This is a genomic window from Arthrobacter sp. Z4-13 (genome assembly GCF_054792705.1).
Genome location: NZ_CP096459.1, coordinates 3,987,047 through 4,098,895 on the forward strand (window position 1 = coordinate 3,987,047; position 111,849 = coordinate 4,098,895).

Here is a 111,849-nt window from a genome sequence, read left to right on the forward strand (position 1 = left end):
TACGACGCCCTGGTCCGCCTTATCCAGGACTGGACCATGCGCTACCCGCTGGCGCTTGGCCAGGGCAACTTCGGTTCGCCGGGAAATGACGGCGCTGCTGCGCCGCGTTACACCGAGACGAAGATGGCGCCGCTTGCCATGGAGATGGTCCGGGACATCGACGAGGAAACTGTCGATTTCCAGGACAACTATGACGGCAAGAACCAGGAACCCACCATCCTGCCAGCCCGGTTCCCCAACCTGCTGGTCAACGGATCCTCGGGCATCGCCGTCGGCATGGCCACCAACATCCCGCCGCACAACCTCCGCGAAGTAGCCGACGGCGTGCAGTGGTACCTGGCCAACCCGGGAGCCAGCCGCGAGGAGCTGCTGGAAGAGCTCCTCCTGCGGGTCAAGGGCCCGGATTTCCCCACCGGTGCCACCATCCTTGGCCACAAGGGCATCGAGGATGCCTACCGGACCGGCCGCGGTTCCGTCACCATGCGCGCCGTGGTGAACGTGGAGGAGCTGCAGGGACGCACCTGCCTCGTGGTCACCGAGCTGCCGTACCAAGCGAACCCGGACAACCTGGCCATCAAGATCGCCGAACTGGTGAAGGACGGCAAGATTCAGGGCATCGCCGACCTGCGCGATGAAACGTCCGGCCGGACCGGCCAGCGCCTGGTGATCGTCCTGAAGCGCGATGCCGTGCCGAAGGTGGTGCTGAACAACCTCTACAAGCACACCGAACTGCAGAGCAACTTCTCCGCCAACATGCTGGCCATCGTTGACGGAGTGCCGCGGACGTTGAGCCTCGACGCATTCATCAGGCACTGGGTGACCCACCAGATGGATGTCATCGCCCGGCGCACCCGGTATCGCCTGCGCAAGGCCGAAGAAGAAGCCCACATCCTGCGGGCGCTCCTCAAGGCACTGGACATGCTCGACGAAGTCATTGCCCTCATCCGCGCTTCCAACACCACCGAAGCGGCACGCGATGGTCTGATGGAACTGCTGGACATTGACGAGCTGCAGGCCCGGGCAATCCTGGACATGCAGCTGCGCCGCCTGGCCGCTTTGGAACGCCAGAAGATCCAGGACCGGCATTCAGAGCTTGAAGCCCTCATCGCCGAGTACAACGAGATCCTCGGCTCCGAGCAGCGCCAGCGCGAAATCATCAGTAACGAGCTCGGTGAAATCGTGGCAAAGCACGGCGATGACCGGCGCACCAAGATCCTGATGGGCTACGACGGCGACATGTCCATGGAGGACCTCATCCCCGAAGAGGAGATGGTGGTCACCATCACCCGCGGCGGCTACGTCAAGCGCACCCGGAGTGACAATTACCGGTCCCAGCAGCGCGGCGGCAAGGGCATCAAGGGTGCCCAGCTCCGCGGCGACGACGTGGTGGAACACTTCTTCGTCACCACTACCCACCACTGGCTGCTGTTCTTCACCAACCTGGGCCGGGTCTACCGCGCCAAGGCGTACGAGCTGATGGAAGCGGGCCGCGACGCCAAGGGCCAGCACGTGGCCAACCTCATGGCGTTCCAGCCGGACGAACACATCGCCCAGGTCCTGGACCTGAAGGACTACCAGCAGGCGCCTTACCTGGTTCTCGCCACCAAGCGGGGCCTGGTCAAGAAAACGCGCCTGGAGGACTACGACACCAACCGCTCCGCGGGTGTCATCGCCATCAACCTCCGCGACGGCGACGAGCTGGTATCCGCACAGCTGGTTTCGGAAACCGACGACCTGCTGCTGGTCTCACGCAAGGGCCAGTCCATCCGCTTCACGGCAACCGAGGACGCCCTCCGGCCCATGGGCCGGGCAACTTCCGGCGTCACCGGCATGAAGTTCCGTGAGGAGGACGAATTGCTGGCCGCCAATGTGGTGACCGACGGATCCTACGTGTTCATCGTGACGGAAGGCGGCTACGCCAAGCGGACTGCAGTTGACGAATACCGGCTGCAGGGACGCGGCGGCCTTGGCATCAAGGTTGCCAAGCTGGCGGAAGGACGCGGTGACCTCGTGGGAGCGCTGATCGTCCAGGAAGAGGATGAGGTGCTGGTGGTCATGGAGGGCGGCAAGGTTGTCCGTTCTTCGGTCGCCGGTGTCCCCGCCAAGGGCCGCGACACGATGGGCGTTATCTTCGCCAAGCCGGACAAAAACGACCGGATCATCGAAGTGGCCCGCAACAGCGAACGCGGTCTCGAGGGCGAGGAATCGCTTGAGGATGACGTAACGTTGGCTGACGATGGCGGTTCCCCGGAGGAAGCCGCAGAGTCAGCAGTGGCAGAAGGATCACCGGCCGTAGAGTCAGAGGACGCCTCGGGCGACGCTGAGCCGAACGAAGACAACACGGAGGTAACGAGTGAGTAATCCGGACTCATTTTCCAACCCGAACACTTCTGTTCCCGAGGGGAGCCGGCCCTCGGCTGCGCCCCGCGTGAACGCTCCTGTTCGTCCCCAGCAGCGCCCGGCAGCGCCTGCCGCTGCTCCGGGCCAGCGCCCGTCAGTTCCCGGCCAGCGCCCTGTCCAGGGTGACCGCCCGACGTCGGGACAGCCAGCGCCGCGCACGGCCCCGGGAAGTCCGGTGCAGGGCCAGCCCGGCCAGCGCCCTGCGCAAGGGACGCCCGGACTGGTGAAGCCGGCGCCGAAGGCCAAAGTTCGACGCGCCCGGCTGCTGATCAGCAAGGTGGACCCCTGGTCTGTGCTGAAGATGGCGTTCCTGCTGTCAGTGGCGCTGGGAATCGTCACCGTGGTCGCTGCCATCGTTTTGTGGACCGTCCTGGACCTCACCGGAATCTTTGACCAGGTGGACAGCCTGCTGGGTACCCTTGCCGGCTCGGAGGGCGGCGGCTTTGAGCTGAAGAAGGTTGCTTCCCTGGGGCAGGTGGCTTCCTTCGCCACCATCATCGCCGTGGTGAACGTTGTCCTGCTGACGGCGCTCTCCATGCTCTCTGCTGTTCTCTACAACATCGCTGCCACCCTGGTGGGCGGCATCGGGGTTACCCTCACGGACGATTAAGTCTCTGTTTTCACCGGCCAGGACCCGGTGAAAACGCCCGATTTGAGATCGGGCCGGGATGTGCTGTAAAGTCATGTCTCGGCCCGATGAGGTATCGGGGCGTATAGCTCAGGCGGTTAGAGCGCTTCGCTGATAACGAAGAGGTCCCAGGTTCAAGTCCTGGTACGCCCACGGAACCTGTGCAGGTTCAAGTGGAGGTTTGGTTCGCAGCACTGCGGCCGGACCGGAACGGGGAGCATGTGAAGAAGTTGCTTGTACTGGCAGCCGCAATCGCAGGCGTCCTGGTCTACCGGAAAGCACAGGAATCCGAAGCCCGGAAAACTGTCTGGAGTAAGTCAACCGACACGGTTGACTAGGCCGGACGCCTGGTCCATGAGCTGGTCAGCAGCTCCTTGGTTCTAGGGTATGATAGACGGGTTGCTTCTTATGGGGGCATGGCGCAATTGGTAGCGCACCTGCTTTGCAAGCAGGGGGTTCGGGGTTCGAGTCCCCGTGCCTCCACCATAAGAAAGTCCCGGTTAGCGTCAGCGCTAACCGGGACTTTTGCTTTGCCCCGCAGAAGCCGACATTAGGGTTGGACAGTGAACTTCTTTCTTGCGGCCCTGGGCGTGCTGGGCGTTGCGTCCTCCGGCCCCCTGATAGCAGCCACGCTTGGGGCGACCAGCGTCAGCGCTTTGGCCATAGCCTTCTGGCGAAATGCCATCGGCGCCGCGGTCATGGCGACCCCCACCCTCATTCGGGAGCCGGCGCAGTTCGGCATGATCACAAAGGCGGAGTTCCGCTGGTCCGTGCTGGCCGCCGTCGCGCTGGCGCTGCACTTTGCCTGCTTCATCACGTCACTGCAGCTGACGAGCGTTGCCGCTGCCACTGCCCTGGTCTGCCTTCAGTCGGCGTGGATCGCCGTCTTCCAGCTCTTCCGGGGCACCAGGCACCGCTGGCAGGTGCTGGCCGGGCTGGGCATCGCGTTTGGCGGCGTCGTGGCCATCACGGGGTTCGACATGGGATCTTCCCCCGAAGCCCTGGCGGGAGACCTGCTGGCGGTGGCGGGCGGAGCCCTGGCCGGCCTTTACACACTCGCAGGTGGCAAGGCCCGGCAGTCCATGACCACGGGTACCTACACCACGCTGTGCTACGGCATGTGCGCGGCCCTGGTGGCAGTGCTGGCACTGCTGGGGGGACAGCCGCTGGTGGGCTTCGAGGCGGCCGGGTGGCTTGGTATCGCGGCCATCACCGTGTGCGCCCAGCTCATCGGGCACACTGCGTTCAACCATTTGCTTGCCACGATGAGTCCGCTCCTGGTGTCGATGATCATCCTCCTGGAGATCCCCGGGGCGGCCCTTCTCGCAGCCCTGTTCCTGGAGGAGGTGCTTCCTGCCGGCACCTATGCCGGACTGGCGCTCATCCTGGTGGGACTCGCCGTCGTCGTCCTCGGGCAAAAGCCCGGGAGGGGACCATGGCGGCGGCGGGCAACAGGTACAGGCGGGACTGATGGACCGCCCGAACGTCCCCTGGCGGAACTGGGGACGGACTGATCCGCCGCCAGGCCCGCGTGAATCCCTACTGTCCGCCGCGGCGGACCGGCTGGGCGGTGTTGACAGTGTGAATGGCCCGCAAAAGTTTGGCCGGGAAATACACCGAGAAGAACACCACCATGGGCGCCTTGAGGGCCATTTTCTTGACGTTGTGTGCCTTGTAGGTGCGGTCAAACCGGGTGACGTAGTACCGGTAATCCCGGGGCGAGTCCTCCAGCCGGCGGGCGGACATGCCGGAAACCATCTGTGGACAGTAATGGATCTTCAGGTCGTGGTCCGCCAGGTGCAGGGAAAGATCGATGTCCTCATGCATCTCGTCCTTCTCATCACGGCACGTCTCGGACCGGATGATTTGCCAGGCTGAGGACCGCAGTGCCATGTTGGAGCCGAACAGGAAGTGGTACTGGTGTTTGGCCAGCTTCAGCATGAGCTGGCGCATCTTGTCATCGGCTTTGAGTCCGAAGCGGCGCATGGGCATGTCGTAATAGACCACTGGGCCGGTGGCCGCCTGGATTGACTGGTCGAGGAAAGCCCGCTGCACCTGTTCCACCCAATCAGGCTCCACCACGGAGTCGGCGTCAATCCGGCCCAGGATGTCGCCGGTGGCGTGGTCCAGGCCGAAGTTCCGCGTGGGAATGAGCCCCTGTTCCCTGTCCTGGCTCAGCAGGATGATGGGGCTTTCGGGATATTCGAGCTGCATTTGCCGCACGATGTCCGCGGTCCGGTCCTTCGACAGGTTGTCCACCACAACGATCTCGTGGGCAGGGACCGACTGGTAGATGGCAGCTATAAGGCACTGCCGGATCACGCTCTCCTCGTTGTATGCCGGGATAACAATTGATACGCGGGGCAGTTCTGCTGCGTCGTTCAAGGCATCCCCAGAGGATTGGTCGGCTGGCATCAGTCCAAATCTAGCACCCGATCAGATGCCCCGCCGGGAGGACAGGACGCCGGGGACGAAGAAGGGGTCCCGCCTCAAAAGGCGGGACCCCTCACCGGAAACGTGGACCGCTAGGACTGGACGCTGCCCTTGTCCGCGCCAGTGATGTTGCTGGTGGCTGCCTTTGCATCCGTTGCCGTGCTGCTGGAAACGTCCTCAGCCACGTGCTTGGCCTTGTCCTCAGTATCGCCGGCAGTGTCCTTCTCAGCGGTTGCCACCTCGGAGGCGGAGCCGGTGGTGGCTTCCGGGACCTCGTTCACGGTGGTGGCCGGAACCGGTGCCGGCGTGCCGGTGCCCGTGACGGGTGACGGGGTCTTCCACGGGTCCTCGACGGGCTTGGACGCCTTCCAGGCCGCAACGCCGGCGGCAACTGCCGCGGCGATAACACCGAAGACCAGCCAGCCGCGCTTTTTCGGCGTCTCGGGCTCAGCGAGCTGGACCGTCGCCGTGCGGCCGGCCGCCTGGGTGGCGGCGGCCTTGAGCTGCGTCCCGGTGGCCAGGGCCTGCTCCTGGAGGGCGTGGATAATTCCGACGTCCCCAAGCTTCTGGGCGACGGCGTCAACGTGTGCCGGGGTGCCCTCGAGCGTCCGGTGCACCACTCCTGACGCGACACCAATCTGGTCCGACAGCCGGGGCAGGTACTCGACCACTACGCGGTCCCGGGCATTGAGGATGACCGGCGTTGCCCTGTCCAGTGCCTCATGCAGCCGCGGGGAAGCGCCCTCCACAGCGTCATTGATCCGGGGTGCGAGCTGTGCAAGGCCGCCCTGGATGCGCGGCGTCACTACTGCTACGCCGTCCGCAGCCCTGTGCGCGGCAGTTTTCAGGCCTTCCTGGATCTTGGGAGATGCGGTATCCAGGCTGTGCTGCAGACGGTCAACGGCTGCTTCTACACGGGGGCCCGCCCAATCCCTGGCATTCTCTACGGCGCTGGTGACTGACAGCTCAAGGTCACGGGCAATACGATCCGATTTCTTCACAACTACCTCCCGATTTAATGTGACGGTCTGTGGTTAGCCTACGTGGCTTGCTGTTCACCGGCTATTCTCTCTGCGGATTTTAGGCGGATTTCACCCAGCGCGGAACTGTTGCCACAGCCATCCCCACCCCGGACCGCCGTGAAAGAATGAGCCCTATGACTGCAATCGCAACCGCAAAAGCAACCATCCACACCAGCCTCGGCGACATCGTCGTTAACCTCTTCGGCAACCACGCGCCCAAGACCGTCAAGAACTTCGTTGGACTCGCCACGGGTGAGCAGGCGTGGACCCACCCGGAGTCGGGCGAGGACAAGACGGGCACGCCGCTGTACAACGGCACCATCTTCCACCGCATCATCAAGGACTTCATGATCCAGGCCGGCGATCCGCTGGGCCGCGGCGTGGGCGGTCCCGGCTACCAGTTCGACGACGAGATCCACCCCGAGCTCAGCTTCAACCAGCCCTACAAGCTGGCCATGGCCAACGCCGGCATCCGGATGGGCAAGGGCACCAACGGTTCACAGTTCTTCATCACCACCATCCCCACGGACTGGCTCCAGGGCAAGCACAGCATCTTCGGCGAAGTGGCTGACGAGGAATCCAAGAAGGTTGTCGACGCCATCGAGGGCGTCCGCACCGGAATGGGCGACCGCCCGGTGGAGGACGTCACCATCAACAGCATCGATATCGAACAGCTGTAATCAACACCCATGAGTTACGGAATTCCGTCGGCTGAGCCGTCCGCGCAGGTTCCGGTATGCCCCCGGCACCCGGACCGGCCATCCTATGTGCGCTGCCAGCGGTGCGGGCGCCCCGCATGCCCCGACTGCCAGCGGGCGGCCGCCGTCGGATTCCAATGTGTTGACTGCGTCAACGAGACAAGGCGAACGACGCCGGAAGTCCGGACCGTCTACGGCGGCGCCGTGGCGTCCGGGAAGCCGATGGTGACGTACGGGATCATCGCGGCGTGCGCGCTGATGTACGCACTCCAGTGGCTCATACCGGGCCAGCTGGTATACGAACAGTTCGCCTACAACAACGTGTTCGCCACCCCGGAATACGGTGCGTTCGAACCGTGGCGAATGCTCACCGCAGCATTCCTGCACTCGCCGGATTCTGTCCTGCACATTGCCCTGAACATGTACACGCTGTGGATTTTCGGCCAAGCCCTTGAGCCTCTCCTCGGCCGGGCCCGGTTCCTGGCGCTGTACCTCATCTCTGCAGTGGGCGGTTCCGTTGGATACCTGCTCCTGAATCCCGTGCTGGTGCCGGGACAAGGGCTGGTGGGCGTCGTGGGCGCTTCGGGTGCCATTTTCGGACTTTTCGGTGCCATGCTGCTGGTGCAACGCAAGCGCGGAGGGGACACCCGGCAACTGTGGGTGTTGATCGCGATCAACGGGGTAATTGGATTCCTGATCCCGCAGATCGCGTGGCAGGCGCACCTGGGTGGTCTGATAACGGGTGCTCTCTGCGCGGCAGTCCTTGCCTACACTCCCCGCGGACCCCGGCAGGGTCTTATCCAGGCACTTGGCCTGGTGGCGGTCCTGGTACTGCTGGCCGCGGCCAGTTGGGCCAAAATCTCCATGTAGCTCCTAATATCCTCCAGCCCGAGTGGCTGGAGCAGCAGCTTCTCGAGAAGGCCCCGACATCGGTGATGTCGGGGCCTTTTTTATCCACAGAACTTATCCACAGTGTTGGTAACTTACACGCCTGTAGTTTTATCCGGGAAAGGAGCTTTCCCGCGGAGCTGCAGGAGTCAATCCACTTCAGGCGCCGCTGAATCCACAGCTGTGGATAAGTCTTGGGGATAGCGTTGTGCGTAAGTGGACAAAGCGGGGCAAATTGAGGGAATTGTGGATAAAGCCGTGGAAGAAGGCCAGGAATAGGCGCAGCATGCGCGGGTACGGACAGCTTTCAACAGGCTTGTGCACAGTGTTAATAAGTAACAGCGATGTGATCGCACTTCCAGCAACGCCAGTCTCGCAGGGTGAAGGGAGCCACGACCTCGCCATAGCGCCCAAAGTTTCCACAGCTGTGGATAAGTTGTGGGTATCGCGGTGTTGGTAAGTGGACAACGCCGGAAGGGTAGTCAAAGCTAGGTGGCAGCCCCAGCTTTTGTGACGGCCGGCCTGCCGCTTGCTGCCTGCCTTTGCCGCACTGCCTTCCGACCAGGAGAATCCATTGAGCGCTACCACGAAGCACATCTTCCTTGACAAGCAGCATCCTGGCCTCTGGCGGGCACTCAACGGGCTGGGGCTCAAAGTCCGTGAGGCCGCTGAGGCTGCGGGACTGGATGGGAAGACAGTGGAACTCCTGCACGTCCGGATATCGCAGCTCAACGGCTGCGCATACTGCCTGGACGTTCATGTTGAGGATGCCCTGAAGGCGGGCGAGAGCGGGCAGCGCCTGGCGGTGCTCCCCGCCTGGCGCGAGACGGCACTCTTCACCGAAAAGGAACGGGCTGCCCTGGCCTTGGCCGAAAGCATCACCGAGTTGCCGGACCAGCGTTCACAGGCTCACGAGGAAGCATTCGCCCGCGAGCACCTCACGGACGAGGAATTCTCGGTTGTCAGTTGGCTGGCAATCACCATGAACGCATTCAACCGGGTGTCCATCACCAGCCATCACCCCGTTCGCCGGGACCGGTAGTACAACCACCGACACGCAGGGGCCCTGTTATCCACAGGTCTTCCACACTGTTAATAACTGCATCTGTTCGGCATGATTAGCGTTTCGGCGCGGAACAGCGTTTGCGAAGCCTGCTTATTACTCGCACTACAGGGTTATCAACAGTGTGGATAACTTTCCCAACAGTTGGGGAAAACGTGCAGTCAGGCGTGGGTCCCCGGCCAGATGCCCGAAGAACCGCGGCGGTGGCTGTCCAGCAGGTGGGTGTCCACCATGCCGATGGCTTCCATGAGGGCGAACATCGTGGTGGGGCCAACGAATGAAAACCCCTTCTTGCGCAGCGCCTTGGACAGGGCGATCGACTCCACGGACTGCGTGGGGATGTCGGAATGCACTGCCGGACGGGGTGTATCGGCCGGTTTAAATTGCCAGACGAAGTCCACCAGGCCGCCGTCCTTCCGCAGTGCGAGGGTGGCCTGTGCATTGGTGACAGCAGAGCGGACCTTCAGCCGGTTCCTGACGATGCCGGGGTCCTGGAGAAGCCGATCGACGTCGGCTGGGGTAAACCGGGCTACGGCATCGGGGTCGAAACCTGCAAAGGCCGCCCTGAAGGCCGGGCGCTTCCGGAGGATGGTGGCCCAGGAAAGACCTGCCTGGAAACCCTCCAGGCAGATGCGTTCGTAAAGTCCCTGTTCGTCGGTGACCGGAAGGCCCCACTCCTGGTCGTAGTAGTCGCGCAGGAGCGGATCCACTGACGCCCAAGCCGGCCGGGCGAGGCCGTCCTCGCCAACGACTGCACCACCGGCAGCTGCAGCGACGGCAACAGTAGCGCGTTCAGCTGCAGCGGGTGCAACGGCACCGCCTTCAGGAGCTATGAGCGCCACCGGGTGGTCATGAGGAAGCCGATGATCGCGATGCCGAAGCCGGCCACGATGTTCCACGATTCCCATGCCTGCACCGGAAGCCGGCCTTCGCTGATGTAGAAGGTGATGATCCAGAAGAGCCCGATGATCATCAGGCCGAACATGACCGGCTTGAACCAGACGGGGTTGGGCTTGTAGGACTGCGACGTAGCCTGCTGCGGGGTGCTGGCGGTCTTCTTGCGAGGCTTTGACTCGGGCACGGGTTCTCCTTGGCGGGCTGAGGCAAGCTCGGCGTTCCGGGCTTGATATCCTGCAAGAAGGAAGTTGCCAGCGGTCTGCGCGATCTTGGTCAAATCTGGATTCTTACTAGCAGCCAATTCTAGCCGTAGTCGTGGGTCACCAATGCCCATCGCACCCGCCCGGAGGAGAACCCGTGGTACTGCAGGAGAAGGCGAGGCCCGTCGCTGCGCCGGCTGCCGGCGTCGTAATTCTGCGCGGGACAATCCAGGTTGTGGGTGAGCTGCTCATTACGGCCGGGATCATCCTTCTGCTCTTCGTCGCCTGGCAGCTGTGGTGGACCAATGTCGAATCTGACGCGAAGCAGAGCGAAGTCATCAAGGAGTTCGCCCAGGACCTCGGCGCTGCGGCTCCAACTGCCCCGGACGCGCCGGCTGCGGCGGCTCCCGAAGATTTTGGGCCCCCAGTGGTTTCGGCGGCACCGGGCCATGCCGGCACCATCGGAATTATGTACATTCCCCGGTTCGGCGAGTCCTATACACGACCCATCGTCCAGGGGACCACCGGCGACGTGCTGGATACGCTGGGGTTGGGGCACTACACCAACACGGCCATGCCGGGAGCGGTGGGCAATTTCGCTGTTGCCGGGCACCGCCAGACCCATGGCGCTGTGCTGGACAACATCCATACCCTGGTTCCCGGAGACAGGATCTACGTCCAGACCAAGGACGGTTACTACGTGTATGTGTTCCGCAACAACCAGATCGTGATGCCGTCGCGGACGGACGTCCTGGAACCGGTGCCCACCCTTCCCGGCGTCACCCCCACGGAAAGCTTCCTCACCATGACCAGCTGCAACCCCCGGTTCGGAGCGGAAGAACGCATCATCGCCTACGCGCTGCTGGATAGCTGGCGTCCGGCGTCGGCCGGCCCGCCCGCTGAAATCGCAGCCCAGGTGGCCGCAGCGGTTGGAAGGGGCTGAGCATGTACGGCTGGATCTTCCGCCATCTGCCGGGGCCCTTCTGGCTGCGGATCGTCACCTCACTGGTGCTCATCGCCGCCGCACTGGTATTGATGGTTCAGTTCTTTTTTCCCTGGATGTCCGAGTACACCCAATTCACCGACTCAACGATTGGTTCAGCAAGCCAGCCATGACCACAACCAAGATCCTCGTGGTGGATAACTACGACAGCTTCGTCTACACCCTGGTGGGTTACCTGCAGGAGCTCGGTGCAGAGACCACAGTGGTCCGCAACGACGACGTTACCCTGGCGGAGGCCATTGAACTGGCCGGCACCCGCGACGGCGTGCTGGTCTCACCCGGCCCGGGCAACCCGGCCGAAGCCGGTGTGTGCATCGAACTCATTCAGTGGTGCGGCGAGAACAGCGTGCCCATGTTCGGCGTGTGCCTGGGACACCAGGCGCTGGCGGAGGCGTTCGGCGGCAAGGTAACCCATGCCCCTGAGCTCATGCACGGGAAGACCTCGCTGGTGGAGCACATCGGCACCAGCGTCTTTTCGGGACTCCCCTCCCCCGTTACGGCCACCCGCTACCACTCCCTGGCTGCGGTGCGGGACACGCTTCCGGACGTCCTGGAAGTTACCGCAGAAACCGCGTCCGGAGTGGTGATGGGCCTCCAGCACCGAACGGCGCCCCTGTGCGGCGTGCAGTTCCACCCGGAATCCGTGCTGACCGAGGGCGGTTATCAGATGCTGGGTAACTGGCTGGAGTCACTGGGCATGAAAGGCGCAGCTGCGCGGGCGGCCAAGCTGAGCCCGCTCATCCAGCACTGATTCAGCCACTCCCGGCCTGAATCCAGCCGCTGACCCCCGAAGACAAAGGGCGTCAGTCCCTCCTGCGGGGCCTTTCCGTCTCCGTCTCCGTCTCCGTAGGAGTTGGCGTTGGCGTTGGCGTAGCGGTGGGTGGCGGCGGCGGAGGCGGCGCCTTGGCCACCACGATGGTAACGGTCTTGCCCTGTTCCACCGCGGCGTTCACGGCGTCGCTCTGATCCGTGACCCTGCCCGGTTCCACCTGCGCATTTTCGGCCTCAGTGACGGCGGGCACCAGGCCCAGTTCCTTCAAAGCTGCTTCTGCTTCTTCACGGGTCCGTCCGCGAAGTTCGGGTACCGCCACCTTGCCAGTGGAGACCACCAGTTCAACGCTTGTGCCCACGGCCACGCTTTGCCCTGGGGCAGGGCTCGTGGTGATCACGATGCCGGCCGGGACGGTGGCGCTGTTGGCGGTGGTGGTGGAGGGTGCGCCCACCAGCCCGATTTGGCGCAGCATGTCCCGGGCCGCAGCTTCAGTTTTGCCCGGTAGGGCGTCTGGAATCTTGACGGCGCTTGGCCCCTCGGAGATGTTCAGGACCACCTCGGAGCCGGGGTCCATGGAAACGCCGGAGGCCGGATCCGTTCCGATGGCGGTGCCCTTGGGCACGGTTTCGTGTTGCAACCGGACAATTCTGGGCTCAAAGTCCGCGCCGTAGAGCTCCTGCAGTGCGGCGGACTCAGTCATCGCGGCCACCACCGGAATCGCAATCTTGGGAGGCGGTGGTGCCGGGCGGCTCACAATGTTGTACAGCCATAGTCCGCCGCCGGCCAGGACCAGAACGGTGAAGATCACCAGGGTGCTGATCCATGCACGACGGCGGGACTTCTGACGGCCGGTCCGCTCGCGTTCCGGACGCAGGCCGAGAGGTAGCTCATCCCGTGTGGAAGGTTCGTAAGCGGCGGGATCGGTGCGTCCGCCGTCGTCCGCCAGTGCACTGACGGCAGTGAGCCGGCCGGTGGGCGCGTTGTCCAGGAAGCTGGCGCCGGTAACCGCAAAAGCCTCAGTGGCGGGGTCAGTGTAGGGAGCTGGGACGTGGTCGTTGGGATCGGTGGGTGCCTCAGAGGGCGATACAGCGGGAACAGGAACACCTGCCCTGGCGGCCCGGAGGGCGCGCATGAAAGCGGCCGCATCCTGGAACCTGTCGCCGCGGTTCTTCTGCAGTGCCTTCGCCAATACGGTGTCCAGCGCAGGGGAAATTTCCGGGTTCAGGCTGCTGGCAGGGGCCGGAATTTCACGTACGTGCTGGTACGCCACAGAGACGGGGCTGTCGCCGACGAACGGGGGGCGCGAGGTCAGCATTTCGTACAGGAGGCAGGCGGCGGAGTAGAGGTCGCTGCGGGCATCCACCGTTTCGCCGCGGGCCTGCTCGGGTGAGAGGTACTGTGCAGTGCCCACCACGGCCTGCGTCTGGGTCATGGTGGCCGAGGAGTCGGCAATGGCACGGGCGATGCCGAAGTCCATGACCTTCACCGAGTCGGTGCCTTCGCAATACATCACGTTGGCCGGCTTGATGTCCCGGTGCACAATGCCGGCTTTGTGGCTGTACTCCAGGGCTCCAAGTACGCCCAGGCAGTATTCGATGGCATGGGGGATGGTTACTTCGTTGGCCCGGATAAGGTCCCGGATGGTCTTGCCCTCAACGAATTCCATCACGATGTACGGTACCCGGACGTTGTCATCCGAACCATCGTGGACGAGGTGCTCACCCGTATCGTAAATAGCCACAATGGACGGGTGGTTCAGCGCAGCGACGGCCTGGGCTTCGCGTTTGAAGCGGGCCTGGAACTGGGGATCACGCGCCAGGTCCGGGCGCAGCAGCTTGACGGCCACGGTCCGCCCAAGCCGGGTATCGAGGCCCCGGTATACGTCCGCCATTCCGCCCCGGCCAATGAGGCCGCCCAGCTCATACCGTCCGCTCAGGACACGCTGGTTGTCCACCGGAAGGTTGTCCTCGCGGTGCAACGGTGTGCGCGCTGACTCGTTCATTTGCTGTCCTGGCGGTTATGGCTGGCAGGTTGGAGGCAGGCCCGGCAGCTCATCGTCTTCGCAGTCCGGGAGAGGTTCTTGCGCTGTTGGTGCCGCAACGGAGGAGGTTGTGGGTGCGGGCGTCGGCGTCGGCGCCGGCGCCGGAGAGGACGTGGTGGGCGCGGGCGGTGCCACCGCATAGGTCACGGTGATGGGAGATCCAACAGGCAACAAACCAGTGGGGTTCAGCTGCACCACTGTTCCGGGCGGAGCTGTGTTGGTTTGGAGCGGTTCCACTGTCACTGCAAGCCCAAGATTGGAAAGCTCGGTCCGAACTACCTCAAAGTTCTCACCCAAGAAGGCGGCCGGGATCACGTTCACGGTTTCCGGCGCTGGGGGCGTGGTAGGCGCGGGTGTGGTGGGGGCCTGGGTGGGGGTGGCCGACTGCGTTGTTTGGGTGGGGGTGGCCGACGTGGCCGGGGCGCTGGCGGAAGGGGCACTGGACGAGGGATCGCCGGACGGGGAGAACACTCCGAGCTGGTTCACCAGGAACCCGGCCAGCGCGAACAGGAGCAGCAGGACCAGGGCGATCAGGGGCCAGGTCCAGGGACTGCGGCCCTTGCGCCGGGGCTCGTCGGCGGGCTCGTCGTCGTACGTTGATTCTTCCGGGACCCAGTTCCGCTCGGCTGCGAGGGCATTGGCCCGGGCGAGCGTTCCCTGCGGTTCGCCAGCATCGGCAGCCGGGGAACCTGCGGCGCTGGCCGCCATTCCTGCCCCAGCGCCGGCAGCACCGGCCCCAAGCACCGGCAACGCGGAGGTGGCAGTGGGTGAGCTGTCCCGTTGGCCACCGATAACACCCGTGGGGGCAGTGGCGGTGTCCACGGGGGCTGTGATGGGACCCGTGTCGGCGTCAAACAGGAGCATGCCCGGGACAGCAGCGCGTGCGGCGCTGACGTCTCCGTTCCGGATGGCTTCCGCTGCTTCTGCCAGCTTGATGGCGTTCGCCGGCCGGCTCTTGGGATCCTTGGCGAGCATTGACATCAGGAGGGCGCGCACCGGGGTGGGAAGCGATTCCGGCAGTGGTGGCGGCGCATCGTTGACCTGGGCGAGGGCGATGGCGATCTGGGATTCGCCGGAGAACGGCCGGTGTCCGGAGAGGCATTCGTAGCCGATGACACCCAGTGAGTAGATGTCCGAAGAACCCGTGGCCGTCTGGCCGGTGGCCTGCTCAGGTGCCAGATACTGCGCTGTTCCCATCACCTGGCCCGTCTGGGTGAGGGGAACCTGGTCAGCAAGGCGGGCGATGCCGAAGTCCGTGACCTTCACGCGTCCATCAGGAGTAATCAAGAGGTTGCCCGGCTTGACGTCGCGGTGCACCAGGCCCTGGGCGTGCGCCACGGAAAGTGCACGGGCGGTCTGCGCGATGATGGACAGGGTGCGGTCCGGGGACAGCACCTGCTCATGTTCGATGATGGCGCTGAGCGGCTGGCCCGGTACCAGTTCCATGACCAGGTAGGCGGAGCCCTCTTCTTCGCCGTAGTCAAAAACGTTCGCGATGCCCACGTGGTTGAGCAGGGCAGTGTGTCGGGCCTCTGCACGGAAGCGCTGAAGGAAGCCGGGGTCCCCCGTGTATTCCTCCTTCAAGACCTTGATGGCGACGATGCGGCCCAGGACGAGGTCTTTGGCCTTCCAGACTTCACCCATACCGCCGATCGCAATCCGCGTGGTCAGCTGGAATCTGCCGCCGAGGGTGATTCCGGTTGTAGGCCTCACTTATTCAACACCGCCTCAAAAATTCTCTTCGCGTTCGGACTCGTAAGCTGTGCGCCGGTAGTGATGTCCACGCCCTCCATGACGATCGTGACACCCACCTGCGGGTTGTTTGACGGGGCAAAACCAGTGAACCAGGAGTTGTTTACACCATTGCCCAACTCTGCAGTTCCGGTTTTGCCTGCCACCTGGACTCCCGGCACCGCTGCCCTGTTGGCGATGCCCTCGCTGACCGCACTGGTCATCCACTCGGTGATTTGATTGGCGATCTCAGGGGTGGTGGAGGTCCGCAACTGTTCGGGCTGCGGTTCATCGATGACACGAAGGTCCGGGGAACGCAGGGTCTTGATCAGGGTGGGCCTCATCTGGACGCCGTCATTGGCGATGGCCGCGGTCATCATGGCCACCTGCAGGGGCGTGGCCCGGACGTCGCGCTGTCCGATGGCGGACTGGGCAAGCCCCGGGTCATCAAGTTCGTCCGGGAAGCCGTTGTCGCTGGCATAGCCGAGCTTCAGCTGGTCGCCCATGTCCTCGCCGAAGCCAAACTTCGTTGCCTGTTCCGCTATTGCATCGCGGCCCAGGTCCAGGGCGATGCTCGCGAACGGGGTGTTGCAGGACTGCTGCAGCGCGAACGCGAAGTCCGCCGTGTCCCGGGTGTAGCAGTTGCCGCCGGCGTAGTTGGGAAGCTTGTACTCGATGCCTGGGAAGGGCATTTCAGCGGGGTTGGGGAGCTCGCTGTCCTTGTTGTACTTGCCGGAGGCAAGGGCCGCGGCGGTGTCCACGAGTTTAAACACGGAGCCCGGTGCGAGGAGTTCCCCGGTGGGACCGCTGACGTTCTGGTTCAGGTTGATACCCGGGACCTTCACGAGTTCGTTCATGTTGGCAGCTTCAGCATCTATATCCTGCGTGGCCACCAGGTTGGGATCGTAGGAGGGCTTGGACACCATGGCCAGGATTGCACCGGTCTTGGGGTTGGTGACCACAATCGAGCCGCGCTGGCCGTCCGGGATGAGATCGTAGGCGAGCCGCTGGATCTCCGGATCGATGGTAAGTTCCACGGACGCACCCTTGGGCTGGTTGCCCAGGAAGAGTTGACCCACCCGGTCGAGGAACAGCTGGTCGGAACTGCCTGCCATTTCTTCCCCCATGCCCCGCTCGAGGCCGGTGGTGCCATGGGTTTGTGAGAAGTAGCCGGTGATCCCTGCGTACAGCTCCGGCTGTGGGTAGGTTCGCTGGAACGCGCAGGTCTCCGAACCGCTCTCCACCGACTCCGCAATGGGGGTTCCGGCAACAACAATGGCGCCGCGGTCATTGCAGTAGTTCTGCAGGATGGCGCGCTGGTTCCAGGGGTTGTTTTCCAGCTCTTCAGCTCCAACCACCTGGACGTAGCTGATGGCCCCGAAAATGAGTGCGAACATGGCAATCGCCGCTACCCATGAATGCCGTATTGCCTGGTTCACAGGTGCTTCACCGCCTCGGTAGGAGTATCAATGCCTGCGGATTCCGCACCCTTTGCAGGAGGCAGGGGGGTGGTATCCACCGGGCCGCGGGCGGTATGGGAAATCATCAGGAGCAGACCCACGATGATCCAGTTGGCCAGCAGGGAGGAGCCGCCGGCTGCCAGGAACGGGGTGGTGAGGCCGGTCAGCGGGATGAGCCGGGTGACGCCGCCGATGACCACGAAGCACTGGAGCGCCACTGCGAAGGAGAGGCCGCAGGCGAGGAGCTTTCCGAACGCGTCACGGGTGCCGAGGGCCGCCCGGAAGCCGCGGGTGAAGAGCAGCAGGTACATCAGGACGATGGCAAAGAGCCCGATCAGGCCGAGTTCCTCGCCGAGGGAGGCGATGATCATGTCGCTGTTGGCGAACGGCACCAGATCAGGACGGCCCTGGCCCAGGCCGGTCCCCATCAGGCCGCCGTTGGCCATGCCGAAGAGTCCCTGGACAATCTGCCGACTCCCGCCGGGAAAACGGTCGTAGACCTCCGGAGTGAAGGCGTTCAACCAGCCGCTAATGCGCAGTTCGACGTGCGAGAAGACCCGCGAGGCGACGAACCCGCCGCCCAGGATCAGCCCGAGACCTATCACCACCCAGCTGATCCGGCTGGTGGCCACGTAAATCATCACGATGAACAGGCCGAAAAACAGCACGGATGAGCCGAGGTCGCGCTGGAAGATCAGGACGCCAATGCTGACCAGCCATGCGGTGATCATGGGGCCCATGTCCTTGAAGCGGGGGAACTGCAGCGGGCCGATTTTCCGTCCGGCCAGCAGGATCAGGTCCCGGTTTGAGGATAGATATCCGGCGAAGAATATGGCGAGGGTGATCTTGGCGACTTCACCCGGCTGGAAGGTCATGGGCCCAAGCTGGATCCACACCCGGGCGCCGAGAATCTCCCCGGCGCTGATGCCTGGGATCAACGGCAGCACCAGCAGCAGGGCGCTGGCGGCCAGCGAGATGAAGGTGAACCTGCGCAGGATGCGGTGGTCTTTGAGGAACCAGATCACAGCAATGGCCACGCCCATGGCGATGAGTGTCCAGCGGAGTTGGTTGTTGCCCGTGTCTGCGTCAGGCGCGTCCAGGCGGTGGATCATCGCTAGGCCGATACCGTTCAGGGCCACCACCAGCGGAAGTATGACCGGATCGGCATATTTCGCGCGGAAGCGGAGCACGCCGTGGAATACGAGGGCGGCTAGAGCGAGGAGGCTGGACTGGAACCAGAAGTCGGAGTCAAAGGCCTTTTCCTGGTCCACACCTACCAGCATGTTGGCCCCGATGCCCACGGCCAGGGCGAGCAGGAGCAACGCGAGCTCCACGTTGCGCCGGGGTTTGGGAGTGGTACTGAGCTGGCTCATTGGCCCACCTCGCAGGTAACTGTGGGACTGGGTGTGGGGGATGGGCTCGCCGGGGTGGCCGAAGTTGCCGGAGCCGAAGTTGCCGGAGCCGGATTGGCGGTGGCCGAAGTTGCCGGAGCGCTTGGGGAGGCGGTGGCGGAAGTTGCCCGAGCGCTTGGGGAGGCGGTGGCTCCGGGGGAGGCAGACGGCGGTACGCAATCTTCTTCAGGCGACGTGGTGCCGGTCAGTTCGAGGTTTTTCACGATGCGCTGGGCGTCGTAGAGGTCCTGGGCAGGAACAGTCTGGCGGACGCGTTGCTGAGAGAACGGTGGCAGGGAATCCATCCGGATAGCGGTGACCGTCTCGAGGCTGGAAAGCTGGATGGGACCCAAACGCTGGGAAACGCCGTTGAAGATTGCGACGCGGGAATCGAACACGCCGACGTAGTAGCGGGTCTGCGTCCAGGCGTAGCCGAGCCAGAGCCCGATGGTGAGGACCACCAGCACGGACGCGGCGATGGACCACGTCAACCACCGCCGTGGCTTGAGCGGTACCACGTCGTCCTCCGCGTCACCGGTTTGCGGGTCGGCCTTGTGGGTGAGAAGGGTGGCGGCGCGGCGGGCAACGGTGCGGCCGGCGATGGTGGGAATGGAGCCGGACTCCGCAGCTGCCGCGGCTGCTCCCACCAGTTCGTGGGGGCGGGATGCAAGTTCATCGCGAAGGACTTCGGCGGAAAGGTGCTCGCCCAAGTGCGGATCTGTGGCGCCCGCTGCAGAAGAATCTGAGTTGCCGCTGCTTTTGCCTGGTTCCGGTGCCCCCGGTTCCTTGCCTGCGTTAACGTTCGAAGCATTGGCAGCGGGTGGTTTTCCTAAGGAGCCGGCAGCCGACTTGGCGCCGTCAACCGAATCCGGTGCCTTGCCGGCAGGCGAGCCTGCGCTCGTCGACACGGCAGCGGCCTTGGTGACTTCGTGCGAGGGGATGACGTCGACGGCGGCAGTACTGACGTCGTCGGACGTTTCTTCGGCAATTTCCAGCATTACAACGGTGACGTTGTCCGGGGAGCCGGCCTCGAGGGTGAGATCCACGAGGGTCTCCACACACTCGCGGAGATCCTTTGTCTCGCGCACTGTCCGTTCCACTGCGTGCCCGGCGACGTAGTTTAGCCCGTCGGAGCAGAGGAGCCAGCGTTCGCCCGGCTCCACTTCCAGGGTGTCCAGGTCCAGTTCAGGGCTGGCGTCCACGTCACCAAGGACGCGCATCAGGACGTTTTTGTGCGGGTGTGTTTCAGCTTCCTCCGGCCGGAGCCGCCCCTCGTCGATAAGCCGCTGCACAAACGTATGGTCAACACTGACCTGCTCAAATTCGCCGTTCCGGAGACGATACGCGCGGGAATCACCGATGTGGGCGAAGTGCAGCTTTCCCTCTGCGAGCAGGAGCGACGTTACCGTTGTGCCCATCCCGGCCAGCTTGGGATTGATGTGCACAAGCTCGGACAGCAGGGAGTTTGCGGTCTGGATTTCATCGGCCAAGGTGGTGGCGGCGTCGCCGGCGTAATCCCCGCGGTCCAGGTGGATCATGTCCAGGACTGTGGCAGCGGAGGCGACGTCGCCGCCCGCGTGGCCGCCCATGCCGTCGGCAACCACGGCCAAGTGCCGTCCCACATACGCTGAATCGTCGTTCTTGGAACGGATTTTGCCGACGTCGGACCTCGCGGCGAACCGCATGATGAGGGGCCGCTGCGCCGGTTTGGGGTCGGTTGCGGGGCTTTGTGGGGCGGCCACGGCTATGGCCTCAATTCGATGACCGTCTTGCCGATTCTCACGGGTACGCCAGGCTCAACGGGCAGTGCACGGGTAAGCTGCTGGTCCGCCAGGTAGGTGCCGTTGGTGGAGCCCAGGTCCTCGATGAACCAGCGGCTGCCTTGCGGGAACAGCCTGGCGTGACGGCCGGAGGCGTAGTCGTCCTCCAGGATCAGGGTGGCCTCCTGGGCGCGGCCCAGCAGGATCGGGCTCGCGGCCAGTGGAAGTGTCCGTCCCTTGAGTGGTCCTTCAATGACCACCAGTTCCCGTGCCTGCTGCTTTACCGGCTGCGGCGGCGCTTCGGCGAGTTCGGGGTTCTTGCGGACCTGGCGTGCTGTGGGGGCGCCGGCGGCGGCCTTCCGGCCCACCATGAGATCGCGGCGCATGGCCGAGACGATGCTGAAGATCAGCACCCACAGCAGGAGCAGGAAGCCGAACCGCAATGCGGTGATGGTCAGGTCACTCATGCGTGGCCGCCGGGGCCAGCGGGAAGCAGGCGGAAAATGATCCTTGTCCGTCCCATCGTGATGGTGGAGCCGTCAGTAAGTTCGGTGCTCCCGCCGACCTTGTGCCCGTTCACATAGCTCCCGTTGGTGGAGCCCATGTCCACTGCGCTGGAGACGCCGTTGGCAGTCCGGATCTCGAGGTGGCGGCGGGAGACGCCCGTGTCCTCGACCAGGATGTCCGCTTCGGAGGACCTGCCCAGCACGATGGACGGAGCGTTGAGTGAATACCGCTGGCCGTCTATGTCCAGCACCGGCTGCAGGCGGACGGGTTGACGGCTGGGAGCGGCGGGAAGGTTGGGACGGGGCGGAGGACCGCCGGAAGCGCCTTGGGATTTTTCTGTTGAGGAGGCGATTTCGAAGTCGCCCGGGCGCAGTTCGGCATCACGGCGGAAGGAGATCCGCACGGAACCCTGCAGGGTGTAGCCCTGGCTGCGGACGTGGTTGATTACAACGTCGCACAGTTCTTCGGCCAGCGGCGTGCCCCATTCCTGCGCCCGTTTGAAGTCCTCATCACTGAGTTGGACGTCAAAGACATTGGGCACCAAGGTACGGCCCGCGGCAACGCTCAGGGATCTGTGGTCCACTTCCCGGCGCAGCCTGCTGGCGATCTCCACGGGTTCAACCTGGGCGCGCGAGCCGGTGGAGAAGACGCCCCGGACGGCCTTTTCGATGCCGCGCTCGACTTTGTCCAGCAGACCCATGGTCCTTCTCCTTTCCCCCCGGCTGCGGGGCAGTTTTCGTTCCGTAAGTTCACTTGCAAGCCTGTTCTCAAGCCGCCGGTGTGCCTGCGTGCAGCAGTCACCCCTACATCAGATACTACTGGGCAGGCCTGTGAATGACCTTAATCCACAACGGCCGGGCGCTGCCAAAAGTTCAATATCGGGCTGACTGTGGCGCGCGGCTGCCTGTGGTGCTGGACGTGGCGCAGTCTTGTTCCTGACCTTGCTATGTTGGCGCCTGGCAAGGCCTTGGGACCTCGATTGGTGTTTTACGGCAAATGTCCGTTATGCTTGATCTCGCTGCTTTTGCAGGGTTGCGGTTCGGGAAACCGGCCGGAATTCGGTGAAAGAAGTTGCGCGCGAGTGGCGGAACGGCAGACGCGCTGGCTTCAGGTGCCAGTATCCGAAAGGGTGTGGGGGTTCAAATCCCCCCTCGCGCACGCAACAAAGAGCCCCGGTCAACAGATCGGGGCTCTTTTGCTTTTACTGCCCGTACAGCCGCTTTTCCTATAGGACGCGGCGCATTTTCCGGAGGCACACAGGCTACCGCCGCGCGGAAGCCTTGAGCCGGCGTCGGGAGTTGGCCAGGTGGCTGCGCATGGCGGCAGCCGCCGCAGCCTCATCACCGTCGGCGATGGCCTCCGTAATGGAACGGTGTTCCTGGACCACCTGGTCGAAGTGATCGCGTGCGTAGTGTTCTGCTCCGGTGATCAGCCGGGTGCGCGGCATGGCGATCATGGTCTGGCCCAGGGCCGCCAGGCAGTCCGAGTAAAACGGGTTGCCGGATGCCACCGCGACGGCACGATGGAACTCAAAGTCGGACTTCATGGCATGCGCGGGATGGCCCCCACTCGCTGTGAACTCCTCGAGCGCCGCCGTAACCGCCCGCAGTTGCCGCTCGGTGTGGTTCCGGGCAGCAAGCGCCGCGGCCTCAGCCTCCACCCCCATCCGGAACTCGAGCAGGTGGAGCCGGTCCTCCATCGTCGCCACCGGACGGGCCCCGGGTGCTGCCTGGGGCCCGTCCGACGGCGGCGTGAGGGCGAAGCTGCCCCGCCCGCGTTCGGTTTCAACCAGTCCCTCGGCCTGGAGCCTGGTCAGGGCGGCCCGCACAACGGTCCGGCTCACGCCGAAGTCACTGATGAGGGTGTTTTCGCTGGGGAGCTTCTCGCCCGGTTGAATGGCGCCGTCGACGATGCGGGTGCGAAGGTCGGCGGCGAGGTCCGCGGTGAGGTTCCGGCTCATGGCAACAAGATTACGCGCCGAACTCCACGGACTCGGTGGTCCAGGCGCGTGCCTGGTCGCTGAGGGTAACGCCCAGGCCCGGCCGGTCCGGGACGATCATCCGGCCGTTCTTGGTTTCGAGGCGCTCGTTGAACAAGGGATCGAGCCAGTCGAAGTGCTCGACCCACGGCTCGCGCGGGTACGCCGCCGCCAGGTGCAGGTGGATCTCCATGGCGAAGTGCGGGGCCAGGCCCAGCCCGCGCTCGTCCGCCAGTGCGGCGAGCCGGAGGAACTGCGTGATGCCGCCAACCCGGGGGGCGTCCGGCTGGATGATGTCGCAGCCGCTGGCATTGATGAGGCCCTTGTGTTCGGCCACGGAGGCCAACATTTCGCCGGTGGCGATGGGGGTGTCCAGGACGTTCGCCAGGTGTGCGTGGCCCTCGAAGTCGTAGGCATCCAGGGGTTCTTCGATCCAGATGAGGTTGAACTCCTCAAGTTGGCGCCCCATCCGCAGGGCGGTGGCCCGGTCCCACTGCTGGTTGGCGTCCACCATGAGCGGAACGTCCCAGCCAATGTGCTCGCGGATCCCGGCGACACGGCGCAGGTCCTCCTTGCTGTCCGGGAGGCCCACCTTGATCTTGATGCCGCCGATTCCTTCTTCGATGGATTGCGTTGAGCGGGTCTTCACCTCGTCAAGGGTGGCGTTGAGGAATCCGCCGGAGGTGTTGTAGGTCTGCACGGAGTCGCGGTAGGAACCGAGGAACTTGGCCAGGGGAAGTCCGGCGCGCTTGGCCTTGAGGTCGTAGAGGGCAATGTCGATGGCGGCGAGGGCCTGGGTGGCGACGCCGGAACGGCCCACCGAGGCGCCAGCCCAAAGCAGCTTGGTGTAGATCTTGGCGATGTCGTTGGGGTCTTCGCCGATGATGCCCTCCGCCACCTCCTTGGCATGCGCGTACTGTGCGGGGCCGCCGGCACGCTTGGAGTAGCTGAAGCCGAGGCCTGTGTGCCCCAGTTCAGTGGTGATTTCGGCGAAGAGGAAGACCACCTCAGTCATGGGCTTCTGCCGCCCGGTGAAGACTTTGGCGTCGCTGATCGGGACAGCGAGGGGGAGCTTGGCAGTGGACAGTTTGACGTGCCGGATCAGATCGACGGGGCTCATGGTTCTCCTTAAGGCGGGGCCGGGCTCCTTCGCCCGCTCTCTTATACTAGAAGTAGATGACTTGTATGACAAGTAGGCCGCTGATGACGGCGTTGCAGCAATGGCAGTGGTGTTGAGTGAGTGAAACAGGTAACTCGGGTTGGGCTTATTTCCCCGGCTGCATATCAGCGACGGCGAAAGCAAGGGTGGCGTAGCCCAGGGCCCCGGCCATGTCTTTCAGCAGCTCTTGGTTGACGTTCTCGATTGTGTCGCAGCTTTTGTGGTAGCACCGGTCGTGGACTTCGTTCGCGGTCCCGCCGAATTTCTGTACCTGTTCGGAGGTTTTTGTGCCGACGTCTCCGGCAAAGAGTCCGCCGGTGGCGATGCCCGCCCGGAAAAAGGCGTCGTAGTCGGAGTCGCCGATGAATTCGGTCGGCTCGGCCGGGAGCGAGTTCTTGGCAAAGTAGTCCAGGAGAATGCTTTCGAGTCCCGGGGAGCCGGCTGGGCCGGCATCACCAAAGCTGGAGCCGTCACCGTCGTGGACAAACCGCACCCCGTTGGGTGAGGCCGCCATATCGAGGTTGATATTCACGGCGGTTTGGGCGACTTCACTTGCGCTGAGCTCATCCACGTAATGCTGGGAACCCAACAGATCGACTTCCTCTGCCCCCCAGAACGCGAAGCGCACCCTGTTTTTCGGTTCTACGCCCGTCTCGGTCATCCACCGCGCGGTTTCGAGCATGGCGGCCACGCCGCTTGCATTGTCATTTATCCCGGGGCCTTCGTGCACCGAGTCCAGATGCGCGCCAACGACTACGGTGTGATCTGCGCTTCCGGCTGTGTCAGCCAGGATATTAAAGGTTTCCCTGTCAGCCTCAAGGTCTTCATCCCTGTACGTGAAGACCTGCCGGACGGGAGTGTAGCCGGCGGCGCGTAACTGGTCCTCGACGTAGCGCGCTGATGCTTCATATCCGGGCGTGCCGGCGGCCCGGTTTCCTCCCGCTTTGTCGGCTACCCTCTGCAGGGCTTCAAGGTGTCGCGTGAGGTTCCTTTTCCCGAAAGCTTCGCGCACTTCACTGGCCTGCGCGGGTAGCGCAGTGATGAGTGCCTCCGGCTTGGGAACGGTTCGGGCGGGCGATGAGCACGCTGACAGGAGCAGCGTCAAAGCGAGGAAGGCTATGCCTGCCTTGTGGCTGGGCTTGCCCGTGGGGTGAAGCGCCTTCATGAATGAAAACTAGTGCCTGAAGCAGCGTTGGGAAAGTGTTTTTTTGTAAGACGGGTAGGACTTGGTGGCTGGCCAGGGTCAATTGGGGATTCAGGTAGTGGCCCAACCTAAAAAGCAAGTACTTATTACTGATGTTTTCCTTGGGGTGAGTGCCCTATATTCGATTTTGTAGGTAGGATTTGCCGTAATTGTCGCCGCGGAACTGTTCGCGGCAGGAAGCCGGGATTCGCGGCTGGGGGAAATCCAGGGCTTCCGTGACGCGCGAGTTCGCTGCCCGTAGCGTCCTTCATTTGAAAAGTGTCGTCAGGGCCGGACGCGGTGGTCCGGTCCGCTGACACAAGTTGGCAGGAAATCCCGCAAATGCTGGACATTTTTGAGTCACTGGAATCTGCAGTTCTCCGGGGAGGAGCCGAACCGCTCCGACGCATGCTCAACACCGCGACCGGAACACTCTAGCCAGCCGCTTCAAAATCGTCGGCCAGATGGTGAAGTGATGATGGGCAGCGGACCGCCCGCAGACCACGGGTATGACCTCAGCGGGCACCTTAAGGCGGACGTAGACGTCTATGTCCCTGCCGATGACCCCGGCGTGATCTATGTCCGGTCCTCCGGGACCTGGTTCCGGTACGAAAGGTCCGACCCCCGCGCAGAGGCCGCCCCCACGGAAGCGATCAACGGCGGCAATGGCAGCGTTCACGAATCACCCCGCGAGAACCTCAGCCTGCACTGGGCAGGGCAGCATTCCGGCAGCTCGCAGGAACTCATCCGGGACCGCAGACCCCGCGTCTACTATGACCCGCACAGTCACCCTGGCCTTTTTGTCACTGACAATGGCGGGCGGCCAACGGCGCCCTTGCCGGCCCTGGAAATGAACGGGCATCTGGAAGACTCCGAGCCTTGGCTTGATCCGGCCACTGGAAAACGGTTCACGTGTGATCAGGCCAGGACCCTTACCGCGATCCTGAAGTACGCGCCGCGGAAGGACAAATCAACAACCAGCGCCGGAGAGGAAGCTTCGAAGGACCGTCTGACCTGTATCGGTGAATCCTTGGTGGACATCGTCACCCGATGAATCGACCCATCCCGCTCGTGCACCGCGGCGTTGCCAACCTGGAAGCCAACCTGGAGGACTATCTGATCCGCAGCGCATCCAATCCGGAAATCAGTGCCTCAAGCCCAAGTTCGAATGCCACATCGGCGGGCCGCCCCCGCCCGCCTGCAGCGCTGCGGACAGCGGCGGTGAAGTGTGGAGTGGATTCGGCCATGGATCCTGAATCGAAGATATCCTCCGGCGCCGTAACGTCGTAGGCAGAGCCGAAGATAAAGGACTCCAGTGCCACGATGGAGGAAACTACGCGTTCCTGCGGAAAGCCGGCGTCGAGGAAGCCCTTGCTGACCGTCTCATACATGGCCAGTGTCTGTGGCGCGTCGGTCACAGGAAGAACGGCAATCACTGGAATCAGCGGCGTGTGCTCGGCAAAGACATTTCGGTAGCTCCAGGCCCAACTGCGGACAGCTTCCGCCCAGGGCACTGCGCCAAAGTCGGAAACGTCCACCAGCGAGGTCAGATGGTCTTCAACCAGGAGCAGGACATCCCGCTTGGCGGCCACATGGTTATAAAGGGCTGACGGCGCCACATCAAGTTCCTTGGCCAGGCCGGCCATGGTCAGCCCGTCATAGCCCCTGCGGTTGATGAGCTTCAGGGCCGCCGCCGTGATTCCCGCTTTATCCAGCAGTGCGGCAGACGGCCGCCCCGCCCGCCTCCTGGCGGCACCCCCACTGCCGGTGGCGGCACCCCCGTTTCCGGCGGAGCGTCCCTGTACGGCTGGTACTGCCGGCATTACTGGCCTTTCTCTGGTGGTCTCCAGCATTATTCCACCCGGCACTTCCGGTCTCCGGGCCAAGCAGCTATAGTTCTACTAAATGAATGGCATTCATTTAGTGGTCCCCATCACTGGAGGGGCCCAAGAGAGGACATCATGCTGAACCTGAACCGCGACGTCGTTGTCGTTGGAGCCGGGCCATCGGGACTTACCGCGGCCCGTGAACTGAAGAAGGCCGGCCTGACCGTTGCCGTGCTCGAGGCACGTGACCGGGTGGGCGGCCGCACCTGGACCGACACCGTGGACGGCGCCATGCTGGAAATTGGCGGCCAGTGGGTCTCGCCGGACCAGACCGTACTCCTGGAACTGCTGGGCGAGCTTGGCCTCCAGACCTACCCGCGGTACCGCCAAGGCGACTCGATGTACATCGGCAAGGACGGAATCCCCGTCCGGTACGCAGGGGATACCTTCCCCGTGGACCCGGACACCAAAACCGAGATGGACCGCCTGACAGCACTGCTGGACGGACTCGCCGCCGAGATCGGCCCCACCGAACCCTGGGGGCATCCGAAGGCCCGCGAACTGGACACCATCTCCTTCCATCACTGGCTCCGGCGGCACTCCGCCAATGAGGAAGCCTGCAACAACATCGGCCTGTTCATCGCCGGCGGCATGCTCACCAAGCCTGCCCACGCCTTCTCCGCCCTGCAGGCGGTGCTGATGGCCGCGTCCGCGGGCTCCTTCACGCATCTCACGGACGAGGACTTCATCCTGGACCGCCGCGTGGTCGGCGGCATGCAGCAGGTCTCCCTGCTGGTCGCGCAGGAGCTGGGGGACGACGTCGTCCTTAACTCCCCGGTGCGGACCATCAACTGGGAGCCGGACGCCGACGGCGGGCACCGCGTCACCGTCGAGTCGGAGCAGGCCACCGTCAACGCCCGATTCGTGATCATGGCCGTTCCGCCCAACCTGTACTCCCGCGTCTCGTTCAACCCGCCGCTGCCGCGCCGCCAGCACCAGATGCACCAGCACCAATCGCTGGGCCTGGTGATCAAGGTCCACGCGGTTTACAGCCGGCCGTTCTGGCGGAATTCCGGCCTGTCCGGCACGTGCTTCGGCGCAGGGTCCCTGGTCCAGGAGGTTTACGACAATACCAACTTCGGCGACACCAGGGGCACGCTGGTGGGATTCATCTCGGATGAGAAGGCCGACGCCGTCTTCGAGTTGAGTGCCGGCGAACGCAAGCGTGCTGTCCTGGCGTCCATTGCCGGGTTCCTGGGCGCCGAGGCACTGGAGCCCGAGGTCTATTACGAGTCCGACTGGGGCTCGGAAGAGTGGACCCGCGGCGCCTACGCCTCCAGTTATGACCTCGGTGGCCTCCACCGCTACGGCAAGGACCAGCACGCCCCGGTGGGACCCATCTACTGGTCCTCCTCCGACCTGGCCGCTGAAGGCTACCAGCACGTGGACGGCGCCATCCGGATGGGCCGCCGTACTGCTGCCAGCATCGTCAAAGCGGCCCGGGTGGCTGTTCCCGCCTGAGCCGGGGAGGGGAATGCGGGGTGGATTCTAAGCATGCTTACCAATAGGCTGGGCGGTGGGGAGCGTCCCCGTACCCAGACGAACGAGGTGAGACATGACTGACACCGAGAGCATCAGCAAGGTTACGGACATCATCAACCATTCCCACATCGGAATGTTGACCACCATCAACGAGGAAGGCGCGCTCGTCAGCCGGCCGCTGGCCGTTCAGGATGTTAAGGACGACGGCGACATGTGGTTCTTCACCGGCCTCGGCACCTCGCAGATTGCCCATGTCCGGGCCGACCCGCGCGTGAACGTTTCCTTCGGCAAGAACACCGAGTGGGTTTCCGTGGCCGGGACCGCCGAGGTGGTGACGGACCGGGAAAAGATCCGCGAAAAGTGGAACCAGGCCGTCGAAGCGTGGTTCCCGGACGGTCCGGACACCCCTGAGGTGTGCCTGCTCCGCATCGACTCCGACTCCGCCGAATACTGGACCAGCCCCGGCGGTACGGCCGCCACGGTCCTCCAGTGGGTGAAGTCCAAGGTCACCCACAGCCGGATGAGTGTGGGCGAGAGCGGCACCGTAGAGCTGTAGGGAACCTGGAAACCGGACCTATGCGCCGGTCAGGGCGCCGAGGACGGCGGGCAGCAGCACGTCGTCCCGGCCCCAGGCCGGGTCCAGGATTTCCACGTACCAGGAGTCGGCCAGCAGCAGGGCCAGGTTGTCGTTGGTTTCCCCGGCCCAGTCCTGGATCTGATCCTCTGTCACCGGGTTCTCGCTGGACCCCAGCACAGTCACCACCTCGCCGCCGTCCAGTGTCACCGGGATGGCCGCGTTGCTGGACTCGCCCGGCGCATGGGCAACGGTCACCAACTCGGACCGGGTGGACAACGCCAGCAGTTGCGCAACAATTTCGGCACTGCAGAACCCCGTGACGTACTGCCGCTGGGCAACACCGGCGGACCGCAGCCCCGGCTGGGACTCCTTGGTAAACAACCCGTTCCGGTTCAAGGCGGCAAGTTCCACGGCGATGGGCGCGGTTTCGGCGTCAAAACTCGCCGTGAAGGTGGCAGGCTGGAATTCACTGTTTCCTTCCAGCCAGCGCGCTGTCAGTTCCCCCGCCCCCGCCAGCGTAGTGGCCTGGCGCCAGGCACCCCGGTCCTCCAGCCGCCTGCCGAACCGGTCACGGTCTTGCGTTTCTTGAAGCTCCATCCTCAAACGCTACGGTGCCCGGCCCCTGGACTCCAGTGACGGCGACACAGCAGTTAACGCGTGGAAAAAAGGAGCTACCGCCGGTTGGCAGGGATTCCTGCCGCCTGTTCAGCTTCGGCGAGGGCGCGGCCAAGGCGTTCGACGGCGGGCGGGTACCCCTGGTGCCCCGCGGCCCGGAGTTGCTCGGCCTCGCGCATGGCCTTGATAACGGCAGCGGCCTGCGGTAGCCGGACGTCAGTCATGGCGGGGTAGTCGATGCAGAACGCAGGATCCAGCTCGTACCGGCTCCAGCGCTCCAGCAGCACGCTGTGTTCGGCCTGCGCGGCCGTGTGGAGGGGCAGGTACTCGCGGCGCTGCCGGCGAAGGGACAGCCAAGCCACTAGTCGCGGGCTGCCGCGGTATGCAGCAACGCCTGAAGCCACGGCCGCGCCGGCGAGGAAGAGCCCCGCCCAGGCGGACGTCAGGGCAGGGATGAGCAGGGCGGGAAGGGCCACTGCCGCGCCCAGGAAGAGGTCCCAGAACAACTGGTCTGAACGCTCGGGTTCCGTGTCCGGCGCAGCAAGGGCGCGCCGTCGGACCTGGAAAACGGTGGCCGCGACGCTGATGACCAACACGGATCCCCACATTAGAAGGACCCATGCCCCCTGGAAGAGGGCTTCTGCGATGGCTGCCACCTTGCACCTCCACGTCCACAGGCCCGGCGGGAAACGCCGGGCTCGTCCTTCCATTCCAGCCCCTTCCCGCGCCCCGGTCAATGGGCGCGGCCATCCCGGCACGCGAAGGCAGGGACTTTCCGGCCAGCGTGGCGGCACGTACCTTGGGACCATGAGACTCAAGATGTGCAGCATCCACGTGCAGGATCCCGCCACCGCCCATGCCTTCTACACCGGGACACTCGGCTTCGAGACGCTGATGGCCATGCCGGAGTACAACCTGTTCATCATCAAGGACCCCGGCGCCGACGCTGGATCAGTCGGCCTGCTCCTGGAACCCAGCGACAACCCGATCGCCTCGGACTACATGACGGCGCTGTACAAGGCAGGCCTGCCCGCGGTTGTATTCGGCGTTCCGGACGTGCAGGCCGAATACGACCGGCTCACCAAGGCCGGAGTGAGTTTCCAGGGCGCACCGACTGAAGACCCCTCCGGAATCAGCGCAGTGTTCGACGACGGATGCGGCAACTTCATCCAGCTGCACCAGGACTAGCTTTCCCCTCACATGACAGAGGCTTGTTTGCAGATCCGGACCATCAAGGTTCGGATCCGCGAACAAGCCCAGGTCAAAAGCCGGCCGAAGTTACTCGGCCTGTGCGCGGGCCCGCTTGGCGTCCTTCTTGGCAGATTCTTCCTTCACCCGCTGGGCTTCGGCGCGGACTGCGGCGTGGGTGGCGCGCTCGCTGACCAGCCACGCGGGGGGAGCCTGCAGCAGCGCGGTGATTTCCGCCGTCGTCAGCGCTTCCTCCACGCCCCCGCGGGACAGGCCGCTGATGGACACGTTCAGCTTCTGGGCCACCACGGGGCGGGGGTGCGGACCGTTGCGGCGCAGTTCGGCCAGCCACTCCGGCGGGTTGGCCTGGAGTTCGGCGAACTCGGCGCGGGTGATAGTCGATTCCTGGAACTCCTGCGGTGTTGCGGGCAGGTAGATGCCAAGTTTCTTGGCAACGGTGGCCGGCTTCATGGACTGGGAGTTTGCAGAGGTCATGCTTCAAGGGTATCCGGGCGGACGGTACTGTGAAGACGTGCCCACCGACAACGCCCCCCAGACAGACACCGGTCCCGCAGGGTCTGCTGACCCGGCTGAGCCGGACGCCCCCCGCGTCCTCCGCGTCGCTTACGTGGCGGGAGTGACGCCCGGCAAGTGGATCCGCCGGTGGGAAGAACGGGTGCCGGACGTTCCGCTGCAGGCCTTTATGTCCGACGACGGCGCACAGGTTGAGGTGCTGCGCGACGCTTCCGCGGACCTCAGCTTCGTCCGCCTCCCGGTGGAGCGCGAAGGCCTCAACGTGATCCCTCTGTATGAGGAGCAGCCCGTGGTGGTTGCGCCCAAGGGCCACGAAATCTCGGTGTTTGAGGAAGTGGCGTTTGCCGACCTGGAGCAGGAGGCCTTCCTGGATGTGACGGCGCTCGGTGGGCCGGAGGCCGCGCTGCAGGTGGTGGCTACCGGTGCAGGCCTGGTGGTCCTGCCCATGTCAGTGGCCCGACATTTCAACGTCAAAGACACCGTGGCGAGGCGGCTCACCGGTGCACCGGTCACCGGAATTGCTGTTGCCTGGCCTGCCGGGTCCACGGACGAAGTCATCGAGGAGTTCATCGGGATCGTGCGCGGGCGTACTGCCCAGAGCTCCCGGCAGCCCTCCGCCCAACCCGTCAAGGCCAAAAAGGAGCCCAAACCGGACCGGCGCGGCAGCGGAACCAAGAAGGCTCCCAAGGTAGCCCAGCGCTATGCCCCGAACCCGGACAAGGGCAGGGGCAAAGGATCCCGGAAAAAGGGCAAACGCTAGCACCGCCCCTTGAGACGCCAGGAAGGCGGGCTCCGTGCGGAGCCCGCCTTCCTGGTGTCTAAACATGTCTAGGTGTTTTGGACGTTGGTTTTGGCGTCGGTGGCGCGGTCCTTGACGTCGGTGGCGGCGCCTTGGCCCTCGGCTTTGACGTTTTGGGCGGCGTCAGCGGCGGTGGCCTTGACGTTTTCCATGGCTTCCTGGGCTGGTTCCTTCAGGTCCTGGACCATGTCCTTGGCGGCGCCGGTGACCTGGGTGGCGAGGGGCTCGGCGGCGGTTTTGAGCTGCTGGGCGGCTTCGCGTTCTTTCTGGCTGGCCGGTATCAGGGACGAGATGAGCATTCCGGCGCCGAATGCGATCAGGCCGGCGGCCAGGGGGTTGCCCTGGGCCTGGGCTTTGACCTGTGCCGGTGCGTGCGAGATCGCGGTGCCGGCGTCAGAGAGTCTGGCGGCGGCGGTGTCCTTGGCCCCGTGGAGGGAGTCGCCGGTGCTGTGCAGGGCGTCCCCGGTGTGGCCGGTGCCGGAGTGGACCTTGTCCTGGACGGTGGAGGTGGCTGTATGGACCTTGTCCTGGACGGTGGAGGTTGCTGAGTCTGCTGCTCCCATGATTTTCTCCTTAACCCCGGTGACAGCGTCTTTTACCTTGTCGGTTTGGCGGTGGACGATGTTGGAGGGGGTGACTTTGTCGGCGACCGCGTCCACGTTGGTGCCCAGGCGTGCGCGGGTTTCTTCAATGTCCTGGCGGATTGCGTCCGGGTTATCGCTCATCGGTTTACCTCACCTGGTTTTAGGGTTGGGGGAATTTCAGAAAGTGTTTCGGCGGTCTGCGGGACGCCTTTGATCTGTTTGAGCTCCTTGCGGCCGATCGAGGCCAGGACCGCGGCGATGATGCCCCAGATCACGGCGACGATCACGGCGGCCCAGCCCAGCGGCATCAGCGCGCCCAGGGCGAACATGAGCGCCAGGGACAGGAACACCAGGACGAAGTGACCGGCGACGCCGGCTCCGGCGAGCATCCCGCCGCCTTTGCCGGCCTTGGTGGCGGACTGCTTGGCTTCAGCCTTGGCCAGTTCGAGTTCCTGGCGCATCAGGGTGGACAAATCCCGGGTGACATCACCCAGCAACTCACCCAGCGACGCGTTATCCGCCTTCACATGCGCTTCACTCGGAGCAGGCTCCGGGATAGAACTACTCACAGGTGGCGTCCTTCCTTCGACTGGTAGGGGTCATCCTCAAAGCGGAGGGGCGTGTCTTCCGCGGTGCCGGAAGGCAGTGACGTTGTGGAAACCGGAGTTCCGGTGCCTACAACGGGCTCGTCGTACAGGTCCGTGTCGCTTCCTGCGGCGAACACCGTCTCCTGCCGGAGCGGCGCTGCCTGGGGAGCCGCCACCCTCCGCTGGGCCTGAGCGGACTGGACTGCACCCTGTGAACCCGTGGTGCCCGCGGTGAGGCCGCGGGCAAGGCGGCCCGCGAGAATACCGGCGCCTGCGGCGAGCAGGAGGAATGTGCCGGGCTTGTTTCGGGCGAAGGTCTGGACTTCATTCACGAGCGATCCTGCGTCCTTGTTTTCAAGCCAGGAAGCCACGGACGATGTGCGGTCGGCAGCCTGGCGGATCAGGTCGCTGGCGATGCCCTGCTGCTCCGGGGCATCGGCCATGCTCTGCAGTTGGCTGGAGATCGTCCGGATGCCGTCGGCGGCCTTCTGCTGCTGCGCGCCGGCCTGGCTGGAAAATCCTGACTTCGCCTGGGACAGCAGGTCCTGCGCGCTGGACTTAGCCTCTGAGGCAACGTGGGCTGCTTCTTCCTTCGCCGTCTGGGCTACGCCCTGGGCTGCCGAGGCGGCCTGGCCGGCCACGTTCGAAGCTTCTTCCTTGGCCGCCTGCTTCTTGGAGCTGGCGCCGGAATCCGTTGTGCCCGAGGTAGTGAAGGTGCCTTCAGTGCCAACCTCTGAGGCGCCGTAAGGATCGGAGATAGCAGGGTTGGGCGTCTGGGGCCATTGGTTCTCTGTCATCATGCTCTCTTTCGGAAAGGGTCAGCTGGCGATCAAGAACCAGCAGTGCTGGCTGTAGTTAGTAAGCATGGTTACTACTTAGATACTAAGCACACTTCCCATTTGGTTTGCAAGGGGTGTGTTTTGAAGGCTGCCATAAAGGCCTGCTGGCCAAAGCGATAGTAAGCCTACTTGCGAACCTGATGCTAAGCATGCTTATTGTAGGTAGGTAGCGACGCATGAAGGGGTGATGGCACCCGCACTTCGCCACCTACAGGAAGGCCGCGGCCGATGACCAGCAATCTCGATCCGGATGCCCGGAACAGCTACCGCCTTATCACGCTGGCGGCGCGTCTGGTCCAACGGCGTCAGGATGATGCTCTGGCCCCCCTAGGTTTGACCAGGGCGGCTGTCATAGCGCTCGAGGGGCTGGCTGCCGGACCACTGAACCAGGAGCAGCTGGCGGAAGTGGTCCGGGTGCAGAGCCAAACCCTGGGCCGGGTACTCACCCGGCTGGAGGCGTCTGGGCATATCAGCAGGAACCGCCACTCTGCGGATCGCAGGCAATTCAAGGTAGAACTTACCCAGGCCGGCAAGGCAGCGCTCGAGGCGGCGCGGCAGGCGGAATATGATGCCTACCCGGATGATGCCGACGTCTCCTGGACGGTCCTGCAGGAGGAGCTGTCGAAGTTTATTCGTGCGCTGCCGCCCAGCCGGGACCCGGAGGTGGTTCCCTTCGTCGCTCCTGAGCACAGGAACGTGCGCCGTTCCCATGGCGGCCGCGGCAAGGGGTTGCGCGGGTTGGACCAGCCGCACGAGTGAAGACAAGGCAAGAGGGGCAGTGCCGGCATGGCCCTGCCCCTCTTGTCGTGACTGGCTATTTTTTGTTCTCCTGGTTTCCGGTGGCGTCGTTGTCTTCCAGCAGCCCCCGTTGGGCCAAATCGGCAGCTTCTGATGATTCGGCCGGCAAAGGGTCCGTGGCCGGTGGGACATCGTCAGGTGCGTAGTCAGCCAGGCCGGCTGCAACCCGCTCCTGATCGGCTGCTGCTTCGTATACGTCGTCGTCTATGTTTTCCGGCATCTTGCCGTGGCCCGTCCGGGTGGGATTCGGCAGCGCATCCTCTTCAGGGATGATGACGCCACCGGGGGCAGGGTCCTGGTTCTCATTCGACGTTGCCATGATTCACCTTCCACTCGCTTGCGTTGTTTGGCTTCAGGACGACGGCACCGTTGGGCCTGTGGGCCAGCGGAGCAGGGCGGCCACGTCCACGCCATCGGGCAGGACGGGGCCGGGGACCAACAGAACCCGGGCGTCGGTGAGGGCAGCAGCCCGCAACAGGGCTGCCGGCGCAGGGACACTGCCCAGGACGTTGGCGCCGAGCGATTCCTCCTCAGCAGTGGCAATCCAGGGCTCTGCGTCAAGTGCGAGCAGGGTCCGCTCGGAAAGGGCAGCATCGTCCAGGATCAGGACCTCAACCTGTGCCTGCTGCAGCGCGTGCACCACAGAACCGATTCCGGTGGCGGACTCCGGGTTCGCCTGACCTTCCTGCATGGCCAGCCGCTCCATGACCTCCTGCTGCTCGGCGGCCCATTGTTCAGCCACCCGCTGGTTCACCTGGTCCTCAAGGAGGGATTGATCCGCACCTGCTGTATGCGTATGGGAGTCAATCACTGACACGAGTGCTTGGCTGGCCTTGGAAAGTTGCTCCTGCACCAGTCTGCGGGCGTGGATGTCTCCTGCGAGCACCACCAGCCGCGCGCCGCTGCTGCCCACCACCCGGTCAATCTCTTCGGCCATCTGGTCTGCGTTGCGGCGCCATACATCCTCAGTGTGGTGCTGGAAACGGAGGTGCGCCCAACCACCGCCCTGGAACTTCTTGATGTGCTGGGTGTCTCCCTGGACCTCTTCAGTGCTGGCAGGAGCGCCTGCGCCGGCGTAATGCAGCCGGATTTCACCGTGTTCGCGGCTCACTTCGGCCACCACAAAGGGGAATTCCTCGGGACGGTGCTTTATGAGCGGCAGGAGGTCAGGGATGGGATCCACCGAAACCCGTTCCGCCCCTACGCGGTCTCCCGCCAGGACCTCGTTGAGCTCCGCCTTGCCCTGGTGCACCAGGACGAACCTAGAGACGGGGGAAGGGACCCCTGCTTCCGGCTGTAGGGCCTGCTCGATGGCATCGAGGTCTGCTTCAGAAGCGCCCGCGGCTTCCAGCGTGGCTCTGGTGTTGCCGGGCCTGACGTCGGCCGCTTCCAGGGTGTCAACAGTGCCGGTTCCCGCGTCCACGTAGGCGGTGCACCAGGGACCCGCCATTCTGTACAGGTCCGCGTATTCCTTCAAGCTGCCGGTCACCGCTCATCCTCCTCATCGCTGATGGATTCCGGAGAGGCGACAGGATTGAGGGCCTCCCGGATTTCATCAGGATCCGTATCGTCGGGGAAGGGCTCTGTTTCGCGCCATTCCTCCGCGTGGGGCGGTTGGACTCCGTGAACCACACCCTGGGCTTCGTGTTTCATCTGGTCGTCCAGATTTGCGCCGTGTTTGGTATTGCCGCGTTCAGCCATGACGATCTCCTTCGCCCTGTGATTAGTATCACAGGCTTACTAGTTCGTCATTTCACCGTAGCACCAGGACGCCGTGGTTTAAAGAGGGAAAAAGCGGGAACGGCGTCAGGCTGCGCAGGCGTCCTGCAGAGCCTGAACGGACTCGGCCGGCACCTGGTCTCCGGCCTCCGCGATCTGGCCCAGCGGCGTCGTAATTTCCGCAGGGACGCCGGCAGTACGGGCGGCCGATACCAATCCGCCGAGCACCCGCTTATCCTCTGCGCTCACCATGCCGTCCTGTATTACCGCACATATTTGCCGGTTTACTTCGTCAGCGGCAGCGGTAGCCACCTTTGAGGCTGCATCGCTGGCAGCGTTCCCGGCGGCTTCCTCTACGGCGCCGCAGCCGGCAAGCAGCAGCAACAGAGGGACAGCGGACAGGGCAGCCAGGCGACGTTTCATGACTCCACCCTAACAATCCGCCATCATTGACCTTCCGCGTACCATGAGGTTCCTATGGAGACAACGCCGCCTGCTCCCGGTTCGCCGGCATCCCCCGCCCCGTCCACGGCACCAAAGGTGCTGTCCGTCCGCGCGGTGGGCACGACGGCGGTTCTCGCCGAGCTTTCCGGGCTCCCGGCTGTGCTGGCCCTGCAGGCCTCGCTGCTGAAGCAGCCGCTGCCAGGCCAGGTGGATGTCCTGGCGGCCGCCGAAACAGTGCTGGTGATGGCGGACTCTTCACGCTCGGCGCGCGCCATGCCGGGGCTCCTGCTCGCCATGGACCTAACGGTCGAGGTCCGGGCGGAGGGCAGGCTGGTGACCATCGACACAGTGTACGACGGCGAAGACCTCGCCGAGGTGGGGCAGCTGACAGGACTGGGCCCGGACGGGGTGGTCGCGGCGCATACCGGACAGGTGTGGACAGTGGCCTTTGGTGGTTTCGCCCCCGGCTTCGGCTACATGGTGGGCGAGAACCAGGTGCTTGATGTTCCACGGCGCTCCTCGCCCCGGACAGCTGTTCCGGCGGGCTCAGTGGCGCTCGCCGGGAACTATTCTGCCGTCTATCCGCGGCAGTCTCCGGGCGGGTGGCAGTTGATCGGCCGAACGGCTGCGCGCATGTGGGACCTCGGCAGGGAACAACCGGCGCTCGCTGCCCCCGGGGACCGGGTCCAATTCCGGCCCGTCCGGGAACTGGTTGAGGTAACGGCTCCGGCTGAGGGAATTTCCGCGGCGGGGTTCCCGCCGGCCGCGCCGTCGGGACTGCGCGTACTGTCGCCGGGACTGCAGAGCCTTATCCAGGACCTGGGCCGGGCCGGGCACACCGGCCTGGGGGTCGGTGCCGCCGGCGCCCTGGATCGTTCCTCCCTGCGCCGTGCCAACCGGCTGGTTGGCAATCCGCCGTCCGCCGCCACCATCGAGACTGTGGCAGGAGGGCTGACGGTGCAGGCCGTCGGCGACCAGATCCTGGCCGTCACCGGAGCGCCCGGAGAACTGACTTTGCGGCAGGCGGATGAAGAATCTGAAGATCCGGATGCATACCTTGTGAGGAATATAGCAGCGGCGGAACCCTTCGCGCTGCTTGACGGCGAAGAGGTGACGATTGGTCCGCCGCGGCTCGGCTTCCGCAGCTACCTTGCCGTCCGCGGCGGCCTGAAGGCGGAGGAAGTCCTGGGCAGCTGCTCCACCGACACTTTGTCCGGCCTGGGCCCCGCTCCGCTTAAGGCGGGAGACATCGTTCCCGCCGGCAACGCCACGGTCTCCCAGGTAGTCAGCAGCCCGGAGCTGCAACCCGATTTCCCTGGCCCCGGGGTGACGGTGTTGGACGTTGTGCCGGGGCCGCGGGAGGACTGGTTCGATGCCGCCCAGGTGGAGGCGTTTTACAGCCAGGAATGGGAGGTCACCCCACGGTCCAACAGGGTGGGGATGCGCCTGGCGGGCAAAGCACTGAAGCGGAGCCGGAAGGGGGAGCTCCCCAGCGAAGGTACTGTCTCCGGCGCACTCCAGGTACCGCCGGAGGGCATGCCGGTCCTGTTCCTCGCCGATCACCCTGTCAGCGGCGGATACCCCGTCATCGGCGTGGTGGTGGACCACCAGCTGGACCTCGCGGGGCAGGTTCCCATCGGTGCCCGCATCCGGTTCCGGCGGATGGAAATGGGGGGTAACGCCGCAGCTGCCGCCGGGACCGCAGGACCAGTGATCAACTGAAGCTTCGACGGCGGGTGGGCACCCGCCGTCGAACGCTCCAATTTTGTGACCTGCCGCGGGGCAGATCCCTAACTCAGCTCCGTCAGCGGGTGCTCGCAGCCGGGACGCCGAGGATGGTGTCGAGCAGCCCGTTGCGGAACTTGCCCTCCGGATCATGCCCGGAGGCCATGGACCGGAAGCCCGCGAAGCGGGGGTAAAGCGTCTCCCAGTCGTGTCCGCCGGGGGAGAAGAGCTTGCCCCAGTGCGGCCGGGCGCCGAAGGGCCGGAGCAGGTCCTCGAGTTCGGGAAGGACAAGTTCCACCTCGGACTGCAGGGGCTTCCAGGTGAAGTGCAGGGCCACGCTTTGTTGCTTGTAGAAGGGGCTGAGCCAAAACTCGTCCGCCGCTCCCGTGCGGACCTCCGAGACAAAGAGCAGCGGCGCCAGCCGGTCCGCAAGGCTGCGGACCGCCTGCAATGCTTCGGGTGCATGCGCCAGCGGGAGGATGAATTCGCTCTGGAGTTCCTCGCCCTTGCTGGGGGTGAACTCGTGCCGGAAGTGCGGCAACCGGTCCAGCCACTGCCCCGGCTCATCCAGCTGGAATGTACAGTTTTCCGCGGACATGTCAGGCAGCGGGTGCCTGGGGCGCCGGGCGGCGGTGGCGCCGAAGAGTTCGGTGAGCGCGGGCTCGGAGTCCAGCGCCTTGAGCCATACCTGGCTGATCGTGTCGCCGGCGTAGTCCGTAAAGAGGCTCACGCTGTAGGCACTGGACATGAGTGCTGGAAAGCCTGACAGCGCCCGGTCCCACGGAAGGTTCTCCAGGACGCGCTGGCGCATGCGGAAGCTGGGCTGGACGGCCAATTCGAGGCCGGTAACGATCCCCAGGGCGCCCAGGCCCACCACGCTGGCCAGGAACTCGTCCCCGTCCTCACGCGAAAGTGTGACGGTTTCGCCGGAGGGCCGCACCAGGTCTATGGACTGTACGGCCTCGGCCAGCGATGGGTTGTTCACGCCGGAACCATGGGTTCCCGTCTGGATTGCGCCAGCAACCGAAATGTGGGGGAGTGAGGCCAGGTTGTGAATGGCGAAACCCGCCTGCTCGAGGGTGCGGCAAAGGGCGCCGTAACTGACGCCGCCGCTGACCCTCACCGTGTTGCGTTTGGAATCCAGGGCGATGTGCTGGGGCAGGGCATCGAGCAGGACGTGTACGCCATCGGTGTCGCCCACACGGTTGAAGGAGTGGCGCGATCCCAAGGCCTTGACCCTGGCCGCCCGCTCCACAATCCGAGCCAGCTCCGCCACCGATTCCGGCCGTTCGACGTTCGCAGAGGAGTACTCGAGGTTTCCTGCCCAGTTCTTCAATGAATCAGCTTTCCGATGGGGTTGGGTGGTGGCTTCCTCAACTGTCAGCGCTCACAATCGCCCTGTCAAGGCGGGTCCACCACCCGCCCCGCCGCTTCTCAACAGCACTTCCACGGCCGTTACCATATTAGTTTTCATCGTTGTAGGTGCGTCCCGACGCCGCCCTCCCGGATGGTAGAGGGTGGCGCGGCTCGGACGCGTGGAGCGGGCGGACCGCCGTGATCCGGCCCCTGATGGGACGCCCGGCGCTGCAGGTTGATGTTCCGCCGCATGGAGTGCATTTCTACCGGCTCTCACGGGTACGAACATCCTGAGCCGCCGCTCACCGGAAATTCATCGGCCGGCGCCGTTCGGCCGGCGGTTGAATCATGGCAGAGTGGAATGCAGTCGAGTTGAGGGAGGAACTCAGTGTCTGAACTGGGAAAAGCTACCGCCAGCGTCTCTGAGGGTGATGCACTAGAGCTAGCGGGGGAGACCGGTGGTGTGACTGAAGCGGAGGCGGCGGAAGCTGCGGAGCTCATGGAGACCCCGGAAGTTCCCGAGATCACCTTCGATGAGAAGTTCTATCCCGCACGGCCCAAAGCGCTCCGGCCTGTGGCCCGCCGCCGGCAGTACTTTGCCAACGCGCCGTCACTGGAACTTGACGGTCTCAACAAAACCTACGTGGAGTGGCTGAGGAACCAGGCGATGCTTGGCGACGCCAATGTCCTTGCCCGGCAGCTGTCAGGGCAGGCGAGCATGTGGCAGCACTCCTTCGCGCACCCCAACCCGCGGGCCGCCGTCGAACGCGCCTCGGTGTGGTTCACCGCCTACCCGCTTTCTTTCATGACGACGCCGGGCCAATCCTTCCTGGGGGCGCTCGGCGACCCCGAGCTGTGGAAGACGTTCCGCGAAATTGGCATCCGCGCAATCCACACCGGGCCGGTGAAGAAGGCCGGCGGGCTGCAGGGGTGGGCGGAAACACCCAGTGTGGATGGCCACTTCGACCGCATCAGCATGGCCATCGATCCGCTGTTCGGCTCCGAGGACGAATTTCGCCGGATGTGCGAGGTCGCGGGCGAACACGACGGCACCATCATTGACGACATCGTCCCGGGGCATACGGGCAAGGGCGCTGACTTCCGTCTCGCCGAGATGAATTACCGGGATTACCCCGGCATCTACCACATGATCGATATACCTGAATCGGACTGGCACCTGCTGCCGGACGTTCCGCCGGGCGAGGACTCGGTCAACATCAGCCCCGACGCTGAGCAGGCCCTGCAGAAAGCCGGGTACATTATCGGCAAGCTGCAGCGGGTGATTTTCTACGAACCCGGCGTGAAGGAAACCAACTGGAGCGCCACCCGGGCCATCGTGGACACCACGGGCCAGAAGCGCCGCTGGGTGTACCTGCACTACTTCAAGGCCGGGCAGCCCTCCATCAACTGGCTCGACCCGACCTTCTCCGGGATGCGTCTGGTGGTGGGTGATGCACTGCATTCACTGCTGGACCTGGGCACCGGCGCGCTACGGCTGGATGCCAACGGCTTCCTTGGCGTGGAAAAGAGCGCAGAGGAACAGCCCGGCTGGTCCGAAGGGCATCCGCTGTCCGAGGCAGCCAACCAGCTCATTGGCAGCATGGTGCGCAAGGTGGGTGGTTTCTCGTTCCAGGAACTGAACCTCACCATCGACGACATCAAGGCGACGTCGGAAACGGGCCCGGACCTGTCCTACGACTTCATCACCCGGCCCGGCTACCACTACGCACTGGTCACCCAGGACACGGAGTTCCTGCGGCTCACCCTGAAGCTGGCGATGGAAATCGGCGTGGACCAGGCGTCCTTGGTGCACGCCCTGCAGAACCACGATGAACTGACCTACGAGCTGGTCCACTTCGCCACCCGGCACAAGGACGACGTCTTCCAGCTGGCTGGCTCCGAACTTACCGGCGCGGAGCTGACTGAACACGTCCAGGACACGCTGCGGAATAAGCTCACAGGCGAAAACGCGCCGTATAACTCCGTCTTTACTACTAACGGCATTGCCTGCACGACAGTCAGCGTCATCACCGCGGCCCTGGGCATCAAGGACATCTCTGCCCTTACTGTCGAGCAGAGCGAGACGGTGCGGGAAGCCCACCTGCTGCTGGCCATGTATAACGCGCTGCAGCCGGGGGTCTTCGCGCTGTCCGGCTGGGACATGGTGGGCATGACAACCCTGGACAGGGCGCAGGTCGGGGAGCTTACCGCCCAAGGCGATACGAGATGGATCAACCGCGGCGCGCACGACCTGATGGGCACCAACGCCGAAGCCACCGTCTCGGCTTCCGGGATGCCCAGGGCACGCAGCCTCTACGGTCCGTTGCCGGAGCAGCTCAAGGACGGCAAGTCCTTCGCGCGCCGGCTCCAGAAGATCCTCAAGGTGCGTGAGGAGTGGGGGATTGCTACCAGCCTGCTCCTGGATGTTCCCGACGTCTCCCACCGGTGCCTGCTGGTGATGGTGCACCGCCTCGCATCCGGGCAGATCCAGGTGACCGTCCTGAACTTCTCCGGCGAAAGCGTCACCGGCAGCGTCAACTCCACCTACCTGGAGCCGGGTGCGCAGGTCCAGGACCTCTTCACCGAGGAGGCTGTGGGCCAGGTGGATGACCTGCACAGCTTCTTCATCGAGCTTGGCGCGTACCAGGGCACTGCGCTGCTGATCGAGGATGCGGTCAACGCCGAGGACGAAGCGTAGGGCCTGCGCCGGGGGGTGCTCCCCGGGTGGTGCTGCCCCAGGGAGCTACGCTGCTTTGACGAGCGGGAGCTCGTCCCAGTGGGTGGTGTACCTGGGGGAGCGCATGTCCCGTTTCATGGTCCAGTCCGGTCCGCCGCGGATGCCCGCATGCCCCAGGCCAATGGAGCCGCGGCCGTAGCGGCGGGTAATGTCCTCCAGCAGCGGCCCGATGTGCCTTTCCTCATGCGCGTTCTCGAAGGGTTCCAGCGGTTTCTGGTTGCCGCTGGGCCGCAGGTCCGTGACCATGATGCCGGCGCGGGCGTACTTGGTGCCATCGATGATGGCGGGCAGCAGCGCGTGGGCGGCTTTCGTAAGGATGACAGGATCCGCCGTCGGCATGGGAAGCGGAACGCAAACGGAGGGAAAGGACGTTCCCTGCGCGTTGAATTGAGATGTTCCAGCAAACGCGGTGAGGACTTTCGCCTGCAGGCTGTGTTTAGCGAGACGGCCGCTGGCCATCTGGGCGTAGACACTGAGGACCTGCCGCACATCGTGCGTACTCGTGATGGGAGTGGAAAAGGAGCGGGAAAAAATCAACTGGTCGCGGCCCATCCGGGCTTCCTCCAGGGGGATGCACGGCGTCCCCTGCAGTTCGAGCACCGTCCGCATCATCACCACCGAGAAGCGGTCGCGGATCAGGACTGGGTCCGCTCGTTTAAGGTCCAGGATGGAGTGGATGCCCATGGCGTTGAGGCGTCTGGTGATCCTCGCGGCCACACCCCAGATCTCAATCACGGAGAGCCTGGCCATCAGCGCCTCCTGCTGATCCGCCGGGACTGAGTCCCAGCGGCAGACGCCGCCGAACGCCGGATTGTGCTTGGCCCACTGGTTGGCCAGCTTGGCCAGGGTCTTGGTGCGGCCGATGCCCACGCAGACAGGGACCCCGACATTTCGGGCTACAACAGCTTTAATAGTTCGGCCAAGCTCCAGCAGGTACTCCGGTGAGCCTTTAACCCCCAGGAAGGCTTCGTCGATACTGTAGACCTCCAGCCAGGCGGAGTAGCGGCCCAGCAGTTCCATCACGCGTGCGCTGATGTCTCCATACAGCTCATAGTTGCTTGACTTCGCGATCAGCCCCCATTCCTTGGCGCGCGGTGCGAGCTTGAACCAGGGCTCGCCGACTCCGATGCCGAGGGCCTTCGCCTCCGGGGAGCGCGTGACGGCGCAGCCGTCGTTGTTTGAAAGGACAATCAGCGGCTTGCCCTCAAGGGAGGGGTCAAAGGCGCGTTCGGCGCTGGCGTAGAAGCAGTTCACGTCCACGTGGGCAATTTCGGGCATCTGCCGCATGATGGTTGGCCGGGTCACGGGCATCCCTCAGACATGGTGCAGGCACCTGGTAGCCACACCCCAGATGGTCAGCTCGCTGAGCGCGGAAACCTTGATGTCCGGGTACTTGGGGTTTTCGGCCTGCAGCACCACCCCCGTAGCCGTGATGCGAAGCCGCTTCACGGTCAGCTCCCCGTCTAAGACCGCGATCACCACGCAGCCGTCCTTGGGTTCAAGGGCCCTGTTGACGATAAGTTCGTCGCCGTCGCTGATGCCGGCACGCTCCATGGAGTCGCCGGTGACCCGGACGACGAAGGTGCTGGTGATGTCCTTGATCAGGTGCTCGTTCAGGTCTATCCGCCCGTCAAAGTAGTCCTGGGCCGGCGAGGGATAGCCGGCAGCTACCGGCACCGGGGACACCCACGCCAGCTGCAAGGAGAGACCCGCGTCTATCACGCGGGGACCGACAATAACGCCCACCACACACCCTTATTCGAATATATGTTCGATACATTGAGTGTACAGCGGCAGGGCGACAATGACGGGAACTTGCGCATTGGATCAGATGCAGGATGTGCGGACTGCTTTGACTGAGGAATAGCTGTGGGGTGTATCCATCACCCAGTCGCCCCATTCCGGTAGATATGGGGTAGGGATCCGGCTCGGATTAGCGGGCTGCGTCTTCGAGCAGCTGACGGAACTGTTCCTCGCTGTTTAGGGTCAGCTTCTTCCCGTCGAGGAAGAACGTCGGGGTCCCAGTAACGCCGAGGGCTTTTCCGTCAGCAATATCGCGGCGGATGCGTTCCTTGGTCTCGTCCGCTGCCACTGTTGCATCGTAGGCGTTCAGGTCAAGGTCAAGTTCCTCCGCGAAGGTCCGGAACAGTGCCGCCTGCGAGTCCTGCTTTTCGCCCCACTGCGGTTGGGTTTCGAAGAGCCTGGCTGCCATCTGCTCGTATTTGCCCTGCCGGGCTGCGGCTTCCACCGCCAAGGCGGCGGTGCCGGAGTTGGCGTGCCCGGGCAGGGGAAAGTAACGGTGGACGAAGGTGATCCGGTCCCCGTACTCCTGCTTGAGCTCCTGCACCAAAGGTTCAGCGGCACGGCAGGATTCGCATTCGAAGTCCAGGAACTCGACCAGCTGCGCCTTCTCCCTCGCGGGGCTGGTGACGCGATGGCTGTCGTCCCGAACCAGCTGCGCGTCGGCTGCTGCCTGGGGTGCGGTTGGTGAGGGCCTGTTCGCGGTGACCATCGCGTACCAGATCACCCCGGTGGCGAGGAGGACCGCGAGGATGGTCCAGATGGCGATCCGGACGTTCCGTGCCTTTGTGACGGCGCTCAACTATCGACCTGCTTCGTCCCTAGGGTCAGGGTCACCGGGGCCGGTTTCGCAGCAGCTTGGCACCCGGCACAGCAGGCACCATCCTGTTCCACCACAGGTGCTCCCGATACTGCCGGGAAGGCGGCGGGGGTTGCATCGGCGGTGGCTGGTGCGCAGCAGTCATCGTCTTGTGCACCATGCTCATGGCCGTGACCAGGGGCCTCGCCGGTATGGGGGATGGCGCAGCAGGCCTCGCCGCGCCACGCATTGACGCCTTCGCGGACGGCAATGCCTGCGATGACCAGGGCGGCGCCGGCATCGGCCCACCACCAGCCCAGGGTGCTGTTCAGAACCAGCCCGACCAGCAGGACCGCAGAAAGATACGTGCACAGCAGGGTTTGTTTGGAATCGGCCACTGCCGTCCTCGACCCGAGTTCACGTCCCGCCCGGCGCTGTGCCCAGGACAGGACAGGCATGATCGCCAGGCTCAGCGCCGCGATCACGATGCCGGGAGTGGAGTGCTGGGCCTCTTCACCTCCGGCAAGTGACCGGGCGGCGTCCAGGGTCACGAAGGCGGCGAGGGCGAAGAAGGAGATGGCGATGATCCGCAGCGTCAGGTGCTCACGCCGTTCGGGGTCTTTCGCGGAGAACTGCCACGACAACGCCAGGGCCGAGGCCACCTCGATGACCGAGTCGAGGCCGAAACCGATCAGCGCGGTCGAGTCGGCCACGTTCCCGGCCCAGAGCGCCACAACGGCTTCAATGAGGTTGTAGGTGATGGTCGCGGCGGCGAAAATCCGGATCCGGAGGTTCAGCACGGTCCGGCGTTCGGTGCCTGGCGTCTGCAGCAGGGCCGTCATGCGAAGCACTCCCCGTCCGGGGCGCAGCAGGCCGGATCAACAGCCAGGACAACCCCGATCAGGTCCTTAATCGCGTGACCCAGCCGGGCATCGGCGAGCTCATACCGGCTCCGCCGGCCGTCCGGGACAGCCACCACCAACCCGCAGCCGCGCAAGCACGTCAGATGGTTGGACATGCTCTGCCGCGATACCCCGAGGGAGTCAGCGAGATCAGAAGGGTAGGCGGGGGCATCAGAGAGGGCCAGAAGGACACGGGCGCGGGTAGGGTCAGAGACCGCGTAGCCGAATCGGGCCAGCACAGGGGCCTGCGTGAGCGTTTCCATAGCCCAACAGTACATCCTTGGGTGTATTCATTTAAGCCTGTATGCACATCCCCCTGCAGGCAAAGTCCTCTTCGTCCGAAAGCTCTATTTCGCAGAAGCATGAAGTCTTGAGCTGAACCTTCCGATGGCATGGATCGGCGTTGTAATGTGAGCGCGTGATCGTCCCCGATATTTCCCAGAACGCCGTGGCGGTCGCGGAACACTACGACGAGCTTGATCCGATTTATCGTCGAGTGTGGGGCGAGCATGTCCATCACGGGCTGTGGGCGACGGGCCGCGAGACGCCCGACGAAGCCGTCGAGGCGCTGGTGGACACGGTGGCCGATCGGTTGCGCCTCATGCCCGGCGAGACGTGCGTCGACATCGGCTGCGGCTACGGCTCCACCGCAAGCCGGCTCGCGGTGACACGCGGGGTCCGCGTTACCGGCTTCACGCTTTCCGCCGAGCAGGCCCACTATGCCGCTGCGCAGCCCGTACCGGACGTGGACATCCATGTCCGCGACTGGCTCGCCAACGGGCTGCCCGATGCCTCGGCCAATGCCGCATGGGCGGTTGAGTCGAGCGAGCATATGGTCGATAAGCCCAGGTTCTTCGCCGAGGCGCATCGCGTGCTGTCGCCCGGCGGCCGCTTCGTCGTATGTGCGTGGCTCGCCGAGACCGATGCCAGCGGTTGGAAGGTTCGCCACCTGCTCGAGCCGATCTGCCGCGAAGGGCGCCTGCCCTCGATGGGCACGCGCGAGGAGTATGAGGCGATGGCCATGGCGGCGGGCTTTGCGATCACCGGCTATGAGGATGCCAGCCGCCGCGTCGCCCGCACCTGGCCGATCTGCGCTGGCCGGCTCGTGCAGGCCTTGCTCATCGATCGCGAGACACGCCGCGTCGCCCTGGGCGGACGCAATCGCATCTCCGCTCTGAGCATTCCCCGCCTGATCCTGGCCTACCGCACCGGTGCGATGCGCTATGGGATATTCACGTTGTCGAAGGCGAGGGAGAACGGGGCCTCGGCCTAACCCCTGCCGCCAATTTGTCACATAGGCGGCGCCCCCGCCCCCACGGGCTGATCTGACGGGCTACCCCGTCCGCTCCACTGCCGCGAGAATGGCATTGGCCAGTTCGGCGGGCTTGGTGAACTGGGGCCAGTGCCCGGTGGGGAGGTCCACGTACTCGACGTCCCGCATCCGGGCGAGTTCGGCAACAAAGGGGTGTCCGCCGGCGATCCATTCCTTCAGCATGGCGGACGGAAACTCGCAGGCAATGACGGTGGCGGGCACGTCGTAGCGGCGCTCGTCACTCAGGTGCTGCTGACCGTAGGCCACGCCTTTCGGCTGGGGGATGGCCCGGGCGCGGAAAGCTTCGCGCAGACCCTCATCAAGATCCACCAGGTCAGCGTCTTCAAAGCCCTCCCACGGCGGAAGCGGCACGTCGTCGCCGTCGGCCGGCAATTCATCGTTGATGACGCCCCCCTCCCCGAGGGGTCCACTGTCAACATAGATGGCGCGCTCTACCCGGTTCGGCCGGGCATCCAACGCGCCGTGGATGATGGCGCCCCCGCCGGAATGCCCAACCAGCACAACCTTGCCTTCCAGGGAATCGACGGCGGCGACCACCGCCTCGACATGGTCGCGGAGGCCGATTCCGCCACGGCTCGCGTCCAGGGATTCGAGCCCGGGAAGCGTGAGCGGATGCGTCCGGTGGCCGGCGGCATCCAGAGCAGGCGTCACCTCCTCCCAGGATGAGGCGTCCAACCAGAAACCGGGTACCAGGATGATGTCCATGTGGGAACCCTACTACCGGGGGAGGACACAGGTCCCCCAGCCGGCGGCACCTCCGGGGCAGGACGTGCACAAGGACTTCCCGGAGGAAGACATCCGCAGTAAAGTCCCCGAATAGCCACTGCACCGGACATTCACCTCTACTTGAGAGAGAGCTTCACATGAACCGGCCAGAATACCGCCCCAGCGCGCGCGTCATCGTCAAAGCCCGGGCACACATCGGGGGCGGGGCGGCATGAGCAGCACTCCCGCCGGCAGCCCGCCCGGGACTGGCCCGGCCACACCAGCGAAGCGTGAGACCTTTTCCACTCGCAGGCTCTTCATCCTCTCCGCCATCGGCTCAGCCGTGGGACTGGGGAACATCTGGCGATTTCCTTACATCGCCTATGACAACGGCGGGGGTGCCTTCCTCATTCCGTACCTCGTGGCATTGCTGACGGCAGGCATCCCGCTGCTCTTCCTCGACTACGCCGTGGGCCATAAGTTCCGCGGCTCCGCTCCGCTGGCCTACCGCAGGCTCCACCGCGTGGCCGAGCCGCTGGGATGGTGGCAGGTGCTGGTTTGCTTTGTCATCGCGGCCTATTACGCGGTGATCATCGCATGGTCCCTGATGTACACCATCTTTTCCTTCACCGAGGCATGGGGCGACGACGCCGAGGGCTACTTTTTTGGGAGCTTCCTCAGGGTAGCCGAGGCGCCGGGAATCGGTTTCAACTACGTGCCGTCCGTTTTCTTCCCCCTGCTGCTGGTCTGGATCGCCGTCATCATCATCATGGTGGCCGGGATCCGTAAGGGCATCTCACGCGCAAACTCCATCCTGCTCCCGCTGCTGGTGGTGATGTTTGTGCTGCTGGTGGTCCAGTCGTTGTTCCTCCCGGGTGCCGCGGAAGGGCTGAACGCGTTCTTCACCCCTGATTGGTCCGCCCTCGCCGATCCATCCGTCTGGGCTGCGGCCTACGGCCACATCTTCTTCTCGCTCTCAGTGGGCTACGGCATCATGGTTACCTACTCCTCCTACCTGAAGCGCAGGACTGACCTCACCGGCTCCGGCATGGTGGTTGCCTTCGCGAATTCGGGCTTCGAGATCCTGGCCGGCATCGGGGTGTTCGCCGCCCTGGGGTTCATGGCCCAGGCCGCAGGGGCAGGTGTCAACGACGTGGTGACCCAGGGCATCGGTTTGGCATTCGTCGCGTTCCCCACCATTGTTTCGCAGGCTCCGTTCGGCGCCGTGATGGGGGTGCTGTTCTTCGGGTCGCTGGTGTTCGCGGGAGTCACCTCGCTGATCTCGGTGCTGGAGGTTATCGTCGCGGCTGTGCAGGACAAGCTCGGCTGGGGGCGCATCAAGGCTTCCGTGGTGGTCAGCGGGCTGGTCGCGGCAGTGTCCCTGGCTCTGTTCCCCACGGCAACGGGCCTTTACCTCCTGGACACCTCCGACGCGTTCGTCAACAGTTTTGGCATCACGCTCGGCGCACTAGTGACCGTAGTGGTGCTGGCATGGTTCCTGCGCAAGCTGCCGCTGTTGTCAGCCCACCTCAACCAGATATCTACCATCAAGATGCGCCGGACATGGATGGTACTGGTGGCCGGTGTGGTGCCGCTGGCGTTGATCTACATGGTGTCCAACGAATTCATCAGCAAGATCTCCACCACCTATGAGGGCTATCCCGAATGGTTTGTGGGCCTGTTTGGCTGGGGCATGGCCGGCGGGCTGGTGGTCCTGGCGCTGGTCCTGACCTTCATTCCCTGGAGCCGAACGTCCAAAGCGCACCATGACCCGGAGTACCAGTCCATGATGGACGCGGAGGAAGAGGAGACGGCCCGATGACACCAATCGCGATCACCATGATGATCATCGCCGTCCTCACGGTGTGGGGCGGCCTGACGCTGGCCCTGCTCAACCTGAAGCGCCACCCGGAGGACGAGGGCGCGCTGCCTGAGGAGCACGCCCCGGAGCTGTAACCGCCGGTCCGGAAGTTACGTGCCGGAGACGGCAATGAGCTGGACGGACAGGAGGTCGCCACTGCTCCTGCCGGGCAGCGCCTTCACGGTGAAGACGAGTTCGCCATCAGGGGATACAGTCCGGTGGGCATCACTGATGCTGAAGTCGCTCAGCACCTCCCCGCCCTCCTGCTCCTGACGGACGCGCCCGCCCAACGGCAATCCGTTCAGACTCAGCTGATGGCCGCGGCTTGCGTCCGCACGGAAGCGGACCCGCAGCAGGCTGGCGCGGCCTTCCGGATCCTTAAGGACGTAGGAGAACCACCCGGTTGCGCTGCGCCAGTGGATGCCCTCGCCGCCCCCGGCACGGGTACCTTCACCACTGAGACCATGGTCCGCCTCCGGCTGTTGCTCCCCGGGAGTGACGCCATCCACCACCTCCCCCTGCACGACGGCGGCCCGGTCCAGCTTAAGCAGTTCCTCCCACCGCTCAGGGGGCTCACCAGAGGGCCAGTACACGGTGTACCGCTCGTCATGGATGGCGTGGAACGGTTCCAGGACAACTGTGCCGGGTTGCCCGTCGGCGTCGATTACTGACAGCTCCGCCGTTACTGTTGCCCTGTCGCGAAGCCGGATGGCTGCGGCGTTGGGGACCACGGGGGTTCCGGCAAGCGGCAGCAAGGGCCCCGAGGCCAGGTGTCCCATCCGTTCGTCCGCTGCCTCGAACCCCGGTACGCCTTCCGTTCCCGCCCGCGATGCCAGCACCACGGGCCCGTAAAGGAATGAGACCCACGGTGAACCGTCCGGCAGAGCTTCGGATCGAAAGCCGGGGGTGAGCCGGATCCGGAAGGTTGAATCACCCTGCCAGGTGCGGCTGATGCTGACGTGGCTGGCGCCCGCCGGTGCGGCCCCGCCGTCGACCTCAAATGCCGTTACCCATCCCGGACGCCTTAAGCTGATGGTGGCCTCGACGGGGGAGTGCGCTGTGACGTGCAGCGTTGCATCGTCGGAGTGTGGGAAGTCCGTTTCGAGCTTGACCTGCAGGCCCTTTTCCACCCAGTCGAGGGTTGAGGGGATATAGAGGTTGACGAGCAGTTCGTTTCCGCTGTGGCTGTAGATCAGTTCGCCGTAGCGGGCATGGTTTTCCAGCCCCGAACCGACGCAGCACCACATGGACTCCTGTGCCCGTGAATAGACGCGGTAATGCCGGGGGCGCATGGGGGTGAAGTACACAAAGCCGCCGCGGCGGGGGTGCTGGGAGGACAGGATGTGGTTGTAGGTTGCCCGTTCATAGAAGTCGACGGCGGCCGGGTCGCCCAAGTGTTCAAAGCGCAGCTTGGCCAGCTTCAGCATGTTGTAGGTGTTGCAGGTTTCAGGGCCTTGGGCGTCAAGGATCATCGGGGTGAAGTCGGCTGATGGATGGAAGTGTTCCCGCACGCTGTTTCCGCCGAGGGAAACGGAACGGCGCAGGACCACCGAGTCCCAGAAGCTGGAGCTGGGACGCTCGTATTTCAGGTGACCGGCGGCGGCCAACCTGGCATAGCCCACCACCTTGGGGATCTGGGTGTTGGCATGCAGCCCGTCCAATTGGTCCTGGCCGGCGGCAAGGGGCTCCAGGATGGCGCGGTGCGCGAACCGGTGGGCTTCCTGGAGGCAGTCGACTCGGCCAGTGATTCGGGCAAGGATCGCGAAGGCGTCGTTCATGCCACCGAATTCAGTATGCAGGAGCTCCTCAAAAGCCTCGGCGGAGATCTTGGCCGAGATGCCCAGCCACCAGTCGGCAAGGCCGGTGGCGATCGTCAGGGCTTGAGCTGATCCCGCGTACGAATAGGCGTCCAGCAATCCTGCGAGCGTTTTATGGAGGTTGTAGAGCGGGACCCACCTTCCGTTCAGGGTGAAGAGGTCCGCATCCACGATGCCGCCGGCCAGTTCGTTTCCCAGCGCCCGTCCGCCGGGTACGCCGCCCAAATAGCCGTCGCCACCGGCGTCCTGGCAGCTGCCAAGGACGCCGACGACGGCACGCACCTTGTCGAGCAGGCGCGGATCCCCGGTGGCCGCGAACAACTGCGCGCAGGCTGACAGGTAATGGCCGCCGATATGCCCACCCATTCCGTCCGATTCCCAGCTTCCGTAGGGTTCAGCACCGGCATCCAGGCCGGCCTCCGAAAGGTAGGGTGAGCAGAGCCTGTTTGTATCAAGTTCCAGGACGTACCGGATGGAGGTTTCCTGGGCGGTCCTGAAGGCACTGTCGAGGAGTCGGACCCGATCAAGAGGGAACGGCGACACCGGGCGCCCGGACTCGGGCCTGGAATTGGCGGTGGTGCTGGTCATCGCGTGTGCTTTCTTGCTGGCGGCGTTACTGCTTGGAAGAGAGTCCGACGGCGTCCGTGGTCACGTTACCGTGGGCATTGCGGAACAGGGCGCGCACCAGCAAGTCCGGGCCGCCGGGCATCCGGGAGGGAAGTTCGAGGGTGGAACGGTAGGTGCCCTCGTCCGTGCGTTTGGTGACCGGCTGGGTCCCGACCCCCTGCCAGCTCGTGCCGCCGTCGGAAGAGGTCTCCCAGGTAGCAACCGGACCCGGTGTTCCCGTGGCGGTGGCACTGAAGGTGGCATTTTTGCCGCCACCCGCCTTTACAGCTTTGGGCTGCTTTGCAATCACCGGCAGACTCACAGTCTGGTCGAATACAGGCCAGCCGCCAGCCCATTCGATCTTCTGCACGCCCAGAGTGGGGAAGTAGGGGATCTCCTCGTTGGAGCCGTCGTAGTAGTGGAACGCCAGGTAGTCGCCGAAGACCGACTGGCCGCCGGGCCCGGTGATGGCTCCATGCGAATCCAGCACCACAGAACCGCCGCCGCCGAACATGTCACGGCCCTCTTTGTCCAGGTAGGGGCCCTTTACCGAAGTAGAGCGGCCCACGGCTACTTTGTAGGTGGAGTCACCCCCGCGGCAGCAGGAATCGAACGAGACAAACAGGTAGTAGTAGCCATCATGGCGTGTGATGTAGGGGGCTTCGATGGGGTTGCCGGGCATAAAGCGGTCCGCAATGTTCACTGTCTTCGATTGCCAGTCCGCTACCGGCTTCCCGCTTGGCCACTCGATGGGTACCAGGAAGATGCCGTACCAGAAGGAGCCAATGGCCATGTAAGGCGTGCCGTCAGCGTCCTCGATGATGCCGGCATCGATGGCGTTGAACGTTTTATCCGGGTTGCCTGGGTCGAGTCCGGTCACCGGCGAGGAAACAACGAGGCCCTGGTCAACCCATTCATAATCCGGGTGGTTCGGATCCAGGGTGGTGTTGGTGGCCAGCGCCGTTACCGAGTTGCTGCCGCCGAACCGCGACGCCGAATAGTAGAGGTAATACGTGCCGTTGTGCTCAGTAATCTCAGGAGCCCAGAGATTGCCCGGCAGCTCGCCGTCGGAAAAGTGCTCATCGATCCAGGCGGGGATCCGGTCCCACACCTTTCCGCTGTATTCCCACGTGGTTCCCGCGTCATGTGATGCCCATATTTGTATGGTGCCGCCGTTTTCCCGGTCCACCAGCCCGGTGGAGTAGACGTACCAGGTGCCGTCCTCGGCGATGATCAGCGCTGGATCATGGATGGGGGACGTCTGGCCCACCACGGTCTTACCCCCGGGAAGGTCCGGCTGGACCTTCTCCTTGACGGGCCGTCCGGGCGCAGACTTTGCTGTCGGCCGAGCTTCTGACGCTGCTGCCGAGGTGCTGACTGGACTGGCCGTCGTCGGAACCGCTGCTGCGGTGAGGGCGATACCGAGAGCTGCAGCTAATCCTGCAGCGCGCAGCGCCCATGGACGTGACTTCATCATCACGTGGTCCTTCCGGGGAGTGGGAGCGGCGCTGGGCCGCAGGGTTCTGAAACGAAGACTTGCAACGTTGTAATGGAAATATGACATGCGACCCGGATCACGTCAAGCAGCCGTCCGTTGGATTGGAGACATTCATTTTCCAACCCTTGACGATTCGTCTGCCGCTGTGTGATGGTTTCTTACAACGTTGCAAAAGTCATCCCGCACTCATGGTCCGCTACCGCGGCCTGCGGGGTGCGGTACCGCTCAGCTCAGCCCATACACTTGTTTGCTCCACCCAAATCGGAAGGACTGCGTGATGATGAAGTCACGTCCCATGGCCGCAACCCTGGCGCTCTTTACCGCCGCCGGCCTTATGCTCGGCGGTTGCTCCGCCCCCACTGGTGCGGACGCCGGTGGCGAAAAGAAGCTCACGTTCATGTTCCGCGGAGGTGAAGACGAGAAGAAGGCCTATGAAAAGGCCGTGGAGCAGTTCGAAGCCGCCAATGGTGTGGACGTGGACATCATCGTTACCACCGCTGACCAGTACGCCACGAAGCTGAAGGCCGCGATTGCCGGCAAGCAGGTCCCCGATGTTTTCTACATCGGACCCGGCGACGTCCAAGCCTACGTGCAGAACGGAATCGTCAAGGACATCACCGAATACGTGGAAGGCTCCGACACCATCGACCTGGAGAACATCTGGGAGTACGGCGTGAACAGCTACCGCTACGACGGAAAGAGGGTGGGCGAAGGGGCCATCTACGCCCTGCCCAAGGACGTGGGCCCGTTCTCCTTCGGCTACAACAAAACGATGCTGGAGAAGGCCGGAATTCCGCTGCCGGACAAGGACAAGCCGTACACCTTCGACGAGTTCGTGGCGGCCGCTAAGAAGCTGACGGCGGACACCAACGGCGACGGCACCCTGGACCAGTGGGGCACCGGCCTGAACGTCCAGTGGAACCTGCAGCCGTTTGTCTGGTCCAACGGCGGGGACTGGCTCAACGAGGACCGCACCAAGGTTACGGTGGACACCCCGGAGTTTGCTGAATCCCTGCAGTGGTTCGCGGACCTGCAGAACGTCCATGGTGTGACGCCTTCGGTGGCTGAAGCCCAGACCCTGGACACCTACCAGCGCTGGATGAAGGGCGAAATCGGGTTCTTCCCCATCGCCCCCTGGGATCTCTCCACTTACCAGAAGCTGGGCTTTGAATGGGACGTCATTCCTTACCCGGCCGGAGACACCGGCAAGACGGCCAGTTGGATCGGTACCCTCGGCGTCGCTGTTTCCGAAAGCACGAAGTACCCCGAAGAAGCTGTAAAGCTGGTTGAATACCTCACCGCCAACAAGGAAGCCCAGCAGAGCCTGGTGGACGCCGGGATCCAGATCCCCAACCTGAAGGATATGGCCGAGACCTGGGCCGCGGACACCACTACCAAGCCGGCCAACAAGGCCGAGTTCCTCGAGGTCGTGAAGGACTACGGCCGTGCGCTTCCAGGCGGCAATACCTTCAACGCTGAGTGGTACGACGAACTCTTCACCAACATCCAGCCTGTTTTGGATGGCAAGCAGACGGCGGCGGACTACCTGAAGGAAGCACAACCCAGGATGCAGGAATTCCTGGACTCCGCCAACCAGCAATCCGGCAACTAGGGCTGGGATCACCGGTATGACAACCATTACGCGCCCCCGCCGCTCGCGGCTTCACCGGAAGGAACACCAGGCCGCCCTCGCGTTTGTTGCCATACCGGTGATCGGGTTCCTCCTCTTTACTCTCTTCCCGCTCCTTTTCTCGGTCTACGCTTCTTTCACGAACTGGAACGGCATTTCAGCGCCGGTCTTCAAGGGCCTGGACAATTACAGCAAGATGTTCGGCGACCGCTACTTCCTGCAGTCGCTCTGGAACACGCTGTACATGATGATCGGCATTCCGATCGGCCTGGTCATCTCCCTGGGCCTGGCACTGGCCATGAACCGTAAAATGCGCGGAACCACGTTCTTCCGCACCGTCTACTACCTGCCTGTGATCTCCTCGATCGCCGCCGTCGCCATCCTCTGGCAGTGGGCCTTCAACGGTGACTTCGGCCTCATCAACCAGGGCCTTGCCCTGGTCGGAATCGACGGCCCCAACTGGCTGCAGGACACCGCGACGGTCAAGCCCGCGCTCATCATCATGGCCATCTGGAAGGGCCTCGGATATTCCATGCTTCTTTACCTGGCCGCCCTCCAGTCGGTGCCCCGCTACCTTTATGAGGCGGCCGCCCTGGACGGCGCCACCGCCTGGCAGCAGTTCCGGCACATCACCATTCCCATGGTCCGGCCGGTCACGTTCTTCCTCATCGTCACCAGCATCATCGGAGGATCGCAGATCTTCGTCGAAATCAACATCATGACTCCCACCGGCGGACCTGAGTTCCAGTCGGCGTCCATCGTTTGGTACATCTGGCAAAAAGCGTTCGACAACCTCCAGATGGGCTACGCCTCCGCCATGTCCGTGGTCCTCGGACTACTGGTCTTCGCCATCACCTTCATTCAGTTCCGGCTCAACCGCCGCAACCAGTTCTCCATCGATTGAGGCAGGCAGCCATGTCCGCACAGAATGTCATCACCACCCCTCCGCTGGAGCCCAGTCACGGAATTCCGGGCGGCACCAGGGCCCCGAGCCCCTCCGCTTCACGTCGCACCGGTGGCGGGTCGCGGTCCGCCAAGGACGCGCTCCGCTTGGGCAACATCCTCACCACCCTGATCCTCAGCGTCGGTGCCGTGGTGATGATCGCCCCGCTCGCCTGGACCTTTTCCACCTCGCTTAAGACCAAGGACGGCGTCTTTGAGCTTCCGCCGCAGTGGATCCCGGATCCGTTCGTGTGGGAGAACTACGCCCGCATCTGGACTTCCGGCCCGCTCCTTACCGGCATTCAGAACAGCCTGATCGTTGCCTGCTCGGTGACCATCGTCGGCTCGCTGACCTCCGCGCTCGCGGCCTTTGCCTTCGCCAAGATGCGGATGCCCTTCAAGAACGTCCTGTTCCTGGGGCTCCTGTCCGGGCTCATGATCCCGTTCCCCACCCTGATGATTCCGCAGTTCACCATCTTCGCCAGCATCGGCTGGGTGGATACGCTGTTGCCGCTGATCGTGCCGGGACTCTTCGGCAACATCATCATGATCTTCTTCCTGCGCCAGTTCCTGAACAGCATTCCGGACTCCATCGTGGAAGCGGCACGAATCGACGGGGCCTCCTATCTGCAGATTTTCTGGACGCTCATCCTGCCGGCCATCCGCCCGGCACTTGCCGCCCAGTTCATCCTCTGGTTCATGGCGATGTGGAACGATTACCTTGCCCCGATCATCTACCTCAACTCACCGGGCACCCAGACGCTGCAGTTGGTTATTGCCAACTTCAACGCCCAGTACGCCATCCAGACGGACTACCCGCTGATCATGGCCGCATCCTTCGTGGCGCTCCTGCCGGTTCTGATCGTCTTCGTGGTGTTCCAGCGTCAGATCATCGAATCCATCGCGCTCTCCGGATCCAAGGGCTGAACCGTGGCTCTCGACATCAACGTTTCCAGGGAGCTCCTCCCTCTCCCTGCGGGGGCCGGCCTTGAGCCTTCCTCCTGGGGCGCGCGCCATGCCCACGATCCCACGGTGGTGCGGGACGATGACGGCACGTACTACATGTTCTCCACTGATGCCGTCGCCAATACCGAAGATATACCGGCAGGAGTACATATCAGGACCTCTGCGGACCTCGTGGAGTGGACGTACATCGGAACAGCGTTTGACGGCGTGCCGGAAGCGGTTGCCCAGTGGTCCGGGGCCCGTGGACTGTGGGCGCCTGAAGTAGTCCGCTGGCCCGGCGGCGCGTGGCATATGTACTACTCCGCTTCAACGTTCGGGTCCAACACGTCAGCCATCGGACTGGCTGTTGCATCGTCGCTGGCTGGCCCCTGGGAGGACCGCGGGCTGGTGGTGGCGACCCGGGCAGGTGAACATTCCCAGAACGCCATAGATGCTGCGGTGACGTTAGATGCCGACGGAGCACCCTGGTTTACCTACGGCTCCTTTTTCTCGGGAATCTACACGCTGCCATTGAACCTGGACACGGGCCTGCCCTTGGTGAAAGGAGATTTGGGGACAGTTATCGCCCGCCGTCCCAAGTCGGTGGAAGGGGCTGTGGAAGGCGCCTTCGTCCTGTACCGGCCGGAGGAGCACCGCTACGTCCTCTTTTGCTCCTACGACTCTCTCTTCAATACTTACAACATGCGTGTGGGCGTCGCAGACTCCATCGCGGGGCCCTACCGCGACTTCCGTGGCACGGACATGACGGATATGGACGCACCTCCCGCGGCTGTGGGAACCAAGGTGTTGGGCAGCTACCAGTTCAACGGCGGCACCGGCTGGCTGGCCCCCGGCCACAATTCAATCCTCACCCAGGTGGGTCCGGACGGCATGGAGTATTTCGGAGTCCACCACGTCCGCTTCGCCGCGGATCCGAGCCAGCACGTGGTCCAGCTCCGGCGGGTCTTCTTTAACGCGTCCGGCTGGCCGGTGGTCTCGCCCCAGCCGTTTGCGGGAGTGCAACGGGAAATGCTCCCCGCACCTGTTCCGGTGGCAGGAATCTGGCAGGTTCTCCGTTTCGCGCCAGAGTCCGCAGAGCTTGTCATGGCTGTGGCCATGGAACTCGAAAGCACCACTGGTGACTGCGCTGTTTCTTCCGGCACTCCAGCCCAAATCCGACTTTGTACCGTCACCCCCGGGCCAGACGGTGCCGTCGAACTTGATGCCGTGGTTTTCGGTTCCTGGGACTGGGCCGGGGGCCGGACTGCGCTGTCCTTCAGCGGCGTCGACCAGCACGGTGTCGCCTGGAGTGGAACCAGGGAGGCCGCGCTGTGAATGATGCTCCACTGGGTTGGGCCGGACGTTTGATGGACTGGCTCCGCTTCGCAACCCGGCTGGTCCTGGTCAACGTTTTGTCTATCATCGGAATCCTGGCCGGGCTGGTGGTCCTCGGGGTGTTCCCCGCGGCCGTCGCCGCCACTTCAGTCCTGGGCAGGCTGCGCAGTGGAACAGCCGGGGACACTTTAATCCGGGACTTCATCACGGCGTACCGCTTCCAGTTTTGGCACGCCAACCGGGTGGGAAGTCTCTTCTGGATCGCCGGCGTCGTGCTTTGCCTGGACTTCCTGGCCCTGCTCGGGCCGGCCGGGCCTGCCATTCCAGCGGCCGCGCACGCTGTCCTGCTGACGCTTTCGACGCTTGCCGCACTGGGAACCTTGGCTGCCGCTGCAACCGCTGTTGCCCTGTGCAGCCGCTATCGGGACAAGGCGGCGAGAACGTGGCGGACGGCATTTATGCTGCCGCTCGTATCGCCGGTGATGAGCCTGTCCCTGCTTGTCACGCTGGCAGCCGCAGCCGTGGTCTTTTCCGGGTTGGCGGTGCTGGTGCCCCTTGTGGGCGCGTCCGTTCCCCTGCTGCTCTCCGGCTGGCTGGTGGGGAAACGGCTCGCAGGGCTGGAACCCGCCGGCACGTCCCCCGCCTAGACCCCCCTGACTATCCGCTCCCTCCAACTTTTTCATCTTCTACAACGTTATACAGAACAGGAACAAACCAATGATCATTACCTCAACCACTGCAGACCAGACGGAACTGGCCGTTGTGGCGCCCACAGTCATAACCATCGACAGGGGCGCCGTTGTGGCACCTGTCAGCTGCCGCATCTTCGGCTCCTTCGTGGAGCACCTGGGCCGTTGCGTCTATGACGGCATCTACGAGCCCGACCACCCCACCGCCAACGAGGACGGCTTCCGGCTGGACGTCATCGAATTGGTCAAGGAGCTGGGCTCCAGCACCATCCGCTATCCCGGCGGCAACTTTGTCTCCGGCTACCGCTGGGAGGACGGCGTTGGCCCGCGCGACCAGCGACCGGTCCGGCGTGACCTCGCCTGGCACTCGCTCGAGTCCAACCAGGTGGGCCTGGACGAGTTCGCCCGCTGGTGCGAGCTCACCGGCTCGGAACTGATGATGGCCGTGAACCTGGGCACCCGCGGAATCGAGGCGGCCCTCGACCTTCTGGAGTACACCAATCACCCCTCCGGGACCGCCCTCAGCGAGCAGCGCATCGCTAACGGCGCGAAGGATCCCTATAACATCCGCATGTGGTGCCTGGGCAACGAGATGGACGGTCCCTGGCAGATTGGGCATATGTCCGCGGAGGATTACGGAAAGCTCGCGGCCCGCACCGCCTCCGCCATGAAGACCGCCGACAAGAACCTGGAACTCGTCGTCTGTGGCTCGTCCGGATCCTCCATGCCCACATTCGGTGAGTGGGAGCGCGTAGTCCTGGAGCAGAGCTATAACTACGTGGACTACATCTCCTGCCACGCCTACTACCAGGAGCGCAACGGCGACCTCGGCTCCTACCTGGCGTCCTCGCTGGACATGCAGTACTTCATCGAGACCGTGGTGGCCACCGCTGACCACGTCAAGCACAAGCTCAAGAGCAAGAAGACCATCCAGCTCTCCTTTGACGAGTGGAACATCTGGTACCTGGACGAGCACCAGGCCTCCGACGAGGTCAACGAGGACTGGAGCCACGCGCCGCGCCAGCTGGAGGACACCTACTCCGTGGCCGACGCCGTAGTGTTCGGCAACCTCCTGATGACGCTCCTGAAGAACCACGACCGGGTTGCGGCCGCATCCCTCGCCCAGCTGGTGAACGTGATCGCGCCCATCATGACCGAACCCGGCGGCGATACCTGGCGCCAGACAACGTTCTTCCCGTTCTCGGTCACGTCACGCCTCGCGAAGGGTGAGGTGCTCCGGCCCCGGGTCGAGGCCGGAACGTACACGACGGCGGTCTACGGCCAGGCGCCGCTGATCGATGCCGTGGCTACCGCCGACGCGACCACGGGGGAGTCCGCACTCTTCCTGGTCAACCGCAGCCTGACCGAGTCGATTGACGTGACCATCAATGTCTCCGAACTCAACGCGAAAATGATCACCGAGGCCGTGACGCTGCACGATGAGGACGTGTATGCGAAGAACACGCTTCAGGACCAGAACCGGGTTGGCCTGAAGCAGCTGGACGGCGCCGTCCTGGACGAGGGGACGCTCACCGTGACGCTTCCGCCGGTCTCCTGGTCCGCCGTCGCGCTCGGCTGACGTGACCCAGCCAGACAGGCCCGCTGCCAGCCGCCCTGCTGTCCGATGGACAGCGGCGCGGCTGGCAGCGGTGGTGGCCGTCGTGGTCCTGGTGCTGACTGGCTGCGGTGCAACGCCGCCTGAGCCGGAGGCGGGCATAACAGGCGAACTCTCCGGTGACTTCTTCACCCACGATCCCGCGCTGGTCAAGGGGGAGGGCGGGGCGCCCTGGTTTATCTACTCCACCGGGAACGGGCAGGTGGCCGACGGCAACATCCAGGTGCGGCGCTCAGACGACGGCGTGAATTGGGAGTACGCCGGTGAGGTGTGGCAGGAAAAGCCCGGCTGGCTCAAGGAAGCGGTGCCTGGCGTGGACAACCTCTGGGCGCCGGAACTGTACGAGCATGACGGGACCTGGTACCTGTACTACTCGGCGTCGACGTTCGGGAAGAACCTCTCGGTGATCGCACTGGCCACGAGCACCACACTCGACCCAGCCGACCCGGACTACGGGTGGGTGGACCAGGGGCAGGTGATCTCATCCGAGGGGCGAAGGTTCAACGCCATCGATCCCGGCATTGCCGAGGATGAAAACGGCACGCCCTGGATGTCCTTTGGCTCCTTCTGGACGGGACTGCAGCTATTGGAGCTCGAGTGGCCGACAGGCCTGCGCGCCGGGACGGAAGAGCCACTAACGATCGCGGACCGGAAGGCGCCGCCGAACGCGATCGAGGCCCCGTACATCCTCCCGCACGACGGCAAGTTTTACCTGTTCTTCTCCCGAGACTTCTGCTGTGAGGGATTGGAAAGCACCTACAATATTGCTGTCGGCAGGGCGGACAGCATCGCCGGACCCTACCTCGACGCAGAAGGCAAGCGGCTGCTCGACGGCGGCGGCACACCACTTCTGGCGTCTGACGACGGGCGCGTGGGGCCGGGCGGGCAGTCCGTTTCCGGCAATACACTCGCCTTCCACTACTACGCGGAGGAACTCGACGGCGCCTTTCGCCTTGGGCTTGCTGACCTGGAGTGGGAGGACGGCTGGCCTAAGGCGCGATGGGAGTAGAACTAGGCGGCGCCGGCCGCGGCGTTGCCCAGGGTCGATTCCCTTGAAACCACGCGGAACGCCGTCTCGATCTCCCGGGGCGGCGCTCCGGCGGGGTCCTTGATCCGCTCCAGCAGCATGCGGATGGCAGTCTCCGCGATCTCCGTGCGGCCGGGATCAACAGTGCTCAGGGTTGGAAGGGAGTAACGGGTTTCGTCCAGGTCATCGAAGCCAATCACAGCAACATCGTCCGGGACACGGAATCCGGCTTCCTGCAGGACACGCACCGCGCCCTGGGCGAGGGTGTCGTTCAGCCCGAAGACGGCGTCGAAGGACACTCCGCGGTCCAGGAGGTCGTGCATGGCTGCGGCACCGTTGGACCGGTGCCAGTCCACCACATAGGCGATGATCCCGTCGTCGTAAGGAATGCCCCGGGCCTTAAGCGCCTCCCGGTACCCGCGCAACCTAAGTCCCGCGGAGCCGATGACCTCGCCCTCATGGGCGCCAACGACGGCAATACGTTTCTTGCCGAGGTCCAGCAGGTGCTCGGTAGCGGCCCGCGCGGCGGGAACGTTCTGCATGGTGACGTGGTCTGAAGAACTGCCGAAGATGCGCTCGCCGAGGAGGACAATCGGCACGTCAGCCTTGATCAGGTCCGCATCTTCCTGGCCGAGTGCCAGCGGGCTGAAGATCAGGCCATCGGACATCTTGAGCCGCGGGCTGGCCATCACCTCCAGCTCGCGCTTGCGGTCGGCGCCGGTCTGTTCAATGAGCACCACCAGCCCGCGCTTCGCCGCCGCTTCGATCACGGCGTCGGCCAGTTCCGCGAAATAGGGAAGGCGCAACTGCGGCAGCGCCAGGGTGATGGCCCCGGTGTGCCCGGACCGCAGGCTTCGGGCAGTCAGGTTGGGCCGGTAGCCCAGCTCTGCGATCGCCTTTTCCACCTTGGCTCGGGTGGTATCCCGGACATGGGGGTGGTTGTTGATCACGTTGGAGACGGTCTTGAAGGACACACCTGCCACCCGTGCCACGTCGTGAAGAGTTGCCGCCATGCCTGTTCCCCTGCTCCTGCCGCGGCCCGCAGGCCAGTACCTGCAATTTTACAACGTTGAAGCGGCTCGCCCTGTTGCAGTCAGCGCAGGGGCGGGCCTCCCTGCGGCAAACAGCGCGGCCCGCTCCCCAGCGCCTCCTCAGGTCCGCTTTCGGCCCGACCGGTCCTTCCGCTCAGCTGTCTCCCGCTCGGCCCACCGCTGGGACTTCCCGACCGACACCACCTTCTGGTGCCACTCCCGCTGGTAGGCACGCTGCGCCGCGGCGTCGCTCCTGCGAGCCAGGGCGGCCAGCTCGCGCTGCAGCTTCAGGTAGTTGTGCCAGCGGCGTTCCTCCAGCCCGCCGTCGGCAATGGCTTCCTGCACGGCGCAGCCGGGCTCGCTCTGGTGTGCGCAGTCCGCAAACCTGCACTGACCGGCCAGCGCCTCCACGTCGCCGAACATATCGCCGATGCCGTCCTCGGCGTCGAACAACCCGAAGCCCCGCACCCCGGGTGTGTCCATCAGGACCGTCCCGTTCGGAAGGGGCACCAGTTCCCGCGACGTGGTGGTGTGCTTCCCCTTGAAGTCGCCGGAGCGCACCACCCCGGTGTGCTGGACCTCGCGGCCCACCAAGGCGTTGATGAGCGTGGACTTTCCGGCACCGGACGGGCCAAGGAGGACAATGGTGCCGCCCGCCGGAATTTGCGCGAGCATCTGGTCGATGCCGTCACCGTTCTCCGCGGAGGTTGTGACCACGTCCACGCCCGCCGCCTGCAGGATGACTTTGCCGACGACGTCGTCCGCCACGTCTGCGAGGTCCGCCTTGGTGATGATCACCAAGGGAGTGGCCCCGGAGTCCCACGCCGCCACGAGGGTGCGCTCCAGCCGGTTGTGCGTGAGCGGCCGGTCCACCGGCACCACCACGCCCACCATGTCCATGTTCGCGGCCAGGACCTGCGCCGCGGAAGAGTCCTCGAAAGCACGCTTGCGGCTTAGTTCCGAGCGCCGCGGAAGGACGCCTAGGATCTGGCGGTCGCCGGCGCGGTTGGGGCCGATCCAGACCCAATCACCGGTGACGGCCGCTTCTCCCGTCAGCGGATAGGGCAGGTGCAGGAGGTCCCCACCCGCTGCCACCAGCAGCAGGTTGCGGTCCACGCGGACCACCCTGCCCGGTTCCGTCGCGCCAGGGATGGGATGCTTTTGGAAGTGCTGGGCGATGGCGGGGGTGTAGCCGTAGAGGAGCGGGCCGTTGCTTGCGATGTTTGTGGTTGAGCTGTTGGTGCTGTCCAGGGCACTGCCTGAAGATGTGTTCACAGTGATACCTCGGGGGAAAGCCCCTGGGCACCAGCCTTTCGGCCTGGTTACGGCGCTGCGCGAAGTCAGGCGGGGCCGGTGCTGTACAGGGGGAGGGTTTGGATGATGGGGACGCAGCGCTCTGGGCGCACGGCTGTAACAATCATCAAAAGCACCTCCTGTTCCGCAAGGGGGACCTGCATCGCGTCCCTCAATTTCGGAGCCCTGTGGCTTCCCGCTGGGCGGCACCGCCGTTTGGGGGGGTGCCGGGTCCTACTGTAGTTGCAGGCGTCGGGATCCACCAGAGGTTGGTTAAGGACCACAGCTTGTCGAACAGAGTTGCACCGCGGCCGCCCCTTGCGACACCTGTCGCTCAGGGCGCGTCGGGACCGAGGGCGTCAGACCCGCCGTGCGGAACCTCTGCGCAGGAACCAGCGGATACTCCTACCGTTGCAGCTCCAGCGCCCGCTTTTCCCGCGCGGAAATTTTCGAGACATAGCCGCAGTTCGTACACGTGATCTGATAGGACCGCGACGTAGTGAACACCGGGATGAAGAACAGGGTGAACTTGGTGGCCCGCTCCTCGAGGTGGTGGTGGACGAACGAGCGGCAGTACTGGCAGGTGGCCGCCTTGCCGGGAAGCGCCTTAAGCACTGTCTTGAAACCGAAAAGAAGGAGCATGGGGTCTTGCCTTCCGTGGTGGTTCTGCGGGCTATCTGACAACCTTATGCCCTGAACAATCCGCCGCGTTTCCCTGACAGGCTCCCGGACGGGTGTAATACTGGGGTCGGCAGCTTTTCGGCATCGGGGGGACTTCGGTTACATGCTTCTGGATACCGTCACGCTGAGAATCGCGTTCGGCTTGATGGCCTTGGTTCTGGTGTTCCTCTTCTACTTCTCCGCCTACCGGATCACTCGCTCGCCGTACAGCGGATGGTGGTGCCTGGCCCTCCTGTTTTTCCTCTTCGGGTCTGCTTGTTTTCTGCTGGACGGCACCCCCCACCAGGTCTGGGCAAATCCCCTGGGCAACGTGCTGCTCGTCCATGGCGGCGTCGCCGTTTGGGCCGGTGCCCGTTCGCTGCGGACAGTCGCGCCGCCAAAGTGGGCCTTCACCGGCATTCCGCTGGTCACGCTGATCGCCTCCGTGTTGGACAACCCGGCCACCAATACCTGGTCCGGCGGGCCGGTGTTCCTGGGAGCCATGACCCTCACCATCGGGTTGGCGTCCCGCGAGCTGTGGCGCCTGGAGCCAGGGTATTCACGCGTCCGGATCCCCATGGCCGTAGCTGCCGGCGGCCTGACAGTCTTCTATCTGCTGCGCTGGGTTGCCTTCCTGCTGGAGGGCCAGGACGGGCCCACCTTCGTCACCGTCTTCGGTTCCGCCGTGACCACCCTGGTGACCATGGTGCTGCTGGTGGTGGTCTCGTTCAGCATGGCCGCGCTCAGCAGCGAACAGCAGACCAGGGCCTTGCGGGTGGTTGCTTCCCGCGACGACCTGACCGGGCTGCTCAACCGCAAGGCCTTCCTGGACCTGGCGGCAGAACAGTTGGCGGACCGCACCATCACCCGCGGTTCCGGCACCCTCATCCTGGCCGACCTGGACCACTTCAAGACCGTGAACGATACCTACGGCCACGCCGCCGGAGACCTCGCCCTGCAGTCCTTCGCCGAGGCCTGTACCGATACTGTCCGAACCACTGACCTGGTGGGACGGTACGGCGGAGAGGAGTTTGTCCTGCTTTTGCCCGGCACCAGTGCGGAGCGGGCGGAAACGATCGCCGAGGAAATCAGCAGGCGGCTGGCGGCGGCGCCAACGGCGGAGGAGATGGAGATGCCGACGGTCAGTTACGGGATTTCCACGTACGACGCCGACACCACCGATGTTGACGATCTCATCGCCGCTGCGGACGGCGCTTTGTATTCGGCCAAGTCACTGGGCAGGAACCGCGTTGCCCGCAGCGACCGGATGCTCTAGCACGGCCGCTGCGCGCTTCAGCTGCCGGCGTTAAGCTTTCCGGCCAGCCGCTCGCGCATCTGGACGCTGGCGGAGTTCAGGCCGAGCAGTTCCACCGCCCGGCCGTGGCGGCGGTACTTCTCGGTCACGGCGTCCAGCACGGCAATGGTGGAAGCATCCCACAGGTGCGAGGCGTGCAGGTCCACCACCACCCGGCTGATGTCCGGCTCCGCATCCAGGGCGTACTCGAACTGCATGTAAAGATCGTTTGACGAGGCAAAAAACAGCTCGCCGTCCACGGTATACGTGGCAACGTTTTCGCTGTTGATCTCCAGTACCGTGCGCTCAACGGTGACAAAGTGGGCCACGCGCCGGGCAAACATGGCCATGGCTGCCAGCACCCCGACGCCGACGCCGATGGCCAGGTTGTGCGTCGCCACCACCACTCCCACCGTGATCAGCATGACGGCGGTTTCCGACTTTGGCATCCGGCCCAGCGTCCGCGGAGCGATCGAGTGCCATTCGAAGGTGATGGCGGAGACGAAGATCATCACCGCTACGAGCGCGGCCATGGGGATAAGGCCCACGACGTCGCCGAGCACCACCACGAGGACCAGCAGGAAGACTCCGGCCAGGAACGTGGACACGCGGCTGCGCGCCCCTGAGCCCTTGACGTTGATCATGGTCTGCCCGATAACGGCGCAGCCGCCCATGCCCCCCAGGAACCCGGTGACAATGTTGGCAACACCCTGCCCCCACGATTCCCGGTTCTTGTTGGAGCGGGTGTCCGTGATGTCGTCCACCAGCTTGGCAGTCATCAGCGATTCCAGCAGCCCCACCAGCGCCATGGACAGCGAAAACGGCGCAATGACCTGGACGGTCTCCCACGTCAGGGGGACGTTTGGAAGGAAGAACGTGGGCAGGCTTTCCGGCAACTGGCCCTTGTCATTGACGGTGGGCACGTCCAGTCCTGCCACTACCGCAATGACGGTGAGCACCACGATAGCCACCAGAGGTGAGGGCACCGCCGTCGTAATCCTGGGGAGTCCCACCACGATCACCAAACCGGCGGCGACGAGGGGGTAGACCAGCCAGGGGACGCCGATCAGCTCCGGGAGCTGGGCCATAAAGACCAGGATGGCCAGGGCGTTGACGAAGCCCACCATGACGGACCGGGGGATAAAACGCATGAGCCGGGTGACGCCGGCTACGGCGAGGAGGATCTGGAAGACGCCGGCCAGGATGACGGCCGCAATGAGATGGTCCAGCCCGTGGCTGCGCATCAGGGGAGCGATCACCAGCGCGACGGCGCCCGTGGCGGCGGAAATCATGGCAGGCCGGCCGCCGACAAAAGAAATGGTCACCGCCATGGTGAAGGAGGCGAACAGGCCGATCCGGGGATCCACGCCCGCAATCACGGAGAAGGCGATCGCCTCGGGAATGAGGGCCAGCGCCACCACCAGCCCAGCCAGGGCTTCGGTTTTCAGCCGGCGCGGGGAGCGGAGCGTGGCGCGCACAGACTGCAGTTGCCGGGGCGACGGCGCCTTGTTCTCAGCGGTGGAAACAGCCATGGTCCGGCTCCAATCGGGCATCGGAAGCGCGGCAGCAGGAGAGGTGTGCGCTTTCGCAAGGATGTGGGTGGTCAGGAAGGAAGGCGCTTCCTTGCGCCGGAATACAAGAGCTGGCCGGGCAGAGGCGGCGTGCCGCGGGCCGGACTCTCCAACTTTACGCGGAGCCGCGGAGGAACCCGCACCTGCGCCTGTTTCCAGCCGTGGCTTCCGGCCGGCCGTCATCCAGGGGCAGCGGGAAGCCCGGCTGGTAAAATGGCCGGGTTGCAGAGCGGCTTTCTCGCTGGTGCAACCAGCGCCGTAACGAAGTAGGGGACCAACAATTATGACGGCAGGCGGTGCACACCTCGGAACGTCGGAAAGCAAGCCAGGCCAGCCCGACCCGCCGGCCACTGCCGCCGACGAGCCCGGCAAACGCCGCGCCTATGTAGCAACAATCGAGGGATTCGTCGGTTCCCTGATGATGTTCGTTGGCTCCATCGGCACAGGCTGGATCGCCAACGGCTCGCCCATGATCCGCCAGCCCGTGGTCATCGCCCTCCGGACTGAAGGCTGGGGAGTCACAGTTTCCACCGTGCTGCTGACGGTGGGCGCCATGGTGCTGATGCGTTCGTGGCTGCGGTTGGGGCAGCGGCTGGCTGATTGGGGGAAATCGTCCCTCAGGTCCGTTGTAATCGCCATTTCCGCCTGGTGCCTGCCGTTGCTTTTCTGCGTGCCGGTCTTTTCCCGCGACGTCTACGCCTACACCGGCCAGGGCCGCCTGGTGATGGAGGGCCAAAACCCGTACGAGGTGGGCATCTCCACCCTTAACAACTGGTTCTCGCTCGGGGCAGACCCTGCCTGGGCGGAGAACAGGACCCCGTATGGCCCCTACTTTCTGTGGCTGGCGCGCGCCGTCGTCGGGCTGACCGGCGCCCAGCCCGACGTCTCCGTGCTGCTCTTTCGGCTTCTCGCCGGGGCGGGCGTCCTGCTCTGCGTCATCTACGTGCCCAAGCTGGCGGAGCTGCACGGCATTAACGGGGCCCGTGCACTCTGGATTGCCGTAGCCAACCCCCTGTTCCTGATCAGCTTCATCGCCAGCGCCCACAACGACGCACTCATGGTGGGCCTCGCCGTAGCCGGCGTTTACCTCGCGGCAACGCGCCGCTACCTGCTGGGCATTCTCCTGGTCACTGCGTCCATCGGGATCAAGCCCATCACGGTGCTCCTGCTTCCGTTCATCGGGCTGATGTGGGCGGGCCCCTCGGCCACCTGGCCGCGGAAGTTCCTGATGTGGGGTGCAACGGCGGGCATCAGTTTCGCCACGCTGGCCGCCAGCGGCATCCCGTATAACCTCGGGCTGGGCTGGACCTGGGCCATCATGGACGCGACGCCGGGCTACACGGGCTATTCGCCGTCGGGCTTCCTGGGCCAGCAGGTGGAGTTCCTGGGCAACGTGCTGGGCCTGCCCGGCGGGACCTTCGCCACCGTGCTGCGGACCGGCATGAAGTATGCCGCCATCGGACTGGTCCTGCTGCTGATGTTCCGCGGCGACTACTCGCGGGTGGTGCGCCGGATGGCCCTGGCGTTTACCGCCGTCGTGATGCTCTCTCCCATCATCCAGCCCTGGTACATCCTCTGGTTTGTGCCGTTCCTGGCCGTGACCGGGATCCGGGATGACTGGCAGATCAGATCGTTCTACGTGGGCGTGACGTTCTTTGTGGTGTTCGGGGCGCAGGATCAGCTGTCCGTATGGTCCTTCGTGGAACTGCCTATCGACGCGTCGTCGCTGGCGTTCGTGACCGCCCTGGCATTTACGTTCTACCTTTTATTCCTCGACGTGCATACACGGAAGCTGCTCTTCGAAGGCAAACCAGTCGACCTGGCGAAGCGGGGCTGTGACTGGGTCCTTGCGCGGCGCGAGGCCCGTCGGGTCAGGGCCGGCGAGCCCGGCCGGCAGCAGCTGGGCAGCCGCTGAGCCAGCCGCTGCGTCAGGCTCCGGCGGGCACCGCAGCGGGAGATTTGCGGCCCAGCTCGGCAGTCCGCTTTACCGACCACCACAGCAGCACCACAAGGAGCACGTTGCGGGTGGTAAGGATCGCCGCCATTACCGGGTGGGCATGAATCAGCGGCGTGTAGAACAGGGGATAGATCACGAAGGTGGTCATGGCGATCCCCATCAGCAGGGCTGCCGGAACCTTCCAACGCTCCCAGTCGTGTGTGAGTCCGGCGATGATCACCGGGGCCAGCCAGATGATGAACTGCGGGGAACCCACCTTGTTGAACACGATGAAGGCGGTGACCATCATGAGGGACCCCTCAAGGAACAGCTCCTCCCGCTCGGCCCCGCGGTTCAGCGCGCGCACCAGCAGGATGGCGGCACCCACGGCGGCCAGGATCAGGAGCGGCTGCATCAGGTAGGCAGCCATGGTGGCGCCCGGACCGTAGACCTCAGTGGAGTTGATGGCGGTGTTGTCCGCCATCCTGGAGCCCGCGATGTTGAACACGCTCAGCCACACCCACGGCGTGGAGAAAGTTGCCTCCAACTGCATGCCGCGCTCGCCCTGGTTGGTGAGGAAGTCCATGATGTGCGGCAGCCCACCGGAGAGCCACGTTCCCAGCGCGACAACCACCGTCACCGCAATGCCGGAGAGGACCACTTGAACGCGTTTCCGGCTGGCAATCACGATAGGTGCCAGCACGGCAGCCGGCCACACCTTGATCCAGGTGGCGATGCTGAGCAGGATGCCGGCCACCACGGGGCGCTGCGCCGCATACAGCAACGCGATCAGCACGATGGGGGCGGTGATGCCCTCCACCCGCGCGAAGCTGAGGTAGCCCATAAAAACCGTGAAGAACAGCCACCACCAGGCGGGGGCGATGCCGCTCACCTTCCGCGGACCTCGGGTGAGGAAGACAAGGCCGACGGCGTTGAGGGCTGAGATGATCAGGAACCAGACCAGCAGATAGAGGCCGGGTCCGGCGATGTTCGCGAGGAAGATGGGGATTTGGGCCAGCACCGGATAGACCCAGGGGCTGATTTTCCCGTCGAGGTTCTCCGGGTTGTAGCCGTCCTGCGCCCACTGGCGGTACTGCTCCGTGTCGCTGAAGGTATCGCCGTGCAGGAAGAAGGACGCCATCCAGCCCAGGAAGTAGAGATGCACGACGGCGAAACCCCACCACACGCTGGAAGGGCGGGCGAACCAGTCCACCACCTTCGCCGGAAGGACATTGGTGCGGACGCTGACCAGCCGGTCGAAGAACCTGGTGGAAATCTTAGGACTCCTTCAGTGCGGGAGCGGCCGCGGGCGTCTTCTTGCCCAGCAGGTAGAGGCGCCGCACGCTCCACAGGAACAGGACCACCAGGAGGACGTTGCGGATGGTCAGCACCAGCGCCATCCACGGGTTGTTGTGGCTGAGGGCGTCGTAGAAGAGGGGGTAGATGAAGTACGTGGCCACGGCGATGACGATCAGCATGGCGGCGGGGACCCGCCATTCGCGCCAGCTATGGGCCAGTCCGACGGCAACCGCCGGGGCGAGCCAGACCATGAATTGCGGGGAGCCAACTTTGTTGAACACCACAAATGCGGTGGCCAGGGTCAAGGCGCCGGCCAGGAGCAGTTCGGTACGGTCCACGCCGCCGCTGGGCTTGCCGCTGCGCTGATTTCCATTGTGCAGGGCCCAAAACGTCAGGCCGGCAACCAGCAGTGCGGCCAGGATCAGGAGGGGCTGCATCAACACGGACATCAGCGCCGTGCCGGGGCCGTCCACCTGCATGGAGTTGATGTCCGTGTTCATGTACATCCGGGAATCACCGATGTTCAGGACGGACAGCCAGAGCCACGGGGTGGTGAAGGTGGCTTCGAGCTGCATGCCGCGGTCGCCCTGCTGGGTGAGGAAGTTCAGGAGTTTCGGGAGGCTGCCCGCCGCGGCGGCCAGCGCCACCACAGCCGCCGACGTCGCAATTCCGGCAAGAACCACCAGGAGCCGGTTCTTCACGACGGCGAACAGGGCCAGCATGACGGCGGCCGGCCAGACCTTCACCCAGGTTCCGATGGCCAGCAGGACGGAAGCGATGAAGGGGCGGTTCACGCCGTAGGCGAGGGCCACCAGCACCAGCGGGGCAGTGAGGCCGTCCACGCGGGCGAAGCCGAGCCAGCCCATGAGGAACGTGAAAACCAGCCACCACCAGCCGGCGGGAATGGCCTGGCGGTCCCGGCCGCGGTTGGTGAGTTTCAGCAGGGCCCAACCGTTGAGGACTGTGGTCATCAGGACCCAGAGGAAGAAGAACGGCCCGGGGCCGGCGACGCCCGCAATGGCCATTGGTATGAGCGCGAGGATGGGGTACACCCAGGGGCTGGGGCCGCCGGTGAGATTGGCTTCGTTGAATCCGGCCATGGCCCAGTCACGGTAAATGAAGGTGTCGCTGAACGCCTCACCGCGGAGGGAGAGCGAAGCCGCAAAGACAAGGAAAACCAGGTGCACCACGATGAATCCGCCCAGCAGCCCGCGCCCCGTGTTCAGCCGGGTCCGGGCGGCCGCGGGAAGGATGACGTTGCGGATCCTGGTGAGATTGCCGAAGATAGCTTCCGTGGAAATGGCGGGATCCTTGTCGGGTTGTGGCACAGCCGGGCCGTTGCGCAGTGGTGCGTGGGTCATGAAGGGGAGGGCACCCGGGCGCGTTACAGCGCCTGAAAGTGGTTCCGCCCGCGTTCAACTCTAATTGACGGCGCATCACGGCCCGTAATTGCTGTCCATCGGCCGTCCTGGCGCGGGAAGTGGCCAAGGACCCACTGGTGCTCGACTTCTTAGGGCTCACAAAAGAGGCCGAGGAGCTCGCCATCGAGGAAGCCATGACGCTGCGCATGTCTTAAACACTGGCAGAGTTCGGTAAGGGCTTTGCCTTCTATGGCCGGCAGTACCACCTCGATGTAGGCGAAGGCTTCTACATCGACCTCTCCTGGTGCACGTACCCAGCAACAGGTTCGTCGTCGTTGAACTGAAGGCCGGCAAATTCAAGCCGGAACATTTGGGTCAGCTCAACTTCTACGTATCCGCCGTCAACGACCTCGTGAAGTTCCCCGGGATGGCACCCACCGTAGGCATTCTGGTCTGCGGATCAAAACACGAGCCCACGGTCCGCTACGCGCTAGATGGGTCCCCACAGCCCATTGCCGTCACCTCATATACCTATGACACAAATCGCGGCGTCTCCGCCCGCCAATAGGTCCGCCTGCTCCGGGTCGAAACTCGTATGTAGGTAACAAGTTTCGTCGGGGAGTGTGATGGTCACTCCCGTGGCACAAGCTTGACCGCAAAACGGCCTTTGGTGGTAGCCATGCCGGTGGAAGCTCCCCATCTAATCACTAGCCGCGTGATTAGGGCGGGAGGGGCGGCCCTCTCGCAATGATGTCCCGTGCCAGATTCGCTTATCGATCTTCCGGGCTGCCGGCCGAGGAACTGAAGGCTTCTTGCGCCTGCCCACAAAAAGCTTTGTGAGGGCACGCTGTAGCTCAGGAATGATGTCCCGACTGATCAGGAGTGCGAACCACTCAATGCCAAGTATGTCTACAAATTAGGGTGAAATTACCCCATGATGTTGAATCAGGACCGTGGAAGAACCATGAACGACAAGCCAAAGTTTGTCCTTCCGCCGGAACGCCCTTACTACTATGCATGGGGCGGTGACAAGCGCATGTACGCCTACACTCGGGATGAGTGGGGCATGGGTGGTTCCTTGCCTAACGGTGGCAACTACACCGTACGTTCATGGGTGGTGCAGTTCATCATTGCGATCATCATGATCCCGGCCGCGCTCATCAGCCTCATCATGCTTATCGCTGCCATAGTCAGCTTGAACTGGATCGTCATGATCTTCGGTCTGGTCTGTACCCCCATATTCGCTGCCGCTCCTTATGTAGGGTTCGCAGCAGCCAGGGATGAACGGAAAGCGCGGAAGGTGCGCAAGCTGAAGGAACTACCTAAACCTCAGACTTCCGTGGATGACGAAGCTGCTAGGCGATACTTCATAAAACACCCGGAAGCAGGGGTAGAGATCGCTCCAGAGAACTTCCCTGACGCCAAGTGGTGAACAAGTATTCGCACGCTTCTGACAATGAACTGTGGCCACGGCTTAATTCAGGGCCACCCTTGGTTCCTTGTTTTCAAGTGTTATCAGTCCGCGCATCATGACCGCGCTGAGCACGGCCATCAACGCCAGCGGGGGCAGGTGGCCGCCGGCGCCCTGATGGGCGCCGGCTGCGATGCCGATGACCAGAGAGGTGACGACACCGGCGCGCAGGAACTGCCACAGACCGCGCGTCTGGGTGGGTGTCACGGGCGGTGGCAGGAGGGTCGAAAGCATGCTGCGGTCAGCCGTGGGTGGGTTCGCCGGTGATCCGGTGGTCGGCGTGGTTGAAGGTTTCGCGAATGAGCCGTACCAAGTGCCCGTCATGGAGGGAGTAGATGACGCGGCGGCCGTCTTTGCGCGTGTCCACGAGCCCGCTAAGGCGGAGTTTGGCCAGGTGCTGGCTGACCACCGTCCGCGGTACGCCCGCGGCAGCGGTGAGCTCAGTGACGCTCTGCGGGCCCTGCGCCAGCTGCCATAACAGGTGCAGGCGGGTCGGTTCGGCAAGCATCCGCAGCGTACCGGCGGCGGTTTCCAGCAGCTCCGGTCCGGGGGTTACCGGGTGGACCAGTGAAGGAGTGTCAGGTGCGGGGCGGGGTGCGCCGTGTGGCTGGCTGCTCAACGCTCTGCTCCTTCCCTGTCGGTTCCGTGGCTGCTGCAGTGCCGTGCCGGGGCCAGGAGGCGAATGCTCCTGCACTGCCTATCATCGCAATAATTGTCAGCGCCACCGCAGCCCAGCCCAAACCCGCGACCGCGCCGACCCAACCGGCCAGCGGATACGTCAGGATGTAACAGGCGTGCGAGAGCGAGAACTGGGCGGTGAACACATACGGCCTGGTGTCCTCGGTGGAGGCATCCCGCAACAGCCTCGATGATGGTGTGAGGATGGTGGCGGTGGCCGCGCCGAGCAGGAACCACAGTCCCAGCAGCAGCCACCACCCGGTCCCGGGATCACCGAGCAGGGTCAGCGCGGCCGCGCCGGCCAGGACCACCGGAATTACCGCGGCGCCGGTGAGCATCACTGCCCGGTCCCCGAACCGGTCCAGGACCCGGGGGGCGGACAGTGCCACGATCATGGAACCCACCCCGAAGCAGGCCAGCGCCAGAGCGAGGTCCGCGGCCGGCCGTTGCAGGACGTCCCGGACGTAGACGACGGTGTTGACCAGCACCAGGGCCGTCGGGGCCGCGACCACGAGGTTCAGGGCCAACAGTGACCGAAGCCGCCGGTTCCGCCAAAAGATCCTGGCCCCCAGGGTGGTCCGGTGCCACAGCGAAGTCTGCGGCGCCGCAGCGGCCGTGACTTTCGGCAGGACGGTGATCGCGACCATAAAGGCGGAGAACAGGAACCCGGCGACGGTGCCGAGGAACAGGTTGTTGTAGCTCAACACGGTCAGCAGCAGCGCAGCCGCCGCCGGGCTGAGCAGAGCCTCCATGTCGTAAGCCAGCCGGGACAGCGACAACGCCCGGGTGTAGTCCCGCTCGTCGGTGAGGATGGTGGGGATCAGGGACTGGAAGGCCGGGGTGAACGTCGCGGACGCGGACTGGAGCAGGAAGATCACCACGTAGATCTGCCAGACGTCGGTGATGAACGGCAGGCACAGGGCCATCGCCGCCCGGACCAGGTCAGCCCCGACCAGGACCCGCTTCTTGGGCCAACGCGCCACGAGCGCGTTGATCACCGGGGCCAGGCCCACATAGGCGAACATCTTGATCGTCAATGCCGTGCCCAGCACCGCGCCCGCGTTGCTGCCCGCGAGGTCGTAGGCCAACAGGCCAAGCGCAACGGTCAGCAGGCCGGTGCCGATCAGCGCCACGATCTGCGCGGCAAAAAGCCTCCGGTACGTGACATTCCGCAGAACCGACAACATCCAGCCCAACCCCTTAAGTGCAAAGGTGCGCGTCTATGCACTTATATCAGACTACCAAGTCAGTGACGGGGGAGTGGTGTGGCGGGCGCGCTCCGCTCACCGGTCGGACGCCCCGTGGTTTGTCGTCGGCCTGGTCTCAGGCGCCCATGCCGGCGGAGAGGGACCAGAGGCCTGCGACGGTGAGCAGGACCATGAGTGCGAGCATGGGGCCTTGGGACTTGAGCGCTTCCCTGTGCGTGCGGCCGAGTTCCAGGGCGCGGTCGTGCGCCAATGCCAGCGCGACGACGTGTCCGATGACAATGGCCGCGACTTGAACTGCCCAGATGGTTTCGGCGGAGACGAGCTGGAAGTTGATGCGGTTGTTTGCTGTGCCGAAGAGATCCCAGCCCTGGCCGAAGGGGTCCGAGGCCAGTCGGACCAGATCCTGGCTTTGGAAAACGAACAGCGTGAAGTAGTGCGCGACAAAGTAGGCGAACGCGATCGGAATGAGCGAGTGCGCGAAGGCGCGGGCTGTGCGGCCGAGGCTAGTGTGCCGCCAGCCTGCGAAGCGTCCCGACAGTCCGGAGAACACCTCGTACGCGATGGCGAACGCGGCCAGTGAGGCGAGGAGGCCGAAGGTGCCGATGAGCACGCCGGCCTGGAAGTCGTCGAGACCGAGGTCAATGAGGCGTTCGCTGGCAGCGACATCCCGTTTCTTCCAGAACGGGCTCGTGGAGAGCCCGTCGTAGGTGACGGTGGCGATGAGTACCGCGATGAGGGCGACGACGCCGGGGGCGTTGCTCATCCGGGTGGCCGCGGCGAACGGCGGTCGAAAGCCGAGCTGCCGGAATTTTCCTTTTCCGCGGACTTCGACCGGGGAGAGCAGTGCAAGGACGGCGGTGTATACGGAGAACGCCTCGCCTGTCTCTAGCCAGGCGTCGATTCCCCAGCGCCACATCGCTGCCAGGGTTGCGATGGTGTACACGGCGATCAGCACTGCGATGAGGCGGGGCTCGGCTGGTGCGGGGTAGACGAGCTCGAACCAGGCGAAGGCGAGGATCACAAAGGCGGCCGGCCATACGCCGCACCACTGGGGAATCGCCCGGTTCGGCCGGGAGGTCGGAATGCGCACCAGGTGCGCGATCGTCCCTGCTGGGTTGATCTCCCGCCACACGTTGCCGAATGCCGCGCTCAGAGGGACGAGCCCGATCCACCAGACCACGAACACGACCAGGGGTGAGATGTTGTTGCCGAGCAGTGTGGAGCCGCAGGCCGCGGCGGTGAACACGATGATGAACAGCGCCAGAACGACCAGGCGGAGTGTCCAGACCGTGACGGGTGCCAGCACAATCGATTCGAGTTGTCGGGGTGCTCGTCGCCATCCGTGGGTTGCCAGCTGTGGTCTGGTCCAGCCGAAACCGAGCCCGATGAACGAGACGACGAGCACGATTGCTGCGACCCCAAAGAACGCCTCGATGGGGATGGGAGTGTCCGCTCGTCCCTGGACGCCGTGCGCGTAGGAGGGCATTGGGATTACGACGGCGATTGTTACGATCGCCGCAACGGCGAGCATGCGGCCTCTGATAGACATGGTCATTCACCGCTCCCACTGTTGGCCGGCGCGTCGACCTTATAGACGGCGACCAGCTCGCCCTTGATGCGCTCGTAGTAGAGCCGGGTTGGCAGGCCGATCGAGGAGTGCGCGCGCAGGTGCACCACGTCAAAATAGCGGAGGTTCGCCTCGGGCACCCGGAAGGTGAGCCTTTCCTCCCCGTCCACGGTGTCGTACGCATTCATGACGAGGATGGGCAGTTGGACTTCCGAGAGGACACCGTCAACGTAATCGTAGGACTCGATGTTCGGTGGGGGCTGGATTTCGCTCAGGTCGGACGGTGAGAAGAGCCAGATGCCGACCCCGAGCAGTGCGGCAAGAGCGAACGCGCCGATGCTCGTGGGCCAGAACGCCCAAGGTTTGGCCTGCACGTCCTCGAGCAGCACGGCGGGGCCAGCGCCGGGGGATTTTCTCATTCTTGGTACCCAGGGTTTGGTTGGAGGGTGACGTCGGCGAGGACGGGACCATCGCCATCGGCGAGATCCAATTGCACACGCCAGCGCCCGTCGGCTTCGGCGATGACTTCACGCGCGACGAGCCCGCCTTGCTGGTCAAGCTGCACTGTGGCCGGCTGGGACCGGAGACCGAGCGCGAGGGAGCGCATGGTCACCGTTGCGCTACCGGAACTGATGGCGCGCCGGAGCTTGTCCACGTCCTCATCCGGTCCCGTCAGTCCGATCCGCACCTCGTTCAGTCCCGCGGCGCCAGGTTCGACGACGACCGTTCCTTGCACTGCAGGATTGACAGAGACCAGTGCTTCGACGCGTCGCTGTGGCTGTTGCAACTCGTTGGCTGCCCCGACTGCGGCGAACAGGACCGCTGCCGCGATCGATGCGGTGATCGAGACCGCGAGTGGCACCCGGCGATTTGTGCGTCGTAGGGGGACGAACAGCACGATGGACGCGATGCTGACCGCGACGGAGACGCCCGACCAGACGCCGAACCAGTTCCCCAGCGTCGCAGCGATACCGTCACCGCGCATGATGGAGGCGTGGGCATAAGTTGCCCACAGGCCGACAACCCCGCCGACAATCCCCACGAGGGCGGCGCCGACGATGACGCCCTCCCAAGGCACGCTGCCCGCGGCTGCAGGACTGTCACCTCGTCGCACGGCACGGCTCAATCGAACACCCCTGACGACGACAGCCAGCAATGCGACCAGCATGATCAGCGATGCGGCCAGCATGAGGCCACGGGCGAGGGCCGCGGTTGTCGCGGCGACGATCGCACCGTCCGCGTCAAGCATTCCTGCTGCCTCCGGCGTTTTTGGGGTCAATCAAATCCGAGCGTCGAGCCCTCGATTTCTTCGACGGAAACGACCCGGTCCACGCCACCTTCCGTTCGGTAGTACACGCGGAACCCGAGCGAGGGAACACCGACGTGGGAGTTGAAGTGCTTCGGGTCGATAGCCTCAAGGTCTTCTTCCTTGATCTGGAAGGTCCGCTCGCCCTCGGCCGTCCGCAACACCAGCTCGGTGTCACTGGCAGAGACTCCTCGCCCATCAACCTGCTGCAATCCGTTGGCGCCAGCGACGGCGCTGGTGCCAGCGCTCGCATTGACCGCCGGTGCCGAGTCGGGCGCTGTACCGGCGGGGGAGCTGCAACCGGCGAGCAGGACGGCAGCCATAAGCACCGTCGTGGCAGCGACCAGCGGGCGCGGGCACTGCTTGCAAACGAAGTAGGACCGCATTGTCATGCGCCGAACATAACATGACCCCTGAAGGCGAACAATGATTCTTGCCCCAGCTTGGTTAGCTTCGGTAGGCACCGCCGTCCGTATCCCAGTTCCCTACTTTCACGCCGCCGCACAAGGCATGCCGAAGCGGGGCTCCAGGGGTGAAAAGCATTCATGCGCTCACTCGCAGTGCCAGTAGAGACGCGATTGCTTTTGATGTGGGGTCATTGTGGGAGTTCAGACGCCAGGAAACTCTTGCCACAGAATCAGTAGGCGCAGCAGCAGTTCCACGTCGGGAAGCGCTAATCATGGCTGCACTTACTTCCTTCCGATATCGATCCCACAGGAGTTCACTATGAAGCGGACAGGCAAGTTCCATGGGCTGAGCCGCTAGCCGGTCAAAAGTAATAAGTTCGAACGGGTCATGATGAGGCGATAACTTCACTCCTGTCTCCCCGCAGCCAGCAACCGGACACCGGTTCGAAGTATCCATTTTCCAAACTTCCTCTCTTGCAGTTACTTGATGAATTGTCAGCGACGGATGCCCGCCGAACCGTTTCCGTCCATGATGCGGCCGGGCACATGAGAGGAACCTGAGAACGGCATAGGCTCTCATTGCATCGGGACGGTTCAGGATGAATCCTTGGACTATGGTTCAACCGAATCCGTCGTCCGCCGCTGCGCTTCCGGTGCGGGTAGAGCAAAAACGGCGAGGGCGTGGGGTTCGGCGCGGACTCCGATGGCAGTCCACTGTCGCGGCGGTCGCCGTCGTCGCCGTCGCCATGCTGACCGGAGGGCTACTGCTGCTCCAGACACTGGAGTCGGCGCTCGTTTCCAGTACTGACAGCCTGCTACGGTCCAAGGTCCAGGACGTAGCGGTCCTGATTCAAAACGATCATGCCGAAGACGCCAACCGGGCGGTCGCCGGCACCGTGAATAAGGACCCCTTGGTGCAAATCATCGACGAGACGGGGACAGTTACCGCGGCGTCGGAGCCCAGGCTCTTGGAGGCTCCGCTCAGTTCTCTCAGACCGGCTGCTGAGCAGAGCGCGACCGATAACGTATCGGCGCCCGGACTCTTAGGGGACGCCGACGAGCGCTACCTTGTGGTGTTGGGCGTCGATGACGACGGCAGCAAGTACTGGGTTCTGGCTGGCCGGACCATTCAGCCCCAATCAGACACAGTCCGGATTGTCACCGCGTTTTTACTGGTTGCCATGCCATTGCTGCTGGGCGTGGTGGGCCTGTCCGTGTATTTCCTCGTCGGGCGTTCACTGCGCCAGGTGGACACGATCCGAAGACAAGTCAGCCACATAGACGCGGGAAGGTTGAGCGAGCGGGTCGACGTCCCTAAGCCACGCGACGAGCTGCAGGCCTTGGCCGTCACAATGAATTCCATGCTGGACCGGATCGAAACAGCCGATCAAAGGCAACGCCAGTTCGTCTCCAATGCCAGCCATGAATTGCGGAGCCCGCTCACGACAATCCGCACCGGCCTGGACATCTCCATCGCTGACGCCTCCGGAGAGACATGGCGGGGCATGCAGCCGATCCTTGCCGAAGAGACGCAACGGTTGCAGGGCCTCGTGGAAGACCTCCTGACATTATCCAAGGCCGACGACGAAGGACTGGTTGTCCGCCGTGAGGATGTCGACCTCGACGATGTTCTGGCCACTGAATTACGCAGGGTGAACGCCACGAGCAAACACCGGATCGTCGCTGACCTGGTTCCGGCCAAGATCGCGGGAGATCCGGTCCGGCTGAGTCAGGCCTTCCGGAACGTGCTCGACAACGCCGACCGCCATGCCGCAGGGACCATCGCCGTGAAGCTGTCGGTCATGGTTCAGACAGTGGTTGTGACCATCGATGACGATGGAACCCCCGTGCCGGTGGCCGACAGGGAAAGGATCTTCGGGCGATTCGTCCGCCTGGATGAGAGCCGGTCACGCCACCAGGGCGGAAGCGGCCTGGGACTGGCGATCACCCGTGGCATCGTGGAGGCCCACGATGGTCGCGTTACTGCAACCGAGACGTCACAGGGCTGGTGCCGCTTTGAGCTCAGTTTCCCGCCAATGGCCAGGCCGGCCGCCGTGCCCCATGCCGATGTGCCCATCGGACTCTAATCGGCGCTGAGTCTGTACCCCATGCCCCGGATCGTCCTGAGCGAGTTAAGGCCGAACGGCTCATCAATTTTCCTCCGCAAATACCCGATATACACCTCAACGACATTGTCCCCGCCCCGGAACTCCGGGTCCCAGACGTTGTCCAGGATCTGAGCCTTCGACAAAACCTCGTCCGGCTTGCGCATCAGATACACCAGCAGACCAAACTCCCGGGCAGTCAGGGAGACGTCCTGCCCGTTCCGCGTCACGCGCCGCGTTCGCGGGTCCAGCCTCAGCGAACCCACTGCCAAAGTCACCGGCCGTTCCGGAGCCCCTCTGCGAATAAGTGCCCGCAGCCGCGCCACCAGCACCAGGAAGCTGAACGGCTTGGTCAGATAGTCATCCGCCCCCAAATCGAACGCATCAGTTTGGTCGTATTCACCGTCCTTGGCCGTCAGCATGATCACCGGCACCCAGTTCTGCCGCTCCCGCAGCTGCTTCAGAACCGCGTAACCATGCATGCCCGGAAGCATCACATCCAGTACGACGACGTCATAGAGGTACTCCGTGGCAGCCCACAGACCATCAACACCATCGTGGGAAACGTCCACGACAAAGCCGGCAGCCGTCAGACCCTGCCGGACCGTCTCAGCCAGCAGGACTTCGTCTTCCACAAGCAGAACCCGCACAGTTAACATCCTCTCGCCTGTACTGCGACAAGCATCAGTGTCCGGCTGAACGAACGAAGAGTCCAGAAGGTTGCCGGAGACGGAAGTTTTCGCAACCACTTCCACTCCCCACGCCTGGTGGAGGGGTCTCAGCTTCTCCTCAGGTGTCATCGGCGACTATGGAATAACTCCCGATGGATGAACTGCCAGCTTTGACCACCGGGATGGACAGTCGGTTCGGGCACGACCATCCCCCCAGTGGCGCCCGCTCCGGCTGTCCAACACTTACATACTTTCCGCTGGCTGCCGCGTGAATCACGTCCAAATGACAGCCAGGTCGCCTCCTTACAAGGGGGGGACGGCGGGGCTGGACCAGGAAGAGGTCAGCATGTATCCCTTCAGGCGCCTGTTGTCAGCCGCCTCCATTGCCGCACTTGTCACCATCACTACAGGGTGCGGAGCGCCGGCGGCGCCGGACTCGGCAGCTGAAAATCCAACCTACTTCACCATTGCCACCGCCAGCGGCGCCGGGCAGCCCGGGGCAGCCCAAATTGCAGAATTCGTCCGGCAAGTCCAGAGATTCTCCCCGGACGGCAGCATCAAAATAGACACACACCTCCAGGCCGCGCGTGACGACACCGAGGCATGGAACCAGGCAGTCCTCGAACTGGTGCAGGCCGGAGACGTCCACATGGCCCTGATCCCCACACATACATGGGAAGGCGAAGGAGTCACCTCCTTCAGCGCACTTTCTGCGCCGTTCCTCGTGACCAGCGATGAGGTGCTGAAGCAGGTCGCAGCCCCTGGCGTCGCCGACCCGATGCTGGCCGGGGTCGCACCGGCGGGACTGACCGGGCTTGCACTGTTTCCCGAAGGCCAGCGGCATCTCTTTTCCTTCGGACAGCCCATCGACCAACCCGGCGACCTGGTCGGAAAGGTTGTCCGCGCCCCCCGATCGGACAGTACCGATGAGGTGCTGGAGTCCTTCGGCGCGGTGCCAAAGCCCTTGCCCGGAAAGCAATTCACACAGGCGCTGGCAGAAAACACGGTCGGCGCGACCGAAACGTCGTTCGCCCGTGCCGGTGCCCTGACAAAGCCGACAACCGCGACTGGCAATCTCCCGCTCTATCCCAAAATCAACACCCTGGTCATCAACCAGGACGTGTGGAATGGGCTGAGCGACGACGAACGCCGCACCTTCGAGGACGCAGCGGACGCCACCGCGGCATGGGCCACCGAATCCATGCCCGCCACTGCAGCCGAGGCCGCCGCATACTGTAAGGCCGGAGGGACAATCTTCACAGCCCCCGCACAGGGCATCGCCGCCTTCAAAGCAGCAGCAGCACCAACAATCGCCAGGCTGGAAAAGGACCCCGAGACCAAAGCCCTCATCGCCAAGATCCGCTCACTGGCCGCATCCACGCCCGCCCCAGCCCCGCTGACACCCTGCAGCCCCAACGGATAACACGCAACTGAGGGGCCATGAGCGAATCCTAAGCAGAGCTGCCAACGTAAAAAAGTCAGTGGGAGCATCTTCCCGCTCACCTAACCTGTCACTGAGGAGGCGCACACCCAATTCCTGACGGGGACAGCTTCCCGGTCAGGAATTGGGAAGTTCAGCAGGGTCGCAGGTCTCAGAGTCGACCGGTGCGGTGATGCGCAGGTACGCCGGGCTTTTCGACTCGATGCTCAAGATCGCGCCGGCCGCATTCATGCTGCGGGTCACTGTCCAGCCGCCGGGGGTGGGGTCCGTCCCCCCGAAGGCAGGAAAGCCGTACTTTGCCAGGACAGGGTCACCGGCGGAGAAGATGCCGGCGAACGCGTGTGATGGCTGCACCACGTCAGCACTGCTGACCATCGTCTCCGTGCCAAGTATGCACCTACCGTCGTAGAGCTTGGACAAATATGCCGGCTGCTTCGCGGTCCAGCTGATGTCCGGTATCTCCTGTTCGAGGGCGGCGATCAGCTCAGTCCGCAGGGCACCGTACTTGGTGAAACTTTCGTGCACCGAAGCAGGGGATTCTGTGACTGGCGGGGCGCTGCTGGTTTTCGTGGCAGGCCGCTCCGGACCGGCGCAGGCTGAGCAACAGAATGTTGTCAGCACCAGGACAGCTGCCAGCAGATGCCGCAGTGGTTCCATCGGATGCGCCACTTTTCCCCCAAGTCCTGTCGTAGGCCCATGGATAGGGACCCCTTGGAATGCTTCCACACTTGTGCGGTCCCCGGCGATGGGCACAACGACCCAGGCGCGGTCAAGTGATTCAACGCCGAAAAGGGCTTCGGTTTCATCGCCCCCGACGACGGAAGCGCTGACGTGTTCGCACACTTTTCGGCAATCGCATCCAGCGGTTACCGCTCTCTCGACGAGAACCAGAAGGTTCAGTTCGACGTAACCCAGGGCCCTAAGGGTCCGCAGGCGGAGAACGTCCAGCCGCTCTAAGCGGTGGCTAAGAACCTGGCCGGCACATGCTGGCCAGCTTCTTTTTTGCTCCCTCAACGCTAGGTCTGCCTCGCCATTCAAATCGCGTTCTCCTTGGTCCGGTAAGCCTGGAACCGTTGAAACGTGGTTGCCCCGTGTGGCAGATCAATGCGGTCGTATGCAGCGGCAGCCTGAGCCCCTGACCTGCGGTTACTCGCCGGTAGGTTTTTCAAGTTGCTGGCGGTGCAATGCTGGGGGACCCTGATTGAGGCACTATGATGCCCGGCGGCTTCAACTTTGGGGACACCCAAGCCGCCAACCCACCCCTGAACCACAATCTTTGAGGCCATACCATGACCGCTGTTGACTTCCCCCTGACCCTGACCGTCGCCGACCGCCACAGCATGGACAGTGAGCTTGAGGCCGCTGTCGCCGCCGCGAAGGCCCACGCCCTTGCGGAAAAGCGTCACGGCATCCTGGTCACGCGGCACAGCGTGGACAAGTTCACGGTGGACCTGAGCGAGACGGTCCCCTTCGGCCTGACGCGCGAACACCAGGCCTGGTAGGCCCTTCTCCCCCTGATGCTGGGGTTTCGTTAGAAACGCGCCCGCTGGTCGAAGCAGGGGATTCCCGTTGCAACGGCGTGCAGCAGCGCCGGCCCGGCGAACACCTGAAGCAACAGATAAGCCGCAACGGGCAGGTAGAACACTGCCGAAACCAATGTTCCTGCGGCCGGCGCTTGCAGCCCGGGAAGCCGCTGCCCGGCCACCCTGTTCAACAGGATGTAGGCCGCCCAGCACGCGGCACCGCCCATCGCGACCGCTATGCCGGTGAAGTCACTCGCCACTAATTGCGGATTTCACCCGCCCCGCAACTGCCGCCTACCTCATGGGATAGCGCTTGCCCGTTGACGTAACGAGCATCACCTCGTAAGCTTGTGAATCGATTCAATGACGCCGGTCCGCTCCGGTTCCTTGCCAATGAAGACGAAGGACGTTCGCAATGAGCATTAGCTCCCCCAGCGTGATCCGCCCCAGCCAGGGGTCCGGCGCCGGTCCGCGGGACCCGAGGAAGGCCGCCATGAGCGGCTGGATCGGAAGCGCCCTTGAGTACTATGACTTCGCGCTGTACTCACTGGCCGCCACCCTGATTTTCCCCACCATCTTCTTCCCTTCCGAGAACCCGACGGTCGGGATCATCGCCTCCCTCGCTACCTATGCCGTGGGCTACGTCTCCCGACCGATCGGCGCAGTGGTCCTGGGCGCGTACGGTGACAGGCACGGGCGCAAGAGCGTGCTCGTCTTCGCGATGCTGCTCATGGGCTTTGCCACCTTCGCGGTGGGCCTCCTGCCCACGTACGGACAGGTTGGGATCCTTGCACCCGTTCTCCTGGTGATCCTCCGCCTGGTCCAAGGGTTCGCGGTGGCCGGTGAGCTTGGGGGTGCCAGCGCGATGATCGTTGAGCACTCTCCCGATGCCAAGCGCGGCTTCTTTGCGAGCTTCAGCCTGCAGGGCACCCAGGTGGGCTCGATCCTGGCCACCGCTGTCCTGCTTCCGCTCGCCGCTCTTCTCCCCGCCGACCAGTTCGGCGCCTGGGGCTGGCGCATCCCGTTCCTGCTCAGCGCCGTCGTGATCCTGGCAGGGTACGTCATCCGCCGCCGGGTGCAGGAGCCCCCGGCGTACGTGGCGCAGTCCGGGAAAGTTGAGGAGAAGCAACGGTTCCCGCTCGTTGACCTCCTGCGCACCCGCCCGGGAGTCATGGTCCGCTGCATCGCCATGACGTTCACCAACGTGATTGGCATGGCCACCCTGATCTTCGGCGTCTCCTACGCCACCCAGGAGGGCTACGGCAACGGCTTCTCCAGCAGCGAGTTCCTTTGGGTGACACTCGTGGCCAACGTGGCGGCAGTAGTTACCATCCCGCTGTTCGGTGCGCTCTCCGACCGGATCGGCCGCCGGACACTCATGGCAGCCGGCGGAATGGTCGGCGGCCTGCTGGTGGGCGGATACCTGTGGGCGATCGAGCAGGGAAGCCTGCCGCTGGTCTTCGTCTGCGTCGTGATCGTGCAAGGCATCTTCTTCCAGATGTGGAACGCAACCTTCGCCACGTTCTTCCAGGAGCAGTTCCCCATGCGGATCCGCGTGACAGGCTTCGCGGTGTCGCAGAACATCGGGCTTATGATCGCCTCCTTCTTCCCCAGCATCTTCACTGCGATCGCACCTCCCGGCTCAACGAATGTGCCCCTCACCATCGGCCTCACTACGCTCGGCATCTGCCTCGTCGCAACGGTGGCCACCCTGATGTCCTCTGACACGAAGGGCAAGTCGCTGGAGGAACTCGAGGAGGCGCGCGTCTAGGGAGCAGGGGAGCTGCACCAGACAGCAGACGACGACGGCGGGACGGTGCCGCCGTCGTCCGCCCAGAGAAGTGCCCGGCAGGTTGTCCCTGCCGGGCACTTCTCCTTCCATTTCCAATGTATCTCCCGGGGTGGGGCTTGCGGCAAGGCCCCGGACCGGCCGCATAATCGCAAAGTCCCCTAACCCCAGGAAAGGGAGCATTTGCGATGGCTGAGCATCAGGTACTGATTGTGGGCGGCGGTCCCTGCCGGAGGGGCAGGTGGCCCAAGTGGCGGGGTTCGGATCCACCCGCCTGGACCTCAGCGATTTTCCCACCCGCCATCCCTACGGGCTGGGGCTATGGCAAAACCACATTGAACGCATCCTGGCGGGTTGGGTGGAGGAGCTGGGCGTAACCTTCTACCGCGGACGCGAAGTGACGGGGCTCGTGCAGGACCGCGACGGCGTCGACGTCCTGCACTCCGGCGGCGGGACGTTGCGGGCGGAATATGTTGCCGGATGCGACGGCGGCCGCAGCCTGGTCCGCAAGGCGGCCGGCATCGATTTCCCGGGGTGGGACCCGACCACCAGCGCGCTGATCGCCGAGGTGGAGATGACCGGGAAGCCCAAGTTCGGCATCCACCAGAACGAGTTTGGCATCCACTCCTTTGGCCGGCGGGAGTACGACATCCGGGACGGCCAGGTGGTTTACGCGGACAGTGGCCCGGTGGGGGTCATGGTGACCGAAGAGCACGTGGGAACCGGCAGCGAGCCCACCCTGGGCGATCTCACGGCAGCGCTCATTGCCGTGTGCGGGACAGATTACGGGGCTCACAGCCCCGCCTGGATTTCCAGGTTCACGGACATGACCCGGCAGGCGGCCACCTACCGCAAGGGGCGGGTCCTGCTGGCCGGTGACGCCGCGCACGTGCATGCCCCGGACGGCGGGCAGGGCCTCAACATCGGAGTGCAGGACGCTGTTAACCTGGGATGGAAGCTGGCGCAGGTGGTTAACGGCATGTCCCCGGGAAGCCTCCTGGACACGTATCACGCAGAGCGCCATCCTGTGGCTGCCCGCGTGTTGCGCAACACCATGGCGCAAACGGCACTTCGCCGCCCGGATGCCCGCATCAAGGCGGTGGGTGAGGTTGTAGCCGAGCTCCTCAGCATGGACGAGCCGCGAAAGCGGTTCGCCGGGATGCAGTCGGGCCTGGACGTCCATTACGACCTCGGTGAGGGCCACCCGCTGCTTGGGCGACGCATGCCCGACGCCGACCTTGTCACACCAGGCGGGCCGCTGCGGGTCTATGCGCTGCTGCACGAGGCGCGCCCCGTCCTGCTGAACTTCGGGACGCCCGGCAGCTTGGACAGCATTCCGCGGCCGGACCGGGTCAAGCTGTTTGAGGGGCGCTGCGACGGTTCCTGGGAGCTGCCGGTACTCGGGGAAGTTCCTGCTCCCGCGGCTGCCCTGGTGCGCCCGGATGGACATGTCACATGGGTGGGGGACGGGACGCCGTTGGGCCTCAAGGAAGCGCTGGCCACCTGGTTCGGATCCCCGGACGAGTAGCGAGGGTAAGGGCGGACGCCTGCCGGATGCATGCCGCTACTTTTCCGGGCTAAGCGTGCGGCGCGTCCAGGTGCGCATCCCTGACGGCAAGCGGCGTTGCGCCCTGAAGGACCCAGCGGTTGCCGTCCGGGTCAGCGAAATAGGCGAACTGCACGCCACCCAGGTCCTGGACGTCGCTGATGTCGGCGCCGCGCCGTACCAGTTCGGCACGCATGGCGCCCATGTCCGGTACCACGAGCTGCAACCCCTCAAGGCTGCCCGGCGGCATGCTGGTCATTCCCGTACCTATGACGATCGACGCGGCCGAACCCGGCGGCGTCAGCTGGACCACCCTCATTCCGGGGATGTGTTCAACGTCGTGGTCAAGGACAAATCCCAGTTTTTCCGTATAGAAGGTCTTCGACCTGTCCACATCCGCTACAGGTACCTGTACAACTTCGAGGCGCATCTCCATGCGCACACAGTACCCGCCTGTGCCCCTGTAGTCCCGCATGGCATATGGGCGCACTTCGCGCCGGGCGTCTCCGTACACTGTCAACCGGCCAGGAAAACTACGGCAGCCGGCCCGGCCGCAGCAGGGTTGGGACGCCGGCCTGCCCGGGATCCAGGGGAACGGGGCTGACCAGCACCGCTGGGCCGCGGTGCAAAAGACCGCTGGAGAGCGCCCGGCAGCGGATGCCACCCCTGCCCCGCATCGAGGCGTGGGCTCCGGGCGCCAGCACCTCGTTCATCCACGCGCAGGGATGCGCGGGGCGCCCGCCGTGGAACTCCACCAAAGAACCGCCGGATTCGAGGGCAAAGTCCTGGCCCAGCAGCGGAGCCAGATGCGCCCCGCGAAGGATGACGTTCCGCCTGGTGGCCAAGGGATTGAACGGCCCGGCGCCGAGTTCCTCCGCCATGGCCTCGAGAGCCTCGACGGCGAACAGGGTCACCGCCGCGTCCATGTGCGCGGCCTTCCCGAAGAACCTGTCGCCCGCAATGCCCTTGCCCGCCACCACCTCAGCGGAGGCGGCGTCCAAAGTTGTCACATCCGCAGCACCGTCCCGTGCCCGGCCAAAGTAAGCGTGCTCAGGTGAGACGAGCAGGTGCAGGACCTCGACGTCGTACCTATAGGTTTCCGTCATGCCGCCTACGCACCAACGTACGCGGCCAGGTGCTTGCCGGTGAGCGTGGCGGCACCAGCCACCAGCTCAGCAGGGGCGCCCTCGAAAACGACCAGCCCGCCGTCGTGCCCTGCTCCCGGGCCCAGGTCGATGAGCCAGTCAGCGTGCGCCATCACAGCCTGGTGGTGCTCGATGACGATCACGGACTTGCCGGACTCGACCAGGCGGTCCAGCAGGCCCAGCAGGTTCTCCACGTCGGCGAGGTGCAGCCCGGTAGTAGGTTCATCCAGGACGTAGACGTCGCCCTTCTCGGCCATCTGCGTGGCCAGCTTGAGCCGCTGGCGCTCGCCGCCCGAAAGAGTGGTGAGAGGCTGGCCGAGGCTGAGGTAGCCCAGGCCCACGTCCGCTAGCCGGTCAAGGACGGTCCGCGCGGCAGGCGTTTTGGCCTCACCCTCGGCGAAGAAAGCGGCCGCCTCCGTCACGGACATCGCCAGGACGTCGGCGATGTTCTTGCCGCCAAGCGTGTATTCCAGCACCGAGGCCTGAAAGCGGCGGCCCTCGCAGTCGTCACAGGGCGACTCGACCGTGGCCATCACGCCCAGCTCGGTGAAGATCACGCCGGCACCGTTGCACGTGGGGCAGGCGCCCTCGGAGTTCGAGCTGAACAGCGCCGGTTTCACGCCGTTGGCCTTCGCAAACGCCTTGCGGATGGGCTCCAGCAGGCCGGTGTAGGTGGCCGGGTTGCTGCGCCGGGACCCCTTGATGGCGCCCTGGTCGATCACCACCACGCCCTCGCGCTTGGCCACCGAACCGTGGATCAGGGAACTTTTGCCCGAGCCCGCCACCCCGGTCACCACTGTGAGGACCCCCAGCGGGATGTCGACGTCGACGCCCTGAAGGTTGTGCGTGGACGCCCCGCGCACCTCCAGCGCCCCGGAAGCCTTCCGGACCGCGTTCTTAAGGGCGGCGCGGTCGCCGAGGTGGCGCCCGGTGATCGTGTCGCTGTTCCGCAGGCCCTCAACAGTTCCTTCGAAGCAGACCGCTCCGCCCGCGCTGCCGGCCCCGGGGCCGAGATCGACGACGTGGTCGGCAATGGCGATGGTCTCCGGCTTGTGCTCCACCACCAGCACAGTGTTGCCCTTGTCCCGCAGCTGCAGCAGCAACTGGTTCATCCGCTCGATATCGTGCGGATGCAGCCCGATGGTGGGCTCATCAAAGACGTAGGTGACGTCGGTCAGGGAGGACCCAAGGTGCCGGATCATCTTGGTGCGCTGGGCCTCGCCGCCGGACAAGGTACCGGCGGGCCGGTCCAGGCTGAGGTAGCCCAGACCAATGTCGGAAAACGAGTCGAGCAGGTGCTGGAGCCCCTTCAGCAGGGGAGCCACCGAGGGATCCTTGAGGTCGCGGACCCAGCCGGCGAGGTCGCTGATCTGCATCTGGCACAGCTCCGCGATGTTTTTGCCGTTGATCTTTGAGGACAGCGCCTGCTGGGTCAGCCGGGTCCCTTCACACTCGGGGCAGGTCTGGAACGTCACGGCCCGCTCCACGAAGCGGCGCACGTGAGGCTGCATCGCCTCGGGGTCCTTGGACAGCATGGACTTCTGGATCTTCGGAATGATGCCCTCGAAGGTCAGGTTCACACCCTCCACCTTGATCTTGGTGGGCTCGGCATACAGCATTGTGTCCAGCTGCTTCGTAGTGAACTTCGCAATCGGCTTGTCCATCGGCAGCCCCATGCCCTCGAACAGCCGCCCGTACCACCCGTCCATCGAGTAGCCCGGCACAATCAACGCGCCCTCGCTCAGCGACTTCCCGTCGTCGTACAGCGCTGTGCGGTCAATGTCGCTGACGGCGCCCATCCCCTCACACCGCGGGCACATGCCGCCCAGGTAGACGGCCTGCTGCACCACGGCCTTCTCCACCCGCCCGCCCTTCTCGGTGGACATCACTCCGCTGGCCTTGCGGGTGGGCACATTGAAGGAGTACGCCGTGGGCGGGCCGACGTACGGGGAACCCAGCCGGCTGAAAAGGATGCGCAGCATCGCGTTGGCGTCGGTGGCCGTGCCCACGGTGGACCGCGGGTTGGCGCCCATCCGCTCCTGGTCCACGATGATCGCCGTCGTCAGCCCTTCCAGGAAATCAACCTCGGGACGGGCCAGCGAGGGCATGAACCCCTGCACAAACGCGCTGTAGGTCTCGTTGATCATCCGCTGCGACTCTGCGGCGATGGTGGCGAACACCAGCGAGCTCTTGCCCGAGCCAGACACGCCGGTGAAGACGGTCAGCCGGCGCTTGGGCAGCTCGACGCTGACGTCTTTGAGGTTGTTCTCCCGCGCGCCCTGCACGCGGATGAGGTCGTGGGTATCGGCAGCGTGCAGCCCGTTGGTCCGGGGATCGGTGTTTGTGTCGGTACTGGTGTCCGTGCTCATCGGGTCTCCATCTGTTGGGCTGCGATTCTTCGTGCCGAAGGGAGACTGCGCTGGCAGCCTCCCCCCGGGCGTCGCTGGCTACAATCCTGCCAGCTCAATGCTGTTGGTTGATGCGGACGGTATTGCCTGCGGGGTCGCGGAAGGCGCAGTCGCGGATACCGTAGGGCTGGTCGACGGGTTCCTGCACGACGTCGGCCCCGGTCGCCTCCACTTTGGCGAACGCGGCGTCAACATCGGGGGCGGACAGGATGATGGTGGCGTACGTGCCCTTGGCCATCATCTCCGCGATGGTCCGGCGTTCGTCATCGGTGATCCCGGGATCCACGGCGGGTGGATACAGGACGATGGAAACGTGTGGCTGCCCGGCGGGGCCCACGGTGATCCAGCGCATGGTGCCGCGGCCCACGTCGTTGCGGACCTCGAAACCCAGGGCGTCACGATAGAACGCCAGGGAGGCGTCGGGATCGGTGTGCGGAAGGAAACTTGAGCTGATGGTGATGTCCATGGCAGTCATGCTAGTTGCGGCTCCGGCGCGGGCGCTTCTCGATTCCTGACCGGTCTTGTCACCTGTTTGGCCACGCACGCGGGGATGCCCGCCGTCGACACTGCTGCTTCCTGTTTGTAGACGCTGGGCGGCATGCCCACCAGCTCAGTGAAGCGGGTGCTGAACGTCCCCAGGGAGGAGCAGCCGACGGCGAAGCACACCTCCGTGACGGAAAGGTCACCACGGCGAAGCAGCGCCATGGCCCGCTCTATGCGGCGGGTCATGAGATAGCTGTAGGGCGATTCCTGGTACGCGAGCTTAAACCTGCGGCTGAGGTGACCCACGGACATGTGGACGCCCCGGGCGAGGGCTTCGACGTCCAACGGCTGCGCATACTCCCGGTCGATCCGGTCCTTGACGCGACGAAGCTCCTTGAGCTCGCGCAGGCGCATATCGGAGACGGGGATGGAGGCCACAACTCAGATCGTGCTACCTGTCGGGGGAGTTGTCCAGAGGGCGGCTCCCCGCGCAGTATGATTATCCCGCCGACCAACAAATGAGGTCCTCGCCCGGCTACGGGCTCGAGTCAACGGTTTGTCCGGTAAAGCCTGATCCAACCAGCTAATCCAGCCCTGGAACCCGGCAAAACCCACCCCCGCATAACCCGCCATCAACACTTCTGCCCGGCCTGTGGCTGCCGGGCACCACCCCTGAAAGGACACCATGGAACTGCTGTGGGAAATCGCCGGCTGGGCCGGCGCGGCTGTGATCCTCAGTGCTTACCTGTCCGTTTCCATGGGCTGGCTGAAGGCCGGCAAAGGCTTCCAGGCGGCGAACCTCCTTGGCGCCGTCGCCTTCATCATCAACGGCACAGTCCATGGGGCCTGGCCTTCCGTGGTGACAAATGTCGCTTGGTTCCTCATCTCCGCCATCGCGCTGTTCCGAATGCGCTCCGCCGCTCCCCAGCCGGTGGTGCCGGCTGAGGAGCCGCAGGTGCAATTCCCCGGCGTCCCGGACACCACCGGCCAGCTTGCTGTCATTGAGGTCTTCACCGGTTCTATTCATGGTGAGGCAGAGGGCCACCGCCTGCCCACGGAATGCACGACGGCGGTCAGGCCGGCTGGGGTGCCTTGCTGATCGCGGCGTTGTCTGCCTCCGCGGCGTGCACCTGCGCCTGCCGTCCCAGCCAGTGTGCGCTCTCCTTCGGCGTCCGCTCCTGCGTCTCCCGGTCCACGGCAATGAGGCCGAACTTGGGTCCGTAGCCGAAAACCCATTCGTAGTTGTCGAAGGCTGTCCAGGCGATGTAGCCGCGGACGTCGATGCCGTCCGCAAGGCAGGAAGCGACGCACTCCACCGCCACACGCAGGTAGTCCACGCGCTGGTGATCGTCCTCCGTGGCCAGACCGTTTTCGGTGACAATCACCGGAATGCCGGCAACGCGGTGCGCTTCCCGGATGGTTGCCTCGAGGGCCTGCGGATAAAACTCCTCGCCCATCTGGTTGGTCGCTGCGCCTTCCGGCGCCGGTGCGTGGCCGTCCGGTCCGTAGACCGTGCGGCCGTAGGTCTGGATTCCCACGAAGTCGTCGCCGCGGGAGGCCTCGAGGAAGCGTTCGTTGACGTCACGGCGCACGCGGTCAGCGATGTCCCGGCCGCCATCGATCGACTGGATGTCCGAGTTGGCGAGCGTCCAGCCCACCAGCAGGTCCGGCCTGCGCGCCTTGATGGCCGCGGTGGCGGCCCGGTGTGCCTTGAGCTTTACCTCGAACGCGGCCTCCGTCGAGCAGAACTGGAACGGCGCCACCGTGCTGGCATCCACGCCCAGGCGTTCCGCAGCTGCGGCCCAGACTGGGACGGAACCGCGGTATTCCGGTGCCCCGCCACCGATGCCGAAGGACTCCAGCAGCCACGGCAGGTTGGGTTCGTTCAAGGTGCAGGCAACGCCGATGAGGTCGCCCAAGTGCGCCATTACCCTGTCGCAGTAACGGGCAAACAGTTCCGGTGTCCGTGCCCCCTCCCAGCCGCCGACAGCGAGGAGCCAGCGCGGGGACGTGAAGTGGTGGAACGTGACCACGGGGGTGAGGCCATGCTCGTGGCATGCGACGAGCATGCGGCGGTAGTGGTCCAGTTCGGCCTCGGAGAAGAGTCCTTCCTCCGGCTCGATGCGGGCCCATTCGATTGAAAAGCGGTAGCTGGTGAAACCCAGGCTCGCGATCAGGGCGATGTCCTCGCGGTAGCGGTGGTAATGGTCCACGGCGTCGCCCGAAGGCTCCGAGAACATGCTGCCGGGGAGGTGCTCCAGGAACCAGGTATCACTGTTGAGGTTGTTGCCCTCCACCTGGTGCCCGGCGCTGGCAACGCCCCAGAGGAAGTCCTGCGGGAATGCTGATGCGGTGCTCATGTAGTTCCTTTCGGTTCAGCGCCAGAAAACAGCGCACGGGGCCTCTCTGCCCTGGCTTTCAATCCTTGTCCGACAAGTGACCGGGGCCACAATACTTTTCCAATGAATGACATTTTTATGTGAGCGCCCATAACCGTCGACTGATGCTTGGAGGGAGCCGGCCAGCAGCCAGCCCCACAACACTTCTCCTCCGTTGTCCATCAGAATGCAAAGGCGCACTACATGAAACTTCTGAACTCCACCGCCCGTGCGGGCTCCGCCGTTCTGGCCGGAGCGCTCCTGCTGGGATCGTTGACCGCCTGCGGCGGCGGCTCCAGCCAGGCGACTGCCAAAGTGGACACCACCACCTTGACCCTCGCCATCGACAGCGACTCGGCATCGTTCGGCTTTGATCCGCTGCGCGTCTCAGCTGCACAGCGCCAGTTCTTCGAGGGCCTCTACGAGAGCCTGATGACGCTTCAGCCCGACGGCTCGGCAGGTCCGGGCTTGGCCAAGGAGTTCAGCTACAACGCCGACAATACGGTCCTGACGCTGACGCTCAAGGACGACGTGACCTTCACGGACGGGTCCAAGCTCGACGCCGAGCTGGTCAAGGCAAACCTGGACCGCCGGTCGGATCCCGCCCTGAGCGCCTACTCAGCCGTGGCCAAGGGCGGCGCACAGGAAATCGCCTCCGTTGACGTAGTGAGCCCCACCCAGGTGGCCTTGACCTTCGCCAAGCCCCAGCCGGGCTTCGAGAAGAACCTGGCGTCCACCACCGGCATGATCGTGGGTAAGAGCGGCGTCACGGACACCGCCAGCCTTGCCGCCACCCCCGACGGTTCCGGCCCCTACACCCTGGATCCGTCCACGGTGAAGGGCAACAAGTACGTGCTGGTGAAGAACGAGAAGAGTCCGGAAGCTTCGAAGTACGCGTTCAACAAAGTCATTTTCAGCGTTGTCCTTGACCCGCAGGCCCGGGCCAACGCCCTGGTGTCCGGCCAGGCGGATGTGGCCATGCTGACCTCCTCCACCGTTGACTTCGTGAAAACCAAGGGTGTGGGGGTGTCCCAGATCGGCGGCACCGTCAACACCATGATCTCCTTCGACAAGATCGGCAAGACCGCCCCCGCATTCGCCGAGGAGAAGGTCCGGCAGGCCATCCAGTACGCCATCAACCGCCAGGCCCTGGTGGACGCACTGCACAAGGGTGACATCCCTGCCTGGAACGCCCTGCCCAAGGACTCCGCAGGTTTCACCAAGGACATTGAAACCACGTTCGCCTACAACCCCGACAAGGCCAAGAGCCTTCTTGCCGAGGCCGGCTACCCGAACGGTTTTGAGTTCACCATCATCGCCGGAGCCCAGACACAGACGGACCTGCAGGCCATCCAGAAGGACCTGGCCGCGGTCGGAATCACCATGAACGTCAAGATGGCCGCCTCCACGGACGAAGCCTTCGCCGCCGTGGCCACCACGCCCCTGGGCTACGCGCCCCTGAACTGGGACAACCCCGTTGGCGTGATGTACGGAGCGGTCCTCAGTGGCTTCACCAACGTCCAGAAGGCCACCGACGAGCAGCTCAGCGCAGCAACCGGCGAGCTGGCTGCCGCCAAGGACGACGCCGCCGTCAAGGCCGCCGCCACCAAACTGAACACCCGCCTGGTGGAATCCGGCTGGATGATCCCGCTGTACGAAGCCCTCACCAACCAGGGCTACAACACCAAGAAGGTGGCCCCGGTGGAGTTCGCCGGAACCAACGCCTACCCGCTCCTTTCGTCCTACAAGCCGGCCAGCTAATACCCGCACCCACCCGGGCGGGCACTCCTCCCCAACAGGAGAGCCCGCCCGGCAAGGGCCTGACCGATGGAGGTCACCATGGCACTATTCATCACCAAGCGCCTGCTGATGGCGCTGGCCACCGTGCTGGTGGTCGCGGTGCTGGCATTCCTGCTGGTGCACGCAATGCCCGGCAGCCCGGGAGCGGTATCGCTGGGCGCCGGCGCCTCCCAGGAAGCCATCGATGAGGTCAACCAACGCCTCGGCTGGAACGACCCGCTGTTCGCCCAGTTCTTCCGCTGGTTCGGCGATGCTGTCCAGGGCAACCTGGGCGTTTCCCTGATCGACGGCCGCTCCGTCAGCGCCGACCTTGCCAGCCGTCTTCCGGTTACTGCCTCGTTGGCAGCGGGAGCAACCGTGCTCAGCGCGGTCCTTGGCATCGCCCTCGGCGTGACGGCAGCCGTCCGCGGCGGCCTGCTGGACCAGGTCATCGGCGGATTCGTTGGCCTGCTGGTGGCACTGCCGGCCTTCTGGATCGGCATCATCTTCGTGTACCTGTTCGCCGTCCAATCCTCCGTCTTCCCGGCCACCGGCTACGTGCCGTTTGAGGTGTCACCGCAGGACTGGGCACTGTCCCTGGCGCTGCCGGTGATCACCCTGGCCGTGGGTGGCGCCGCCTTCATTGCCCGCCAGACGAGGGCCTCCATGCTCGAGGCGCTGCAGCAGGAACACATCCGGACCCTGCGCGCCACGGCAACCCCCACCTGGAAAATCCTCTACGTCCATGCGCTGCGCTATGCCAGCCTGCCCATCGTGGCCGGCATCGCCCTGCAGTTCATCGGCCTGTTCGGCGGCTCGGTCATCGCGGAACAACTGTTCGCCATGCCCGGCCTGGGCCAGGCAGTCCAGACCTCCGTCAGCACCCACGACGCCCCCGCCGTGCAGGGCGTGGTGGTGATCGCCACCGTGGTGGTGGTCGCCGTCAACCTGGTGCTGGAACTCGCCACCAAGTTCCTCGATCCGAAGTTGCGTGCCTCATGATCCCCTCTATTGCACCTGCCCCCACCCAGGGAACCGCAGAAGAAACCGCGACGACGATGGCCACGCCTGCCCGCAGCGCCGGCAAGGCAGCCATCACCAGGTTTTCCAAGCACAGGCTGTTCGGCTCGCCGGGCGCCGTGGCCGGCCTCGTCTGGCTGGTCGCCCTTGTCATCGCCTCACTGACCGCTCCCGTGTGGCTGCCTTTCAGGACCGAGGACCAGGACTTTACTGCCGTCCTGTCCGGCCCGACAGCGGCGCACTGGCTGGGCACCGACGAATTGGGCCGTGACATCCTCAGCCGCATCTTCGCGGCGGCGGCCGGCACGCTGGGAACGTCCCTGATCACGGTGATTGTCGGCGTCGGGATTGGCACCATCCTGGCCATGGCAGCGGCAGGCGCCGGCGAGCGGGCCGAAGGCATCATCAGCCGCGTTACCGAAATCATGATGTCCCTGCCCGGGACCGTGATCATCCTGGCTGTCATCGGCGCCGTGGGGACCAACATCCCGCTGATCATGGCAATCCTGGGCGTGCTGATATCTGCCGGCATCTACCGCGTGATTTTGGGCCAGGCGAAATCGCTGCAGTCCCAGCTGTACGTGGATGCCGCCAAGGTGGACGGCATCAGCCCCCTCGGTATCAGCGTCCGGCACGTGCTGCCCGGGCTGACCAACACCATCGTGGTGCAGTCGGCGCTGATCTTCGCCGTCGGCATGCTCATCCAGGCCGGCCTGGCCTTCATCGGCTTCGGCCCGCCCATCCCGGAACCCAGCTGGGGCGGCATGATCCAGGGTGCCTCCCAGCACGTCTATGACGCCCCGTGGATGATGGTGCCCACCGGCATCGTGCTGGCGCTGACCGTCCTCGCTGCCAACGCGATCGGCAACGCGCTGGGCAAGGCACCGAACACAACCGCCTCCCACCTGCCCTCCGCAGCGGCGCGCCGCCAGCGGGCCAAGGCCGTGGCGGCCGTCGCGGCTTCACCGGGCCGTTCCGAAGAGGATCCAGCCACCGGGCAGCTCAGCGTCCGGAACCTCTCCGTCGGCGTCGATAACGGCGTCCGCCTGGTCACGGACGTCTCCTTCGACGTCGAACAGGGCACCGTCCTGGGACTGGTGGGCGAGTCCGGCTGCGGCAAGACCATGACCGCCCTGTCCCTCCTGGGCCTGCTCCCGTCCGGCGTCTCCTCGGTGGGCGGACAGATCCTGTGGAACGGCAAGAACCTCGCTGCTGCCACTGACAAAGATATGGAAGCTGTCCGGGGACGCGACATCGCCCTGATTTCGCAGGAGCCCATGCGGGCCCTGGACCCCATGTTTACCGTGGGCTACCAGCTCACCGCCACCATCCGCCGCCTCCGCAACCTGGGCAAGGCCGAAGCCCGCACAGAAGCCCTGGGCCTGCTCGAGAAGGTGGGCATCGTCGATGCCCACCGGATCCTGAAGACCTACCCGCACCAGATCAGCGGCGGCATGGCCCAACGCGTGGCCATCGCCCTCGCATTGTCCGGCAGGCCGAAACTGCTGGTGGCCGATGAGCCCACCACCGCGCTGGACGTCACCGTGCAGGCCGAGATCCTGTCCCTGCTGCGTGCCTTGGTCAAGGACACCGGCATGTCGGTGGTCATGGTGACCCACGACCTCGGCGTCGTGGCGGACATCTGCGACCAGGTGGCCGTTATGTATGCGGGACAAGTGGTGGAAAGCGGCAGGACCGCGGAGATTCTGGACAACCCGCGCCACCCCTACACCCTGGCCCTGCTGGCAGCGGACCCGCACGCCAACCACGCCGCAGACATGCCGGAGCGGCTGGCAACGATCAGCGGCCAGGTCCCCCAGCCGAAGGACTGGCCCGTGTCGTGCCGCTTCGCCGCCCGTTGCCAGTTCGCCGGCTCGGCGTGCATGGAACCCATCCCGCTGCTGCCCTCCGGCACGGCCGACGGCCTGGTGCGCTGCGTCAAAGCCGACGAACTCGCCGTTGAAGGCCTGGACTGGGTGGCCACCGATATACCCACCTCCCGGCAGCTGCACGTGACCCCCAAAATGAGCTCCGTCGCTGAGAAGGACATGGCATGAGCACCGCAATTTCAGAACGCCGCGAATCCGCGTACCCGGCAACCGTTGAACCTATTCTGGACGTCAGGGACCTGGTGGTCCGCTACGGCCGCGGACACAAGGCTGCGGTAGCCCCTGCAGCGGTCGATGGCGTCAGCTTCAGCATCGCCCCCGGCGAAACCGTGGGCCTGGTGGGGGAGTCCGGCTCCGGTAAATCGACCATCGGCAAGGCCATCCTGGGACTGCAGAAAGTGTCCGGCGGGTCCATTACTTACCAGGGCAAGGACATCACGTCCGCCGGCCCGCGCCAGCGCCGGGCCCTGGGCGGGGAACTGCGGGCCGTCTTCCAGGATCCCAATTCGTCCCTGAACCCCCGGAACACGGTGGGCTCTTCGCTGGCTGAACCACTGCGGCTCCGTGGCGTCAGCGCGGCCGAGGCGAGGACCAAAGCCGAGGAGATGCTCGAACGCGTCGGCCTTCCGCGGGATGCTGTGGACCGTTACCCCAGCCAGTTCTCCGGCGGCCAGCGCCAGCGCATCTCCGTGGCACGCGCCCTGATCTGCGATCCCCAACTGGTGGTCTGCGACGAAGCGGTGAGCGCTTTGGACCTCTCCACCCAGGCGCAGGTGCTGAACCTCCTGGCCGACCTTCGTGACGAGCGGGGGCTGAGCTACCTGTTCATCGCCCACGACATCGCTGTGGTCCAGTTCCTGGCCGAGCGCGTGGTGGTTCTATACCGCGGGCAGGTCATGGAAAGCGGACCGTCCGCTGCGGTGACCGAGAGCCCGAAGCACCCCTTCACCCAGGCGCTCGTGGCCGCCTCACCGGTACCCCGGCCGGCCGAACAGGCCGTCCGACGGGAGGCTCGCGAGTCCCTCGGCGTCCGGACCGGAGCGGCAGCGACGCCGGGTCCCGGTGGTTGCCCCTTCCGGCTGCGCTGCCCGTTGGCGACGGACCTCTGCGCCGCCGAACGTCCCGCCCTTCGCACGGTGGGCGGCTCCGACGTCGCCTGCCACTTCGCCTGACGGCATGTGCCCGGCGCATCCACTCACCTCAACACCAGAACGGACCAATTAAACATGACATCAACGCCCTGGCGCGCAACCATGATTTCGCCCGAGCAGGATTACGACGGCGCCCCGCGCCTTCGGAAGGAGTTCCGCCTTGAGGAGGGCCACGGCAAGGTGGTGAAGGCGAAGCTGCGCGCCACGGCTTTCGGTGTTTACGAAGCCTTCATCAACGGCGTACAGGTGGGCGAGGATGTCCTGAGCCCGGGCTGGAGTTCCTATGAATGGCGGCTCCGCTACCGCACCTACGATGTGACCGGTTTGATTGGTCCGTCCACGGTCATCGGCGTGGAACTGGGCAACGGCTGGTACCGCGGCAGGCTCGCCTGGCACGGCATGTCCAACCTCTATGGGGATCAGTTGGGCTTCTTTGGGCAGCTGGAAGTCGAGTTCGCGGACGGTTACGTCCAGTCGGTAGGCACAGACTCCTCCTGGCAGTCCGGCCCGTCGGCCACCACCGCCAACGACCTCTACGACGGGCAGACCATCGATGCCCGCAGGAACCAGCCCGGCTGGGCCGAGCCGAATTTCGACGCCGTCGCCTGGACGGGAGTGCGCAAACTTGAGTTCGATGCCGATCGGCTGGCTGCGCCGGTCGGCCCGCCGGTGGTGCGCACGGACGTTTTCAAACCGGTGCAGATCTTCACATCGCCCAGCGGCAGGACGCTGGTGGACTTCGGCCAGAACCTGGTGGGCTGGCTTCGGTTCACCGTCCAGGGCGAGGCAGGGCACGCCGTCACGGTGCGCCACGCCGAAGTGCTGGAGGACGGCGAGCTGGGCGTCCGGCCGCTGCGGTCCGCCAAGGCTACGGACACGTTCATCCTGTCAGGCGGCGGGGACTTCTTCGAACCGACCAAGACGTTCCACGGCTTCCGCTACGCAGAGATTTCCGGCTGGCCGGGCACACTCACCGAGGACTCAGTCGAGGCCGTGGTGGTCCACTCCGAGCTGGAGCGCACCGGCACCTTCGAGTGCTCCAACGAACTCGTCAACCAGCTCCACCGCAACATCGTCTGGGGCCTCCGGGGCAACTTCCTGGACCTGCCCACGGACTGCCCGCAGCGCGACGAGCGCCTGGGCTGGACCGGCGACATCGCCGTTTTCGCCCCAACCGCCGCGTTCCTGTACGACGTCAAGGGCTTCCTGCAGGACTGGCTCCTGGATCTTGCCGCCGAGCAGAAAGCGGCCGACGGTTTGGTGCCCATCACCGTCCCTGACGCGCTGAAGTACTGCCCGCAGCCGGCCGAGTTCCCGTCGCCGGAATCGTCAGCCCTGTGGAGCGAAGCGTCCGTGTGGGTGCCGTGGGCGCTGTGGGAGGCGTACGGTGATGACACCGTGCTGAAGAACCAGTACGACTCCATGGCATCACACACCCGGCGGGTGGAAGGCCTGCTGTCTCCCACAGGTCTTTGGGACCAGGGTTTCCAGTTCGGCGACTGGCTGGACCCGGACGCCGATCCGGACAAGCCGTGGGACGCAAAGGCGGACACCGGCGTCGTGGCCACCACGTGCATGTTCCGCACTGCTTCCATCACCGCTCAAACGGCGCGGCTGCTGGGACACCAGGACGACGCCGAGTACTTCGAGCAATTGGCGGCAGGGGTCCAGGCCTCGTTCGTGGAGCACTATGTGGCCGCCGACGCGACCATCCGCAGCGACTGCACTACGGTCTACGCGCTGGCCATCGCCTTCGGGATCCTTCCCAGCCCGGAGCATGTCGACTTCGCCGGTGAACGCCTTGCCGAGCTGGTCCGGAAGAACAACTATCGCGTGTCCACGGGTTTTGCCGGAACGCCGTTCATCACCGGAGCCCTCACGGATACCGGCCACAGCGGGGAGGCCTACCGCCTGCTGCTGGAACAGGGCTGCCCGTCGTGGCTCTACCCGGTGACCATGGGCGCCACCACCGTGTGGGAGCGCTGGGATTCCATGCTTCCGGACGGCACCATTAATCCGGGCGAGATGACCAGCTTCAACCACTACGCGCTGGGTGCCGTGGCCGACTGGATGCACAAGGGAATCGGCGGGATCAGCCCGCTCGCTCCGGGTTACAGCAAGGTCCGGATTGCACCGGTACCGGGCGAAGGCATCGACTGGGCCAAGACATCCCTGAAGACGCCCCACGGAACGGTCCGCGTGGAATGGAAGCTCGACGACGCCGCCCTCCACCTTCAGGCGACGCTACCTGAGGGAGTGGAGGCCGACGTCGTACTTCCGGGCGGTGAGTCCCGCAGCGTCAGCGGCGGCACCCACCGGTTCTCCTCCGCCGCCGCGCTGGCCGTTTCGACGGGAGTGTAGGCGCTTCGGGGCACGAGGCGGTTAGCCCTTTCATTCAGTTTGCACAGCGGATTTTCGCCTCTGGATCGCGCTGTTGCCGCATGGTACTTTGACCCTCTTACGTCGCTTACAGGAAGCGATCCAGGAGGAGGGCCAGCTCATGAGTGATACCAATTCCGCCGGAACGAACGTGGATGTCGTGGACATCCTGACCAGCGATCACCAGGAGATGATTGCACTGATCGGGCAGATCAAAAGCTCGCCCGATGGAAGTCAGCGCAGGGACCTGGCGGACACTCTGATCGCGGAGGTCATGCGCCATGCCGTCGCCGAGGAAATGTACGTGTACCCCGCCATTGAGGACCACGTGCCCAACGGCAAGGACGAAGTGGAACATGACAAAAAGGAACACGACGAGATCGTCAAGCTCATGAAGCGGCTGGAGAAGGTGGAGCCTTCCGACCAAACCTTTCTGGAACTGGTCCAGGAGCTCGAAGACCAGCTGAGCCACCACGCCAATGACGAGGAAACCGAACAGTTTCCCAAACTCCGCCTTCACATCCCCCGCGAGAAACTCGTCGACATCGGCGGAAAGGTGGAGAAAGCGAAGAAGCTGGCACCGACACGGCCGCACCCGAGCGCACCGCACTCCGAGCTGTTCCATAAGACGGTGGGACCAGGTGTAGGCATGGTGGACAGGCTCCTGGACAAACTCACCAAACGGCATACAGGCTCGAAGGACGACTGACACGCTGCCCGATCTCGCGTAGGTTGGCTGAAGTCCTCTGTTTTCAGGAGGCCAGCCGACATCGAGGAGGAGCCATGAGCGAGGGCGCCATGGACAGCACCGGCCGAGCGAACAGGCCGGCAACGGACGGGCAGCAGCGTCCGTCCGAAGTCAGCCACGCTGACCGCATTGATGACGACGGCGGCCGCCCCGCCAAATGGCGCATCGTCGGGCCCGGCCTCGTTGTCGCAGCCACCGGTGTTGGTGCCGCCGACATGGTTGCCACACTCGTGGCCGGTTCCCGCTACGGGTACGGCCTGTTCTGGGCTGTCATCGTTGGCGTGGTCCTGAAGATCATCCTCGTCGAAGGGGCCGGACGCTACACGCTGGCAACCGGAAAGACGATCTTCGAGGGATGGCGTTCCCTCGGCAAGTGGACCACTTGGTACTTTGGGCCCTACATCATGATCTGGGGCTTTGTTTACGGAGCCACTGCCATGTCTTCGGCGGCCTTGCCGCTCGCGGCCGTGTTCCCCATCCTGCCGCTGTGGGCATGGGCCATCCTGATGGGCCTGGCCGGTTTCGCGATGGTGTGGTGGGGCAAATATGCCACCTTCGAGAAGATCACTGCCGTGCTGGTGGGCATGATGTTCGTGACCGTGGTGGGCCTGGCCGTCATTGCCGCGCCAAACATCCCGGAAATGCTGGCCGGCCTGGTCCCGATGATCCCTTCAGCCGGCGACGGCATCTTCTACACGCTCGCCCTGGCCGGGGGCGTGGGCGGAACCATCACGCTCGCCGCGTACGGGTACTGGCTCCGCGAAAAGGGCTGGTACACACCGAAGTGGATGAAGGTCATGCGGATCGACAACTCCATGGCTTACGTGATGACCGGGATCTTCGTGATCGCCATGCTCATCGTCGGTGCCGAGGTTGTCCGCTCCGCAGGTGTTTCCCTCAGTGCGAGCGATGAAGGTCTGCTGGATCTCTACGACGTCCTGAAGGCGGAGTACGGCGACGTAGTGGGAACCGGCTTCCTCGTCGGTTTCTGGGCCGCTTCCTTCTCCTCCATCATCGGCGTCTGGAACGGTGTTTCGCTGATGTTCGCTGACTTCTGGGGCAACATGCGCGGCAAGGAATCCGGACACCCCGATACCCGGGTAGGCGGGAAATACTTCAAGTTCTACATTCTGTGGCTCACCTTTCCGCCCATGGTCCTCTTCGCCCTCGGCCAGCCCATCGGCCTGATCCTGCTTTACGGCGCTTTGGGTTCGCTGTTTATGCCGTTCCTGGCACTGACGCTGCTCGGCCTGCTCAACGGCAGGCGGATTCCCAAAGCCTGGGCCAACAAACTGCACTCCAACATTGCGCTGGGGGTTTGCGCCCTTTTGTTTGTTGTCCTGGGCATCCGGCAGTTCTGGACTTCCCTTTCACCGCTCTTCGGTGGCTAGGGCACCCGTTCGGCGCCTTAGCCCTCAGAGTGCGTCCGCACATCAGGGCTGACCTCGGCGTGGTGGCCCAGGTTCCTGGAGACGGCACGGGCAGTGGCCCGAACCGCCGGGGCCAACACGTTTGGCGGTGTAGAGCCGTCAGGGACCACGATGGACAGCGCGGCCACCACGGCGCCCTGGGCATCAAAAATTGGTGAGGCCACTGACACGGTATTTGACGGGTAGGTGCGGCGGATCATCGCGATTCCGGTGCGCCGGACATCCGAGAGGGTACGGCGCAGTTGCCCCTCCGGCATGTTCACCACTCCAGGTTCGGTTTCCGGCGGCCTCCGCATCGTCGCCTCCTGGAACTGCTGGTCCGCCCCTGCCAGGAGGACCAGCCCGACGGCGGTGCTCCGCAGCGGGGCGCGCCCGCCCACCCGGTAGGCCACCTCGGTAGCGTCCTTCGAGGACAGCCGCTCAATCAGCACCGCCTCATCGTTGTCGCGGACGGCCAGCAGGACGTGGTGCCGGGTCACCTCGAAGAGGTCCTCCAGGTAGGGCAGGGCAATCTCGCGCACGCCGTGTCCGCGCGGTGACAGGGATGCCACCTCCCACAGCCGGACCCCCACAACGTACCGGCCGTCGTCGAGCCGTTCCAGTGCACCCCATGCAACCAGCCGGGCGATCAGGCGGAGCGCCGTGGGGGCCGGCATGTCGGCGTGGCGTGCCAGTTCTGAAAGGGTCAGGGCGCGGCGGCGGTCGGAAAAGACTGCGAGCAGGCTCAGTGCCCGGTCGATCACAGGTTCGCCCTGCTTGGGCCGCTTCCCGCGCACGGGAGGGGTATCCGTTACCGGTGGAGTGGTCATGGCAGGGTTCCTAGCGCCGTTGGAGGTTGAGCTCCTGAGTGAGCTACCCCACAATACTATTCCAACCAATGAAAGCTCGCTGTGGGGAAGTGCCTGCCGGAAACGAAGCTGGAACCCCAGCTACTCCACGTTCAGGAGCTTCCTGCATGACCTCCACCAGTCTCGACGCCGGCGTCGAGGAAACACTCCTGGCCCCCACCGCGCCCGCCCGACTCCGCGTTGAATACCTGCGGGAAGCCTTCGGGATCACCACCACGGCGCCGCGCCTGACGTGGACGCCGTGCGCAGCCACCGCCCAGACCGCTTACCAAGTGAGCGCCAGCAACGGCTGGGACACCGGCAGGGTACCCTCAGCCGGGCATGTGGTGACTTATTCAGGCCCTGCCCTGGAGTCGCGCAGCCGGTTTGAATGGCGGGTACGTACGTGGAACACCTCTGCCGACGGCGCCGAAACGGCCAGTGCATGGTCCGAGCCGATGGCGGTGGAGCTGGGACTCCTGGACGGCTCGGATTGGACCGCACAGTGGATCGGCCCGCAAGAGCTCGAGGTTCCCGCCCCGGGAGAACGCCCCGGCTACGCCCTGCGCAAGACCTTCGCCCTGGCCGCCGCACCGAAGACAGCCCGTGCCTATGCCACTGCCCATGGCATCTACGAACTGTTCCTCAACGGCGAGCGGGTAGGCGACCAGCAGCTCACCCCAGGCTCCACCAGCTATAACACCACCCTCCAGGTCCAGGCCTACGACATCACCGCCCTGTTGCGCCCCGGCATTAACACCATTAGCGCGATCCTCACGGACGGCTGGTACCGCGGGACGTTCGGATACACGCGCGACGCCGAGATGTACGGCACGCACACGGCTTTCCTTGCGCAGGTGGAGATGCAGTCCGGGGACAGCAGGACGGTCGTCGGCACCGATGAATCCTGGCTGGTTTCACGGACAGAGATCCTCAGCGCCGACCTGATGGGCGGCCAGCGGGTGGACTTCCGCGCGCTCAACAGTGAGGCTCCCAGGGAGCTGAAGGCACCAACGGGGAGTGCCGCCGTCGTACGCCACGGCAGTTTTGACGCTCTCACCGGCCCCACCGCCCCGCCCACGCGGGTGGTTCAGGAGCTTGCTCCCGCGTCCATCACCCGCTTGGCTAACGGCAACCAGGTGGTGGACTTTGGGCAGAACATCCATGGCTGGGTGCGGCTCAGCAGGCTGGGTGCGCCGGGGGAGGCCCTCACCCTCGTCTATGGCGAGGCGCTGGATGCAGGCGGTGACGTTACCCTGGACCACCTGCGCCCGCACGATTTTCGCCGTCCGGGACAGTTCCTGTCCGCCGGCCAGGTGGATTCCGTTATTTCGTCCGGCGCTCCGGGGGAGCGCTTCGAGCCGCGGCACACCACCCACGGCTTTCAATACGTCTCAATCCGGGGCCTTGTTGACGATCTGCAGCCGGGTGACATCACCGGCTGCCTGGTCCAGACCGACCTGGAACGGCTTGGGACCTTCCGATGCAGCGACGAACGGCTGAACAAGCTCCACGACATCGTGGAGTGGAGCTTCAAGGGCAACTCCTGCGAGGTGCCCACGGACTGCCCGCAGCGGGAAAAGGCCGGATGGACCGGGGACTGGCAGCTGTTCGTCCCTACGGCGGCGTACCTGTTCGATGTCACGGGCTTCTCGCGCAAGTGGCTTAACGATGTTCGTACCGACCAGTGGGACAACGGCGTCATTGCCAACATCTCGCCGTCACCCGGGCCTGCTGTCACCTCGGCGGAGTTTATGGGCTTCACCAATGGCTCCTGCGGCTGGGGCGACGCGATTGTGATGGTGCCGTGGGAGCTGTACCTGGCCACGGGGGACTCCGGCATCCTCACCGAAAACTGGGACGCGATGAACCGCTGGCTGGGCTTTGTGCGCAGCGCTGCGGAGACTCAGCGCCACGCCTCGCGCGCAGCCGCTAGCCCGGATCCGGCACCGCATGAGAAGTACCTGTGGGACGCCGGCTTCCACTTTGGCGAGTGGATGGAGCCGGACGGCCCGGAACCGGACCTGTTTGCCGCCCGGGACGCCGACAACGGCATCGTCGCCACCGCCTTCTACCGGAACACTACGGCGCTGATGGCACGCATCGCCGACGTGCTGGGTTATGCGGAGGACGGGCAGGCGCTCGCCGGGCTCTCGGCCCACATCCGCCAGGCCTGGGAGATGGAATACCTGGACTCTGCCGGACAAGTCACGAACGCCAGCCAGGCCAACTGCGTCCGAGCCCTCGCCTTCTGCCTGGTCAGCCCGGAAAACAGGGCCGCCGTCACCGCGCAGCTGGTCGCGCTGATCCGGGAGGCAGGCACCCACCTTGGCACCGGGTTCCTCGCCACGCCCTACCTGCTCCCTGTTCTTGCGGACAACGGCGAACTGGACCTCGCCTACGAACTCCTGATGCAGGACTCGGAACCGTCCTGGCTGGTGATGGTGGACCGCGGTGCCACCACCATGTGGGAGCTCTGGAACGGGGTGGACGCCGACGGCAACCCGAACCAGTCCCTGAACCACTACAGCAAGGGCGCCGTGGCGTCCTTCCTGCACTGTTACACAGCAGGACTGCGGCAGGCGCCCGGCGGCGCGGGGTACGAGCGGATCATCGTCGAGCCCCTGCCTGGGGCCGGGCTGACGTCGGCAAGCACCTCACACCAGGGCCCGCAGGGCCTGATTGAGGTGCAGTGGAGGACGGACGACGGCGTGCTGACGCTCACCGCCGTCGTTCCGCCCGGCACCAGCGCCGAGATACGGCTGCCGGGCGAGCCTGCCGCCGTCGTCGGCCCCGGCACCCATACCTTCGTTGCCGCAGCCGGCGGCGTCCGGAAAAACCCGAGCTTGTGAGGAGCACAACTATGACAGTGGAAGAAGTTATTGACCCTGCCCGTCCCGGCGGCATGGACGTTCCGCCGTTCCCCGTCTTCGACGCCCCCGCGAACGCGGAACACGTCTCGGACATTTCGGCGGTGCACCGCGAGCTGACCTATGCGCGCGCCATCGGGTTCCGGCCGCTGAAGATGGACGTCTGGCTTCCGCGGCAGGCGTCCGGTCCGGTCCCGCTGGTCCTCTGGGTCCACGGCGGTGCGTTCCAGCTGGGGGACCGGCGCGAACTGCCGCCCACTTTCGCTCCAAACTCGGTGTTCCGCCTGCTTAATGAGGCCGGCATCGCCTGTGCCACTGTGGACTACCGGCATTCGCTGGAGGCGCCCTTCCCGGCACAGTTGCATGACCTCAAGGCCGCGGTACGTTACCTGCGGGAATTCGCGGAGCCCCTGGGCGTGGACCCGGGCCGTTTTGGTGCCTGGGGCGAATCGGCCGGCGGACACCTCGTTGCCCTGCTGGGACTGACGGGGAACCGCGACGACCTTGACGGTGGACTCGGGGCGCAGGGGCACCCAAGTGCCATCAGCGCCGTCGTCGACTTCTATGGCGTCTCCTCGCTGGTTGACATCCCTCCCATGAACACACCGGACGGGCTGTTCCCAGCCGCCCTGATGGCAGCAGTGCCGGCAGGGATGTCGCTGCAGCCGGAACAAATGCTCGTGGGCGGCTCCGATGATCCGGCGCTGCTGGCGGCTGCCAGCCCGGTCAGTTATGTGACCACGGATGCCGCGCCGTTCCTGCTGGTTCACGGGGACAGCGACGGTCTGGTGCCGCACTCCCAGACGGACCTCCTGGCCGCCGCGCTCGCGGACGCCGGCGTGGAGCACGAAGTAATCACGATCAAAGGCGGGGACCACTGCTTTTTCGGCGCCGAAGACCAGCTGGACACGATCCTTGCTGCCGCTGTCGAATATTTCCGCCGGAAGCTGGCACGGCCGTGACGCCCGGGCAGACCGGGCGCCCCGCCGCCGCGGCCCCCGCCCCGGGCGCCGGTTTGGCACCGGATGCCGGCTTCGCCGAGTACCTGGCTTCCCCCGGCGGTCCGCAGTTCCTGAATCCCGACGCCGTCCGGGCGCCTGGTCCGGACGTTCCCATCAGCACAGTTTCCGCGGAGGGCCGGCACGGTCCCGTTGATATCCGGATCTACGGCGAGGCGGCCGGTTCCGGCAGCCCCGGGCTGGTCTGGCTGCACGGCGGAGGGTTCGTTAGTGGCAGCCTGGACATTCCCGAAGCGGATTATCTTGCCAGGGTGCTGGCCAATGCCGGAACGCCGGTGCTCTCGGTCGATTACCGGCTGGCGCGTGACGGGGTGTCCTTTCCCATTCCGCATGACGACGCCCTGGCCGGCTGGTTCTGGGCGCGGAAGAATGCGAAATCCCTCGGATTGGACCCGGACCTCCTGTCCCTGGGCGGCGCAGGTGCCGGCGGCAACCTGGCGGTGGGCGCGGCGCTGTACCTGATCGACGCCGGAAAGCCGCTGCCGGCGAAGCTCCTGCTGGCCTACCCCTTCCTGCACGCCGAGCTGGCTCCGCCAGCCGCCGGTCTTGATGAGGAGGTCATGGCGGGATTGCCGCGGCACTTGCGGTTCACGCTCGAGGACTGCGTCCGGCAGGCGGAAAATTATGTGGGCGGTCCGGTGAGCATGGCGTCCTCCTACGCGATGCCCGGCTACGCCGACCCCACCGGCCTTCCGCCCGTTGCCCTGCTCGCGTGTGAGTACGACGACGCCCGCGGTTCCTCTGAAGTTTTCGCCTCAAGCCTGGAGCGCGCGGGCGTGCCGGTCACGTATTTCCTCGCGGAGGGTGCAGTCCACGGGCACCTTAACCACGCCGCCGGACTGCCGGAAGGGCAGCCGGCGCTGGATTTCCTGGCCCGGGAACTGGCTTCCGTTCGGGGTTCCTAAGAAGCGGGGGTCCAGTCGCGGTCGTTGACGAACTCGGCGGGGCGGAAGTCAACGAAGTTGGCGCCGTCCAGTCCCAGTCCGGTTGCCGCGCGCTGCAGGTTGTTCGTTGTGGCCACGGACCCCCAGTGCCCGGTCTCCAGCCTCTGGTCCATGGCTTCAATGGAAGCGACATTCTCGGCCACAGTGAAGTTGCAGTGTCCTGTGCGGGCTACGAAGGCCTGGCGGAACAGTGCGTTCCCGCCCGCCTGACGGACTGTTTCGGCATACTCTTCCTGGAATTCCACGGGCGCCAGCAGGTCTACGGTGGTGTGCGTAGCCAGCAGCGGTACCTGCAGTCCCCCTGCGGAGGTGGACGTGCTGAGCATCCACTCGAGGCCGTTCTCCGAAGGTGCAATATCGGCGTTAGCCGTCAACGTGGACAAATCAGCAGCCAGGTCCAGGCCCGCGACGCCGTACATGTGCTCCACCAGTTGGCGTTGGTCAGAGGAGCGCAGGACCTTGGAATAGTCGACGCCGGCTGTCCAGCCGCTGTCGCCGCCCGCCGCGTTCACGATGGTGTAGCGGCGCTCGATGACGGTGGGGAGGGTGTCCAGGACCAGCTTCGCCTGGGCAGCGGCGAGGGCTTCGGGGTTGTTGACGTCCACGCCGTCCAGTTCTGTGGGGGTGTTCAGCA

Annotated in this window: 106 protein-coding genes, 3 tRNA genes and 1 pseudogene (2 of these 110 only partly in view); 52 read left to right on the forward strand and 58 right to left on the reverse strand. The window is 64.6% G+C overall.

Features of this window, described 5'->3' with window-relative positions:
- The 6 genes from gyrA to M1E07_RS20280 form a co-directional block, all read left to right on the forward strand.
- On the forward strand, positions 1–2,361 hold the 3' portion of the coding sequence (gyrA, locus tag M1E07_RS20255; protein WP_461188388.1) for a DNA gyrase subunit A. Its footprint begins 318 nt before the window's first position; the window shows 2,361 of its 2,679 coding nt (coding positions 319–2,679); its start codon lies off the left edge, out of view; the stop codon is at positions 2,359–2,361.
- Positions 2,354–3,010 (forward strand): DUF3566 domain-containing protein, encoded by a 657-nt coding sequence (locus M1E07_RS20260; protein ID WP_461188389.1) that lies wholly within the window; start codon positions 2,354–2,356, stop codon positions 3,008–3,010. The genes gyrA and M1E07_RS20260 overlap by 8 nt, the downstream gene beginning before the upstream one ends.
- A gap of 97 nt (positions 3,011–3,107) precedes the next feature.
- Positions 3,108–3,181: transfer RNA gene (locus M1E07_RS20265), tRNA-Ile, on the forward strand.
- A gap of 68 nt (positions 3,182–3,249) precedes the next feature.
- Positions 3,250–3,366, forward strand: coding sequence for a DLW-39 family protein (locus M1E07_RS20270; RefSeq protein WP_229748488.1), 117 nt, complete (start codon positions 3,250–3,252; stop codon positions 3,364–3,366).
- Between the two features lie 72 nt (positions 3,367–3,438).
- A tRNA-Ala gene (locus M1E07_RS20275) sits at positions 3,439–3,514 on the forward strand.
- A gap of 77 nt (positions 3,515–3,591) precedes the next feature.
- Positions 3,592–4,542, forward strand: a complete 951-nt coding sequence (locus M1E07_RS20280; RefSeq protein ID WP_461188390.1) for a DMT family transporter — start codon at positions 3,592–3,594, stop codon at positions 4,540–4,542.
- Positions 4,543–4,567: 25 nt separating this feature from the next.
- Here M1E07_RS20280 and M1E07_RS20285 read toward each other — a convergent pair whose 3' ends face one another.
- Together M1E07_RS20285 and M1E07_RS20290 are read right to left on the reverse strand one after the other, a co-directional pair.
- Positions 4,568–5,443 carry a glycosyltransferase family 2 protein gene (locus M1E07_RS20285; protein WP_461188391.1) on the reverse strand — a complete coding sequence of 292 codons (876 nt, stop codon included), beginning with the start codon at positions 5,441–5,443 and terminating at the stop codon, positions 4,568–4,570.
- A gap of 110 nt (positions 5,444–5,553) precedes the next feature.
- Complete coding sequence (locus M1E07_RS20290) at positions 5,554–6,462, reverse strand: hypothetical protein (RefSeq protein WP_461188392.1); 909 nt, start codon at positions 6,460–6,462, stop codon at positions 5,554–5,556.
- A 155-nt stretch (positions 6,463–6,617) separates the two neighbouring features.
- Between M1E07_RS20290 and M1E07_RS20295 the strand changes: the two genes are divergently transcribed.
- From M1E07_RS20295 to M1E07_RS20305, 3 genes are all read left to right on the forward strand, one after another.
- On the forward strand, positions 6,618–7,163 hold the full coding sequence (locus M1E07_RS20295) for a peptidylprolyl isomerase (RefSeq protein ID WP_461188393.1): 546 nt from the start codon (positions 6,618–6,620) through the stop codon (positions 7,161–7,163).
- Between the two features lie 9 nt (positions 7,164–7,172).
- Entirely contained in the window at positions 7,173–8,051 is an 879-nt protein-coding gene (locus M1E07_RS20300; protein WP_461188394.1) for a rhomboid family intramembrane serine protease, read from the forward strand.
- 592 nt (positions 8,052–8,643) lie between these two features.
- Positions 8,644–9,111 carry a carboxymuconolactone decarboxylase family protein gene (locus M1E07_RS20305; RefSeq protein WP_461188395.1) on the forward strand — a complete coding sequence of 156 codons (468 nt, stop codon included), beginning with the start codon at positions 8,644–8,646 and terminating at the stop codon, positions 9,109–9,111.
- A 182-nt stretch (positions 9,112–9,293) separates the two neighbouring features.
- On the opposite strand, the gene M1E07_RS20310 is transcribed toward M1E07_RS20305, so the two are convergent.
- Positions 9,294–9,842: a DNA-3-methyladenine glycosylase I gene (locus M1E07_RS20310; protein WP_461190451.1), complete on the reverse strand. Its 549-nt coding sequence runs from the start codon at positions 9,840–9,842 to the stop codon at positions 9,294–9,296.
- A 119-nt stretch (positions 9,843–9,961) separates the two neighbouring features.
- Positions 9,962–10,213 carry a cell division protein CrgA gene (locus tag M1E07_RS20315; RefSeq protein ID WP_307097935.1) on the reverse strand — a complete coding sequence of 84 codons (252 nt, stop codon included), beginning with the start codon at positions 10,211–10,213 and terminating at the stop codon, positions 9,962–9,964.
- A gap of 173 nt (positions 10,214–10,386) precedes the next feature.
- Between M1E07_RS20315 and M1E07_RS20320 the strand changes: the two genes are divergently transcribed.
- The 3 genes from M1E07_RS20320 to M1E07_RS20330 are packed head-to-tail and all read left to right on the forward strand — an operon-like array spanning position 10,387 to position 11,983.
- Complete coding sequence (locus M1E07_RS20320) at positions 10,387–11,172, forward strand: class E sortase (protein WP_461188396.1); 786 nt, start codon at positions 10,387–10,389, stop codon at positions 11,170–11,172.
- 2 nt (positions 11,173–11,174) lie between these two features.
- Positions 11,175–11,345, forward strand: coding sequence for a hypothetical protein (locus tag M1E07_RS20325; RefSeq protein ID WP_461188397.1), 171 nt, complete (start codon positions 11,175–11,177; stop codon positions 11,343–11,345).
- The gene (locus M1E07_RS20330) at positions 11,342–11,983 is read left to right on the forward strand and encodes an anthranilate synthase component II (RefSeq protein ID WP_461188398.1); all 642 of its coding nucleotides are present in this window, start codon (positions 11,342–11,344) and stop codon (positions 11,981–11,983) included. Before M1E07_RS20325 ends, M1E07_RS20330 begins: the two co-directional genes overlap by 4 nt.
- Before the next feature lie 52 nt (positions 11,984–12,035).
- Here the strand turns inward: M1E07_RS20330 and pknB are convergent, their stop codons facing one another.
- Genes pknB through M1E07_RS20365 form a run of 7 tightly spaced genes read right to left on the reverse strand, consistent with a single transcriptional unit; the run spans position 12,036 to position 21,594 of the window.
- Positions 12,036–14,006 carry a Stk1 family PASTA domain-containing Ser/Thr kinase gene (gene pknB, locus M1E07_RS20335; protein ID WP_461188399.1) on the reverse strand — a complete coding sequence of 657 codons (1,971 nt, stop codon included), beginning with the start codon at positions 14,004–14,006 and terminating at the stop codon, positions 12,036–12,038.
- A 15-nt stretch (positions 14,007–14,021) separates the two neighbouring features.
- A complete protein-coding gene (locus tag M1E07_RS20340; protein ID WP_461188400.1) occupies positions 14,022–15,758 on the reverse strand; it encodes a serine/threonine-protein kinase in 1,737 nt (578 codons plus the stop codon).
- The gene (locus tag M1E07_RS20345) at positions 15,755–17,215 is read right to left on the reverse strand and encodes a peptidoglycan D,D-transpeptidase FtsI family protein (protein WP_461188401.1); all 1,461 of its coding nucleotides are present in this window, start codon (positions 17,213–17,215) and stop codon (positions 15,755–15,757) included. Before M1E07_RS20345 ends, M1E07_RS20340 begins: the two co-directional genes overlap by 4 nt.
- Positions 17,212–18,609 (reverse strand): FtsW/RodA/SpoVE family cell cycle protein, encoded by a 1,398-nt coding sequence (locus M1E07_RS20350; RefSeq protein WP_461188402.1) that lies wholly within the window; start codon positions 18,607–18,609, stop codon positions 17,212–17,214. The genes M1E07_RS20345 and M1E07_RS20350 overlap by 4 nt, the downstream gene beginning before the upstream one ends.
- A complete protein-coding gene (locus tag M1E07_RS20355) occupies positions 18,606–20,369 on the reverse strand; it encodes a PP2C family protein-serine/threonine phosphatase (RefSeq protein WP_461188403.1) in 1,764 nt (587 codons plus the stop codon). The genes M1E07_RS20350 and M1E07_RS20355 overlap by 4 nt, the downstream gene beginning before the upstream one ends.
- Positions 20,370–20,371: 2 nt before the next feature.
- Positions 20,372–20,854, reverse strand: a complete 483-nt coding sequence (locus tag M1E07_RS20360; protein ID WP_461188404.1) for an FHA domain-containing protein FhaB/FipA — start codon at positions 20,852–20,854, stop codon at positions 20,372–20,374.
- Positions 20,851–21,594 carry an FhaA domain-containing protein gene (locus M1E07_RS20365; RefSeq protein WP_461188405.1) on the reverse strand — a complete coding sequence of 248 codons (744 nt, stop codon included), beginning with the start codon at positions 21,592–21,594 and terminating at the stop codon, positions 20,851–20,853. Before M1E07_RS20365 ends, M1E07_RS20360 begins: the two co-directional genes overlap by 4 nt.
- 375 nt (positions 21,595–21,969) lie before the next feature.
- On the opposite strand from M1E07_RS20365, the gene M1E07_RS20370 reads away from it, so the two are divergent.
- A tRNA-Leu gene (locus M1E07_RS20370) sits at positions 21,970–22,052 on the forward strand.
- 103 nt (positions 22,053–22,155) lie between these two features.
- Here M1E07_RS20370 and M1E07_RS20375 read toward each other — a convergent pair.
- From M1E07_RS20375 to M1E07_RS20385, 3 genes are all read right to left on the reverse strand, one after another.
- A complete protein-coding gene (locus tag M1E07_RS20375) occupies positions 22,156–22,854 on the reverse strand; it encodes a FadR/GntR family transcriptional regulator (RefSeq protein ID WP_461188406.1) in 699 nt (232 codons plus the stop codon).
- A 10-nt stretch (positions 22,855–22,864) separates the two neighbouring features.
- On the reverse strand, positions 22,865–23,992 hold the full coding sequence (locus M1E07_RS20380; protein WP_461188407.1) for an L-talarate/galactarate dehydratase: 1,128 nt from the start codon (positions 23,990–23,992) through the stop codon (positions 22,865–22,867).
- A gap of 145 nt (positions 23,993–24,137) precedes the next feature.
- Positions 24,138–25,196, reverse strand: a complete 1,059-nt coding sequence (locus tag M1E07_RS20385; RefSeq protein WP_461188408.1) for a M20/M25/M40 family metallo-hydrolase — start codon at positions 25,194–25,196, stop codon at positions 24,138–24,140.
- Between the two features lie 493 nt (positions 25,197–25,689).
- On the opposite strand from M1E07_RS20385, the gene M1E07_RS20390 reads away from it, so the two are divergent.
- Complete coding sequence (locus M1E07_RS20390; protein WP_461188409.1) at positions 25,690–26,268, forward strand: hypothetical protein; 579 nt, start codon at positions 25,690–25,692, stop codon at positions 26,266–26,268.
- Positions 26,269–26,326: 58 nt separating this feature from the next.
- On the opposite strand, the gene M1E07_RS20395 is transcribed toward M1E07_RS20390, so the two are convergent.
- Positions 26,327–27,037 (reverse strand): TetR/AcrR family transcriptional regulator, encoded by a 711-nt coding sequence (locus M1E07_RS20395; protein WP_461188410.1) that lies wholly within the window; start codon positions 27,035–27,037, stop codon positions 26,327–26,329.
- Between the two features lie 138 nt (positions 27,038–27,175).
- Here M1E07_RS20395 and M1E07_RS20400 point away from each other — a divergent pair, with 138 nt between their 5' ends.
- Both M1E07_RS20400 and M1E07_RS20405 read left to right on the forward strand, forming a co-directional pair.
- Positions 27,176–28,561, forward strand: a complete 1,386-nt coding sequence (locus tag M1E07_RS20400) for a flavin monoamine oxidase family protein (protein ID WP_461188411.1) — start codon at positions 27,176–27,178, stop codon at positions 28,559–28,561.
- Positions 28,562–28,655: 94 nt separating this feature from the next.
- Positions 28,656–29,138 (forward strand): pyridoxamine 5'-phosphate oxidase family protein, encoded by a 483-nt coding sequence (locus tag M1E07_RS20405; protein ID WP_461188412.1) that lies wholly within the window; start codon positions 28,656–28,658, stop codon positions 29,136–29,138.
- An 18-nt stretch (positions 29,139–29,156) separates the two neighbouring features.
- Here the strand turns inward: M1E07_RS20405 and M1E07_RS20410 are convergent, their stop codons facing one another.
- Positions 29,157–29,756, reverse strand: a complete 600-nt coding sequence (locus M1E07_RS20410; protein WP_461188413.1) for a DUF6919 domain-containing protein — start codon at positions 29,754–29,756, stop codon at positions 29,157–29,159.
- A 74-nt stretch (positions 29,757–29,830) separates the two neighbouring features.
- On the reverse strand, positions 29,831–30,430 hold the full coding sequence (locus M1E07_RS20415; protein WP_461188414.1) for a hypothetical protein: 600 nt from the start codon (positions 30,428–30,430) through the stop codon (positions 29,831–29,833).
- A gap of 151 nt (positions 30,431–30,581) precedes the next feature.
- On the opposite strand from M1E07_RS20415, the gene M1E07_RS20420 reads away from it, so the two are divergent.
- On the forward strand, positions 30,582–30,962 hold the full coding sequence (locus M1E07_RS20420; RefSeq protein WP_461188415.1) for a VOC family protein: 381 nt from the start codon (positions 30,582–30,584) through the stop codon (positions 30,960–30,962).
- Positions 30,963–31,052: 90 nt separating this feature from the next.
- Here the strand turns inward: M1E07_RS20420 and M1E07_RS20425 are convergent, their stop codons facing one another.
- Positions 31,053–31,457: a DUF5997 family protein gene (locus M1E07_RS20425; RefSeq protein ID WP_461188416.1), complete on the reverse strand. Its 405-nt coding sequence runs from the start codon at positions 31,455–31,457 to the stop codon at positions 31,053–31,055.
- Between M1E07_RS20425 and M1E07_RS20430 the strand changes: the two genes are divergently transcribed.
- Complete coding sequence (locus M1E07_RS20430; RefSeq protein WP_461188417.1) at positions 31,420–32,256, forward strand: LysR substrate-binding domain-containing protein; 837 nt, start codon at positions 31,420–31,422, stop codon at positions 32,254–32,256. The genes M1E07_RS20425 and M1E07_RS20430 overlap by 38 nt on opposite strands.
- Before the next feature lie 68 nt (positions 32,257–32,324).
- Here the strand turns inward: M1E07_RS20430 and M1E07_RS20435 are convergent, their stop codons facing one another.
- The 3 genes from M1E07_RS20435 to M1E07_RS20445 are packed head-to-tail and all read right to left on the reverse strand — an operon-like array spanning position 32,325 to position 34,263.
- Positions 32,325–33,020: a DUF3618 domain-containing protein gene (locus M1E07_RS20435; protein WP_461188418.1), complete on the reverse strand. Its 696-nt coding sequence runs from the start codon at positions 33,018–33,020 to the stop codon at positions 32,325–32,327.
- Entirely contained in the window at positions 33,017–33,448 is a 432-nt protein-coding gene (locus tag M1E07_RS20440) for a phage holin family protein (protein ID WP_461188419.1), read from the reverse strand. Before M1E07_RS20440 ends, M1E07_RS20435 begins: the two co-directional genes overlap by 4 nt.
- On the reverse strand, positions 33,445–34,263 hold the full coding sequence (locus M1E07_RS20445) for a hypothetical protein (protein ID WP_461190452.1): 819 nt from the start codon (positions 34,261–34,263) through the stop codon (positions 33,445–33,447). Before M1E07_RS20445 ends, M1E07_RS20440 begins: the two co-directional genes overlap by 4 nt.
- A gap of 270 nt (positions 34,264–34,533) precedes the next feature.
- Here M1E07_RS20445 and M1E07_RS20450 point away from each other — a divergent pair, with 270 nt between their 5' ends.
- Entirely contained in the window at positions 34,534–35,064 is a 531-nt protein-coding gene (locus tag M1E07_RS20450; RefSeq protein WP_461188420.1) for a MarR family winged helix-turn-helix transcriptional regulator, read from the forward strand.
- 55 nt (positions 35,065–35,119) lie between these two features.
- Here M1E07_RS20450 and M1E07_RS20455 read toward each other — a convergent pair whose 3' ends face one another.
- The 4 genes from M1E07_RS20455 to M1E07_RS20470 all read right to left on the reverse strand — a co-directional run bounded on the left by M1E07_RS20455 (position 35,120) and on the right by M1E07_RS20470 (position 37,245).
- The gene (locus M1E07_RS20455; protein WP_461188421.1) at positions 35,120–35,422 is read right to left on the reverse strand and encodes a hypothetical protein; all 303 of its coding nucleotides are present in this window, start codon (positions 35,420–35,422) and stop codon (positions 35,120–35,122) included.
- Positions 35,423–35,455: 33 nt separating this feature from the next.
- The gene (locus M1E07_RS20460; protein ID WP_461188422.1) at positions 35,456–36,592 is read right to left on the reverse strand and encodes a baeRF2 domain-containing protein; all 1,137 of its coding nucleotides are present in this window, start codon (positions 36,590–36,592) and stop codon (positions 35,456–35,458) included.
- Positions 36,589–36,804 (reverse strand): hypothetical protein, encoded by a 216-nt coding sequence (locus M1E07_RS20465; RefSeq protein WP_461188423.1) that lies wholly within the window; start codon positions 36,802–36,804, stop codon positions 36,589–36,591. Before M1E07_RS20465 ends, M1E07_RS20460 begins: the two co-directional genes overlap by 4 nt.
- 105 nt (positions 36,805–36,909) lie before the next feature.
- Entirely contained in the window at positions 36,910–37,245 is a 336-nt protein-coding gene (locus tag M1E07_RS20470; protein WP_461188424.1) for a hypothetical protein, read from the reverse strand.
- 54 nt (positions 37,246–37,299) lie between these two features.
- On the opposite strand from M1E07_RS20470, the gene M1E07_RS20475 reads away from it, so the two are divergent.
- Positions 37,300–38,988 carry a 5-oxoprolinase subunit B/C family protein gene (locus M1E07_RS20475; protein ID WP_461188425.1) on the forward strand — a complete coding sequence of 563 codons (1,689 nt, stop codon included), beginning with the start codon at positions 37,300–37,302 and terminating at the stop codon, positions 38,986–38,988.
- A gap of 82 nt (positions 38,989–39,070) precedes the next feature.
- Here the strand turns inward: M1E07_RS20475 and M1E07_RS20480 are convergent, their stop codons facing one another.
- A complete protein-coding gene (locus M1E07_RS20480) occupies positions 39,071–40,327 on the reverse strand; it encodes an FAD-binding protein (RefSeq protein ID WP_461188426.1) in 1,257 nt (418 codons plus the stop codon).
- A gap of 519 nt (positions 40,328–40,846) precedes the next feature.
- Between M1E07_RS20480 and treS the strand changes: the two genes are divergently transcribed.
- Complete coding sequence (gene treS, locus M1E07_RS20485; protein WP_461190453.1) at positions 40,847–43,045, forward strand: maltose alpha-D-glucosyltransferase; 2,199 nt, start codon at positions 40,847–40,849, stop codon at positions 43,043–43,045.
- 45 nt (positions 43,046–43,090) lie between these two features.
- Here the strand turns inward: treS and M1E07_RS20490 are convergent, their stop codons facing one another.
- From M1E07_RS20490 to M1E07_RS20510, 5 genes are all read right to left on the reverse strand, one after another.
- Complete coding sequence (locus M1E07_RS20490) at positions 43,091–44,371, reverse strand: Y-family DNA polymerase (protein WP_461190454.1); 1,281 nt, start codon at positions 44,369–44,371, stop codon at positions 43,091–43,093.
- A 27-nt stretch (positions 44,372–44,398) separates the two neighbouring features.
- Positions 44,399–44,830 carry a LexA family protein gene (locus M1E07_RS20495; protein WP_461188427.1) on the reverse strand — a complete coding sequence of 144 codons (432 nt, stop codon included), beginning with the start codon at positions 44,828–44,830 and terminating at the stop codon, positions 44,399–44,401.
- Positions 44,831–45,017: 187 nt separating this feature from the next.
- Positions 45,018–45,686, reverse strand: coding sequence for a DsbA family protein (locus M1E07_RS20500; RefSeq protein ID WP_461188428.1), 669 nt, complete (start codon positions 45,684–45,686; stop codon positions 45,018–45,020).
- Entirely contained in the window at positions 45,683–46,525 is an 843-nt protein-coding gene (locus M1E07_RS20505) for a cation diffusion facilitator family transporter (protein ID WP_461188429.1), read from the reverse strand. Before M1E07_RS20505 ends, M1E07_RS20500 begins: the two co-directional genes overlap by 4 nt.
- The gene (locus M1E07_RS20510; protein WP_461188430.1) at positions 46,522–46,848 is read right to left on the reverse strand and encodes an ArsR/SmtB family transcription factor; all 327 of its coding nucleotides are present in this window, start codon (positions 46,846–46,848) and stop codon (positions 46,522–46,524) included. Before M1E07_RS20510 ends, M1E07_RS20505 begins: the two co-directional genes overlap by 4 nt.
- A 155-nt stretch (positions 46,849–47,003) precedes the next feature.
- Between M1E07_RS20510 and M1E07_RS20515 the strand changes: the two genes are divergently transcribed.
- On the forward strand, positions 47,004–47,858 hold the full coding sequence (locus M1E07_RS20515) for an SAM-dependent methyltransferase (RefSeq protein ID WP_461188431.1): 855 nt from the start codon (positions 47,004–47,006) through the stop codon (positions 47,856–47,858).
- Positions 47,859–47,918: 60 nt separating this feature from the next.
- Here the strand turns inward: M1E07_RS20515 and M1E07_RS20520 are convergent, their stop codons facing one another.
- On the reverse strand, positions 47,919–48,623 hold the full coding sequence (locus M1E07_RS20520; RefSeq protein WP_461188432.1) for an alpha/beta fold hydrolase: 705 nt from the start codon (positions 48,621–48,623) through the stop codon (positions 47,919–47,921).
- A gap of 232 nt (positions 48,624–48,855) precedes the next feature.
- Here M1E07_RS20520 and M1E07_RS20525 point away from each other — a divergent pair, with 232 nt between their 5' ends.
- Positions 48,856–50,445 (forward strand): sodium-dependent transporter, encoded by a 1,590-nt coding sequence (locus M1E07_RS20525; protein WP_461188433.1) that lies wholly within the window; start codon positions 48,856–48,858, stop codon positions 50,443–50,445.
- Complete coding sequence (locus M1E07_RS20530; protein ID WP_461188434.1) at positions 50,442–50,579, forward strand: methionine/alanine import family NSS transporter small subunit; 138 nt, start codon at positions 50,442–50,444, stop codon at positions 50,577–50,579. The genes M1E07_RS20525 and M1E07_RS20530 overlap by 4 nt, the downstream gene beginning before the upstream one ends.
- Positions 50,580–50,594: 15 nt before the next feature.
- On the opposite strand, the gene M1E07_RS20535 is transcribed toward M1E07_RS20530, so the two are convergent.
- A complete protein-coding gene (locus M1E07_RS20535) occupies positions 50,595–52,889 on the reverse strand; it encodes a beta-L-arabinofuranosidase domain-containing protein (RefSeq protein ID WP_461188435.1) in 2,295 nt (764 codons plus the stop codon).
- A gap of 25 nt (positions 52,890–52,914) precedes the next feature.
- Positions 52,915–54,384 carry an arabinan endo-1,5-alpha-L-arabinosidase gene (locus M1E07_RS20540; protein WP_461188436.1) on the reverse strand — a complete coding sequence of 490 codons (1,470 nt, stop codon included), beginning with the start codon at positions 54,382–54,384 and terminating at the stop codon, positions 52,915–52,917.
- A gap of 298 nt (positions 54,385–54,682) precedes the next feature.
- On the opposite strand from M1E07_RS20540, the gene M1E07_RS20545 reads away from it, so the two are divergent.
- The 7 genes from M1E07_RS20545 (at position 54,683) to M1E07_RS20575 (ending at position 62,570) form a co-directional block, all read left to right on the forward strand.
- The gene (locus M1E07_RS20545; RefSeq protein WP_461188437.1) at positions 54,683–56,017 is read left to right on the forward strand and encodes an ABC transporter substrate-binding protein; all 1,335 of its coding nucleotides are present in this window, start codon (positions 54,683–54,685) and stop codon (positions 56,015–56,017) included.
- A 16-nt stretch (positions 56,018–56,033) separates the two neighbouring features.
- Positions 56,034–56,939: a carbohydrate ABC transporter permease gene (locus M1E07_RS20550; protein WP_461188438.1), complete on the forward strand. Its 906-nt coding sequence runs from the start codon at positions 56,034–56,036 to the stop codon at positions 56,937–56,939.
- 11 nt (positions 56,940–56,950) lie between these two features.
- The gene (locus M1E07_RS20555; protein WP_461188439.1) at positions 56,951–57,904 is read left to right on the forward strand and encodes a carbohydrate ABC transporter permease; all 954 of its coding nucleotides are present in this window, start codon (positions 56,951–56,953) and stop codon (positions 57,902–57,904) included.
- A 3-nt stretch (positions 57,905–57,907) separates the two neighbouring features.
- On the forward strand, positions 57,908–59,257 hold the full coding sequence (locus M1E07_RS20560; protein ID WP_461188440.1) for an arabinan endo-1,5-alpha-L-arabinosidase: 1,350 nt from the start codon (positions 57,908–57,910) through the stop codon (positions 59,255–59,257).
- Positions 59,254–59,904 (forward strand): YesL family protein, encoded by a 651-nt coding sequence (locus M1E07_RS20565; protein ID WP_461188441.1) that lies wholly within the window; start codon positions 59,254–59,256, stop codon positions 59,902–59,904. Before M1E07_RS20560 ends, M1E07_RS20565 begins: the two co-directional genes overlap by 4 nt.
- 70 nt (positions 59,905–59,974) lie before the next feature.
- Positions 59,975–61,525 carry an arabinosylfuranosidase ArfA gene (gene arfA, locus M1E07_RS20570; RefSeq protein ID WP_461188442.1) on the forward strand — a complete coding sequence of 517 codons (1,551 nt, stop codon included), beginning with the start codon at positions 59,975–59,977 and terminating at the stop codon, positions 61,523–61,525.
- Between the two features lies 1 nt (position 61,526).
- Positions 61,527–62,570: an arabinan endo-1,5-alpha-L-arabinosidase gene (locus M1E07_RS20575; protein ID WP_461188443.1), complete on the forward strand. Its 1,044-nt coding sequence runs from the start codon at positions 61,527–61,529 to the stop codon at positions 62,568–62,570.
- Positions 62,571–62,572: 2 nt separating this feature from the next.
- Here the strand turns inward: M1E07_RS20575 and M1E07_RS20580 are convergent, their stop codons facing one another.
- The 3 genes from M1E07_RS20580 to M1E07_RS20590 all read right to left on the reverse strand — a co-directional run bounded on the left by M1E07_RS20580 (position 62,573) and on the right by M1E07_RS20590 (position 65,554).
- On the reverse strand, positions 62,573–63,601 hold the full coding sequence (locus M1E07_RS20580) for a LacI family DNA-binding transcriptional regulator (protein WP_461188444.1): 1,029 nt from the start codon (positions 63,599–63,601) through the stop codon (positions 62,573–62,575).
- 138 nt (positions 63,602–63,739) lie between these two features.
- Positions 63,740–64,894, reverse strand: coding sequence for a ribosome small subunit-dependent GTPase A (rsgA, locus tag M1E07_RS20585; protein ID WP_461188445.1), 1,155 nt, complete (start codon positions 64,892–64,894; stop codon positions 63,740–63,742).
- 423 nt (positions 64,895–65,317) lie between these two features.
- Positions 65,318–65,554 (reverse strand): zinc-ribbon domain-containing protein, encoded by a 237-nt coding sequence (locus M1E07_RS20590; RefSeq protein ID WP_104045598.1) that lies wholly within the window; start codon positions 65,552–65,554, stop codon positions 65,318–65,320.
- Between the two features lie 142 nt (positions 65,555–65,696).
- On the opposite strand from M1E07_RS20590, the gene M1E07_RS20595 reads away from it, so the two are divergent.
- On the forward strand, positions 65,697–66,848 hold the full coding sequence (locus M1E07_RS20595) for a GGDEF domain-containing protein (protein ID WP_461188446.1): 1,152 nt from the start codon (positions 65,697–65,699) through the stop codon (positions 66,846–66,848).
- Positions 66,849–66,865: 17 nt separating this feature from the next.
- On the opposite strand, the gene M1E07_RS20600 is transcribed toward M1E07_RS20595, so the two are convergent.
- Positions 66,866–68,398: a SulP family inorganic anion transporter gene (locus tag M1E07_RS20600; protein ID WP_461188447.1), complete on the reverse strand. Its 1,533-nt coding sequence runs from the start codon at positions 68,396–68,398 to the stop codon at positions 66,866–66,868.
- Positions 68,399–68,720: 322 nt separating this feature from the next.
- Between M1E07_RS20600 and mptB the strand changes: the two genes are divergently transcribed.
- On the forward strand, positions 68,721–70,352 hold the full coding sequence (gene mptB / locus M1E07_RS20605; protein ID WP_461188448.1) for a polyprenol phosphomannose-dependent alpha 1,6 mannosyltransferase MptB: 1,632 nt from the start codon (positions 68,721–68,723) through the stop codon (positions 70,350–70,352).
- Positions 70,353–70,365: 13 nt separating this feature from the next.
- Here the strand turns inward: mptB and M1E07_RS20610 are convergent, their stop codons facing one another.
- Positions 70,366–71,589 (reverse strand): glycosyltransferase 87 family protein, encoded by a 1,224-nt coding sequence (locus M1E07_RS20610; protein ID WP_461188449.1) that lies wholly within the window; start codon positions 71,587–71,589, stop codon positions 70,366–70,368.
- Between the two features lie 61 nt (positions 71,590–71,650).
- The gene (locus M1E07_RS20615; RefSeq protein WP_461188450.1) at positions 71,651–73,033 is read right to left on the reverse strand and encodes a glycosyltransferase family 87 protein; all 1,383 of its coding nucleotides are present in this window, start codon (positions 73,031–73,033) and stop codon (positions 71,651–71,653) included.
- 304 nt (positions 73,034–73,337) lie between these two features.
- Between M1E07_RS20615 and M1E07_RS20620 the strand changes: the two genes are divergently transcribed.
- Both M1E07_RS20620 and M1E07_RS20625 read left to right on the forward strand, forming a co-directional pair.
- A complete protein-coding gene (locus tag M1E07_RS20620) occupies positions 73,338–73,601 on the forward strand; it encodes a PDDEXK nuclease domain-containing protein (RefSeq protein WP_461188451.1) in 264 nt (87 codons plus the stop codon).
- A gap of 366 nt (positions 73,602–73,967) precedes the next feature.
- A complete protein-coding gene (locus tag M1E07_RS20625) occupies positions 73,968–74,465 on the forward strand; it encodes a hypothetical protein (protein WP_461188452.1) in 498 nt (165 codons plus the stop codon).
- 42 nt (positions 74,466–74,507) lie between these two features.
- On the opposite strand, the gene M1E07_RS20630 is transcribed toward M1E07_RS20625, so the two are convergent.
- From M1E07_RS20630 to M1E07_RS20660, 7 genes are all read right to left on the reverse strand, one after another.
- Complete coding sequence (locus M1E07_RS20630) at positions 74,508–74,711, reverse strand: hypothetical protein (RefSeq protein ID WP_461188453.1); 204 nt, start codon at positions 74,709–74,711, stop codon at positions 74,508–74,510.
- Positions 74,712–74,745: 34 nt separating this feature from the next.
- Positions 74,746–75,123 (reverse strand): ArsR/SmtB family transcription factor, encoded by a 378-nt coding sequence (locus M1E07_RS20635; protein WP_461188454.1) that lies wholly within the window; start codon positions 75,121–75,123, stop codon positions 74,746–74,748.
- Complete coding sequence (locus tag M1E07_RS20640; RefSeq protein WP_461188455.1) at positions 75,083–76,369, reverse strand: MFS transporter; 1,287 nt, start codon at positions 76,367–76,369, stop codon at positions 75,083–75,085. The genes M1E07_RS20635 and M1E07_RS20640 overlap by 41 nt, the downstream gene beginning before the upstream one ends.
- A gap of 136 nt (positions 76,370–76,505) precedes the next feature.
- Positions 76,506–77,945 (reverse strand): hypothetical protein, encoded by a 1,440-nt coding sequence (locus M1E07_RS20645; RefSeq protein WP_461188456.1) that lies wholly within the window; start codon positions 77,943–77,945, stop codon positions 76,506–76,508.
- Entirely contained in the window at positions 77,942–78,376 is a 435-nt protein-coding gene (locus tag M1E07_RS20650; RefSeq protein WP_461188457.1) for a hypothetical protein, read from the reverse strand. The genes M1E07_RS20645 and M1E07_RS20650 overlap by 4 nt, the downstream gene beginning before the upstream one ends.
- Complete coding sequence (locus tag M1E07_RS20655; protein WP_461188458.1) at positions 78,373–79,206, reverse strand: hypothetical protein; 834 nt, start codon at positions 79,204–79,206, stop codon at positions 78,373–78,375. Before M1E07_RS20655 ends, M1E07_RS20650 begins: the two co-directional genes overlap by 4 nt.
- Before the next feature lie 26 nt (positions 79,207–79,232).
- The gene (locus tag M1E07_RS20660; protein ID WP_461188459.1) at positions 79,233–79,655 is read right to left on the reverse strand and encodes a hypothetical protein; all 423 of its coding nucleotides are present in this window, start codon (positions 79,653–79,655) and stop codon (positions 79,233–79,235) included.
- Between the two features lie 629 nt (positions 79,656–80,284).
- On the opposite strand from M1E07_RS20660, the gene M1E07_RS20665 reads away from it, so the two are divergent.
- Positions 80,285–81,757 (forward strand): sensor histidine kinase, encoded by a 1,473-nt coding sequence (locus M1E07_RS20665; RefSeq protein ID WP_461188460.1) that lies wholly within the window; start codon positions 80,285–80,287, stop codon positions 81,755–81,757.
- On the opposite strand, the gene M1E07_RS20670 is transcribed toward M1E07_RS20665, so the two are convergent.
- Complete coding sequence (locus M1E07_RS20670) at positions 81,754–82,425, reverse strand: response regulator transcription factor (RefSeq protein ID WP_461188461.1); 672 nt, start codon at positions 82,423–82,425, stop codon at positions 81,754–81,756. The two genes, M1E07_RS20665 and M1E07_RS20670, sit on opposite strands and share 4 nt — an antisense overlap.
- A gap of 367 nt (positions 82,426–82,792) precedes the next feature.
- Between M1E07_RS20670 and M1E07_RS20675 the strand changes: the two genes are divergently transcribed.
- On the forward strand, positions 82,793–83,869 hold the full coding sequence (locus tag M1E07_RS20675) for a TRAP transporter substrate-binding protein (RefSeq protein ID WP_461188462.1): 1,077 nt from the start codon (positions 82,793–82,795) through the stop codon (positions 83,867–83,869).
- 135 nt (positions 83,870–84,004) lie between these two features.
- Here M1E07_RS20675 and M1E07_RS20680 read toward each other — a convergent pair whose 3' ends face one another.
- Complete coding sequence (locus M1E07_RS20680) at positions 84,005–84,412, reverse strand: hypothetical protein (RefSeq protein ID WP_461188463.1); 408 nt, start codon at positions 84,410–84,412, stop codon at positions 84,005–84,007.
- A gap of 252 nt (positions 84,413–84,664) precedes the next feature.
- Between M1E07_RS20680 and M1E07_RS20685 the strand changes: the two are divergent.
- Together M1E07_RS20685 and M1E07_RS20690 are read left to right on the forward strand one after the other, a co-directional pair.
- A pseudogene (locus M1E07_RS20685) lies at positions 84,665–84,844 on the forward strand (cold-shock protein); the annotation flags it as partial.
- Positions 84,845–85,176: 332 nt separating this feature from the next.
- Positions 85,177–85,389, forward strand: a complete 213-nt coding sequence (locus tag M1E07_RS20690) for a hypothetical protein (RefSeq protein WP_461188464.1) — start codon at positions 85,177–85,179, stop codon at positions 85,387–85,389.
- Between the two features lie 29 nt (positions 85,390–85,418).
- Here M1E07_RS20690 and M1E07_RS20695 read toward each other — a convergent pair whose 3' ends face one another.
- On the reverse strand, positions 85,419–85,670 hold the full coding sequence (locus tag M1E07_RS20695; RefSeq protein WP_461188465.1) for a hypothetical protein: 252 nt from the start codon (positions 85,668–85,670) through the stop codon (positions 85,419–85,421).
- 155 nt (positions 85,671–85,825) lie between these two features.
- Here M1E07_RS20695 and M1E07_RS20700 point away from each other — a divergent pair, with 155 nt between their 5' ends.
- On the forward strand, positions 85,826–87,181 hold the full coding sequence (locus M1E07_RS20700) for an MFS transporter (protein WP_461188466.1): 1,356 nt from the start codon (positions 85,826–85,828) through the stop codon (positions 87,179–87,181).
- A gap of 244 nt (positions 87,182–87,425) precedes the next feature.
- Positions 87,426–88,727, forward strand: a complete 1,302-nt coding sequence (locus tag M1E07_RS20705; protein WP_461190455.1) for an FAD-dependent monooxygenase — start codon at positions 87,426–87,428, stop codon at positions 88,725–88,727.
- Positions 88,728–88,776: 49 nt separating this feature from the next.
- Here M1E07_RS20705 and M1E07_RS20710 read toward each other — a convergent pair whose 3' ends face one another.
- From M1E07_RS20710 to M1E07_RS20730, 5 genes are all read right to left on the reverse strand, one after another.
- The gene (locus M1E07_RS20710; protein WP_461188467.1) at positions 88,777–89,181 is read right to left on the reverse strand and encodes a VOC family protein; all 405 of its coding nucleotides are present in this window, start codon (positions 89,179–89,181) and stop codon (positions 88,777–88,779) included.
- A 97-nt stretch (positions 89,182–89,278) separates the two neighbouring features.
- Complete coding sequence (locus M1E07_RS20715) at positions 89,279–89,851, reverse strand: MOSC domain-containing protein (RefSeq protein WP_461188468.1); 573 nt, start codon at positions 89,849–89,851, stop codon at positions 89,279–89,281.
- Between the two features lie 5 nt (positions 89,852–89,856).
- The gene (locus tag M1E07_RS20720; protein ID WP_461188469.1) at positions 89,857–92,259 is read right to left on the reverse strand and encodes an ATP-binding cassette domain-containing protein; all 2,403 of its coding nucleotides are present in this window, start codon (positions 92,257–92,259) and stop codon (positions 89,857–89,859) included.
- Between the two features lie 94 nt (positions 92,260–92,353).
- Positions 92,354–92,773, reverse strand: a complete 420-nt coding sequence (locus M1E07_RS20725; protein ID WP_461188470.1) for a VOC family protein — start codon at positions 92,771–92,773, stop codon at positions 92,354–92,356.
- A complete protein-coding gene (locus tag M1E07_RS20730; protein WP_461190456.1) occupies positions 92,770–93,195 on the reverse strand; it encodes a helix-turn-helix transcriptional regulator in 426 nt (141 codons plus the stop codon). Before M1E07_RS20730 ends, M1E07_RS20725 begins: the two co-directional genes overlap by 4 nt.
- 271 nt (positions 93,196–93,466) lie before the next feature.
- Here M1E07_RS20730 and M1E07_RS20735 point away from each other — a divergent pair, with 271 nt between their 5' ends.
- On the forward strand, positions 93,467–93,880 hold the full coding sequence (locus tag M1E07_RS20735; RefSeq protein ID WP_461188471.1) for a CBU_0592 family membrane protein: 414 nt from the start codon (positions 93,467–93,469) through the stop codon (positions 93,878–93,880).
- Here M1E07_RS20735 and M1E07_RS20740 read toward each other — a convergent pair.
- Positions 93,855–95,141, reverse strand: coding sequence for a glycoside hydrolase family 1 protein (locus tag M1E07_RS20740; RefSeq protein ID WP_461188472.1), 1,287 nt, complete (start codon positions 95,139–95,141; stop codon positions 93,855–93,857). The two genes, M1E07_RS20735 and M1E07_RS20740, sit on opposite strands and share 26 nt — an antisense overlap.
- Positions 95,142–95,363: 222 nt before the next feature.
- On the opposite strand from M1E07_RS20740, the gene M1E07_RS20745 reads away from it, so the two are divergent.
- The 7 genes from M1E07_RS20745 (at position 95,364) to M1E07_RS20775 (ending at position 105,516) form a co-directional block, all read left to right on the forward strand.
- Complete coding sequence (locus M1E07_RS20745; protein WP_461188473.1) at positions 95,364–96,920, forward strand: ABC transporter substrate-binding protein; 1,557 nt, start codon at positions 95,364–95,366, stop codon at positions 96,918–96,920.
- A 66-nt stretch (positions 96,921–96,986) separates the two neighbouring features.
- Positions 96,987–97,940 carry an ABC transporter permease gene (locus M1E07_RS20750; RefSeq protein WP_461188474.1) on the forward strand — a complete coding sequence of 318 codons (954 nt, stop codon included), beginning with the start codon at positions 96,987–96,989 and terminating at the stop codon, positions 97,938–97,940.
- Positions 97,937–100,015, forward strand: a complete 2,079-nt coding sequence (locus tag M1E07_RS20755; RefSeq protein WP_461188475.1) for a dipeptide/oligopeptide/nickel ABC transporter permease/ATP-binding protein — start codon at positions 97,937–97,939, stop codon at positions 100,013–100,015. Before M1E07_RS20750 ends, M1E07_RS20755 begins: the two co-directional genes overlap by 4 nt.
- Positions 100,012–101,019 carry an oligopeptide/dipeptide ABC transporter ATP-binding protein gene (locus tag M1E07_RS20760; protein WP_461188476.1) on the forward strand — a complete coding sequence of 336 codons (1,008 nt, stop codon included), beginning with the start codon at positions 100,012–100,014 and terminating at the stop codon, positions 101,017–101,019. The genes M1E07_RS20755 and M1E07_RS20760 overlap by 4 nt, the downstream gene beginning before the upstream one ends.
- 54 nt (positions 101,020–101,073) lie before the next feature.
- Complete coding sequence (locus M1E07_RS20765) at positions 101,074–103,359, forward strand: glycoside hydrolase family 78 protein (protein ID WP_461188477.1); 2,286 nt, start codon at positions 101,074–101,076, stop codon at positions 103,357–103,359.
- Positions 103,360–103,498: 139 nt separating this feature from the next.
- On the forward strand, positions 103,499–104,086 hold the full coding sequence (locus M1E07_RS20770) for a hemerythrin domain-containing protein (protein ID WP_461188478.1): 588 nt from the start codon (positions 103,499–103,501) through the stop codon (positions 104,084–104,086).
- A 74-nt stretch (positions 104,087–104,160) separates the two neighbouring features.
- Positions 104,161–105,516 carry an Nramp family divalent metal transporter gene (locus M1E07_RS20775; protein ID WP_461188479.1) on the forward strand — a complete coding sequence of 452 codons (1,356 nt, stop codon included), beginning with the start codon at positions 104,161–104,163 and terminating at the stop codon, positions 105,514–105,516.
- 17 nt (positions 105,517–105,533) lie between these two features.
- Here M1E07_RS20775 and M1E07_RS20780 read toward each other — a convergent pair whose 3' ends face one another.
- Positions 105,534–106,364: an IclR family transcriptional regulator gene (locus M1E07_RS20780; protein WP_461188480.1), complete on the reverse strand. Its 831-nt coding sequence runs from the start codon at positions 106,362–106,364 to the stop codon at positions 105,534–105,536.
- A gap of 146 nt (positions 106,365–106,510) precedes the next feature.
- Between M1E07_RS20780 and M1E07_RS20785 the strand changes: the two genes are divergently transcribed.
- From M1E07_RS20785 to M1E07_RS20795, 3 genes are read left to right on the forward strand one after another with little or no spacing between them, the layout of a single operon-like run.
- Positions 106,511–109,234, forward strand: coding sequence for a family 78 glycoside hydrolase catalytic domain (locus M1E07_RS20785; protein ID WP_461188481.1), 2,724 nt, complete (start codon positions 106,511–106,513; stop codon positions 109,232–109,234).
- Between the two features lie 11 nt (positions 109,235–109,245).
- Positions 109,246–110,214: an alpha/beta hydrolase fold domain-containing protein gene (locus tag M1E07_RS20790; RefSeq protein WP_461188482.1), complete on the forward strand. Its 969-nt coding sequence runs from the start codon at positions 109,246–109,248 to the stop codon at positions 110,212–110,214.
- Entirely contained in the window at positions 110,211–111,176 is a 966-nt protein-coding gene (locus M1E07_RS20795; protein WP_461188483.1) for an alpha/beta hydrolase, read from the forward strand. Before M1E07_RS20790 ends, M1E07_RS20795 begins: the two co-directional genes overlap by 4 nt.
- Here M1E07_RS20795 and M1E07_RS20800 read toward each other — a convergent pair.
- Positions 111,173–111,849, reverse strand: partial view of an alpha/beta hydrolase family protein gene (locus M1E07_RS20800; RefSeq protein ID WP_461188484.1) — the 3' end only. The gene runs 679 nt beyond the window's last position; only the last 677 of its 1,356 coding nucleotides appear in the window; the start codon falls outside the window, past its right edge — the gene reads right to left on this strand; its stop codon occupies positions 111,173–111,175. The genes M1E07_RS20795 and M1E07_RS20800 overlap by 4 nt on opposite strands.

What these genes read in the sequence shown, in the direction of transcription:
- M1E07_RS20285 (WP_461188391.1), bottom strand. Translation starts at nt 5,443, where the DNA reads ATGCCAGCCGACCAATCCTCTGGGGATGCCTTGAACGACGCAGCAGAA.
- M1E07_RS20295 (WP_461188393.1), top strand. Translation starts at nt 6,618, where the DNA reads ATGACTGCAATCGCAACCGCAAAAGCAACCATCCACACCAGCCTCGGC.
- M1E07_RS20300 (WP_461188394.1), top strand. Translation starts at nt 7,173, where the DNA reads ATGAGTTACGGAATTCCGTCGGCTGAGCCGTCCGCGCAGGTTCCGGTA.
- M1E07_RS20325 (WP_461188397.1), top strand. Translation starts at nt 11,175, where the DNA reads ATGTACGGCTGGATCTTCCGCCATCTGCCGGGGCCCTTCTGGCTGCGG.
- M1E07_RS20330 (WP_461188398.1), top strand. Translation starts at nt 11,342, where the DNA reads ATGACCACAACCAAGATCCTCGTGGTGGATAACTACGACAGCTTCGTC.
- pknB (WP_461188399.1), bottom strand. Translation starts at nt 14,006, where the DNA reads ATGAACGAGTCAGCGCGCACACCGTTGCACCGCGAGGACAACCTTCCG.
- M1E07_RS20350 (WP_461188402.1), bottom strand. Translation starts at nt 18,609, where the DNA reads ATGAGCCAGCTCAGTACCACTCCCAAACCCCGGCGCAACGTGGAGCTC.
- M1E07_RS20360 (WP_461188404.1), bottom strand. Translation starts at nt 20,854, where the DNA reads ATGAGTGACCTGACCATCACCGCATTGCGGTTCGGCTTCCTGCTCCTG.
- M1E07_RS20365 (WP_461188405.1), bottom strand. Translation starts at nt 21,594, where the DNA reads ATGGGTCTGCTGGACAAAGTCGAGCGCGGCATCGAAAAGGCCGTCCGG.
- M1E07_RS20375 (WP_461188406.1), bottom strand. Translation starts at nt 22,854, where the DNA reads ATGAGCCGGAACCTCACCGCGGACCTCGCCGCCGACCTTCGCACCCGC.
- M1E07_RS20380 (WP_461188407.1), bottom strand. Translation starts at nt 23,992, where the DNA reads ATGAGCCCCGTCGATCTGATCCGGCACGTCAAACTGTCCACTGCCAAG.
- M1E07_RS20385 (WP_461188408.1), bottom strand. Translation starts at nt 25,196, where the DNA reads ATGAAGGCGCTTCACCCCACGGGCAAGCCCAGCCACAAGGCAGGCATA.
- M1E07_RS20390 (WP_461188409.1), top strand. Translation starts at nt 25,690, where the DNA reads ATGATGGGCAGCGGACCGCCCGCAGACCACGGGTATGACCTCAGCGGG.
- M1E07_RS20395 (WP_461188410.1), bottom strand. Translation starts at nt 27,037, where the DNA reads ATGCCGGCAGTACCAGCCGTACAGGGACGCTCCGCCGGAAACGGGGGT.
- M1E07_RS20400 (WP_461188411.1), top strand. Translation starts at nt 27,176, where the DNA reads ATGCTGAACCTGAACCGCGACGTCGTTGTCGTTGGAGCCGGGCCATCG.
- M1E07_RS20405 (WP_461188412.1), top strand. Translation starts at nt 28,656, where the DNA reads ATGACTGACACCGAGAGCATCAGCAAGGTTACGGACATCATCAACCAT.
- M1E07_RS20410 (WP_461188413.1), bottom strand. Translation starts at nt 29,756, where the DNA reads ATGGAGCTTCAAGAAACGCAAGACCGTGACCGGTTCGGCAGGCGGCTG.
- M1E07_RS20420 (WP_461188415.1), top strand. Translation starts at nt 30,582, where the DNA reads ATGAGACTCAAGATGTGCAGCATCCACGTGCAGGATCCCGCCACCGCC.
- M1E07_RS20425 (WP_461188416.1), bottom strand. Translation starts at nt 31,457, where the DNA reads ATGACCTCTGCAAACTCCCAGTCCATGAAGCCGGCCACCGTTGCCAAG.
- M1E07_RS20435 (WP_461188418.1), bottom strand. Translation starts at nt 33,020, where the DNA reads ATGAGCGATAACCCGGACGCAATCCGCCAGGACATTGAAGAAACCCGC.
- M1E07_RS20445 (WP_461190452.1), bottom strand. Translation starts at nt 34,263, where the DNA reads ATGACAGAGAACCAATGGCCCCAGACGCCCAACCCTGCTATCTCCGAT.
- M1E07_RS20450 (WP_461188420.1), top strand. Translation starts at nt 34,534, where the DNA reads ATGACCAGCAATCTCGATCCGGATGCCCGGAACAGCTACCGCCTTATC.
- M1E07_RS20455 (WP_461188421.1), bottom strand. Translation starts at nt 35,422, where the DNA reads ATGGCAACGTCGAATGAGAACCAGGACCCTGCCCCCGGTGGCGTCATC.
- M1E07_RS20465 (WP_461188423.1), bottom strand. Translation starts at nt 36,804, where the DNA reads ATGGCTGAACGCGGCAATACCAAACACGGCGCAAATCTGGACGACCAG.
- M1E07_RS20470 (WP_461188424.1), bottom strand. Translation starts at nt 37,245, where the DNA reads ATGAAACGTCGCCTGGCTGCCCTGTCCGCTGTCCCTCTGTTGCTGCTG.
- M1E07_RS20475 (WP_461188425.1), top strand. Translation starts at nt 37,300, where the DNA reads ATGGAGACAACGCCGCCTGCTCCCGGTTCGCCGGCATCCCCCGCCCCG.
- treS (WP_461190453.1), top strand. Translation starts at nt 40,847, where the DNA reads ATGGAGACCCCGGAAGTTCCCGAGATCACCTTCGATGAGAAGTTCTAT.
- M1E07_RS20490 (WP_461190454.1), bottom strand. Translation starts at nt 44,371, where the DNA reads ATGCGGCAGATGCCCGAAATTGCCCACGTGGACGTGAACTGCTTCTAC.
- M1E07_RS20505 (WP_461188429.1), bottom strand. Translation starts at nt 46,525, where the DNA reads ATGACGGCCCTGCTGCAGACGCCAGGCACCGAACGCCGGACCGTGCTG.
- M1E07_RS20510 (WP_461188430.1), bottom strand. Translation starts at nt 46,848, where the DNA reads ATGGAAACGCTCACGCAGGCCCCTGTGCTGGCCCGATTCGGCTACGCG.
- M1E07_RS20520 (WP_461188432.1), bottom strand. Translation starts at nt 48,623, where the DNA reads ATGGACATCATCCTGGTACCCGGTTTCTGGTTGGACGCCTCATCCTGG.
- M1E07_RS20525 (WP_461188433.1), top strand. Translation starts at nt 48,856, where the DNA reads ATGAGCAGCACTCCCGCCGGCAGCCCGCCCGGGACTGGCCCGGCCACA.
- M1E07_RS20530 (WP_461188434.1), top strand. Translation starts at nt 50,442, where the DNA reads ATGACACCAATCGCGATCACCATGATGATCATCGCCGTCCTCACGGTG.
- M1E07_RS20535 (WP_461188435.1), bottom strand. Translation starts at nt 52,889, where the DNA reads ATGACCAGCACCACCGCCAATTCCAGGCCCGAGTCCGGGCGCCCGGTG.
- M1E07_RS20540 (WP_461188436.1), bottom strand. Translation starts at nt 54,384, where the DNA reads ATGATGAAGTCACGTCCATGGGCGCTGCGCGCTGCAGGATTAGCTGCA.
- M1E07_RS20545 (WP_461188437.1), top strand. Translation starts at nt 54,683, where the DNA reads ATGATGAAGTCACGTCCCATGGCCGCAACCCTGGCGCTCTTTACCGCC.
- M1E07_RS20550 (WP_461188438.1), top strand. Translation starts at nt 56,034, where the DNA reads ATGACAACCATTACGCGCCCCCGCCGCTCGCGGCTTCACCGGAAGGAA.
- M1E07_RS20555 (WP_461188439.1), top strand. Translation starts at nt 56,951, where the DNA reads ATGTCCGCACAGAATGTCATCACCACCCCTCCGCTGGAGCCCAGTCAC.
- arfA (WP_461188442.1), top strand. Translation starts at nt 59,975, where the DNA reads ATGATCATTACCTCAACCACTGCAGACCAGACGGAACTGGCCGTTGTG.
- M1E07_RS20580 (WP_461188444.1), bottom strand. Translation starts at nt 63,601, where the DNA reads ATGGCGGCAACTCTTCACGACGTGGCACGGGTGGCAGGTGTGTCCTTC.
- M1E07_RS20590 (WP_104045598.1), bottom strand. Translation starts at nt 65,554, where the DNA reads ATGCTCCTTCTTTTCGGTTTCAAGACAGTGCTTAAGGCGCTTCCCGGC.
- M1E07_RS20595 (WP_461188446.1), top strand. Translation starts at nt 65,697, where the DNA reads ATGCTTCTGGATACCGTCACGCTGAGAATCGCGTTCGGCTTGATGGCC.
- M1E07_RS20600 (WP_461188447.1), bottom strand. Translation starts at nt 68,398, where the DNA reads ATGGCTGTTTCCACCGCTGAGAACAAGGCGCCGTCGCCCCGGCAACTG.
- mptB (WP_461188448.1), top strand. Translation starts at nt 68,721, where the DNA reads ATGACGGCAGGCGGTGCACACCTCGGAACGTCGGAAAGCAAGCCAGGC.
- M1E07_RS20615 (WP_461188450.1), bottom strand. Translation starts at nt 73,033, where the DNA reads ATGACCCACGCACCACTGCGCAACGGCCCGGCTGTGCCACAACCCGAC.
- M1E07_RS20625 (WP_461188452.1), top strand. Translation starts at nt 73,968, where the DNA reads ATGATGTTGAATCAGGACCGTGGAAGAACCATGAACGACAAGCCAAAG.
- M1E07_RS20640 (WP_461188455.1), bottom strand. Translation starts at nt 76,369, where the DNA reads ATGTTGTCGGTTCTGCGGAATGTCACGTACCGGAGGCTTTTTGCCGCG.
- M1E07_RS20645 (WP_461188456.1), bottom strand. Translation starts at nt 77,945, where the DNA reads ATGACCATGTCTATCAGAGGCCGCATGCTCGCCGTTGCGGCGATCGTA.
- M1E07_RS20650 (WP_461188457.1), bottom strand. Translation starts at nt 78,376, where the DNA reads ATGAGAAAATCCCCCGGCGCTGGCCCCGCCGTGCTGCTCGAGGACGTG.
- M1E07_RS20655 (WP_461188458.1), bottom strand. Translation starts at nt 79,206, where the DNA reads ATGCTTGACGCGGACGGTGCGATCGTCGCCGCGACAACCGCGGCCCTC.
- M1E07_RS20660 (WP_461188459.1), bottom strand. Translation starts at nt 79,655, where the DNA reads ATGACAATGCGGTCCTACTTCGTTTGCAAGCAGTGCCCGCGCCCGCTG.
- M1E07_RS20665 (WP_461188460.1), top strand. Translation starts at nt 80,285, where the DNA reads ATGGTTCAACCGAATCCGTCGTCCGCCGCTGCGCTTCCGGTGCGGGTA.
- M1E07_RS20675 (WP_461188462.1), top strand. Translation starts at nt 82,793, where the DNA reads ATGTATCCCTTCAGGCGCCTGTTGTCAGCCGCCTCCATTGCCGCACTT.
- M1E07_RS20690 (WP_461188464.1), top strand. Translation starts at nt 85,177, where the DNA reads ATGACCGCTGTTGACTTCCCCCTGACCCTGACCGTCGCCGACCGCCAC.
- M1E07_RS20700 (WP_461188466.1), top strand. Translation starts at nt 85,826, where the DNA reads ATGAGCATTAGCTCCCCCAGCGTGATCCGCCCCAGCCAGGGGTCCGGC.
- M1E07_RS20710 (WP_461188467.1), bottom strand. Translation starts at nt 89,181, where the DNA reads ATGGAGATGCGCCTCGAAGTTGTACAGGTACCTGTAGCGGATGTGGAC.
- M1E07_RS20715 (WP_461188468.1), bottom strand. Translation starts at nt 89,851, where the DNA reads ATGACGGAAACCTATAGGTACGACGTCGAGGTCCTGCACCTGCTCGTC.
- M1E07_RS20720 (WP_461188469.1), bottom strand. Translation starts at nt 92,259, where the DNA reads ATGAGCACGGACACCAGTACCGACACAAACACCGATCCCCGGACCAAC.
- M1E07_RS20725 (WP_461188470.1), bottom strand. Translation starts at nt 92,773, where the DNA reads ATGACTGCCATGGACATCACCATCAGCTCAAGTTTCCTTCCGCACACC.
- M1E07_RS20730 (WP_461190456.1), bottom strand. Translation starts at nt 93,195, where the DNA reads ATGCGCCTGCGCGAGCTCAAGGAGCTTCGTCGCGTCAAGGACCGGATC.
- M1E07_RS20735 (WP_461188471.1), top strand. Translation starts at nt 93,467, where the DNA reads ATGGAACTGCTGTGGGAAATCGCCGGCTGGGCCGGCGCGGCTGTGATC.
- M1E07_RS20740 (WP_461188472.1), bottom strand. Translation starts at nt 95,141, where the DNA reads ATGAGCACCGCATCAGCATTCCCGCAGGACTTCCTCTGGGGCGTTGCC.
- M1E07_RS20745 (WP_461188473.1), top strand. Translation starts at nt 95,364, where the DNA reads ATGAAACTTCTGAACTCCACCGCCCGTGCGGGCTCCGCCGTTCTGGCC.
- M1E07_RS20750 (WP_461188474.1), top strand. Translation starts at nt 96,987, where the DNA reads ATGGAGGTCACCATGGCACTATTCATCACCAAGCGCCTGCTGATGGCG.
- M1E07_RS20755 (WP_461188475.1), top strand. Translation starts at nt 97,937, where the DNA reads ATGATCCCCTCTATTGCACCTGCCCCCACCCAGGGAACCGCAGAAGAA.
- M1E07_RS20760 (WP_461188476.1), top strand. Translation starts at nt 100,012, where the DNA reads ATGAGCACCGCAATTTCAGAACGCCGCGAATCCGCGTACCCGGCAACC.
- M1E07_RS20765 (WP_461188477.1), top strand. Translation starts at nt 101,074, where the DNA reads ATGACATCAACGCCCTGGCGCGCAACCATGATTTCGCCCGAGCAGGAT.
- M1E07_RS20770 (WP_461188478.1), top strand. Translation starts at nt 103,499, where the DNA reads ATGAGTGATACCAATTCCGCCGGAACGAACGTGGATGTCGTGGACATC.
- M1E07_RS20775 (WP_461188479.1), top strand. Translation starts at nt 104,161, where the DNA reads ATGAGCGAGGGCGCCATGGACAGCACCGGCCGAGCGAACAGGCCGGCA.
- M1E07_RS20780 (WP_461188480.1), bottom strand. Translation starts at nt 106,364, where the DNA reads ATGACCACTCCACCGGTAACGGATACCCCTCCCGTGCGCGGGAAGCGG.
- M1E07_RS20785 (WP_461188481.1), top strand. Translation starts at nt 106,511, where the DNA reads ATGACCTCCACCAGTCTCGACGCCGGCGTCGAGGAAACACTCCTGGCC.
- M1E07_RS20790 (WP_461188482.1), top strand. Translation starts at nt 109,246, where the DNA reads ATGACAGTGGAAGAAGTTATTGACCCTGCCCGTCCCGGCGGCATGGAC.